The organism is Pseudomonas sp. B40(2017), from assembly GCF_002112855.1.
Lineage (GTDB): Bacteria > Pseudomonadota > Gammaproteobacteria > Pseudomonadales > Pseudomonadaceae > Aquipseudomonas > Aquipseudomonas pharyngis.
In genome coordinates this window covers 401,846-517,188 of sequence record NZ_NEIT01000006.1, presented here as the reverse complement: position 1 = coordinate 517,188, position 115,343 = coordinate 401,846, and the positions used below count along the sequence as shown (strand labels likewise).

98 protein-coding genes, 2 tRNA genes, 1 pseudogene and 1 riboswitch (2 of these 102 running past the window's edge) are annotated in these 115,343 nt (G+C 61.5%); of the genes and pseudogenes, 34 read left to right on the top strand and 67 right to left on the bottom strand.

Annotation, left to right across the window (positions count from 1 at the left end; genetic code table 11):
- The 3 genes from CAF76_RS19390 to CAF76_RS19380 form a co-directional block, all read right to left on the bottom strand.
- Window positions 1–199: the start of a triacylglycerol lipase gene (locus CAF76_RS19390; protein WP_064593152.1), read on the bottom strand. It extends 692 nt beyond the left edge of the window; only the first 199 of its 891 coding nucleotides appear in the window; its start codon is at window positions 197–199; its stop codon lies beyond the left edge, outside the window.
- 91 nt (window positions 200–290) lie between these two features.
- The gene (locus CAF76_RS19385) at window positions 291–596 is read right to left on the bottom strand and encodes a multidrug efflux SMR transporter (RefSeq protein WP_011332220.1); all 306 of its coding nucleotides are present in this window, start codon (window positions 594–596) and stop codon (window positions 291–293) included.
- Window positions 597–1,235 carry an FMN-dependent NADH-azoreductase gene (locus CAF76_RS19380; protein WP_064593151.1) on the bottom strand — a complete coding sequence of 213 codons (639 nt, stop codon included), beginning with the start codon at window positions 1,233–1,235 and terminating at the stop codon, window positions 597–599.
- A 120-nt stretch (window positions 1,236–1,355) separates the two neighbouring features.
- Between CAF76_RS19380 and CAF76_RS19375 the strand changes: the two genes are divergently transcribed.
- Window positions 1,356–2,258, top strand: coding sequence for a LysR substrate-binding domain-containing protein (locus CAF76_RS19375; protein ID WP_074689655.1), 903 nt, complete (start codon window positions 1,356–1,358; stop codon window positions 2,256–2,258).
- Window positions 2,259–2,356: 98 nt separating this feature from the next.
- On the top strand, window positions 2,357–2,887 hold the full coding sequence (locus CAF76_RS19370) for a bacterioferritin (protein WP_064593148.1): 531 nt from the start codon (window positions 2,357–2,359) through the stop codon (window positions 2,885–2,887).
- A 103-nt stretch (window positions 2,888–2,990) separates the two neighbouring features.
- Here the strand turns inward: CAF76_RS19370 and CAF76_RS19365 are convergent, their stop codons facing one another.
- The gene (locus CAF76_RS19365; protein ID WP_085648088.1) at window positions 2,991–5,066 is read right to left on the bottom strand and encodes an AsmA family protein; all 2,076 of its coding nucleotides are present in this window, start codon (window positions 5,064–5,066) and stop codon (window positions 2,991–2,993) included.
- 380 nt (window positions 5,067–5,446) lie between these two features.
- Here CAF76_RS19365 and CAF76_RS19360 point away from each other — a divergent pair, with 380 nt between their 5' ends.
- The 7 genes from CAF76_RS19360 (at window position 5,447) to CAF76_RS19330 (ending at window position 10,659) form a co-directional block, all read left to right on the top strand.
- Window positions 5,447–5,911: a hypothetical protein gene (locus CAF76_RS19360; protein ID WP_064379127.1), complete on the top strand. Its 465-nt coding sequence runs from the start codon at window positions 5,447–5,449 to the stop codon at window positions 5,909–5,911.
- Window positions 5,912–6,082: 171 nt separating this feature from the next.
- Window positions 6,083–6,715, top strand: coding sequence for a TetR family transcriptional regulator (locus CAF76_RS19355; protein WP_039766718.1), 633 nt, complete (start codon window positions 6,083–6,085; stop codon window positions 6,713–6,715).
- A gap of 194 nt (window positions 6,716–6,909) precedes the next feature.
- On the top strand, window positions 6,910–7,410 hold the full coding sequence (gene ureE, locus CAF76_RS19350) for an urease accessory protein UreE (protein ID WP_011332214.1): 501 nt from the start codon (window positions 6,910–6,912) through the stop codon (window positions 7,408–7,410).
- Window positions 7,407–8,081: an urease accessory protein UreF gene (locus tag CAF76_RS19345; protein WP_085648087.1), complete on the top strand. Its 675-nt coding sequence runs from the start codon at window positions 7,407–7,409 to the stop codon at window positions 8,079–8,081. Before ureE ends, CAF76_RS19345 begins: the two co-directional genes overlap by 4 nt.
- Window positions 8,082–8,103: 22 nt before the next feature.
- Window positions 8,104–8,718 carry an urease accessory protein UreG gene (ureG, locus tag CAF76_RS19340; protein WP_007950645.1) on the top strand — a complete coding sequence of 205 codons (615 nt, stop codon included), beginning with the start codon at window positions 8,104–8,106 and terminating at the stop codon, window positions 8,716–8,718.
- Between the two features lie 27 nt (window positions 8,719–8,745).
- On the top strand, window positions 8,746–9,318 hold the full coding sequence (locus CAF76_RS19335) for a HupE/UreJ family protein (protein WP_085648086.1): 573 nt from the start codon (window positions 8,746–8,748) through the stop codon (window positions 9,316–9,318).
- Window positions 9,319–9,531: 213 nt separating this feature from the next.
- Window positions 9,532–10,659 (top strand): AGE family epimerase/isomerase, encoded by a 1,128-nt coding sequence (locus CAF76_RS19330; protein ID WP_085648085.1) that lies wholly within the window; start codon window positions 9,532–9,534, stop codon window positions 10,657–10,659.
- 30 nt (window positions 10,660–10,689) lie between these two features.
- Here the strand turns inward: CAF76_RS19330 and CAF76_RS19325 are convergent, their stop codons facing one another.
- The 9 genes from CAF76_RS19325 to CAF76_RS19280 form a co-directional block, all read right to left on the bottom strand.
- A complete protein-coding gene (locus CAF76_RS19325; RefSeq protein WP_064593138.1) occupies window positions 10,690–11,595 on the bottom strand; it encodes a cation diffusion facilitator family transporter in 906 nt (301 codons plus the stop codon).
- Window positions 11,596–11,725: 130 nt separating this feature from the next.
- Window positions 11,726–12,490 carry an SDR family oxidoreductase gene (locus tag CAF76_RS19320; RefSeq protein ID WP_085648084.1) on the bottom strand — a complete coding sequence of 255 codons (765 nt, stop codon included), beginning with the start codon at window positions 12,488–12,490 and terminating at the stop codon, window positions 11,726–11,728.
- Window positions 12,491–13,229: 739 nt separating this feature from the next.
- Complete coding sequence (locus CAF76_RS19310) at window positions 13,230–13,946, bottom strand: ABC transporter ATP-binding protein (protein ID WP_011332208.1); 717 nt, start codon at window positions 13,944–13,946, stop codon at window positions 13,230–13,232.
- Window positions 13,943–14,815: an ATP-binding cassette domain-containing protein gene (locus CAF76_RS19305; protein WP_064593137.1), complete on the bottom strand. Its 873-nt coding sequence runs from the start codon at window positions 14,813–14,815 to the stop codon at window positions 13,943–13,945. The genes CAF76_RS19310 and CAF76_RS19305 overlap by 4 nt, the downstream gene beginning before the upstream one ends.
- On the bottom strand, window positions 14,812–16,113 hold the full coding sequence (gene livM / locus CAF76_RS19300; protein WP_085648083.1) for a high-affinity branched-chain amino acid ABC transporter permease LivM: 1,302 nt from the start codon (window positions 16,111–16,113) through the stop codon (window positions 14,812–14,814). Before livM ends, CAF76_RS19305 begins: the two co-directional genes overlap by 4 nt.
- A gap of 3 nt (window positions 16,114–16,116) precedes the next feature.
- Entirely contained in the window at window positions 16,117–17,031 is a 915-nt protein-coding gene (locus CAF76_RS19295) for a branched-chain amino acid ABC transporter permease (protein WP_039766704.1), read from the bottom strand.
- A 242-nt stretch (window positions 17,032–17,273) separates the two neighbouring features.
- Window positions 17,274–18,407, bottom strand: a complete 1,134-nt coding sequence (locus CAF76_RS19290; protein ID WP_039766703.1) for an ABC transporter substrate-binding protein — start codon at window positions 18,405–18,407, stop codon at window positions 17,274–17,276.
- Window positions 18,408–18,771: 364 nt separating this feature from the next.
- Window positions 18,772–20,055: an FAD-binding oxidoreductase gene (locus tag CAF76_RS19285; RefSeq protein WP_085648082.1), complete on the bottom strand. Its 1,284-nt coding sequence runs from the start codon at window positions 20,053–20,055 to the stop codon at window positions 18,772–18,774.
- A 175-nt stretch (window positions 20,056–20,230) separates the two neighbouring features.
- On the bottom strand, window positions 20,231–21,721 hold the full coding sequence (locus CAF76_RS19280) for an aldehyde dehydrogenase family protein (protein WP_064379117.1): 1,491 nt from the start codon (window positions 21,719–21,721) through the stop codon (window positions 20,231–20,233).
- A 161-nt stretch (window positions 21,722–21,882) separates the two neighbouring features.
- Here CAF76_RS19280 and CAF76_RS19275 point away from each other — a divergent pair, with 161 nt between their 5' ends.
- The 3 genes from CAF76_RS19275 (at window position 21,883) to nadE (ending at window position 25,057) form a co-directional block, all read left to right on the top strand.
- Window positions 21,883–22,785, top strand: coding sequence for a LysR family transcriptional regulator (locus tag CAF76_RS19275; protein WP_085648081.1), 903 nt, complete (start codon window positions 21,883–21,885; stop codon window positions 22,783–22,785).
- A gap of 216 nt (window positions 22,786–23,001) precedes the next feature.
- The gene (pncB, locus tag CAF76_RS19270; protein ID WP_085648080.1) at window positions 23,002–24,225 is read left to right on the top strand and encodes a nicotinate phosphoribosyltransferase; all 1,224 of its coding nucleotides are present in this window, start codon (window positions 23,002–23,004) and stop codon (window positions 24,223–24,225) included.
- Window positions 24,226–24,229: 4 nt separating this feature from the next.
- Complete coding sequence (gene nadE / locus CAF76_RS19265; RefSeq protein ID WP_085648079.1) at window positions 24,230–25,057, top strand: ammonia-dependent NAD(+) synthetase; 828 nt, start codon at window positions 24,230–24,232, stop codon at window positions 25,055–25,057.
- A gap of 54 nt (window positions 25,058–25,111) precedes the next feature.
- On the opposite strand, the gene azu is transcribed toward nadE, so the two are convergent.
- Window positions 25,112–25,558, bottom strand: coding sequence for an azurin (gene azu, locus CAF76_RS19260; RefSeq protein ID WP_064593127.1), 447 nt, complete (start codon window positions 25,556–25,558; stop codon window positions 25,112–25,114).
- A gap of 340 nt (window positions 25,559–25,898) precedes the next feature.
- Here azu and CAF76_RS19255 point away from each other — a divergent pair, with 340 nt between their 5' ends.
- Together CAF76_RS19255 and CAF76_RS19250 are read left to right on the top strand one after the other, a co-directional pair.
- Window positions 25,899–26,486 (top strand): TIGR00730 family Rossman fold protein, encoded by a 588-nt coding sequence (locus CAF76_RS19255; RefSeq protein ID WP_064593125.1) that lies wholly within the window; start codon window positions 25,899–25,901, stop codon window positions 26,484–26,486.
- A 68-nt stretch (window positions 26,487–26,554) separates the two neighbouring features.
- Complete coding sequence (locus tag CAF76_RS19250; RefSeq protein ID WP_085648078.1) at window positions 26,555–26,734, top strand: hypothetical protein; 180 nt, start codon at window positions 26,555–26,557, stop codon at window positions 26,732–26,734.
- A gap of 127 nt (window positions 26,735–26,861) precedes the next feature.
- On the opposite strand, the gene CAF76_RS19245 is transcribed toward CAF76_RS19250, so the two are convergent.
- The 4 genes from CAF76_RS19245 to CAF76_RS19230 all read right to left on the bottom strand — a co-directional run bounded on the left by CAF76_RS19245 (window position 26,862) and on the right by CAF76_RS19230 (window position 36,120).
- Window positions 26,862–27,755, bottom strand: a complete 894-nt coding sequence (locus CAF76_RS19245; protein WP_085648077.1) for a transglutaminase family protein — start codon at window positions 27,753–27,755, stop codon at window positions 26,862–26,864.
- Window positions 27,755–30,241 (bottom strand): circularly permuted type 2 ATP-grasp protein, encoded by a 2,487-nt coding sequence (locus tag CAF76_RS19240; RefSeq protein WP_085648076.1) that lies wholly within the window; start codon window positions 30,239–30,241, stop codon window positions 27,755–27,757. Before CAF76_RS19240 ends, CAF76_RS19245 begins: the two co-directional genes overlap by 1 nt.
- Before the next feature lie 88 nt (window positions 30,242–30,329).
- A complete protein-coding gene (locus CAF76_RS19235; protein WP_085648075.1) occupies window positions 30,330–33,605 on the bottom strand; it encodes a DUF2126 domain-containing protein in 3,276 nt (1,091 codons plus the stop codon).
- A 211-nt stretch (window positions 33,606–33,816) separates the two neighbouring features.
- On the bottom strand, window positions 33,817–36,120 hold the full coding sequence (locus CAF76_RS19230) for a YgiQ family radical SAM protein (protein ID WP_085648074.1): 2,304 nt from the start codon (window positions 36,118–36,120) through the stop codon (window positions 33,817–33,819).
- 357 nt (window positions 36,121–36,477) lie between these two features.
- On the opposite strand from CAF76_RS19230, the gene CAF76_RS19225 reads away from it, so the two are divergent.
- Window positions 36,478–38,859 carry a hypothetical protein gene (locus CAF76_RS19225; protein ID WP_143491822.1) on the top strand — a complete coding sequence of 794 codons (2,382 nt, stop codon included), beginning with the start codon at window positions 36,478–36,480 and terminating at the stop codon, window positions 38,857–38,859.
- A gap of 9 nt (window positions 38,860–38,868) precedes the next feature.
- On the opposite strand, the gene dnaB is transcribed toward CAF76_RS19225, so the two are convergent.
- The 7 genes from dnaB to rnr all read right to left on the bottom strand — a co-directional run bounded on the left by dnaB (window position 38,869) and on the right by rnr (window position 46,168).
- Window positions 38,869–40,266: a replicative DNA helicase gene (gene dnaB, locus CAF76_RS19220; RefSeq protein ID WP_011332193.1), complete on the bottom strand. Its 1,398-nt coding sequence runs from the start codon at window positions 40,264–40,266 to the stop codon at window positions 38,869–38,871.
- 120 nt (window positions 40,267–40,386) lie between these two features.
- Complete coding sequence (rplI, locus tag CAF76_RS19215) at window positions 40,387–40,833, bottom strand: 50S ribosomal protein L9 (protein WP_003186385.1); 447 nt, start codon at window positions 40,831–40,833, stop codon at window positions 40,387–40,389.
- A gap of 19 nt (window positions 40,834–40,852) precedes the next feature.
- Window positions 40,853–41,743, bottom strand: a complete 891-nt coding sequence (locus CAF76_RS19210; RefSeq protein WP_085611056.1) for a hypothetical protein — start codon at window positions 41,741–41,743, stop codon at window positions 40,853–40,855.
- 36 nt (window positions 41,744–41,779) lie between these two features.
- On the bottom strand, window positions 41,780–42,010 hold the full coding sequence (gene rpsR, locus CAF76_RS19205) for a 30S ribosomal protein S18 (RefSeq protein WP_002551829.1): 231 nt from the start codon (window positions 42,008–42,010) through the stop codon (window positions 41,780–41,782).
- 28 nt (window positions 42,011–42,038) lie between these two features.
- Window positions 42,039–42,467 carry a 30S ribosomal protein S6 gene (gene rpsF, locus CAF76_RS19200; protein WP_007950702.1) on the bottom strand — a complete coding sequence of 143 codons (429 nt, stop codon included), beginning with the start codon at window positions 42,465–42,467 and terminating at the stop codon, window positions 42,039–42,041.
- 306 nt (window positions 42,468–42,773) lie between these two features.
- Window positions 42,774–43,541, bottom strand: coding sequence for a 23S rRNA (guanosine(2251)-2'-O)-methyltransferase RlmB (gene rlmB / locus CAF76_RS19195; protein ID WP_007950704.1), 768 nt, complete (start codon window positions 43,539–43,541; stop codon window positions 42,774–42,776).
- Window positions 43,538–46,168, bottom strand: coding sequence for a ribonuclease R (gene rnr / locus CAF76_RS19190; RefSeq protein ID WP_064593109.1), 2,631 nt, complete (start codon window positions 46,166–46,168; stop codon window positions 43,538–43,540). The genes rlmB and rnr overlap by 4 nt, the downstream gene beginning before the upstream one ends.
- 224 nt (window positions 46,169–46,392) lie before the next feature.
- On the opposite strand from rnr, the gene CAF76_RS19185 reads away from it, so the two are divergent.
- The 4 genes from CAF76_RS19185 to CAF76_RS19170 all read left to right on the top strand — a co-directional run bounded on the left by CAF76_RS19185 (window position 46,393) and on the right by CAF76_RS19170 (window position 49,513).
- Window positions 46,393–46,479: transfer RNA gene (locus CAF76_RS19185), tRNA-Leu, on the top strand.
- Window positions 46,480–46,659: 180 nt separating this feature from the next.
- Window positions 46,660–46,746, top strand: a tRNA-Leu gene (locus tag CAF76_RS19180).
- A gap of 191 nt (window positions 46,747–46,937) precedes the next feature.
- Entirely contained in the window at window positions 46,938–47,948 is a 1,011-nt protein-coding gene (locus tag CAF76_RS19175; RefSeq protein WP_085648072.1) for an extracellular solute-binding protein, read from the top strand.
- On the top strand, window positions 47,948–49,513 hold the full coding sequence (locus tag CAF76_RS19170) for an iron ABC transporter permease (protein ID WP_085648071.1): 1,566 nt from the start codon (window positions 47,948–47,950) through the stop codon (window positions 49,511–49,513). Before CAF76_RS19175 ends, CAF76_RS19170 begins: the two co-directional genes overlap by 1 nt.
- A gap of 41 nt (window positions 49,514–49,554) precedes the next feature.
- On the opposite strand, the gene CAF76_RS19165 is transcribed toward CAF76_RS19170, so the two are convergent.
- The 12 genes from CAF76_RS19165 to CAF76_RS19110 all read right to left on the bottom strand — a co-directional run bounded on the left by CAF76_RS19165 (window position 49,555) and on the right by CAF76_RS19110 (window position 64,541).
- The gene (locus CAF76_RS19165) at window positions 49,555–51,489 is read right to left on the bottom strand and encodes a methyl-accepting chemotaxis protein (RefSeq protein WP_039766777.1); all 1,935 of its coding nucleotides are present in this window, start codon (window positions 51,487–51,489) and stop codon (window positions 49,555–49,557) included.
- A gap of 140 nt (window positions 51,490–51,629) precedes the next feature.
- Entirely contained in the window at window positions 51,630–52,919 is a 1,290-nt protein-coding gene (locus CAF76_RS19160) for an adenylosuccinate synthase (protein WP_064379102.1), read from the bottom strand.
- 54 nt (window positions 52,920–52,973) lie between these two features.
- A complete protein-coding gene (locus CAF76_RS19155; protein WP_085648070.1) occupies window positions 52,974–54,161 on the bottom strand; it encodes an ATP phosphoribosyltransferase regulatory subunit in 1,188 nt (395 codons plus the stop codon).
- 313 nt (window positions 54,162–54,474) lie between these two features.
- Entirely contained in the window at window positions 54,475–55,344 is an 870-nt protein-coding gene (gene hflC, locus CAF76_RS19150; protein ID WP_007950723.1) for a protease modulator HflC, read from the bottom strand.
- A complete protein-coding gene (gene hflK / locus CAF76_RS19145) occupies window positions 55,344–56,513 on the bottom strand; it encodes an FtsH protease activity modulator HflK (protein WP_039766653.1) in 1,170 nt (389 codons plus the stop codon). Before hflK ends, hflC begins: the two co-directional genes overlap by 1 nt.
- 96 nt (window positions 56,514–56,609) lie before the next feature.
- Window positions 56,610–57,911 carry a ribosome rescue GTPase HflX gene (gene hflX / locus CAF76_RS19140; RefSeq protein ID WP_064593103.1) on the bottom strand — a complete coding sequence of 434 codons (1,302 nt, stop codon included), beginning with the start codon at window positions 57,909–57,911 and terminating at the stop codon, window positions 56,610–56,612.
- Window positions 57,912–57,923: 12 nt separating this feature from the next.
- Window positions 57,924–58,184 (bottom strand): RNA chaperone Hfq, encoded by a 261-nt coding sequence (gene hfq / locus CAF76_RS19135; protein ID WP_007902656.1) that lies wholly within the window; start codon window positions 58,182–58,184, stop codon window positions 57,924–57,926.
- A 93-nt stretch (window positions 58,185–58,277) separates the two neighbouring features.
- The gene (gene miaA / locus CAF76_RS19130) at window positions 58,278–59,249 is read right to left on the bottom strand and encodes a tRNA (adenosine(37)-N6)-dimethylallyltransferase MiaA (RefSeq protein WP_085648069.1); all 972 of its coding nucleotides are present in this window, start codon (window positions 59,247–59,249) and stop codon (window positions 58,278–58,280) included.
- Window positions 59,249–61,156, bottom strand: coding sequence for a DNA mismatch repair endonuclease MutL (gene mutL, locus CAF76_RS19125; RefSeq protein ID WP_039766643.1), 1,908 nt, complete (start codon window positions 61,154–61,156; stop codon window positions 59,249–59,251). Before mutL ends, miaA begins: the two co-directional genes overlap by 1 nt.
- Window positions 61,153–62,532 (bottom strand): N-acetylmuramoyl-L-alanine amidase, encoded by a 1,380-nt coding sequence (locus CAF76_RS19120; protein WP_371857703.1) that lies wholly within the window; start codon window positions 62,530–62,532, stop codon window positions 61,153–61,155. Before CAF76_RS19120 ends, mutL begins: the two co-directional genes overlap by 4 nt.
- 51 nt (window positions 62,533–62,583) lie before the next feature.
- Complete coding sequence (gene tsaE, locus CAF76_RS19115) at window positions 62,584–63,054, bottom strand: tRNA (adenosine(37)-N6)-threonylcarbamoyltransferase complex ATPase subunit type 1 TsaE (RefSeq protein WP_007950729.1); 471 nt, start codon at window positions 63,052–63,054, stop codon at window positions 62,584–62,586.
- Window positions 63,042–64,541 carry an NAD(P)H-hydrate dehydratase gene (locus CAF76_RS19110; protein WP_085648068.1) on the bottom strand — a complete coding sequence of 500 codons (1,500 nt, stop codon included), beginning with the start codon at window positions 64,539–64,541 and terminating at the stop codon, window positions 63,042–63,044. Before CAF76_RS19110 ends, tsaE begins: the two co-directional genes overlap by 13 nt.
- A 63-nt stretch (window positions 64,542–64,604) precedes the next feature.
- On the opposite strand from CAF76_RS19110, the gene queG reads away from it, so the two are divergent.
- The gene (queG, locus tag CAF76_RS19105; protein WP_085648067.1) at window positions 64,605–65,684 is read left to right on the top strand and encodes a tRNA epoxyqueuosine(34) reductase QueG; all 1,080 of its coding nucleotides are present in this window, start codon (window positions 64,605–64,607) and stop codon (window positions 65,682–65,684) included.
- Here the strand turns inward: queG and CAF76_RS19100 are convergent.
- Both CAF76_RS19100 and orn read right to left on the bottom strand, forming a co-directional pair.
- Entirely contained in the window at window positions 65,666–66,277 is a 612-nt protein-coding gene (locus CAF76_RS19100) for a trimeric intracellular cation channel family protein (RefSeq protein ID WP_064593093.1), read from the bottom strand. The two genes, queG and CAF76_RS19100, sit on opposite strands and share 19 nt — an antisense overlap.
- Window positions 66,278–66,360: 83 nt before the next feature.
- Window positions 66,361–66,903 (bottom strand): oligoribonuclease, encoded by a 543-nt coding sequence (gene orn / locus CAF76_RS19095; RefSeq protein ID WP_064593092.1) that lies wholly within the window; start codon window positions 66,901–66,903, stop codon window positions 66,361–66,363.
- A 107-nt stretch (window positions 66,904–67,010) separates the two neighbouring features.
- On the opposite strand from orn, the gene rsgA reads away from it, so the two are divergent.
- Window positions 67,011–68,042, top strand: coding sequence for a small ribosomal subunit biogenesis GTPase RsgA (gene rsgA, locus CAF76_RS19090; RefSeq protein WP_039766628.1), 1,032 nt, complete (start codon window positions 67,011–67,013; stop codon window positions 68,040–68,042).
- Window positions 68,043–68,098: 56 nt separating this feature from the next.
- Here the strand turns inward: rsgA and motB are convergent, their stop codons facing one another.
- On the bottom strand, window positions 68,099–69,163 hold the full coding sequence (gene motB, locus CAF76_RS19085; protein WP_039766626.1) for a flagellar motor protein MotB: 1,065 nt from the start codon (window positions 69,161–69,163) through the stop codon (window positions 68,099–68,101).
- Between the two features lie 3 nt (window positions 69,164–69,166).
- On the bottom strand, window positions 69,167–70,018 hold the full coding sequence (gene motA / locus CAF76_RS19080) for a flagellar motor stator protein MotA (RefSeq protein ID WP_007952169.1): 852 nt from the start codon (window positions 70,016–70,018) through the stop codon (window positions 69,167–69,169).
- Window positions 70,019–70,185: 167 nt separating this feature from the next.
- Between motA and CAF76_RS19075 the strand changes: the two genes are divergently transcribed.
- From CAF76_RS19075 to asd, 3 genes are read left to right on the top strand one after another with little or no spacing between them, the layout of a single operon-like run.
- Window positions 70,186–71,724: an HDOD domain-containing protein gene (locus CAF76_RS19075; RefSeq protein WP_085611071.1), complete on the top strand. Its 1,539-nt coding sequence runs from the start codon at window positions 70,186–70,188 to the stop codon at window positions 71,722–71,724.
- A 39-nt stretch (window positions 71,725–71,763) separates the two neighbouring features.
- On the top strand, window positions 71,764–72,579 hold the full coding sequence (locus tag CAF76_RS19070; RefSeq protein WP_039766622.1) for a rhodanese-like domain-containing protein: 816 nt from the start codon (window positions 71,764–71,766) through the stop codon (window positions 72,577–72,579).
- An 18-nt stretch (window positions 72,580–72,597) separates the two neighbouring features.
- Window positions 72,598–73,458: an archaetidylserine decarboxylase gene (asd, locus tag CAF76_RS19065; RefSeq protein WP_007952166.1), complete on the top strand. Its 861-nt coding sequence runs from the start codon at window positions 72,598–72,600 to the stop codon at window positions 73,456–73,458.
- 60 nt (window positions 73,459–73,518) lie between these two features.
- Here the strand turns inward: asd and CAF76_RS19060 are convergent, their stop codons facing one another.
- Window positions 73,519–73,920, bottom strand: a complete 402-nt coding sequence (locus CAF76_RS19060) for a hypothetical protein (RefSeq protein ID WP_039766619.1) — start codon at window positions 73,918–73,920, stop codon at window positions 73,519–73,521.
- Window positions 73,921–74,142: 222 nt separating this feature from the next.
- On the opposite strand from CAF76_RS19060, the gene CAF76_RS19055 reads away from it, so the two are divergent.
- Window positions 74,143–75,897, top strand: a complete 1,755-nt coding sequence (locus CAF76_RS19055; RefSeq protein ID WP_085648066.1) for a molecular chaperone — start codon at window positions 74,143–74,145, stop codon at window positions 75,895–75,897.
- Window positions 75,898–76,015: 118 nt separating this feature from the next.
- Here CAF76_RS19055 and serB read toward each other — a convergent pair whose 3' ends face one another.
- Window positions 76,016–77,230 carry a phosphoserine phosphatase SerB gene (gene serB, locus CAF76_RS19050; RefSeq protein WP_039766615.1) on the bottom strand — a complete coding sequence of 405 codons (1,215 nt, stop codon included), beginning with the start codon at window positions 77,228–77,230 and terminating at the stop codon, window positions 76,016–76,018.
- Between the two features lie 134 nt (window positions 77,231–77,364).
- Between serB and CAF76_RS19045 the strand changes: the two genes are divergently transcribed.
- A complete protein-coding gene (locus CAF76_RS19045; protein ID WP_064593082.1) occupies window positions 77,365–78,873 on the top strand; it encodes an AhpA/YtjB family protein in 1,509 nt (502 codons plus the stop codon).
- A gap of 375 nt (window positions 78,874–79,248) precedes the next feature.
- On the opposite strand, the gene CAF76_RS19040 is transcribed toward CAF76_RS19045, so the two are convergent.
- The 9 genes from CAF76_RS19040 to CAF76_RS19000 all read right to left on the bottom strand — a co-directional run bounded on the left by CAF76_RS19040 (window position 79,249) and on the right by CAF76_RS19000 (window position 88,681).
- Window positions 79,249–79,959: a membrane integrity-associated transporter subunit PqiC gene (locus tag CAF76_RS19040; protein WP_039766610.1), complete on the bottom strand. Its 711-nt coding sequence runs from the start codon at window positions 79,957–79,959 to the stop codon at window positions 79,249–79,251.
- A gap of 231 nt (window positions 79,960–80,190) precedes the next feature.
- Complete coding sequence (parC, locus tag CAF76_RS19035) at window positions 80,191–82,455, bottom strand: DNA topoisomerase IV subunit A (protein ID WP_039766608.1); 2,265 nt, start codon at window positions 82,453–82,455, stop codon at window positions 80,191–80,193.
- A 7-nt stretch (window positions 82,456–82,462) separates the two neighbouring features.
- Window positions 82,463–82,987, bottom strand: a complete 525-nt coding sequence (locus CAF76_RS19030) for a TIGR02281 family clan AA aspartic protease (RefSeq protein ID WP_085648065.1) — start codon at window positions 82,985–82,987, stop codon at window positions 82,463–82,465.
- Window positions 82,984–83,973 carry an esterase-like activity of phytase family protein gene (locus CAF76_RS19025; RefSeq protein WP_085648064.1) on the bottom strand — a complete coding sequence of 330 codons (990 nt, stop codon included), beginning with the start codon at window positions 83,971–83,973 and terminating at the stop codon, window positions 82,984–82,986. Before CAF76_RS19025 ends, CAF76_RS19030 begins: the two co-directional genes overlap by 4 nt.
- Window positions 83,973–85,880 carry a DNA topoisomerase IV subunit B gene (parE, locus tag CAF76_RS19020; RefSeq protein ID WP_085648063.1) on the bottom strand — a complete coding sequence of 636 codons (1,908 nt, stop codon included), beginning with the start codon at window positions 85,878–85,880 and terminating at the stop codon, window positions 83,973–83,975. Before parE ends, CAF76_RS19025 begins: the two co-directional genes overlap by 1 nt.
- 42 nt (window positions 85,881–85,922) lie before the next feature.
- Window positions 85,923–86,531, bottom strand: a complete 609-nt coding sequence (locus tag CAF76_RS19015; protein WP_064382909.1) for a YqiA/YcfP family alpha/beta fold hydrolase — start codon at window positions 86,529–86,531, stop codon at window positions 85,923–85,925.
- Between the two features lie 168 nt (window positions 86,532–86,699).
- On the bottom strand, window positions 86,700–87,515 hold the full coding sequence (gene cpdA, locus CAF76_RS19010) for a 3',5'-cyclic-AMP phosphodiesterase (protein ID WP_085648062.1): 816 nt from the start codon (window positions 87,513–87,515) through the stop codon (window positions 86,700–86,702).
- Between the two features lie 105 nt (window positions 87,516–87,620).
- Window positions 87,621–88,073, bottom strand: coding sequence for a DUF1249 domain-containing protein (locus tag CAF76_RS19005; RefSeq protein WP_039766596.1), 453 nt, complete (start codon window positions 88,071–88,073; stop codon window positions 87,621–87,623).
- Window positions 88,064–88,681 carry an NUDIX domain-containing protein gene (locus tag CAF76_RS19000; protein WP_064593070.1) on the bottom strand — a complete coding sequence of 206 codons (618 nt, stop codon included), beginning with the start codon at window positions 88,679–88,681 and terminating at the stop codon, window positions 88,064–88,066. The genes CAF76_RS19005 and CAF76_RS19000 overlap by 10 nt, the downstream gene beginning before the upstream one ends.
- Before the next feature lie 220 nt (window positions 88,682–88,901).
- Between CAF76_RS19000 and CAF76_RS18995 the strand changes: the two genes are divergently transcribed.
- Window positions 88,902–89,648: an RsiV family protein gene (locus CAF76_RS18995; protein ID WP_011332159.1), complete on the top strand. Its 747-nt coding sequence runs from the start codon at window positions 88,902–88,904 to the stop codon at window positions 89,646–89,648.
- Here the strand turns inward: CAF76_RS18995 and cytX are convergent.
- On the bottom strand, window positions 89,617–90,909 hold the full coding sequence (gene cytX / locus CAF76_RS18990; RefSeq protein ID WP_085648061.1) for a putative hydroxymethylpyrimidine transporter CytX: 1,293 nt from the start codon (window positions 90,907–90,909) through the stop codon (window positions 89,617–89,619). The genes CAF76_RS18995 and cytX overlap by 32 nt on opposite strands.
- A 100-nt stretch (window positions 90,910–91,009) precedes the next feature.
- Window positions 91,010–92,899 (bottom strand): phosphomethylpyrimidine synthase ThiC, encoded by a 1,890-nt coding sequence (gene thiC, locus CAF76_RS18985; protein WP_085648060.1) that lies wholly within the window; start codon window positions 92,897–92,899, stop codon window positions 91,010–91,012.
- A gap of 146 nt (window positions 92,900–93,045) precedes the next feature.
- Window positions 93,046–93,151, bottom strand: a riboswitch (TPP riboswitch).
- A gap of 196 nt (window positions 93,152–93,347) precedes the next feature.
- Between thiC and CAF76_RS18980 the strand changes: the two genes are divergently transcribed.
- A complete protein-coding gene (locus CAF76_RS18980) occupies window positions 93,348–94,781 on the top strand; it encodes a TolC family outer membrane protein (protein ID WP_039766588.1) in 1,434 nt (477 codons plus the stop codon).
- A 31-nt stretch (window positions 94,782–94,812) separates the two neighbouring features.
- Here the strand turns inward: CAF76_RS18980 and waaA are convergent, their stop codons facing one another.
- Window positions 94,813–96,093 (bottom strand): lipid IV(A) 3-deoxy-D-manno-octulosonic acid transferase, encoded by a 1,281-nt coding sequence (gene waaA, locus CAF76_RS18975; protein ID WP_085648059.1) that lies wholly within the window; start codon window positions 96,091–96,093, stop codon window positions 94,813–94,815.
- A gap of 11 nt (window positions 96,094–96,104) precedes the next feature.
- Window positions 96,105–97,007 carry a LysR family transcriptional regulator gene (locus tag CAF76_RS18970; protein ID WP_064593062.1) on the bottom strand — a complete coding sequence of 301 codons (903 nt, stop codon included), beginning with the start codon at window positions 97,005–97,007 and terminating at the stop codon, window positions 96,105–96,107.
- A 102-nt stretch (window positions 97,008–97,109) separates the two neighbouring features.
- Here CAF76_RS18970 and CAF76_RS18965 point away from each other — a divergent pair, with 102 nt between their 5' ends.
- From CAF76_RS18965 to CAF76_RS18950, 4 genes are all read left to right on the top strand, one after another.
- The gene (locus tag CAF76_RS18965; RefSeq protein WP_007952237.1) at window positions 97,110–97,442 is read left to right on the top strand and encodes a multidrug efflux SMR transporter; all 333 of its coding nucleotides are present in this window, start codon (window positions 97,110–97,112) and stop codon (window positions 97,440–97,442) included.
- A 204-nt stretch (window positions 97,443–97,646) separates the two neighbouring features.
- Complete coding sequence (locus CAF76_RS18960; protein ID WP_085648058.1) at window positions 97,647–98,822, top strand: FAD-binding oxidoreductase; 1,176 nt, start codon at window positions 97,647–97,649, stop codon at window positions 98,820–98,822.
- Window positions 98,819–99,631, top strand: coding sequence for an aldo/keto reductase (locus CAF76_RS18955; RefSeq protein WP_085648057.1), 813 nt, complete (start codon window positions 98,819–98,821; stop codon window positions 99,629–99,631). The genes CAF76_RS18960 and CAF76_RS18955 overlap by 4 nt, the downstream gene beginning before the upstream one ends.
- Window positions 99,632–99,662: 31 nt before the next feature.
- Window positions 99,663–100,628 (top strand): hypothetical protein, encoded by a 966-nt coding sequence (locus CAF76_RS18950; protein ID WP_064593054.1) that lies wholly within the window; start codon window positions 99,663–99,665, stop codon window positions 100,626–100,628.
- A 4-nt stretch (window positions 100,629–100,632) separates the two neighbouring features.
- On the opposite strand, the gene CAF76_RS18945 is transcribed toward CAF76_RS18950, so the two are convergent.
- The 5 genes from CAF76_RS18945 to msbA form a co-directional block, all read right to left on the bottom strand.
- The gene (locus CAF76_RS18945) at window positions 100,633–101,433 is read right to left on the bottom strand and encodes a hypothetical protein (protein ID WP_085648056.1); all 801 of its coding nucleotides are present in this window, start codon (window positions 101,431–101,433) and stop codon (window positions 100,633–100,635) included.
- A gap of 13 nt (window positions 101,434–101,446) precedes the next feature.
- Window positions 101,447–102,118, bottom strand: coding sequence for a hypothetical protein (locus tag CAF76_RS18940; RefSeq protein WP_236188600.1), 672 nt, complete (start codon window positions 102,116–102,118; stop codon window positions 101,447–101,449).
- A gap of 15 nt (window positions 102,119–102,133) precedes the next feature.
- A complete protein-coding gene (locus CAF76_RS18935) occupies window positions 102,134–103,108 on the bottom strand; it encodes a glycosyltransferase (protein WP_064593047.1) in 975 nt (324 codons plus the stop codon).
- Window positions 103,109–103,237: 129 nt separating this feature from the next.
- Window positions 103,238–104,659, bottom strand: a complete 1,422-nt coding sequence (gene hldE, locus CAF76_RS18930) for a bifunctional D-glycero-beta-D-manno-heptose-7-phosphate kinase/D-glycero-beta-D-manno-heptose 1-phosphate adenylyltransferase HldE (protein ID WP_064593041.1) — start codon at window positions 104,657–104,659, stop codon at window positions 103,238–103,240.
- 200 nt (window positions 104,660–104,859) lie between these two features.
- Entirely contained in the window at window positions 104,860–106,662 is a 1,803-nt protein-coding gene (gene msbA, locus CAF76_RS18925; RefSeq protein ID WP_064593039.1) for a lipid A export permease/ATP-binding protein MsbA, read from the bottom strand.
- 154 nt (window positions 106,663–106,816) lie between these two features.
- Between msbA and CAF76_RS18920 the strand changes: the two genes are divergently transcribed.
- Window positions 106,817–108,679 (top strand): bifunctional O-antigen ligase/aminoglycoside phosphotransferase family protein, encoded by a 1,863-nt coding sequence (locus CAF76_RS18920; protein WP_085648055.1) that lies wholly within the window; start codon window positions 106,817–106,819, stop codon window positions 108,677–108,679.
- A gap of 58 nt (window positions 108,680–108,737) precedes the next feature.
- Window positions 108,738–108,866, top strand: a pseudogene (locus tag CAF76_RS28870) (acyltransferase); the annotation flags it as partial.
- 49 nt (window positions 108,867–108,915) lie between these two features.
- Here the strand turns inward: CAF76_RS28870 and CAF76_RS18910 are convergent.
- The 6 genes in view from CAF76_RS18910 to CAF76_RS18885 are tightly spaced (at most 32 nt apart) and all read right to left on the bottom strand, a layout consistent with a single transcriptional unit that may run on beyond the window.
- On the bottom strand, window positions 108,916–109,800 hold the full coding sequence (locus CAF76_RS18910; protein ID WP_064600654.1) for a glycosyltransferase: 885 nt from the start codon (window positions 109,798–109,800) through the stop codon (window positions 108,916–108,918).
- A gap of 32 nt (window positions 109,801–109,832) precedes the next feature.
- The gene (locus tag CAF76_RS18905; RefSeq protein ID WP_085648054.1) at window positions 109,833–110,987 is read right to left on the bottom strand and encodes a glycosyltransferase; all 1,155 of its coding nucleotides are present in this window, start codon (window positions 110,985–110,987) and stop codon (window positions 109,833–109,835) included.
- On the bottom strand, window positions 110,984–112,429 hold the full coding sequence (locus CAF76_RS18900; protein ID WP_085648053.1) for a PIG-L family deacetylase: 1,446 nt from the start codon (window positions 112,427–112,429) through the stop codon (window positions 110,984–110,986). Before CAF76_RS18900 ends, CAF76_RS18905 begins: the two co-directional genes overlap by 4 nt.
- A gap of 8 nt (window positions 112,430–112,437) precedes the next feature.
- Window positions 112,438–113,334 (bottom strand): antimicrobial resistance protein Mig-14, encoded by an 897-nt coding sequence (locus CAF76_RS18895; protein ID WP_085648052.1) that lies wholly within the window; start codon window positions 113,332–113,334, stop codon window positions 112,438–112,440.
- Window positions 113,334–114,464: a glycosyltransferase gene (locus CAF76_RS18890; protein ID WP_064593022.1), complete on the bottom strand. Its 1,131-nt coding sequence runs from the start codon at window positions 114,462–114,464 to the stop codon at window positions 113,334–113,336. Before CAF76_RS18890 ends, CAF76_RS18895 begins: the two co-directional genes overlap by 1 nt.
- Window positions 114,448–115,343 carry the 3' portion of a carbamoyltransferase gene (locus tag CAF76_RS18885; protein ID WP_007952261.1) on the bottom strand. 862 nt of this gene lie beyond the right edge of the window, so the window shows 896 of its 1,758 coding nt (coding positions 863–1,758); its start codon lies off the right edge, out of view; its stop codon occupies window positions 114,448–114,450. The genes CAF76_RS18890 and CAF76_RS18885 overlap by 17 nt, the downstream gene beginning before the upstream one ends.

The window sequence follows — 115,343 nt, the reverse complement described above, 5'->3', positions numbered from 1 at the left end:
CATCGATGCGCGCCAGCAACTGCTCGCCGCGCACTTCGGTGGAGTTGAGCGGCGACACCTGCACCGCAATCACTGTCGCACCACTCCGGCGCAACGCTTTGATGATCCCGTACCAGTACGGGTACAGCACGAGACGGATGAAACCGAGCATTCCCGGCACCAGCACCAGTGGATAACGTGTGGCCGAATCTTGCGACATGGGCAAACATCCTTGTGGTCGGTGAGTGGATGCAAGGCGTGCAAAGCGCCCGCCAAGCATCCTCCTCGATGATGACAACTCCACGACCAGCCTACTTCAGCCCCACCACCCCCGCCACAATCAGCCCCACCGACAGTAACTTCACCAGCGTCAGGCTCTCGCCCAGCAGCGCGAAACCGAGAAACACCGTGCCGAGCGAGCCGATGGCGGTCCAGATCGGGTAGGCAATGCTCACCGGCAACTCGCGCATCGCCAGGGTCAGGAAGTACACCCCGCCCACCGCCGCAACCACGGTGATCAGCGACGGCCAGAGTCGGGTGAAACCCTCGGCGTACTTCATGCCCATGGCGAAGGTGACCTCGAACCCGGCCGCGATCAGCAGAAACAGCCAGGCCACCTAGAACTCCCGGGCCAGGTCAAGCAAGCGCTGCTCGGCCTCGGCCACCGACACCGCGAAGGTACGCTCGGCGGATTCCTCGCCCTCGGCGGCGACCACCGTGACATCGTTGATGCCGATGAAGCCCAGCGCGGTGCGCAGCCATGGATCGGCGTGGTTAAGCGCCTCCAGCTCGCCACCCGGGCCGAAACCGAAACCGCCGCGACTGGTGACGATCAGCGCCTTCTTGCCGTGCAACAGCGGCGTGTACTGGGCGATGCCGTTGTCGAGGGTGTGATCAAACGTCAGGCCCAACCGGACGATCTGATCGACCCAGGCCTTGAGGCCGCTGGGCACGTTGAAGTTGTACATCGGCGTGGAAATCAGCAGCAGGTCGTGATCGAACAGCTCGCCCACCAGTTGATCGCTGAGCGCCAGATCGGCTTGCATCGTCAGCGGTCGAGCCTCGGGCTCCGGGTAAAACGCCGCCGCGACAAACGCCTCATTAACCGCCGGAATCACCGCCCGCCCGACTTCACGGCGGGTGACCTGAGCCTGTGGATGGCGGACTTGCCAGGCGCTGAGAAAGCTTTCTGCCAGACGCCGCGAATGAGAACGTTCACCGCGTGGGCTGGCATGGATTGCAAGAATCTTGCTCATCTGAATCTCCTTGAGGTCTAGACTTGAGTGACTGTGTGGCGCCAGATTGCAGGCATCACATCACCGCCTCAAATGAGCAAAAATCAGTCGGGATGAATTGATCTCATCCGTGGAGTTTTCATGTTCGCAGCCTTGCCCCTGACCGCCCTGCGCGCGTTCGAATCCGCCTCACGCCTGTTGAGTTTCAAGGCGGCCGCCGAAGAACTGGCGGTGACGCCCACGGCGATTTCCCATCAGATCCGCTCGCTGGAGGACTGGCTCGGCGTGGCGCTGTTCGAACGCCTGCCGCGTCAGGTGCGCCTGACCGAGGGCGGCGAGCGGCTGTTTCGCAGCCTGCACGGCGCATTTCTGGAAGTGGCGCAAAGCGTCGACACCCTGCGCCCGCAACGCAGCGGCAGCAGCTTGACGCTGTCGACCACCGCCGCGTTTGCTGCGCTATGGCTGGTGCCGCGCCTGGGGCGGTTTTACGCCAGGCACCCGAACATCAATGTGCGCCTGGATACGCATTGCGAAGTCATCGACCTGCATCAGGACGCCAGCGTCGATCTGGTGCTGCGCTACAGCCTCGACGATTACCCGAACCTCTACGGGTTGTGCCTGTTCGATGAATCGTTCGGCGTGTACGGCTCGCCGGAACAGGTGGCGCTGGCCGCCCGCCGCACCCCGGCGCTGATCAGCGTGCATTGGCACAATTCGAAGCTCTACGCCCACGGCTGGGAGGCCTGGTGCGCGCAGTCGGGCGAGAACTGGCTGAATCAGCACCCGGCCGTCCGCGAATACGACGAAGAGCATTACGCCCTGCAAGCGGCCATTGCCGGACAGGGGCTGGTGCTGGCGAGCAACATTCTGGTGTCGCAGAGCGTCGCCAGCGGTCTGCTGGTGCCGTACAAGGGCGAGGTCCAGGTCGATGGCGCCGGATACAGCGCACTTTGCGTACCGGGCCGCGAGCGGCACCCGCCGGTGAAGGCGTTTTTTGCCTGGCTGCGCGAGGAGGCATTGCTTTCGGGACATGCCCCGCGCTGAATCCGACAAAACTTTTTGCCGCGTTCATCACTCACAACCAGGTAACGATCACGTCAGCAGAACGTGACGCCAATCGGATTAGCCTCCAGGAGACTGAAATGAGTGATCTGCATTTGTCTGATGTTCAAACCCTGCGCGAGCGCGCACGACTGCATGTGGAAAATGGCGCGGTGACCGAAAGCTACAGCGCCAACCGTGAAGAAGTGCTGCGCCTGCTCAACGAGTCGCTGGCCACTGAACTGGTCTGCGTCTTGCGCTACAAGCGCCACTACTTCATGGCTAACGGCCTGAAAGCCAACGTCGCCGCCAACGAGTTCCTCGAGCACGCCACTCAGGAAGCCGAACACGCCGACCGTCTCGCCGAGCGCATCGTGCAACTGGGCGGCGAGCCGGAGTTCAACCCGGACTTGCTGTCGAAGATGTCCCACGCGCAATACGTGGCCGGCAACACCTTGAAGGAAATGGTCTACGAGGACCTGGTGGCCGAGCGGATCGCCATCGACAGCTACCGCGAGATCATCCAGTACATCGGTGAAAAGGATCCGACCACCCGCCGGATCTTCGAAGACATCCTGGCTCAGGAAGAAGAGCATGCCGATGACATGGCCGATATCCTGAAAGACCTGTAATTCTGCCGAAAATCGCCTTCGCGAGCAGGCTCGCTCCCACAATGGAAATGCATTCCAAATGTGGGAGCGAGCCTGCTCGCGAAGAGGCCCTGTCAATCACCGATCATTTTGTAGGTTTCACTGTGACGGGTGCCTTGCCCGCCTTCATCTGCTCCAGCAACGGCGCGCACTGATTCGGCTCGCCACCGCTCGGCGCCACCAGCGCCAACAGCCCCGCCGCCGGCGCGGCGATCACGCCCAACGCCACCATCCCCGCCCCGCGCAACATCAACGGCACCGCTTTCACCCCGGCATCCGGCTTGATGAACTTGCCGCGTACATACAACGGCGAGCGCAGGGAAATCAGGCGCCAGCCCTTGGATTCCGGCGTCACCGTCAGATCCAGTTGCTCGGTGGCCATGTTCGCCGTGCCGTCGATGTAGATGATCGCGTTCTCGGTATCGAACACAAACAGCCGCGTACTGGCCAGGCCGGTCTTGATGTCGAAGTCCGCCGCCGCGCAGTTGATCTTTACTTCCTTGTCGCCAAAGATCTTGCCGACCACGTAGTTGCCGACGTTCAGGCCTGCCAGCTCCATCAACTCGCGACTGATCGCGCCGTCGTTGATCAGCATCTTCAGGTTGCCATTGGCGCCGCCCAGCAGCTTCGCCACTGAGTTGCCGCGACCGGCGATGTCGGCATCGCCGTTAAGCTCGCCGAAACTGGTCTTCATCGGTTCGAAGGTCGGGAACAGCTGTTTGAGCTTGAACTTGCGCGCGGTCAATTTGGCCCGGCCTTCCAGTGGCTCGGTACGACCGTTGAGGCGAATCTGCGCGTCGAGATTGCCGCCGGCCACACCGAAGCGCAGTGGCTCCAGACTCAGTTCGCCGTCGTTGAGTTTCAGGTGGGTATAGAGATCGGTGAAAGGCAGTTCTTCACTGTGGACGATGCGTTTGCCGGTGAATTCGACGTCGGCGTCCATGTCGCGCCAGCGCTCGGTCTTGAATTCTTCCACCGGCAACACCTTGTCCGCCGGCTGCTTGCTTTCGCCGCCACGGGCCTTCTGCTTGGCATTGGAGTCGGCACCGATCAGCGGCGCGAGGTCGGCAAACAACAGTTGATTGGACAGCAGCGCGCCACTCAGCTTCGGCCGTGGCTGGCTGGCGACGTAAGCCAGATCGCCATGGATGTCGCTGCTGCCGATCTTGCCGTTGAACTGTTCGTAGCGGAACTGCGCGCCGCCCGGCTCATGCAGCTTGGCGATCAAATGGCCGTCGGTGGCATAAGGCGGGGTGTCCGGTAGGGTCACGCCGGTCAGCGGATACAGATTGCCGAGGCTGGCGCCCGCCAGTTTCAGGCGCAGGTCGAGGGCGCCGAGATTCAGCGGATCGGTCAGGGTGCCGGCGAGTTCGATGCTGGTATCGCCGATCTTCGCCTGGGCCTGCAACGGGAACGGTTTGCTCGCATCCTGCAGGGCCAGCAGACCACCGATCTTGCCCTGGCCGGCGAGTTTCTGGCCGTGGTACTGGCCGGTGACTTTCAGGCCGAAGGCGTAATCCTGAGGTGCGCCGCCCTTGTCCTGCGCGGTTTTCGCGGCTTTGTCGCCGACGATGTCGCTGAACGGAATCGGCTTGCCCAGCGGATCGATCAGCAAGTCGAGGTTGGTCCTGAGGGTCTGGTCATCCAGGGTGACGTGGCCCTTGTCGAAACCGATGGCGCCGATGTCGACCACCCAGTTCGAGGGCTCGGCGTTCGGGTCCTTGGGATCGAACTTGAAGGTCCAGTTGGCGCGACCGTCGGCCAGGCGCTGCAATTGTGCGTTCGGCTCAGTCAGGTCGATCCGCGGGATCGTCACCCGTTGCGCCAGCAAGGCCAGTGGCGAGATGCGCAGCTCGACCCGTTTGAGGGTGACCATCTGCGGCTGTTTCGACCAGTCCGGATTGCCCAGCGTCAGGTCTTCGGCCACCACATGCGGCCACGGCATCCAGGCGCGCCAGCCGCCCTCGTCGAGTTCACGCCGCCAGACCACCGACAGGTTGCCGTTGATGGCGAACGGTCGGTGCAATTCTTCCGAGACTTTGGCATTGAGCGGCGGCTTGATCCGGTTCCAGTCGAAAAACACGATGACCAACACCAGCACCGCCAGAAGCAGCACAAGGGTGGCGAAGGTCCAGGCGAAGATTTTACGGGTGCGCGTCATGCACAAAGCTCCTGAAGACGACTGCATCCATTGGCACGACGCAGCTGAAACGGCAGGCCATGATGGCCCTCATGAAATCTGTGACTGACAAACAGCCCGCAGGTTTAATCCAAAGCCCCGTCGAGGGGAAAAACGGTCGCCATTCTGACCGATCGGTCGATTTGGCGTTACCGGCCCCGCACATTTGCGGGGCGCAAGTGGGTGGAAAATACCCACCGCAGTGCAAAACCGCCCGCCTGAAACGCCCGAGCTAGAGCCTCCCAATGGAACAATCAATTCTGTTGATTATTACCATTGTGTTTATGAACTTTTATATCGACTTATCGAGAGTAGCATTAGCTTCGTACCCACTTTATCGCCCTCCCAAGGAGCAACCCATCATGAAACGCCAACTTCTGTTCAGTCTTACCCTCTCGATGCTGGCCAGCACCGCTTTCGCTCTGCCAGCTGCTGATCAAGCAACGCCGCAAGTCAAAACCAGCCACTCGGTGTTCAGCCAGACCGTTGCTGCTGATGGCTCCGACCGCACTCCACAAGGCCAGACCCTGGCTGAAAACGGTCGTAACCGTCTGGAAGAAAAAGGCCTGGTTCAAGATGGCTATGACAAAACCCCACAAGGTCAAACCGTAGCTGAAGGCGGCCGTGATCGTCTGGAAGAGAAAGGTCTGGTTCAAGACGGTTCGGATCGCACTCCACAAGGTCAAACCCTGGCTTCTGACGGCGGCGACCGTACCCCACAAGGCCAGACCCTGGCATCGGACGGTGGTGATCGCACCCCACAAGGTCAAACTCTGGCCGAAGGCGGTGGTGACCGTGTGATCGAACGCAACAGCGCTTTGAGCTAAGCCCATGGCGGCCTGGAAAAAAAGCCCAATCCCCGGATTGGGCTTTTGACTTTTCAGCAGCCTGTATAAAGAAGTCGCGATTTCCCGCCTCCATCTCCCCTGCCGTTCGACGCCGACAAAGCCGATTTGCTAGAGTGCGGCGCTTGTCTTGCCTAAGAACACACCCTTGCGATGCTGCCCCGCGCCGAACAGAAACAACAGACCCGCAACGCCCTGATGGACGCTGCCCGCCACCTGATGGAAAGCGGCCGAGGATTCGGCAGCCTGAGCCTGCGTGAAGTGACGAAAACCGCCGGCATCGTGCCAACCGGTTTCTACCGCCATTTCGCCGACATGGACGAACTCGGCCTGGTGCTGGTCAGTGAAGTCGGCCAGACCTTCCGCGAAACCATCCGCCTGGTGCGCCACAACGAATTTGTCATGGGCGGCATCATCGATGCGTCGGTGCGGATCTTCCTCGACGTGGTCAGCGCCAACCGTTCGCAATTCCTGTTTCTGGCCCGCGAGCAGTACGGCGGATCGTTGCCGGTGCGTCAGGCCATCGGCCGCTTGCGTGAAGACATCAGCTCCGACCTGGCGGCGGACCTGGCCCTGATGCCCAAGCTTCAGCACCTCAATCGCGATGGCCTGAGCGTGATGGCCGACCTGATCGTCAAATCGGTGTTCGCCACCCTGCCGGACATCATCGACCCGCCGGCCGAAGCTCTGCCGGAGCATCTGACGCCACAGGCGAAGATCACCCAGCAGTTGCGCTTTATCTTTATCGGGCTGAAGCACTGGCAAGGGCTCGGCAGTACCGAATAGTTCTCCTCCAGATCCCCCAACCCCCACGCAAGCTCATATTTGGTGCATGTAAAAAACTTCATGCACCAAAACACCTCACAATCCTGCAACATCTTGAAACATCCACTACGCTCCGACAGGGTTTTCCTACATCTCGTCCGATTGGCAAGCCCCTTGCTCTAGCCTGAGCATTGTCCACTGCTGGAAGCTTTCCGATGCTGGTGATTCACCGCAGAATCGACCCCCAACCCGTCTGGGCCGCCGAGTTGCACCTGACCTTCGAAGCCCGGAGCAAAAGCCGCCTGCGCTGTTTCAGTGCCGAAGGCGAGGACGTCGGACTGTTTCTGGAGCGCGGTCAGCCGCCGCTGTATGACGGTGAGTGCCTGCAAGCCGAAGATGGCCGGATCGTCCGGGTCTGCGCCCGCCCCGAACAATTGCTGCACGTCACCTGCGCCAATGCTTTCGAACTGACCCGCGCCGCCTATCACCTGGGCAATCGCCATGTGGCGCTGCAAGTCGGTGACGGCTGGCTGCGGCTGCTCGACGATTACGTGCTCAAGGCGATGCTTGAACAACTGGGCGCGCAGGTCGAATCGATCGAAGCACCCTTTCAGCCCGAGCACGGCGCCTACGGTGGCGGCCATCATCATTCGCGGCACGGTGACGAAGACTTCAACTACGCGCCGAAACTCCATCAGTTCGGCGTCCGTCTGTGAACCCGGCCTGGGCGCTGCTGCGCCTGGCCAGTCCGCAATTGCCGATTGGCGGCTACAGCTATTCCCAGGGCCTGGAAATGGCGGTGGATAACGGCCGCGTCGACAGCCCGGACAGCGCCCGCCGCTGGATCAGCGATCAATTGCTGCTCAACCTCGCGCGGTTCGAGGCGCCGATGCTGCTCGCCCATTGCCAAGCTGCGGCGGATGAAAACTGGGATGAATTGCGCAAGCTCTGCGAAAGCCACCGCGCCAGCCGCGAAACCCGCGAACTGCATCTGGAGAGCCGGCAGATGGGCTATTCGTTGCAGCAATTGCTCAACGGCTTGCCCGAGCTCGATCAGGCCGCGCGGGACTTCCTTGAACACTGCGCCGAACCGCATCTTGCTCTGTGCTGGGCACTGGCCGCGCGCGCCTGGCAGATCAGCCCGCAGGACGCCCTCGCTGCGTGGCTGTGGAGCTGGCTGGAAAACCAGCTCGCGGTGCTGATGAAAACCCTGCCGCTGGGCCAGCAAGCCGCCCAGCGCCTGACCAGCGAACTGCTGCCGCTGCTGCAACAGGCCCAGCAGGACGCCACCCGAATCAATCCCGAACACCTCGGCAGCGCCGCGTTCGGTCTGTCCCTGGCGTGCATGGCCCATGAGCGCCAGTACAGCCGCCTGTTCCGTTCCTAGGGCCTTTTATCTGGAGAAGCACATGAACACACAACCCCTGCGCGTCGGCATCGGCGGCCCGGTCGGTTCCGGCAAGACCGCGTTGACCCTGGCCCTGTGCCTGGCCCTGCGCGAGCGCTACAACCTGGCTGTAGTCACGAACGACATCTATACCCGCGAAGACGCCGACTTTCTGGTGCGCAACGAAGCCCTGGCGCCGGAACGCATCATCGGCGTGGAAACCGGCGGCTGCCCGCACACGGCGATCCGCGAGGACGCCTCGATCAACCTCGAAGCGGTGGATCAACTGAACCGACGTTTTCCGGGGCTGGACCTGATTCTGGTGGAGTCCGGCGGCGACAACCTTTCCGCAACCTTCAGCCCGGAACTGTCCGACCTGACCATCTACGTGATCGACGTTTCCGCCGGCGACAAGCTGCCGCGCAAGGGCGGGCCCGGCATTTGCAAATCCGACCTGCTGGTGATCAACAAGATCGACCTTGCGCCGCTGGTCGGCGCCTCGCTGGAGATGATGAACAGCGACACCCAACGCATGCGCAACGGCAAGCCGTTCGTGTTCAGCAACCAGAAAACCGGTCAGGGCCTGGAAGACATCATCGCCTTCATCGAACGCCAGGGCCTGCTGACTGCAGCCTGATTCACTGCTCAACAAGGAAGCTTATCCATGACACTCAAACGTATTCTCGGCGCCGTCGCGCTGCTGCTGACCCCGGCCCTGGCCTTCGCCCACCCTGGCCACGGCGACTCTGGTCTGGTGGCCGGCATCAGCCACCCGATCGGCGGTCTCGACCATTTGCTGGCAATGCTGGCCGTCGGCCTGTGGGCCGCGCAGCAGCAAGGCGCCGCACGCTGGGCGCTGCCATGCACCTTTGTCGGCACCATGCTGATCGGTGGCCTGCTCGGCTTTGAAGGGCTGGAATTGCCGGCGCTGGAAAGCGGGATTGCCGCCTCGGTGCTGGCGCTGGGTCTGGCGGTGGCGCTGGCGGTGCGTCCGCCACTGATGATGGCGGTGGCGGCGACGGCGCTGTTTGCGCTGTTCCACGGCGTGGCTCACGGCCTCGAGTTGCCGGACATGTCGAGCCCTTGGGCGTATGCCGCCGGTTTCGTGGTCGCAACGGCTGCATTGCATGCGGCAGGTTATGCCGTCGTGCGTTTTCTGCCTCAGGCGGCCGCGCCAATGGTTCGACTGGCCGGTGCCGCTTCGGCGGTGACGGGCGCGTGGTTGTTGGCCGGTTGAACTCTATCGCCTGATCAGGCCTCTTCGCGAGCAAGCCCGCTCCCACAGTTGTTCTGTGTTGTTCACAAGTATTGTGTTCGGCGTGACCATCGTGGGAGCGGGCTTGGTCCGGGCGGCGCTCCGACGAAAGCGGCCTGACAGACACCGCGTCTCTAAGGCCGGTCTCTCTGCTACCATGTCGCGCAATCGCCCCTGCCGTGACGACGTCCGCCCATGCCCCACGCTTCCCGCTCCACCTCCCTGCCTGAACTGACCGCCCTGTTCGGCGAAGTGCAACAGCACTTTCTGAACGTGATCGTGCCCCTCTGGCAAGGACCGGGCTGGAACGCCGACATGGCGTTGCCTTACGAGGCGCTGGACGCCGCGCATCAGCCGCTGCCACCGCAGCGCTATCGGGCCATGGCCTGCGCTCGGCAGCTGTACCTGTTTTCCAGCCTGATCGGGGTTGTGGATAACGCCGAAATCCGCGCGGCTGCACTGTTCCGTTCCCTGCAACGGCACTTCCACGATGCCGAGCACGGCGGCTGGTTCTACAGCATCGATCCGCAGGGCAAACCGCTGGATCAGCGCAAAGATCTCTACACCCATGCCTTTATCCTGTTTGCTTGCGCGCATTACTGGGAAAAATCCCGCGAGCCCTTGGTGGAATCGACGCTCAACGCTGCGCTGGAAGTGATCGGCCGGCGCTTCGCAACGGGCGACGGTCTCTACGAAGCCTGCCTTGATCGCGACTGGATCACGCTGGAAACCGGCCCGCTGCAAAATCCGCTGATGCACCTGGCCGAAGCCTTCCTGGCCACCTTGGCGGTGCGCGAAGATCCGCAGACCCAGCAGGCGCTGAGCGAGTTATGCACAGCCATGCACAAGCGCTTCATCGAACCGCAACAGGGCGTGTTGATGGAAAAGCCGCTGGGGGCTGTGGATAACTGGTTTGAACCGGGGCATCAGTTCGAATGGTATTTCCTGCTCGAATCCTCACCGCTGCTACGCGGCTCGAAGCTGCACGCGGCACTGGATCGTGCGTTTGCCTTCACCGAACAACAGGGCGTCGAGGCCGACACCGGTGCGGTGCTGGCCATGCTTGATCCGCAAGGAAACGGAAAGGATTCGACCCAACGCATCTGGGCCCAGGCCGAGTACCTGCGCGCCCTGACCTTGCGCCCGAACAGCGAGAGCGCGGTGCGGCACCAGTTGCAGGCGTTGCAACAGCGCTTTCTGCATGCCGGCGGCTGGCACGAGTGCCGTGACGATCAGGGCCAGGTCAGCCGCAAGGACATGCCGTCGACCACGCCGTATCATTTGGCAACCTGCTATCGCGGCATCGCCGACTATTTGAGCTGACGTCGTGGCGAGCCCGCGCGCCCGCACAAGTCAAGCAATCCACTTCCTGTCGCCAGTGAAGCTGATGGTCAGCCAGCGCGCCGCGTCCGGTTTGCCCAGCTTCGCGGAAATCTCTTCACGCAGCACATCCAACTGCCCGACGCTCTGCAGCCGGTAGTCCGCTGGCAACACCACATGAATCTCGATGAACCGCGCCCGCCCGTGCTTCTGCACGTAGGACACGTAGTCGTCGAAACCATGCTCGACCTTGGCCGCGTCCATCACTTGGCGCACCTGATCGTCCAGCGTGTCCGGCGCAATGCCGAGCACGTCCCGCAGCGCCGGGCCGAGGATCTTGAAGGCCGGCGGCAGCATGGTCAGGGCCAGCACGATCAGGATCAGCGGGTCGACAAATTTCGCCCACTCGCCATAGCCCTGGGACTGGAGCAACAGCGCCGCGAGGAAACTGATCAGCAGGCCCACCGACAGCATCGCGTCCACCAGCCAACTGATGTTGTCGAACTGGATCAGGCTCGACTTGAGCGTGCGATTGCGGTGGCGCACATAGAAGAAGTAGGCGAACTCGACAACGGTGAACACCGCCGCGTAGATGATCACCAGGCCCAGTTCGATTTCACGTCCGCCATTGATGATGCCGAACACACCGTTGAGAAACGCGTAAATGGCGATCAGCAGCAGGAAACTGCCCTCGATCAGCAGCACCATCGGCTCCAGGTGCCAGAAACCGAACTGGAAACGCTGGTTGCTTTGCTTGGCGATCAACTTCGCGGTGATCAGCATCAGGACTTTGATGAAGGTGGCGATCAGCGAAAAAAAGCCATCGAACAGGATGGACTGGGAACCCGAAACAAAACCGGTGACGATTCCGGCGACCGACACGGCCAACATTAGAAGGGTCGATTGTTTGAGCAGCGACTGCTCACCTCGGTTACTCACTTTGACTCCTCGAAAAACCTTGAAAACCGCAGGGTGCGGTGGGGTTGTTGAGGAGTGAGTCTACCTTACTGCCAGAATTTGGCCGATTTGCCCTCTTCGCCAACAGATTGGCGAAGAGGGCAACACCGTATCAGGCCTTGTTACGCTCGATGGCAAAACCCGCCCAGGTCTGACTCACCGGCATCAGTTCCAGGCTGTTGATGTTGATGTGCGCTGGCGCGTTCAGCACCCAGAAGATGGTCTCGGCGATGTCCTGCGGCTGGATCGGCTCGGCACCGGCGTAGGTGGCGTCGTAACGCGCCTGATCGCCGGCGAAACGCACCAGCGAGAACTCGCTCTCGCACAGGCCCGGCTCGATGTTACTGACGCGCACGCCAGTGCCGTGCAGGTCGCAGCGCAGGTTCAGCGAGAACTGTTTGACGAAGGCCTTGGTCGCGCCGTAAACGTGGCTACCCGGGTACGGGTAGTTACCGGCGATGGAACCGAGGTTGATGATGCCGGCCCCACGACCGTGGGCGATCAGCCGAGGCAGCAACAGGCGAGTGCTGTACATCAGACCTTTGACGTTGGTGTCGACCATGGTGTCCCAATCGTCGAGGTCGCACTTCGGTGCAGGGTCCACGCCCAGCGCCAGGCCGGCGTTGTTGATCAGGCCGCGCAGCTTGGCGAACGATGGCGGCAGGTTGGCAATCGCCTCCTCCATCGCCTTGCGATCACGCACGTCTAGCACCAGGCCATGTACTTCGGTTTGTTTCGACAGCTCGGCGCACAGCGCATTGAGGCGTTCTTCACGACGACCGGTCAGCACCAGTTTCCAGCCGGCCTCGGCAAAACGACGGGCACAGGCTTCACCAAAACCGGAGGTCGCGCCGGTGATAAACAGGGTGTTGGACATCGTGTTCTCCTTGCTTCGGCCGCCCGGGCAGCCATTGGAATAGAAAATCAGCGGGCAGCATGCCCGGCCCCGCTTTAACCGGCAACCATCGAATCCTGCTCATTAATTGATCAACGGCCGCTACGCCATATGCGCCGTGGCCTGTAGCCATGTGCACGCACGTTATCCACAAGCCCTTCCACAGTTTCCGGGGGCAAGTGGAAAAGCGCAAAGCCGCGCCACACAAGGCTTTGCGGGCGATCTGGAAAGTTTTTTGCTTGACCCTGAACAACCAGTTGTGCCGGGCAGGGCATTTTGCACGACCGGCCGGTCATGGCCATGATTGCGCGAGGCCAGCAATTACGGCCCTCAGCCGAGTCTTTCCAGAGTTTAATCACAGACTTATCCACAGGATTGACCACAACGATCTGCACCTTTTTGTACCCTATAAAAAAGGTTGACAAACAGGCCTGCCCTTCAGCAAAAACACACTGCTCAAAAAACAACCACACCCCTGAAAGCCTCGGTTTACAAGGCTTTCAGCGAGCTACACCCACGTTATTCACAGCCAGCTCCACAGCAAACGGGGACAAGTCAAAACTGTGGAAAAACAGCCATTTGCAGCGTCTATATGTCGCGCTTTGGCAGGTTGGCAATTTTGTTTTCCACAATTTCCCGAATGTGTCTGTCTTCGGTGAACAGGCAGGCGCAAAAAAGCCCCGACACTTTCGCATCGGGGCTTGTGGACAACTTCAAACGATCAGTGACCGCCGAGGTAAGCGTTACGCACCTCCTCGTTCACCAGCAGTTCCTGGCCGGTTCCCGTCAGGCGGATCTCGCCGTTGACCATCACGTATGCCCGGTCGGACAGCTTCAACGCATGGTTGGCGTTCTGTTCGACGAGGAAAATGGTCATGCCGGTTTTCGCCAGTTCCCGCAGGGTGGCGAAGATCTGTTTGACCACGATCGGCGCCAGCCCCAGGCTTGGCTCATCCAGCAGCAACAGCTTGGGCCGGCTCATCAACGCCCGGGCGATCGCGAGCATCTGCTGCTCGCCGCCGGACATGGTCATGGCCCGCTGATTACGGCGCTCCTCGAGCCGCGGGAACAGCTCGAACATGCGCTGCATGTCTTCCTTGGCGTACTTGTCGCCGATCGGAATGGTGCCCATCAGCAGGTTTTCCTCGACGGTCATGTCGGGGAACACCCGCCGCCCTTCCGGCGATTGCGCGATGCCGTTGGAAGCGATGTAGTGCGATGACTTGTGGGTAATGTCCACGCCCTGATAAAGGATCTGCCCGCCCGCCGCCCGTGGCTGGCCGAAGATCGACATCAGCAGCGTGGATTTGCCGGCACCGTTGGAGCCGATCAAGCTGACGGTTTCCCCTTCGTTGATCTGCAGCGAAACACCTTTGAGGGCCTGGATCGGGCCGTAGAACACGTCCAGATCCTTGAGTTCGAGGATGGGTTGCGTCATACGACTTCCTCTTCGTCGGCGCCCAGGTAGGCCGCGATCACTTTCGGATCGTTACGAATGGCGTCCGGCCCGCCCTCGGCGATGACGATGCCGTGGTCCAGCACCACAATGTGATCGGAAATGCTCATTACCATGCCCATGTCGTGTTCGATCAGCACCACGGTCAGATCGTGCTCGTCGCGCAGCAGCCGGATCATCGCGCTCAGCGCTTCGGTTTCCTGAGGGTTGAGGCCGGCGGCCGGTTCGTCGAGGCAGATGATCTGCGGCCGCGTGCACATGGCCCGGGCGATCTCCAGACGCCGTTGCTGGCCGTAGGAAAGCTCACCGGCCAGACGGTTGGCGCAGTCCACCAGATCCACCACTTCCAGCCAGTAGAACGCGCAGTCCAGCGCGTCGCTTTCGGCCTTGCGGTAGCCCTTGGTATTGAGGATGCCGGCCAGCATGTTGCGGTTGACCCACATGTGCTGGGCCACCAGCAGGTTCTCCAGCACCGACATTTCCTTGAACAGGCGAATGTTCTGGAACGTCCGGGCCAGGCCCGCGCGGTTCACCAGGTGGGTGCCGCCGAACATCTTGTAGTACAGGCGGCTGGCGAAGTTTTTCGGCGAGACGAAGTCGGTCGGCTTGAACGATTCGCCCAGCAGCTGAATGACGTTGGTCTGCCGGCCGCGCACGTTGAGTTCGATCTTGCCGCCGGAGGCCTTGTAGAACCCGGTCAGGCAGTTGAACACCGTGGTCTTGCCGGCGCCGTTGGGGCCGATCAGGGCGAAGATCGAGTTGCGTTTGACCTTCAGGCTGACGTCGCTCAAGGCCTTGATGCCACCGAAGTGCATCATCAGTTTTTCAACAGAGAGTACGACTTCACTCATGGCGCAGTCCTCTCATAGTGAATGGCACCTTTGCGTGGAGTGACCCCGGTACGGCTGATGCGGATCAGCCCGCGAGGTCGCCAGATCATCATCAACACCATCAGGATCCCGAACAGCAGCACGCGGTATTCGGCGAAGCCGCGCAGCAGTTCCGGGGCGACAGTCAGCACGAACGCTGCGATCACCACACCGATGGTCGAGCCCATACCGCCGAGCACCACGATGGCGAGGATCAATGCCGATTCGAAGAAGGTGAACGAGGTCGGGTTGACGAAACCTTGATAGGTGGCGAAGAACACACCCGCCAGACCGGCGGTGGATGCACCGATGGTGAACGCCGAGAGCTTGACCAGCACGTGGTTGAGGCCCATCGAGCGGCAGGCAATCTCGTCTTCACGCAGGGCTTCCCAGGCGCGGCCGACCGGCATCTTCACCAGACGATGCTTGATGTACAGCACGGCCAGTACCACCAGGAACAGCACCGCATAGATGAAGTAGTACTTCACGTCCGGGTTGTAGGCGATGCCGAAGAACTCGTGGAACGGCACCCCGCCATCCTTCGCCCGCTTGCCGAATTCCAGACCGAAGAAGGTCGGCAGTGGCGCCGGCATGCCGTTCGGGCCACCGGTCAGGGACAGCCAGTTGTTGAGCACCAGACGAATGATTTCACCGAAGCCCAGGGTCACGATCGCCAGGTAGTCGCCGTGAAGGCGCAGCACCGGGAAACCGAGGATGCAACCGGCCAGCCCGGCGGTGATCGCCGCCAGCGGCAGCACGGTCCAGAAGCCCAGGCCGAGGTACTGATAACCGAGCGCCAGACCGTAGGCGCCGATGGCGTAGAACGCCACGTAACCCAGGTCGAGCAGGCCGGCCAGACCGACCACGATGTTCAGTCCCAGCCCCAGCAGCACGTAGATCAAACCAAGGATGACCACGCCCAGCAGGTAGGAGTTGGAGAAGAACGGCAACGCCACGGCGATGGCGATCATCAGCGGGATGATCCAGCGCAGGCGCGATTTGTAGTCCGGGGCCAGCACATGTACGCCGGAACCGGTGCTCTCGAATCCGTCGAGAATGCGCAGGCCCTTCGGGGTTTGCAGGAACAGACTGAGGGCAAACCGGCCGGCCATGACGATGGCAATGATCCACGCCACGCGGGTCGGTTCGAGGTTGAAGCTGTAGCCGTCGAGTACGACGCCGACGATCGGCCCGAACACAATCAGGGCGATCAGAACGGCGAGAATCGCCTCAACCAGGCTTTTTTTGACATCAATGGATTTTGCAGTGGTTGAAGACATCGCTTACACCTTCGACACAAGAGGACGGCCCAGCAGGCCCTGAGGCCGGAAGACCAGAACAAGTACGAGCAGCGAGAAGCTGAACACGTCTTTGTAGTCGGAGTTGACCAGGCCCGAGAACAGCGACTCGGAGATCCCGAGGATGATCCCGCCGAGCATGGCGCCAGGCAGCGAACCGATCCCGCCCAGTACCGCCGCGGTAAATGCCTTGATGCCGATGATGAAGCCGGCATAGAAGTCGAAGGTGCCGTAGTTCATGGTGATCAGCACGCCGGCCAACGCCGCCATGGCCGCACCGATGATGAACACGTAGGAAATCACCCGGTCGGTGTTGATGCCGAGGATCGAAGCCATTTTGCGGTCCTGCTGGGTCGCACGGCACATGCGCCCGAGCTTGGTGTACTTGATGACGTAGGTCAGCAGGCCCATGCCGACGAATGCGGCCACCAGGATGAAGACTTTGGTGTAGGTCAGCTGCACGAAGCCGGTACCGACTTCGACTCGCCATGCTCCGGTCAGCAGGGTGGGAACGCCCTGTTGTTTGGCGCCTTGGGCGATCTGTGCGTAGTTCTGCAGGATCAGGGAGATGCCGATGGCGCTGATCAACGGTGCCAGTCGGGTGGAGTTGCGCAGCGGTTTGTAGGCGACTCGCTCGATGACCCAGCCATACACCGCCGTGATCACGATGGTGAATACCAGGGTGCCGAGCATCAGCAGCGGGAAGGATTCAATACCGAAGTAAGCCAGCAGAGCCAGACTGATTGCCGCCAGGTAAGCAGAAATCATGTAAACCTCGCCGTGGGCGAAGTTGATCATGCCGATGATGCCGTAGACCATTGTGTAGCCGATGGCGATCAGGCCATAGACCGACCCGAGGGTCAGGCCGTTGACCAGTTGCTGCAGGAAAATACCATCCATAACGCAATCTCACGCAGTGAGAACCTGCACACCCTGAGGCGCGCGGTTCTTCTAGGAAAAATACAGATTTACGTCGGAGCAATGTCAGAGCGCATTCAGCCCGACCACCGCAGGATCCTGTGGGAGCGAGCCTGCTCGCGAAAGCGGTTGATCATTCAACAGTGATGTTGCCTGTCAGTCCGTCTTCGCGAGCAGGCTCGCTCCCACATGGAACAGTGGAGGTCAGCCGATCGCGTCAGCCCTTACTTCTGTTTTTCCAGCTGGTGATATTTGCCGTCCTTGTCCCACTGGTAGACCACGTAGTCGGAGACCTTCAGGTCGCCTTTGGAATCCCAGGTCTTCTCGCCCATGACGGTCTTGACCGGGTTCTTCTTCAGCCAGGCAGCGGCCTCCTCGCCCTTGTTCGACTTGGCGCCGTTGAAGGCGGCGGCCAGGGTCTGAACCGATGCATAGGCGTACAGGGTGTAGCCTTCAGGCTCGGTGCCAGCCTTGCGGAATGCATCTACCACGGTCTTGCTGTCTGGCAGCAGGCGTGGGTCGGCACCGAAGGTCATCAACACGCCGTCGACGAACTGCGGGCCACCGGCGGTGGTCACCAGTTCGTCGGTCACGATGCCGTCGTCGGACATGAACTTGACGTCTTTCAGGCCTTGTTCACGCAGTTGGCGAACCAGCGGGCCGGCTTCCGGGTGCAGGCCGCCGAAGTAGACGACATCGGCACCGGCGCCACGGATCTTGGTGACGATGGTGCTGAAATCTTTTTCGCCACGGGTCAGGCCTTCGTACAGCACCGGCTTCACGCCGCGTTTTTCCAGCTGAGCCTTGGTGGCATCGGCCAGGCCCTGACCGTAGGTGTCCTTGTCGTGCAGCACGACGACTTTCTTGCCCTTGAGCACGTCGACGATGTAATCGCCGGCGACGATGCCTTGCTGGTCGTCACGGCCGCACATACGGAACATGGCGCTCAGGCCGCGCTCGGTCACTTGCGGGTTGGTGGAACCCGGCGTGATGGCGATGATGCCGGCTTCGTCGTAGATCTCGGACGCAGGAATGGTCGAGGACGAGCAGAAGTGGCCGACCACACCGGCGACTTTCTGGTTGGTGAGGTCCTTGGCGACCGTCACCGCCTGTTTCGGCTCGCAAGCGTCATCGCCCTTGACCAGAACGATCTTCTCCCCGTTGACGCCGCCCGCCGCGTTGACCGCGTCGGCCGCCGCTTGTGCCCCTTTCATGTATTGCTCGCCAAATGCCGCGTTGGCGCCCGTCATCGGACCCGCCACACCGATTTTCACATCAGCTTGTGCAAACGCAGAAACACCCAGCGCAGTAGCCACTGCGAGGGCCAGAAAGCCTTTCTTGTAAAACGTCTGGGACATGAGGTGGTGCTCCAAGGTTTTTTTTAGTTGGCACTGCGACTTCACTTGAATGCTCAGAGCAAGGGCCGTGCCATCGGTTTTTTATTCTTCAAAAAGTCGCTGCTTTCTTGTTATTTCGACTGTTTCGTTCCCATTTTCATTGGGCGTGCAACCGTCTAAACCGCGGAAGGTGAAACCATTTATTTTTTCAGGCGCAACCCGCACGCGCCATCATTGCAACCGCGGCGCCAAACAACGTGCAACCAGCCTGTAACAGCCCGCGTCACCGAACTGCACACTGCTGGTGCGGGACTGCTACAACCCGCACCATTACAGGCTAGTCGCTACATCGAAAAGCGCCGCTTCCGGCAACATATTTCAACACTCAGATGACGATCCGCAGGCACTGGCCCGCGTGATACAGCGAGAACCCGGCCTCGTACAGACAACTGCGCAAACCCACACCCGCCAGCGGCTGCATCGGTGCGAACGGAATCGGCAATGCCTGAGGATTTCCGTTACACAGGTAATCGGCGAAGGCCTTGCCGACCACGGTGCCGGTAGTCACGCCCCGGCCGTTGTAACCGGTGACGGCCACCAGTCCCGGCGCCGGTTCGAACAGGCGCATCAAATGATCAGGGGTGAACGCGATGCGCCCGGTCCAGGTGCATTCCCACTCCACGGGTTTCAGATTGGGGAAGTAATGCTGCTGCACCCGGTCGGCCCAGGCCTTGAGGAACCATGTCGGTTTCTGATTGCCGTTGCCGAGGCTGCCCAGCAACAAACGCCCGTCCTTGTCGCGGCGGATGCTGCTCAGCACCTGGCGGGTATCCCATGAGCCCTGGCCGCCCGGGAGGATTTCCTGGGCAGCGTCTTCGGTGAGCGGCACCGAAGCGACCTGATAGTAGTAACCGGGGAAGAAGTTGCGCTTGAGTTCGGTCCAGTCGCCTTCGGTGTAGGCGTTGGAGGCGATCACCACCTGCTCGGCGAGCACCGAACCCTGCTCGGTCTGCACCGACCATTTCTGCCCTTGCCGTTCAAGACGCGCGACCGGGGAGTGATCGAACATCTGTCCGCCAAGACTGATGACCGCATTGGCCAGCCCGGTGACATAAGCCATCGGGTTGAGCGTACCGGCGCGCCGGTCGAGCAATGCGGCGGCAATCTTCTGCGTTCCGGTCGCCTGTTCACAGGCCTTGCCGGTCAGCAGGTCGACCGGCGCACCGCGGCGCTTCCATTGTTCTTCGCGACTGCGCAGATCCGCCTCACCCTTGGCGTTATGTGCCATGTGCAGGGTGCCTTCGCGGCGCAACTGGCAATCGATGTTGTATTTATCCACAAGGCTGAACACCAGCGCCGGCGCCGCCCCGAGCATGCGGTTGAGCTGACTGCCGACCGCCTCGCCGAATCCCGCCTCGATCTCGTCCGGTGGAATCCACATCCCGGCGTTGACCAGCCCGACGTTGCGCCCGGAGCCGCCATGCCCGGCGCGATGGGCTTCGAGCACGCAGACGCTCTTGCCCTTTTCCAACAGATGCAGCGCCGCCGACAGTCCGGTGAACCCGGCGCCGATCACGCAGACATCAACCTTGACCTCGCCCCTGAGCGCCGTGTTATCCGGGCGTTGCGGCGTGAGTTTTTCCCACAGACATTCTTCGCGTAACGGCATTGCCAGACTCCAACAGAAACCTGCCAAACACACCTAAGAGATCGTTCCCACGCTCTGCGTGGGAACGCAGTCAGGGACGCTCTGCGTCCCGAAAGCGAACGCGGAGCGTTCGGTGCAGCATTCCCACGCAGAGCGTGGGAACGATCACAAGGGGATCTCCACTTGACCGAAGGGATCAGTCGAACGTAATGCCCTGCGCCAGCGGCAACTCCAGCGAGTAGTTCACGGTATTGGTCTGCCGGCGCATGTACGCGCGCCATGCATCCGAGCCCGACTCACGACCACCGCCCGTCTCTTTCTCGCCACCAAACGCGCCGCCGATTTCCGCGCCGCTCGGACCGATGTTGACGTTGGCGATGCCGCAATCGCTGCCGACCGCCGACATGAATTTCTCGGCCTCGCGCACATCGGTGGTGAAGATGCACGACGACAGGCCCTGCGGCACGGCGTTGTTCAGACGCAGCGCCTCTTCGAAATCGCTGTAGCCGACCACGTACAGGATCGGTGCGAAGGTCTCGCTGCAAACCACGTCGCTCTGCTCCGGCATTTCAACGATGGCCGGCGACACGTAGTAGGCGTTAGGGAATTGGTCTTCCAGTTGGCGCTTGCCGCCGAACACCCGACCGCCCTCGCTCAACGCCTGCTCCAGCGCGTCCTGCATGTTTTCGAAGCTGTGCTTGTCGATCAGCGGGCCGATCAGGTTGCCTTCCAGCGGGTGGCCGATGCGGACTTTGGAGTACGCGGCTTTCAGTCGGGTGACGATCTCTTCCTTCACCGACTCATGGGCGATCAGGCGACGCAACGTGGTGCAACGTTGACCGGCGGTGCCGACGGCGCTGAACAGAATGGCGCGCACGGCCATGTCCAGATCGGCGCTCGGGCCGAGGATCATCGCGTTGTTGCCGCCCAGTTCGAGAATGCTGCGAGCGAAGCGTGCGGCAACTTTCGGCGCCACTTCGCGGCCCATGCGGGTGCTGCCGGTGGCGCTGATCAGCGCGACACGCGGGTCATCCACCAGCGCTTCGCCGGCATCGCGACCGCCGATGATCACCTGGCTCAGGTGCGCCGGGGCATCGCTGAAGTTCTTCAGTACGCGCTCGAACAGCGCCTGACAGGCCAGCGCGGTCAGCGGAGTTTTCTCCGATGGTTTCCACACCACCGGGTTGCCGCAGACCAGCGCCAGCGTGGTGTTCCACGCCCATACCGCGACCGGGAAGTTGAACGCACTGATCACGCCGACCACTCCAAGCGGGTGCCAGGTTTCACGCATGTGGTGGCCCGGACGCTCGGAGGCGATGGTCAAGCCGTACAACTGGCGGGACAGGCCGACGGCGAAATCGCAGATGTCGATCATCTCCTGCACTTCACCCAAGCCTTCCTGAGTAATCTTGCCGGCCTCCCAGGAAACCAGTTCGCCGAGCTCGGTCTTGTATTCACGCAGCACTTCGCCGAACTGACGCACCAGTTCGCCACGACGCGGGGCCGGCACCTTGCGCCAATGTTCGAACGCATGATCTGCGCGACTGATGTGCTGCTCGACTTCGGCCGGGCCTTCCCAGTTCACGGCGCCGATGCGGCTGCCGTCGATGGGCGAATGCACCGGCACTTTGCCGTTCTGGTACAGGGCAGGGTTCACACCTAGACGATCAAGCAATGCGGCAACCATGGGTCACTCCTCAAGCAAAAAACTGAATGTGTGCGGGCGCGTTTTCACGACCGGGCAGACCTTTAGTTGTAGCGTCAGGAAGGCTGTGCAACAAACGACCTTTACGCGAGATATCATTCCGTTTATTCATGCTGCGCAGAAAGACAAGAAAAGGAACGCCCATGCTGAACAAACGCCACTTGCCGTCGATCACCGCGTTGCAGTGCTTCGAGGCCGTGACCCGGCACCTGAGTTTCACTCGGGCCGCCGAGGAACTGAACCTGACCCAGAGCGCCGTCAGCAAGCAGGTGGCGCAGCTCGAAGAATTGTTACAGCACTTGTTGTTCCGTCGGGTTCGCCGCCGTTTGCAGATGACCCCGGCCGGCGATCTGTACCTGGTGGAAGTCAGAAAAATCCTGACCCAGGTCGAAATGTCGACCCATTACCTGCGCTCCTACGGCGGCGAAACCGAAGTCCTGCGCGTCTCTACGCCCTCGACCTTCGGCGCTCGCTGGCTGGTGCCACGCCTCAAGGGCTGGCGTCTGCGTCATCCGTCGATTCATCTGGACCTTTGCAACGAGCAAGAAGCGGATGATCTGCTGCAAGGGCGCAGCGACCTGGCGTTCTATTTCGGCCAGGGTTCGCGCCCCGGCACCGAGTGCCTGAAGCTGTTCGGCGAAGAACTGGTGCCGGTCTGCGCACCGAGTAGCCTGCCGGACACTCCGTTGACTGATGCAACGCAACTCACCGATCTGGTCCTGCTGCAGAATGCTTCGCGCCCGCAAGCGTGGCACGACTGGTTCGACAGCCAGGGCTACCAGACCGAACACAGCTACCACGGCCCGCGCTTCGAAACCTTTTATATGTGCATCCGCGCCGCCCAGGTCGGCTGCGGCGTCGCCCTGCTGCCGAGGTTTCTGGTGGAAGAGGAATTGGCCGACGGCAAACTGGTCATTCCCTGGCAGCATGCGATGCCCAGCACCGACGCCTATTACCTGGCCTACCCGGAACACGCGGCGGAAGTGCCCAAGGTGCGGGATTTCGTGAAGTGGATGCTGGAGCAGATCGACAGTCCCGATGCTTGAAAATGTGGGAGCGAGCCTGCTCGCGAAGGGGGCGCTACATTCACATTCGATGTTGACTGGAGAAACGCTATCGTCGGATCGCCGCCCGGAGCAGGCTCGCTCCCACAGGGATCTGTGGCGGTCAAAAAATCGCTGGCAATCCCCACCCCGGATATGCGCCACTAGCGCCATTGATTGATACCGCGCCCACCGCGCGGCCCGCCTGGAGACCCCTTTATGAGCGAGAGTGTGTTTGCCGATCGCATCGTGCAGAACCTGCTCGACACCGACTTCTACAAACTGACGATGATGCAGGCGGTGCTGCACAACTACCCCAACGTCGAAGTCGAATGGGAGTTCCGTTGCCGTAACAGTGAGGATCTGCGCCCTTATTTGGCGGAGATCCGCTTCCAGGTCGAGCGTCTGGCCGAGTTGAGCCTGAGCGCCGATCAGTTGAGTTTTCTCGAGCGCATCTCGTTCCTCAAGCCGGATTTCCTGCGGTTCCTCGGTCTGTTCCGTTTCAACCTGCGCTACCTGCACACCGGCATCGAGAACGGCGAGTTGTTCATCCGCCTGCGCGGGCCGTGGCTGCACGTGATTCTGTTTGAAGTGCCGCTGCTGGCGATCGTCAGCGAAGTGCGCAACCGCTATCGCTACCGTGAAACGCTGCTGGAGCAGGCCCGCGAACAGCTGTATCGCAAGTTCGACTGGCTGACCGCCAATGCCTCGGCCGAAGAGCTTTCGCAATTGCAGGTCGCCGATTTCGGCACACGTCGCAGATTTTCCTACCGCGTGCAGGAAGAAGTGGTGAACGTGCTCAAGCACGATTTCCCAGGGCGTTTCGTCGGCACCAGCAACGTGCACTTGTCCCGCGAACTGGACATGAAACCGCTGGGCACCATGGCCCACGAGTGGATCATGGCCCACCAGCAACTCGGCCCGAGACTGATCGACAGCCAGATCGCCGCCCTCGATTGCTGGGTCCGGGAATATCGCGGTTTGCTGGGAATCGCCCTCACGGACTGCATCACTACCGATGCCTTCCTCGGCGATTTCGATCTGTTCTTCGCCAAGCTGTTCGACGGTCTGCGCCACGACTCCGGGGACCCGGTGCTGTGGGGCGAAAAATGCATCGCCCACTACCACAAGCTCGGCATCGACCCGATGAGCAAGACGTTGGTGTTCTCCGACAGCCTGACCCTGCCCAAGTCGCTGGAGATCTTCCGGGCGCTGCGTGGTCGGATCAATGTCAGCTTCGGCATCGGCACCAACCTGACCTGTGACATTCCGGGTGTCGAACCGATGAGCATCGTGCTTAAAATGACCGCCTGCAACGGCCAACCGGTGGCGAAGATCTCCGACGAGCCGGGCAAGACCCACTGCAAAGACCCGAATTTCGTCGCCTACTTGCGACACGTTTTCCAGGTTCCTGCCGTTTCCAGCCTTTCCAGCAAGGAGTGAATTCATGCAAGCCGTACAGCGTGAGATTGCTGAACAGCTCAACGTTCAGCCGCCGTTCGCCGATCACCAGGCCCTCGAAGCGGAAGTCGCCCGCCGCATCACCTTCATCCAGGATTGCCTGACCAGTTCCGGACTCAAGACCCTGGTGCTGGGCATCAGCGGCGGGGTCGATTCGCTGACCGCCGGCCTGCTGGCCCAGCGCGCCATGCGTGAACTGCGCGAACGCACCGGTGACGAGGCCTACAAGTTTATCGCCGTGCGCCTGCCGTACGACGTGCAGTTCGACGAACACGACGCCCAGGCTTCGGTGGACTTCATCGCCCCGGACGAGCGCCACACCGTCAACATCGGCCCGGCAGTGAAGTCCCTGGCCAGCGAAGTCGCTGCCTTCGAAGGCAAGCACGCGGTGTCGGTGGATTTCGTGCTCGGCAACACCAAGGCGCGGATGCGCATGGTCGCCCAGTACACCATCGCCGGCGCGGCCCATGGTCTGGTGATCGGCACCGACCACGCGGCGGAAGCGGTGATGGGTTTCTTCACCAAGTTCGGTGACGGCGCCTGCGACCTGGCCCCGCTCAGCGGTCTGGTGAAAAACCAGGTCCGGGCCATCGCCCGCAGCTTTGGCGCACCGGAATCGCTGGTGGAAAAAGTGCCGACGGCGGATCTGGAAGACCTGTCGCCGGGCAAGCCGGATGAAGCCTCCCACGGCGTGACCTACGCCGAGATCGACGCGTTCCTGCACGGCGAGCCGGTGCGTCAGGAAGCGTTCGACATCATCGTCAACACCTACAAAAAGACTCATCACAAACGCGTGATGCCGTTTGCGCCTTGAATCCAGGGCATAAAAAAAGCGTCCTTCGGGACGCTTTTTTTGACCGTGTGTTGCTTACTTCAGGGTCACGGTGCCTTTCATCATCGAGATGTGGCCCGGGAACGAGCAGAAGAAGCCGTACTTCTCGTCAGCCTTGAGCTTGGACACGTCGAAGGTCACCGAGTCGGTTTCCTTGGCGCCGATGATCTTGGTGTGAGCGATGACGCGCTCGTCACCGTCCTTCAGGTAGTTCTTGTCGATGCCGGCGGCCAGGCCGTCGGTGGCGATCGGCTGCATGTCGGCTTCTTTGCTGATCACCAGGTTATGGCCCATGACGTTCTTCGGCAGGCTGCCGGAGTGGGTCAGCTCGACGGTGAAGGTCTTGCAGCTCTTGTCGATTTCGATGGCCTTGGTGTTGAAGGACATCTGGTCGGTGGAGTCAACGGTGGTTTTGCACTCGGCAGCCATCAATTGGCTGCTGGCCAGCGCCAGCAGGGATACCGCAACAACTTTGGAAAACATGGTGAATCTCCAAGGCAGGGTTAACAAAACACGAATGGTTGGAAGACTGCCTGAAATCTTCGCAAGTTCCTATGACTTGAGTCAAAAATTGTATACAACTTCCAGGCTATGACACTCATCGAAACAATCTAACAGCCAGACGTTTGGCCGGGCCGTATCTTCAGGGCTCGACACTCATCTGGAGCATCCGTCATGTCCTTCAACAGCCTGTTGTGCAGTCTGCTCGCTGCTTACGCCTGTGGCGCCAGCGGTACCTGTGAAACCCCGAAACGCGAAGTCTAGCCCTTGGATCAAGACGTGCCAGCCATTACCCTGTGACCGATTGACCCAGGAGGAAGGCATGTCTCTCACATCCGTTTGTGTATTTTGCGGTGCCAACGCCGGCACCACTCCGGCGTACACCGAAGCCGCCATCGCCCTCGGCACAGCTATCGCCGAGCGTAAGCTGACGCTGGTCTACGGCGGTGGCGCTGTCGGCCTGATGGGGATTGTCGCCGACGCTGCACTGGCGGCCGGCGGCGAAGTGATCGGCATCATCCCGCAGAGCCTGATGGACAAGGAAATCGGTCACAAGAGCCTGACGCGCCTGGAAGTGGTCGACGGCATGCACGCCCGCAAGGCGCGGATGGCCGAACTCAGCGATGCATTCATCGCCCTGCCCGGTGGCCTCGGCACCCTGGAAGAGTTGTTCGAAGTCTGGACCTGGGGCCAGCTCGGCTATCACGGCAAGCCGCTGGGCCTGCTGGAAGTGAATGGTTTCTACAGCAAACTCACTGCATTTCTCGATCACATCGTCGGCGAAGGCTTCGTTCGTGCGCCGCACCGTGACATGCTGCAAGTGAGTGAATCGCCGCAAACGCTGCTCGAGGCTCTCGACCACTGGAAGCCCACCGTCACGCCCAAGTGGGTCGACCAGAAACCCGATTAACCGCCGGGCACCGATACAGGGCAGAATACGCGCCGCTCAACCTCACCTTCGACCCCAGAGGATCGCCCATGGCCAAACCCAATTACTCCTTCGCCAAACGTCAACGTGACTTGGCCAAGGAACAGAAGAAAGAGGAAAAGCTTCAGCGCAAGAAACAGATGGCTGAAGAAGCGGCACTGAACCCTGACGGTGAAGTGGCGACCGATGATGATGTTGAGGCACCGAAAGACCCGGCGCCCGACGCCTGAGCAAATTGCTGAAACCTTGAACACAATCCCTGTGGGAGCGGGCATGCTCGCGAAAGCGTCGTGACATTCACTATGGATGTGACTGAAAAATTGCTTTCGCGAGCAAGCTCGCTCCCACATTTGATCTTCACTCCTCCAGTGGCAACACGGTGACGCGGACTTCCGGGTCGTGATTGCCACCGCCCAGAATCACCCCGCGCAACGGCGACACATCGGAGAAATCCCGGCCCCAGGCCAGGGTGATGTGCTCCAGTGCCGGCTGCACATTGTTTGTCGGATCGAAATCCACCCAGCCCAGCACCGGGCAAAACACCGAAACCCAGGCATGGGACGCATCGGCGCCGATCAGCCGTGGCTGCCCCGGTGGCGGTTGGGTCAGCAGGTAGCCGCTGACGTAACGCGCCGCCAGCCCGCGTGAGCGCACACAGGCGAGCATCAGGTGCGCGAAGTCCTGACAGACCCCGCGCCGCCGCTCCAGTACCTCCACCAGCGGCGTCGCGACCTGGGTCGCTTCGGCATCGAAGGTGAATTCGCTGAAGATCTTCTGCATCAGGGCCTGCACACCCAGCATCAACGGTCTGCCGGCCGGGAAACAGCTCTCCGAAAACTCGACGAAGCTGCGTTTGAGATGCACGTAGGGCGACTGAAATCGATAGCGACAGACTTCCAGCAACGAAGCGGACAGCGGCTGGCTGCTGTAGGTCAGCGCGTTGCGGGTCAGTTCCCAGGCCGGCGACTGCTGGAAATCCACCACGGGCCGCGCCAGCACTTCGACCGTCAGCCGTGCGTTGACCTGCAATTCATCGTGAGGCCGTTCGAAGGCCAGGCGGGTCAGCGGATTGCCGAACACATCCTGCTCGTCACGGCGGGTGGTCGGCTGCGGGCTGATCAGCAATTGCTGCTCGGTGCAGCGCTGCCAGTCGCACTCGCGCGGCCACAGATGCGCCAGTTGCTGGGCCAGGGATACCGGGCTGTCGTAGCGATAGCAGGTGTCGTGAAAGATCTGGTAATGGGCGCTCATCAGACGGACACCGTACGCTGGCTGACATCATCGACATGGGCGAAATGGCGCAGGGCCAGACGGTCCGACACCTGACTGCTGGCGTCGGCGATCTCCTGCAGCAGATCCGCCAGACCATCGAGGGCCGCGCGCACGCTGGATTCGCCGAACAGCGGATTCTCCAGACAGCTCAGGTCGAAGCGCGCCAGACGCTCGACCAGCGGCGGCAATCCTGCCTCCCTCGGCACACCGAAGTCATCATTCAGCCGCTTGAGGGTGCGGGTCACCAGCTTCAACTGGAACAGCACCGCATGGGGGTTCTGCTCGTCCAGCAGCAACAGGTCGAGCACCGGAATCAACTGCGCCACCGCCAGATAACGCGAGCGATAGGTGATGCTGCTGTTGCCCAGCTCCAGCAACCACTCAAGCCCGGCCTGATCGAACGCCCCGGCGCCCCGCAGGAAACCCGCGAGACTGCTGCTGAGAAATTGCAGGCGCTCGATCCGCCGGCCGATCATCAGGAAGCGCCAGCCTTCGTCACGGGTCATGTCGTCGAGGGCAAACCCGGACAGCGCCGCCAGCGACATCACTAGCCGGTTGAGAAAATCCAGCAACTCGCCGAAATCCGGTTCGTCGGTGTCCAGCTCCGAAGCCTCGCGTTGCAGCTCCACCAGCGCCTGCCAGTTTTCCCGGGACAACTTGCCGCGCACTTGCGATGCCGCCCACTGCAAGCGCTGCAGGTTGGAGCGCAGGCTGAACGACCAGTCCTCGCCGAGCAGCGCCGCAAGCAAGCGTTCCGGCAGTTCACCTTCGTCCGGCAGCAGCATCAGTCGCTCGCCCAGATCCACAGCGGCCTGCAAGGCTTGCGGGTCATCGCCGTCGACGTAGCGCGCGAGCATGATCCGCAGCAGCCGCGCGCTGTCGTCGCAGCGCTCGCAGTAACGGCCGAACCAGAACAGGTTTTCCACCACCCGCGACGGCAGGTACGGATCGCGGCGCACCAGATCGGGCACGCCGATATTGCGCTGGGCTTTCCACTGTTCCCCGCTCGGTGGCCGATCCCCCAGCACCCAGGTGTCCTTGCTCGCACCACCGCGCTGCATCGACACCACTTCGGCATCGGCTTCGGCCGCGACCCGGGTCAGGCCACCGGGCAACACCCGATAACCGTCGTGACTGGCCACCGCGTACATGCGCATGCCGATTGCCCGGGGTTGCAGTTGCCCGTCCTCGGGCTGCCAGATCGGCGCCTGGGACAGCTGCGCGAGTTCTTGCGCGACATAGGCATAAGGGCGGGCCTGCATGCGCGCGGCGAGACTTTCACGCTGTTTTTCGCTCAGATCCCGGCCAAAAACCGGAGGGAAGCTTTGCGAGGGGAACGCCGGCTTGATCAGCAGCTCCGGCAGTTTCTCCAGGGCCTGGGCCAACACCGGCGCTTCGCCGCACCACCACGTGGCAATGGATGGCAGAATCAGATCTTCGCCGAACAGGTACTGATTGATCTTCGGCAGAAAACCGAGCAGCCCCGGCGACTCCAGTACGCCACTGCCCAGTGCATTGGCCACCAGCACCCGGCCCTGACGCACCGCGTCCAGCAATCCGGGAACGCCGAGCGCGGAATCGGTGCGCAATTCCAGCGGATCGCAGAAGTCATCGTCGAGCCGGCGCAGGATCGCGTGCACCCGGCGCAGGCCACTGAGGGTTTTCAGGTAGACCGTGGCATCACGCACCGTCAGGTCACCGCCCTCCACCAGCGGATAACCGAGCTGGCGGGCAAGATAAAGATGTTCGAAATAGCTCTCGTTGAAGCGCCCCGGGGTCAGCAACACCACCAGCGGCGCGTCATCGTCGCAGGGAGCCTGACGGGCGAGGGTTTCCTGCAGGGTGCGGAAGAATCCGGCCAGATGCTGCACTTTCAGATCCCGATACAACTCGGGGAAGGCGCGGGACACGATGGTGCGGTTTTCCAGCGCATAACCGGCGCCGGATGGCGCCTGGGTACGATCCGCCGTCACCCACCAGCGTCCGTCCGGCGTGCGCGCCAGATCCACGGCATACAGGTGCAGAAAGGCCCCGTCCGGCGGCGCAATGCCCTGACAGGGCCAGAGGAAGTTGTTGTGGCCGAACACCAGCTCCGCCGGCAGCAGCCCTTCGCTGATCAGCCGCTGCGGGCCGTACAGATCCGCCAGCACCGCATTGAGCAGCCGCGCGCGCTGGGCGATTCCGGCGGACAGTTGCTGCCACTCGTCAGCAGCGATCACGTGGGGCAGCAGATCCAGCTCCCACGGACGATCCGCGCCTTTCGGATCCGCATAGACGTTGTAGGTCACGCCGTTTTCCTGAATCTGCCGAGTCAGCAATGCCTGACGCTGCACCAGGTGCGCCGGGGTGCTGCGCTGCAAATGGTCGACCAGTCGCCGCCAGTGCGGGCGCACCGCCCCGCTGTCGTCGAGCAGTTCGTGATAGGTGCCCGCAGTCAGCGGGTAGCGGTCAAGCAGGTCAGGCATGGAAAGCTCGGCAGCCGGCAGGGAACGGTCAGACTAACGCAGGCACATGACACCCGGATATACGAAAAATCCGGGCGTCGTGTACGAATCAAAAACGTCGTAAATCGAGAGTCATCGGCAGTTCGTCGGAGATAGTCAGGTTCGGTACAGGAAGTTTCCCCGGCGTGTGTCCGATGCGGAAGAACCGCGCCATGCGCCGGCTCTCCGCTTCGTTGGCGTTGACCGGCAGCGTCTCGTAATTGCGCCCGCCCGGATGGGCGACGTGGTACTGACAGCCGCCCAGCGAACGCTGCATCCAGGTATCGAGCAAGTCGAACACCAGCGGCGCATGCACCGGGATCGTCGGTTGCAGGCAGTTGGCCGGTTGCCACGCGCGAAAACGTACGCCGGCGACAAACTCGCCAACCCGTCCGGTCGGTTGCAGCGGCACCGGGATGCCATTGCAGGTCAGCAGATAGCGCTGCGGCGGCAGCCCCGTAAGCTTGACCTGCAAACGCTCCAGCGATGAATCGACGTAGCGCACCGTGCCGCCCGCCGCGCCCTCCTCTCCCAGCACGTGCCAGGGTTCGAGAGCCTGGCGCAATTCCAGCTCGATACCGTTGACGGCGTAATCGCCGACCTTGGGGAAACGGAACTCAAGATGCGCCGCAAACCATTCCGCACGCAGGGGGTAACCGGCATTGTTGAGTTCGACGATGACGTCGGCGAAGTCCTGTTCGATGAAGTGCGGCAACATGAAGCGGTCGTGCAGCTCCGTACCCCAGCGCGCCAGTTTCGGCGGCGCATAGGGCTCGCGCCAGAACCGCGCCACCAGCGCTCGCAACAACAGCTGCTGCGCCAGGCTCATGCGCGCATGGGGTGGCATCTCGAAACCACGCAACTCCAGCAAGCCGAGGCGCCCGGTGGCGCCGTCCGGTGAATACAGCTTGTCGATGCAGAACTCGGCGCGGTGGGTGTTGCCGGTGACGTCGATCAGCAAATTGCGCAACAGGCGATCGACCAGCCACGGCGGGCATTCCTCTCCCGGCGCCGGCATTTGTGCGAAAGCGATTTCCAGTTCATACAGCGCGTCGTTGCGCGCTTCGTCGACCCGCGGCGCCTGAGAGGTCGGGCCGATGAACAGACCGGAAAACAGGTACGACAGAGAAGGATGGTTATGCCAGTAACTGATCAGGCTACGCAGCAGGTCCGGACGGCGCAGAAACGGTGAGTCGCCCGGTGTCGCGCCGCCGAGCACGAAATGGTTACCACCGCCGGTGCCGGTGTGCCGCCCGTCGACCATGAATTTCTCGGTGGACAGTCGGGTCTGGCGCGCTTCTTCGTACAGAAACTCGGTGCGTTCGACCAACTCGTCCCACGTCGCGGACGGCTGCACGTTGACCTCGATCACGCCGGGATCCGGGGTGATGCGGAAATTGCTCAGGCGCGGATCGCTCGGCGGCTCGTAGCCTTCCAGCAACACCGGACAATGCAGCTCTTCGGCGGTGGCTTCGATGGCCGCGACCAGTTCCAGATAATCCTCGACCCGCTCCAGCGGCGGCATGAACAGGTACAACCGGCCTTCCCGGGCCTCGGCGCACAAGGCGGTGCGGGTCAGCCAGTCGGCGGACTCATCGATCTTCGGTACACGCTCGTCTGCCGGAGCCGGCTCACGGTGATCGTTGAGCTGCGCTGTTTCGGGCAGCTCGGGGAAATCCTGGTTCGGGTCGTTCGGATGAATGAACGGATACTCCGCTGCCTTCACCCAGGGCTGCGAGCCCAGCGGCAGGCGATAGCCCAGCGGTGAATCCCCCGGCACCAGCCGGCAATGCTCATCGCGCAGATACCAGCGCCCGCTCTGCCACTGATCGCCCTTGGCGGTGCGCGCCAGCGGCAACACCTGGCCGATGATCTTGTCCAGCCCCTGACTGAACACCTTGCGCAGTCGCGCACGTTCCAGCGGCTCCTCCAGACGCGAGTCTTCGGCGCTGACGTTGCTCGGTAAGGCGCCCTCGCGCCAGAGGTAATAGAAGTTGTCTTCGTAGGCCGGGAACACGAAGCGTGTCGGCAGTTTCAGGCGCTCGGCGACACTCGCCAGAAAGCGCCCGGCCAGCTCACCCGTAGCGCCGTAATCCTGCTGCTCATCGGCGATCAGTGCGTTGTTGTGCCAGATCGGCACACCGTCGCGGCGCCAGTAGCAATTCAGTGACCAGCGCGGCAGTTGCTCGCCTGGATACCATTTGCCCTGGCCAAAATGCACCAGCCCCTTGGGCGCGTAATGCTTGCGCATGCGCTGGAACAGTTCGGCGGAGAGCCGGCGCTTGTCCGGACCCAGCGCGGCGGTGTTCCACTCGGCGCCGTCGGGGTCGTCGATGGACACGAAGGTGGGTTCGCCGCCCATGGTCAGGCGCACATCGCCTTCCAGCAGATCGGCATCGATTTGCCGGCCCAGCGCCTGGATCGCCAGCCATTGCTCATCGGTGTAGGGCTTGGTGACCCGGGGTGCTTCCCAGATCCGCTCTACGGACATTTCGTGGCTGAACTCGCACTCGCAAGGCTCCACCAGACCACTGATCGGCGCCGCCGAGGACGGATCGGGACTGCAGGCCAACGGGATGTGCCCTTCCCCGGCGAACAGTCCGGACGTCGCATCAAGACCAATCCAGCCGGCGCCGGGGAGATACACCTCGCACCACGCGTGCAGGTCAGTAAAGTCCACTTCGGTGCCGGACGGGCCGTCGAGGCTTTTCACGTCGGCGGTCAGTTGAATCAGGTAACCGGAGACAAAACGCGCCGCCAGCCCGAGGTTGCGCAGCAGTTGCACCAGCAGCCACGCCGAATCCCGACAGGAGCCGGAGGCATGCTCGAGGGTGTGCTCCGGAGTCTGCACACCCGGTTCCATGCGAATCAGGTAATTGATGTCTTCGCTCAGACGCTGGTTGAGCGCCACCAGGAAATCCACGGCCGGCAACGGCGTGCGGTCGATGGCGTCCAGATAGGCCTTGAATGTCGGCGTCAGCGGCAGGGTTTCGAGGTACGGCGCCAGTTCCTTGCGCTCATCGGCGGCGTAGGCGAAGGGGATTTTCTCGGCGTAGGGCTCGAGAAAAAAGTCGAACGGGTTGAACACCGCCATCTCGGCCAGCAGATCGACCTCGATCCGCAGTTCGGCGGTTTTCTCGGGGAACACCAGCCGTGCGAGGTAGTTGCCCTGAGGGTCCTGCTGCCAGTTGATGAAGTGCTGCTCGGGCGAGACTTTCAGTGAATAAGACAAGATCCGCGTACGGCTGTGGGCAGCCGGGCGCAGCCGCACGATCTGCGGGCCGAGTTCGACAGCGCGGTCGTAGCGGTAATGCGTGACGTGATGCAATGCGACATGAATCGACACGGCGTGCCTCCTGCGAGCCCAAGCGTATTCGAAAGCGCGCAAGACTTATGCCATGCAGAGGCTTGGGCGCTTTCCCGGAATGCTTAGGGCAGTACAGCACCAAAATCGGGCGATGCGGTGAAATGGTTTGGCACAGTTGCACGCAAATGTTGCGAGGCACAACGCAAAACGCCAACCCGAAGGTTGGCGTTCTGTTCAGCTCAAGTGCATTTCAGCGCGGTACGACCGGCTTGCGTGCCGGTTTCGGGCCTTTGCCCTTCGCCGCTTCCTTGCGCTCCTTGGCGGCCTGCTGGTTGCGGGCGAATGCCGCGGCCTTGGCCTGTTCACGCTTGTCCCAAGGATTGCCGCCGTCACTGGCGCGCGGAGGCAGACCGGTGTGCTGCGTGAGGATCTTGGTGGTCTTCTCTTTCGCGACCTTGTGGCTGCCGGCCGGCGTCGAGTTCTTGCGACGGGCACTCTGATAGCTGTCGGTGGCCGGCTGGTGCAGCGGGATCAACTGGTTCTTGCCCGGCCCGATCAGGTCGGCACGGCCCATGCGGGTCAGCGCTTCACGCAGCATCGGCCAGCCTTTCGGGTCGTGATAACGCAGGAACGCCTTGTGCAGACGACGCTGCTCTTCGCTCTTGACGATGGTCACGCCGTCGCTCTTGTAGGTGACCTTGCGCAGCGGGTTCTTGCCCGAGTGGTACATCGCGGTGGCGGTGGCCATCGGCGACGGATAGAACGCCTGCACCTGATCGGCGCGGAAGCCGTTGCCCTTGAGCCACAGGGCCAGGTTCATCATGTCTTCGTCGGTGGTGCCCGGGTGCGCGGCGATGAAGTACGGAATCAGGTACTGCTCTTTCCCGGCTTCCTTGGTGTACTTCTCGAACATGCGCTTGAAGCGATCGTAGGTGCCGATCCCCGGTTTCATCATCTGGTTGAGCGGACCTTCCTCGGTGTGTTCCGGGGCGATCTTCAGGTAACCGCCGACGTGGTGGGTCACCAGCTCCTTGACGTACTCCGGCGACTCGACCGCGAGGTCGTAACGCAGGCCGGAGGCGATCAGGATCTTCTTCACACCCGGCAACGCACGGGCGCTGCGGTACAGCTGAATCAGCGACGAGTGGTCGGTGTTCAGGTTCGGGCAGATGCCCGGGAACACGCAGGACGGCTTGCGGCACGCGGATTCGATTTCCGGGCTCTTGCAGGCGATGCGGTACATGTTCGCGGTCGGGCCGCCGAGGTCGGAGATGACGCCGGTGAAGCCCGGCACCTTGTCGCGGATCTCTTCGATTTCGCGAATGATCGACTCTTCGGAACGGTTCTGGATGATCCGGCCTTCGTGCTCGGTGATCGAGCAGAAGGTGCAGCCACCGAAGCAGCCACGCATGATGTTCACCGAGAAACGGATCATGTCGTAGGCAGGGATTTTTTCCTTGCCGTACGCAGGGTGCGGAACACGTGCGTAAGGCATGCCGAACACGTAGTCCATTTCTTCAGTGGTCATCGGAATCGGCGGCGGGTTGAACCAGACGTCTACCTCGCCATGCTTCTGCACCAGCGCACGAGCGTTGCCCGGGTTGGTTTCCAGGTGCAGCACGCGGTTGGCGTGGGCGTACAGAACCGGGTCGTTACGCACCTTTTCCATCGACGGCAGGCGGATCACGGTCTTGTCGCGGGTCATTTTCGGGCTGGCCAGGATCTGCACGACCTTGGCTTCTTCCGGGTCTTCAACCGGGCCCTTCTCCTGCTCGATCGCGCAAGCCTGAGTGTCCTGGGTGTTCACATACGGGTTGATGATCTTGTCGATCTTGCCCGGACGGTCGATGCGCGTAGAGTCGACTTCGTACCAGCCCGCGGGTGTGTCGCGACGGATGAACGCGGTGCCGCGCACATCGGTGATGTCTTCGATCTTGTGACCGTAGGACAGACGCTGGGCGACTTCGACAATCGCCCGCTCGGCGTTGCCGTACAGCAGGATGTCGGCGCTGGCGTCAATCAGGATCGAGTTGCGCACGCGGTCCTGCCAGTAATCGTAGTGGGCGATGCGACGCAGGGAGGCTTCGATACCGCCGAGCACGATCGGCACGTGCTTGTAGGCTTCCTTGCAGCGCTGGCTGTAGACCAGGCTCGCGCGATCCGGACGTTTGCCGGCCATGCCGCCCGGGGTGTAGGCGTCGTCGGAACGGATTTTCTTGTCCGCGGTGTAACGGTTGATCATCGAGTCCATGTTGCCGGCCGCGACACCGAAGAACAGGTTCGGCTCGCCGAGCTTCATGAAGTCGTCTTTGGACTGCCAGTTAGGCTGCGCGATGATCCCGACGCGGAAGCCTTGCGACTCCAGCAGCCGGCCGATGATCGCCATGCCGAACGACGGGTGATCGACGTAGGCATCTCCCGTAACAATGATGATGTCGCAGGAATCCCAGCCAAGCTGATCCATCTCCTCCCTGCTCATCGGCAGGAACGGCGCTGGCCCGAAACATTCGGCCCAATATTTTGGATAGTCAAATAACGGCTTGGCTGCTTGCATGTCGATAACCGGTGTTGGCTTTCATTGAATTCGCGGGCGCGGAATATAGCACAAATTTTGACCAATTCCGACGACTGTGGTCGGTTTCTCTCAGCCTCGTCCACGGCCAAGCACTTTGTTCAACAAATGGGTTCACGACTTATTCAAGGATGAATACACATGCCTGTAAAACCACCCTCCAGAGGCGTCACCACCGTCGAAGTTCACAATCCACCTTCGACTTCAGCGACCAACCGTTCACCACAGCCCCCCGCTTCGCCTCTAACTCCCCCGGTCGTACGCCGCCCCCCTTCTCAACCTGCACCGGACAGGACTCCGGCATTTGCAGACCCGGACACAATCTCTCCCGCACCAGCCGTGACCTTCGACGAAATCCATTCCTCCCCGAGGGCAACACCGGTACGTCCTTCGTTTGATACCTATCGCATCCGTTTCGGGTCGCAACTGCCAGAGGCCGATGCGCAAGGCTTCAGAAACTTCAAGGGGCGGCTGTTCGTCGATGCGTACGATGGCAGCGTCCTGCAGGTTGGCCTGGACCCTGACAGCCGACTTTACCGGGCAAGGCTGAGCAGTGAATTGAATCCCTCGGGCCCTGTTCTCGTTCAGGATCCCCAAAACAAGCGATGGCATCCGGTGGATGATTTCGAGGCTGAACCCATTGCGTTGACTTCCAGTCGACTGGAAGCGTTCAGGACGCCTCTGAATTTCGTCGGTGTCGCGCCGGACAGTGACGGTCTGCACAGCTTCGAAGGTAAGCGCTACGTGATCATCGACAGCCAGGCCTATCAAGTAATGCAGGACGTCGATGCATCCTCTCCCGCACACAAGGTCTGGCGGGTGGTCAGGCCGAAAGATCCTGTCGCCACTGACAGCGAAAACATCTACCGCGCCAGTCGGGGCGGTGAAACGCTTGCCATTGCTCGCACGTCCGACGGTTTTTGGGGTTTCAGTCTCGACGGACTAAAGGGTGGCATGCGTCGCAACGCGCAAGCTCAGGACAGCAAAGCCTATCTGCTTCAACGGCATGAATTCATCAGGAACGCCTTCGATGCCCTGGCCGCATCCAACAGGCGCTATGGCGAACTCTGGGCCAGCGCCGAACACCTGCCTGAGGGAAGTGACGCCGAGAAAGCCGCGCTGATCGAACTCGAAGTGCATTTGATCAAACACACAAGAATGCAGGCCGATCACGTCAAATCACTGATCGATAACAAGGACTGGTTGCTACTGCTCAAGGCTGGCGGGCTCTACAAAACCGAGCTTCATGCTCAGCAGATCAACAGAATCGACTACCTCAACAAATTGATTGCTGTCATGGATCGCAGGGTTCTGCCAACCCTGGATGTGATTACCGTCGAGTCGCTGAAGCGCAACCTTGTCCATCTCAACAAAAAGCTGAAGATCATGGACGATCGCCAGGCTGTGATGGATCAGATTCTAAAAGCTGATCGTAGCGCCCAAGGGGAGCTGGATGACATGAATCGCGGAATCCCCACTGTTGACCAGATCAACACCAGTAAATACAACATTTTCCTGCGCCTGATTTCCGACGATCCACAAAACCCGTCAAATCATGGCATGCGCACTGCCATGTCGATGCACTTGCTCAAACATGACCTGAACGAAGTTTCCGGATATCCCGAACCTCTCGCGCTGCAACTGGCGATCGAGAGCATCAAAAGCGACAGGGCCGGATTGTTGGCATTGATCACTTCGACACCCCCTACAAAGGCAGAGTACGTCAATCAGGCACTGTCACTGATGGATACCTTCGAATCGAAAATCGAAACCCGGCTGAATGAAATCTATGATCGGGTTGGCAGCAACAACGAACTGCCTGGCGACGATCATGATATCGACTTCGACTTCCTCCCGGCGCAACCTTCAGGAGCCGCCGAAATCGCAGCGCCGCGAAAGTTGTTCCGAACCCGTCAACATGGCACCTACCGGGTACTGGTGGGCGTTCAGGACACCGCTGCGGACGGCAGAGTCACGCTCAATGTTCCCGACATCTTCAAACCGAACGATCCACCTCAACGGTACGAGAAGAGAGAGGGTGAATGGCGGCCAGTGCGCCCCGCCCCGGCACCGGTTCCCAAACCTCAGCTGATGAACGAAGCCACAGCACGCCTTGGCAACGTGGAGGCGCATCTTGCCCAGGCAAGGATGATGGAAAACCGAAGGGACAACCCGACCACCATTGTCGAATACCTGGGGGCCGAGGTGGATCGACTCACAGATCTGGCGAAACGCCTCGAGACCCTCGATCAAATGGCAGTAGACGCTGAAACCACAGGTTTGATCGGGCGTCTGAAAGCTGCCGGCGACTCAATGGACGCCGAAGGCCAGGACATTCTGATACGGATGTATAAAAACAAGGATGTGCTGGACGTCCCGCGCCTGAGCTTCCTGCTCGATCACGCCCAGCTCAAGGTGGTCAAAACGGTGGCGCGCAGGCAACTGGGCAAGGGCAAAGACAGGTCATTTCTCGACGTCTATTCGATCATGGACCGCTCGGACAACACACCATTGTGGGAGGCCCACTTTCATTACGACAGGCAAGACCGCGCTGCGCTGGATTACACCGTCAAGGGTGCACATCTGAAAACGCTGGAGCAGCGCCTGCTCGGCAGCTCGTTTCAACAGCGCGAAGAACAGGCTGGGCGGCCCCACCAACGGATCTGGCGAGAACTCATCAGCCCAAGGGTTGCCCAGAAACTGTTTGATCATCTGGCGTGATCAATTGCATTACTCGTCGTCGTCGAAGTTGTAACTGCCCGGCGCGAGGTTTTCGAAACGCGTGTACTTGCCGATGAAGGCCAGGCGGATGAAGCCGATCGGGCCGTTCCGCTGCTTGCCGATGATGATTTCGGCAATGCCCTTGTGTTCGGTTTCCGGGTGATACACCTCGTCCCGGTACACGAACATGATCACGTCGGCGTCTTGCTCGATCGCTCCGGATTCCCGCAAGTCGGAGTTCACCGGGCGCTTGTTGGGACGTTGTTCCAGGGAGCGGTTAAGCTGCGACAGAGCAACTACCGGGCAGTTGAATTCCTTGGCCAGGGCTTTCAAGGATCGGGAGATCTCGGAAATCTCGTTGGTCCGGTTGTCGCCGCTGGAACCCGGGATCTGCATCAGCTGCAGGTAGTCGATCATGATCAGGCCGATGTCGCCGTGCTCGCGCACCAGACGCCGGGTCCGGGCACGCATCTCCGACGGGCTGATGCCGGCGGTGTCATCGATGAACAGCTTGCGGTCGTTGAGCAGGTTGACCGCCGAGGTCAGGCGCGGCCAGTCGTCGTCTTCCAGCTGGCCGGAACGCACCTTGGTCTGGTCGATACGACCGAGGGACGACAGCATACGCATGATCAGCGATTCGCCTGGCATCTCGAGGGAGTACACCAGCACGACCTTGTCGCTGCGCAACACGGCGTTTTCCACCAGGTTCATCGCGAAAGTCGTCTTACCCATCGAAGGACGGCCGGCGACGATGATCAAGTCGGCCGGTTGCAGTCCGCTGGTTTTCTCGTCGAGGTCGGTGTAGCCGGTGGACAGGCCGGTGATCGAGTCGGCGGTGTTGAACAGGGTATCGATGCGGTCGATGGCCTTGGTCAACAGGTCATTCACCCCCACCGGGCCGCCGGTTTTCGGCCGGGCTTCGGCAATCGCGAAGATCTGCCGCTCGGCTTCGTCGAGGATTTCCTCGGCGGTGCGACCTTCAGGGTTGAAGGCGCTGTCGGCAATTTCCGTGCTGATACCGATCAACTGACGCAACGTCGCACGCTGGCGGACGATCTGCGCATAGGCCTTGATGTTGGCGACGGACGGCGTGTTTTTCGCCAGTTCGCCCAGGTAACCGAGGCCGCCGACTTGCGAGGTCTGTCCTTCCTTGTCCAGTTGCTCGGCAAGGGTCACGACGTCGATCGGCAAGTTCTGATCGGCCAGTTTGGCGATCGCACGGAAAATCAGACGGTGGTCATGTCGGTAGAAATCGCCGTCGGAGACTTGATCGAGCACGCGTTCCCAGGCGTTGTTGTCCAGCATCAGACCACCGAGTACGGCCTGTTCGGCCTCGATGGAATGCGGCGGCACCTTCAGCGCAGCGGTTTGCAGATCGTATTGCTCGGGAGCGGAGATTTCGTTCATGGCCACTTTTTAATCAGGAAAAGCAGGGAGTGCAGAAAGACAAAGGGCACGACCTGTAAACAGGATCGTGCCCGATGTTAACCGTCTGACGGACAGGCCGCCAGTCGATCAGGGTGTTGCTTAAGCTGCTACCACGACAACGCGCACGGTGGCTTCAACTTCGGCGTGCAGGTGCACAGCCACGTCGAATTCACCCACGTTGCGGATGGTGCCGTTCGGCAGACGAACTTCGCTTTTCGCCACTTCAACGCCGGAGGCGGTCAGTGCGTCAGCGATGTCGTGAGTACCGATCGAACCGAACAGCTTGCCTTCGTCGCCAGCGGTGGCAGTGATGGTCACTTCCAGCTCGGCCAGTTGGGCAGCACGGCTTTCAGCCGATGCTTTACGGTCTGCGGCGGCTTTTTCCAGCTCAGCGCGACGCTCTTCGAACGCAGCCAGGTTGGCAGCGGTCGCAGCGGTGGCTTTGCCGAAAGGCAGCAGGTAGTTACGGCCGTAACCGGCCTTAACGTTTACTTTGTCGCCCAGGTTGCCCAGGTTGGCGATTTTTTCCAGAAGGATCAGTTGCATGTGGAAATCCTCTTAACTTTTAACCTTCACCGTTCGCGTTATCGGTGTCTTTCGACACCCGACCGCGAAAATCAATCAGGCTGTCGACAATGGCCAGAACCACGAGCAACGGATAGATCAGCTGCATGAACAGCAACAGCGTCACGTACAACCCCACCAGCCAGAAACCGGCCAGTCGCCTTTGCGCCACCAGCCCGTGAATCAGGGCCAGCCCGGCGAACACCAACGGCACACTGCACAACGGCGTCAACATGGCCATCTGTGCACCGAGATTCGGGCCCAGAAGCATCAACGCCAGCAGCAACATCGCCGGTCCCAGCGGGATCCGGATGGCGCGAAACTCGCGACCAAAACCACCCGGGTTGTACAACAACGCCTGCCAATAACGCCCGACAATCAGGCTCAGCACGCTGACGATCTGCAACAAGGCCGCAATCAGGCCGGTCAGGACCGGTGCGATCAGCGACGCGAAACGCGCCTGCTCGTCTACCGACAATTGTTGGTAGGCATCACCGAGAAGCGCGGGCATGACCTTTACCAAGGCCTGCGCCAGCATCTCGATCTGGGGCGCGAACGCCGCCCCGAGCACCACTGAAAACACCAGCCCCATGGCTACGCTGACCAGCAGCGTACGGACCCAGGACTCGCTTGCGCGCAACACCAGCGCAAGCCCCGAAGACCCCAGCAGCACCAGAAGTGCCCGTGGGTCATCGGCATACAACCACCAGATCAATGCTGGCAGCAGTCCCAGCGACACGACGCCCAGGGCGTCGGCCAATCCGCGCCGCAGAAGCACCAGGCTCCCGGCGGCAGCACCCAACCAATACAACAACGGCAATGTTGCACACCCGGCCACTACGAGAGTGGCCTGCATACGGCCGCGCATGATGAACTCAGCTAAGGCACGCATGCATTCAATCCTTTGCTACTTGTCGACTGCCCGGTCTCAGCGGCCGTGGCTGTCGGTGTAGGCCAGCAGGGCCAGGAAGCGGGCGCGCTTGATAGCGGTGGCCAGCTGACGCTGATAACGAGCTTTGGTACCGGTGATGCGGCTTGGAACGATTTTGCCGGTCTCGGATACGTAGGCTTTCAGAGTGTTGAGATCTTTGTAGTCGATCTCCTTCACGTCTTCAGCGGTGAAGCGGCAGAATTTACGACGACGGAAGAAACGTGCCATTTGATAGGCTCCTTAAAAGGTCCGTGGATTACTCGTCAGCGTTATCGCTGTTGTCGCTGTCGCTATCGCTGTCATCGCCATCGGCGCTGCCATCGTGCTCAGGACGTTCGCGACGCTCACGGCGCTCACTGCGGTTTTCTTCAGCCTTGAGCATCTCGGACTGGCCGGTAACGGCTTCGTCGCGACGGATGACCAGGTTACGGATCACAGCATCGTTGTAGCGGAAGTTGTCTTCCAGCTCGGCCAGGGCCTTGCCGGTGCACTCAACGTTCAGCATCACGTAGTGAGCCTTGTGAACATTGTTGATTGCGTAGGCCAGTTGACGACGGCCCCAGTCTTCCAGACGGTGGATTTTGCCGCCGTCTTCTTCGATCAGCTTGGTGTAACGCTCAACCATGCCGCCGACTTGCTCGCTCTGGTCAGGGTGGACCAGAAAGATGATTTCGTAATGACGCATGAATGCTCCTTACGGGTTGTAGCCTGCCGCTCAAAAACGGTCAGACAAGGAGTGAATGACACTTATGGACTTGCTGGCGCGGGGCACATGCATGCCTGCCGCCACAGCAAGGGGCGCAATTGTAGAGAAGGGACTGAAGAGGTGCAAGGCAATTGGTGATTATTTGAACAGTCACACTTTCTGCCACACCAGAAAACACTGTGGGAGCGAGCCTGCTCGCGATGGCGGCTTAACATCCAACAATGATGCTGAATGTAACTCCGCTTCGCGAGCAGGCTCGCTCCCACATTTATGACGCCGTGAGGCTTAAGCCTTTTTGGCAGCCGCCTTGGCCTTGGCACCGCGCTGACGCTGGGCTTCGAACAGGCACACGCCGGTCGCAACCGAGACATTGAGACTGCTGACGCTACCGGCCATCGGCAAGTGCACCAGGTAATCGCAATGCTCGCGGGTCAGGCGGCGCATGCCTTTGCCTTCGGCACCCATGATCAGGATGGTTGGGCCGGTCAGGTCCTGGTCATAGATGCTGACTTCGGCCTCACCCGCCGTACCAACAATCCATAACCCACGCTGCTGGAGTTTTTCCAGGGTGCGCGCAAGGTTGGTGACAGCTACCAGCGGGATCACTTCCGCCGCGCCGCAAGCCACTTTACGTACGACAGGCGTCAGGGTGGCCGACTTGTCTTTCGGCACGATGACCGCCAGCGCACCGGCAGCGTCCGCCGAACGCAGGCAGGCGCCGAGGTTGTGCGGGTCGGTCACGCCGTCGAGCACCAGCAACAGCGGCGCGCCTTCGGTGCGATCGAGCAGCTCGTCGAGCATCGCCTCGCCCCAGACCTGGCTCGGACTGACGTCCGCCACCACGCCCTGGTGCACGCCTTCAACCCAGGCGTCCATTTCGCGGCGCTCGGCCTGACCGATCTGGACCCGGTTTTCGTTGGCCAACTCGATCAGCGTTTGCACGCGCGGATCGTTGCGACTCTCGGCCAGCCAGATCTGCTTGACGCGTTTAGGGTGGTGACGCAGCAACGCTTCTACCGCGTGAACGCCGTAGATTTTTTCCAACTGACTCATGACTTCGCCTTCGGTTTACGCGCCCCGCCACTTTTGGCTGGAGCGGAACCCGCTTTCGGCGGGCCTTTACGGTGTTTGCTCGGTTTGGCTGGCTTGCCGCCGGAAGCCTTGTCAGGCGCCGACCGTCCGGCCTTTCCCCCGGACGCCGCTTTACCACCGTTTTTGGCATCGGCCAGCAAGGCCTTCTTCAATTCACGGCTTTTGCGCAGCTCGGCGTTTTTCGCCACGGCATCGCTCGGACGATAGGCCTCGACAGCCTTCTCCTTGGCCGGACGACGGCTGGCGGTTTTTGCCGGAGCCTTTTCTTCCACAACCTTGGCTGCAGGAGTGGTCGTCTCGGCGCCACGCTTCTTGCGGCCGATCGGCGCGCTGATGGTTTTTTCAGCCATCTCGAAGTCGATCTTGCGCTCGTCGAGATCGACGCGCATGACGCGCACTTCAACGGTATCGCCAAGACGGAAGCTGCGACCGGTACGCTCGCCCGCCAGGCGGTGGTGCACAGGGTCGAAGTGGTAGTAGTCACCCGGCAACGCCGTAACGTGCACCAGACCTTCGACGTAAATATCGGTCAGTTCGACGAACAGCCCGAAACCGGTCACGGCAGTGATCACGCCCGGGAACGATTCGCCCACGCGGTCTTTCATGAACTCGCACTTGAGCCAGTTCACCACGTCGCGGGTCGCTTCGTCGGCACGGCGCTCGCTCATCGAGCACTGCTCGCCGAGTTGCTCCAGCGCTGCTTCGTCGTACGGATAGATGCGCGCCTTCGGAATGGTCATCGCACCGGCACGGCGAACGTGCGGAGTGTCCTGTTTCGAATGGATCACGCTACGGATCGCCCGATGCGTGAGCAGGTCCGGGTAACGACGGATCGGCGAGGTGAAGTGGGTATAGGCTTCGTAATTCAGACCGAAGTGGCCTTCGTTCTGGGCGCTGTACACCGCCTGGCTCAGGGAGCGCAGCATCACGGTCTGGATCAGGTGGAAATCCGGACGGTCCTTGATGCTGGCCAACAGTGCCTGATAGTCCTTCGGCGACGGGCCATCCTTGCCTTTGTGCAGGGACAGACCGAGCTCACCCAAGAACGCGCGCAGTTTTTCCAGACGCTCCGGTGGCGGGCCGTCGTGGACGCGGTACAACGCAGGGATTTCGTGCTTTTTCAGGAATTCGGCAGTGGCCACGTTGGCCGCCAGCATGCATTCCTCGATCAGCTTGTGCGCGTCGTTACGGGTGGTCGGACGGATTTCGGCAATCTTGCGCTCGGAACCGAAGATGATCCGGGTTTCCTGCGTTTCGAAATCGATCGCGCCACGTACATGACGGGCAGCCAGCAATACCTTGTACAGCGCGTAGAGTTGCTTGAGGTGCGGCAAGACGTCGGTGTATTCACCGCGCAGCTTGCGCCCTTCTGTCGCTTTCGGCGTTTCCAGCATCGCGCTGACCTTGTTATAGGTCAGACGGGCGTGGGAATGGATCACTGCTTCATAGAAGCAGTAGTCGGTCATTTCGCCGGACTTGGAGATGGTCATCTCGCAAACCATGGCCAGACGATCGACATGCGGATTCAGCGAGCACAGACCGTTGGAGAGCTGCTCCGGAAGCATTGGCACCACGCGCTCGGGGAAGTACACCGAGTTGCCGCGCACCTGGGCTTCGTTGTCCAGAGCCGAACCAATCTTCACATAGCTGGAAACGTCGGCAATCGCCACGTACAACTTCCAGCCGCCGGAGAACAGGCGCAGTTTGCCCGGCTTGGCTTCGCAGTAGACCGCGTCGTCGAAGTCGCGGGCATCTTCGCCGTCGATGGTGACGAACGGCAGATGGCGCAGGTCGACGCGCTTCTCTTTGTCTTTTTCTTCGACTTCCGGCTTGAGCTTGCCGGCTTCCTTCAGAACGGCTTCAGGCCAGACGTGCGGAATATCGTAGGTGCGCAGGGCGACATCGATTTCCATGCCCGGCGCCATGTAGTTGCCGACCACTTCGATCACATCACCTTGCGGCTGGAAGCGCGGAGTCGGCCAGTGAGTGATTTTCACCTCGACGAACTGACCGATCTGGGCGTTGGCGTTACGGCCCGGCGTCACCAGCACTTCCTGCTGGATCTTCGGGTTGTCCGCGACGACGAAGCCGATACCGCCTTCTTCGAAGTAGCGGCCGACGATGCTTTCGTGGGCACGGGACACCACTTCGACGATCACGCCTTCGCGACGACCGCGACGGTCCAGGCCGGAGACACGGGCCAGGGCACGGTCGCCGTCGAACACCAGACGCATTTGCGCCGGGCTCATGAACAGGTCGTCGGAGCCATCATCCGGCACCAGGAAGCCGAAGCCGTCGCGGTGACCGCTGATGCGACCGAGGATCAGGTCGAGCTTGTCGACCGGTGCATACGTGCCGCGGCGGGTATAGATCAGTTGAGCATCGCGCTCCATGGCGCGCAGGCGGCGGCGCAGGGCTTCGATCTGGTCTTCTGTGGTCAGACCAAACTCTTCGACCAGTTGCTCGCGGGCAGCAGGCGAACCTCGATCAGCAAGGTGCTGAAGGATCAGTTCGCGGCTGGGAATAGGGTTTTCATATTTTTCCGCTTCACGAGCGGCCTCGGGATCGAGGGACTGCCAATCGGCCATTAGAGAGTTTTCACCTTGTCTATATGCGGGTTAGTTTGGCATAGGCGCCATCAAACGGGAAATTTCAGACTATAAAGGCCTTTCTAAAGCCCTCTATCGACGTTCGAAAGCCGTTTTGAACACCGCTGGTAAAAAAAATCATTTTTTTTGCCGGCAGGGGTTTACAGTTAAAAACTCGCTCCGTATAGTGCGCGCCATCGACGACGTACACACGTTGACGAGATGCCCAGGTGGTGAAATTGGTAGACACGCCAGCTTCAGGTGCTGGTGACCTTACGGTCGTGGAAGTTCGAGTCTTCTCCTGGGCACCAATTTCGAGTTTGAGACTAGATCAGTTTCAAGACTCACACAAAAACCCGCGAAAGCGGGTTTTTTGCATTCTGCGCTCCGCTTTTTCTGAAATTGATTTATTAAAATCAAATCAGGGGTTTACAGATCAAAAGGCGCTCCGTATAGTGCGCCACATCAACAGCGGCGACGCTGAAGATGAAGCCCAGATGGTGAAATTGGTAGACACGCCAGCTTCAGGTGCTGGTGACCTTACGGTCGTGGAAGTTCGAGTCTTCTTCTGGGCACCAATTCAAATTCAAGGTCACGATCTTGAATCTCACAAAAACCCGCGAAAGCGGGTTTTTGCGTTTCCGGGGTTTGGAAAACCTGAATCCCAACGCCTATCAGACCCACCCCTCCCCTGCAAGGCGCACTTGAGAAACAATATCGTTTATCATTGTTGCAAGTTTTTGCAATGCGACAGCGAGGAACCCTGCGAATGATGTTTCGAAATACCCTGCGCCGCGGCTTGACCTTCACCCTGCTCGGCCTGGCACTCGCCACTCCCCTCACCCAGGCTGCCGACACGGTTTCCCTGACTCTCTACAACGGTCAACACAAGGAAGTCGGCGACGCCATCGCCAAAGCCTTCGAAGCCAAGACCGGCATTCACGTCAATGTGCGCAAGGGCAGCAGCAATCAGCTGGCCAGTCAGATCATCGAAGAAGGCGACCGCTCGCCCGCCGACGTCATTTACACCGAGGAATCCCCACCGCTGAACAATCTCGGCGAACAAGGCCTGCTGGCCAAGGCTGATGATGCGACCCTGGCCGTTCTGCCGAAAAAATACGTCGCCGGCAACGGCACCTGGATCGGCGTCACCGCCCGGGTTCGCGTGGTGGCCTTCAACCCGAAACTAATCGACGAAAAAGATCTGCCCAAATCGGTGCTGGATTTCGCCGATCCGCAGTGGCAAGGCAAGGTCGGCTTCGTCCCGACCAGCGGCGCGTTCCAGGAACAGGCCGTGGCCATCATCAAAAAGCACGGTCGCGAAGCCGCCGAAGAATGGCTGACCGGCCTGCGCGCCTTCGGCAAGACCTACAGCAACAACATGGTCGCCCTCAAGGCGGTGGAAAACGGCGAAGTCGCCACCGTGCTGGTGAACAACTACTACTGGTTCGCCCTGCAGCGGGAGAAAGGCCAGCTTGATTCCAAACTGCATTACTTCACCGGCGGCGATGTGGGTGGCCTGATCACCGTGTCCAGCGCAGCCGTGCTCAAGTCCAGCAAACATCCAAAAGAAGCCCAACAATTCCTCGCCTACATGGCCAGCGAAGAAGGCCAGCGCGTGATCACCCAGACCACCGCCGAATACCCGCTGCACAAAGGCATGGAATCGGATCGCGGCCTCAAGCCGTTCAGCGAACTGGAAGCACCGGACGTCACGCCGGCCGATCTGGGCAACGCCGAAGAAGCGCTGGAGCTGGAACGTGAAGTTGGCCTGAATTGATGACCGCATCGTTATCCGTCCCCGCTGCACGAGGGGGTTACGTGCCTCGGCGCAAGCGGCCGTCGATCTGGCTGGTGCTGCCGGTGTTGCTGCTGGTGGTCATGAGCCTGTTGCCGCTGGCCTACGTCGGGCTCAAAGCCTGGCAGGCGGGCTGGACCGAAGCGCTGCATTTACTGTGGCGCCCCTATGTGTTCGGCCTGCTGCGCAACACGCTGGCGCTGATGGTTGGCGTGACCGTGACTTGCGGCGTGATCGGCCTGTCGCTGGCGTGGCTGCTTGAGCGCAGCAATCTGCCGGGCCGACGGCTGTGGGGCGTGATTCTTTGCCTGCCGTTCGCGGTGCCGGCGTTTGTCAGCAGCTTCACCTGGGTGTCGCTGAGCGCACAGTTTGAAGGCCTTGGCGGGGCGATCCTGGTGATGAGCCTGTCGAAATATCCGCTGATCTTTCTGCCGGTGGCCGCCACGCTGCGCAATCTTGATCCATCCCTTGAAGAGTCGGCTCGCACCTTGGGACAGAATCGCTGGGGCGTGTTTTTCCGCGTCACCCTGCCGCTGCTCTGGCCTTCGTTGCTGGCCGGTTCGCTGCTGATTGCGCTGCACATGCTGGTGGAATTCGGCGCACTGTCGATCATCGGCCTGCAAACCTTCACCACCGCGATCTATCAGCAATTCGAACTGGAATTCAGCAATGCCAACGCGGCGATGCTGTCGGCGGTATTGCTGGCGCTGTGCCTGATGCTGTTGTGGCTGGAGTTGCGGGTGCGCGGCAAGGGACGACATGTACGTACCGGCCAAGGTGCGGCGCGTCGGGCTGAACAAGTGCGACTGGGCCCTTGGGCGATCGCCGGTCAGCTGTATTGCCTGATGCTGGCGATTGTCGGCAGCGGGATTCCGCTGGGCATGCTGGCCTACTGGCTCGCCGTGGGATCGTCAGCGGCATTCCCGGTTGCGGCGATCACTGAAGCCTTGCTCTCCTCATTGGCACTATCGCTGGGTGGCGCTGGATTGTGTCTGGTGTTGGCAGTGCCGGTCGGATTGCTGGTGGTGCGCTACAAGGGCCAACTGGCGATCTGGGCCGAACGCCTGCCCTATCTGCTGCACGCCCTGCCGGGATTGGTAATCGCGTTGACGCTGGTGTATTTCGCCCTGCATTACGTGCCGGCGCTGTACCAGACTTCCGCGCTATTGCTGATTGCGTATGCACTGCTGTTTCTGCCGCTGGCTCAGGCGCCGATCCGCACGGCGTTGAACAAGGCCGCGCCGCAACTCGAAGAAGCCGCCCGCACCCTCGGCGCCTCTTCGTTCACGGCGTTCTGCCGGGTGACTTTACCGATCATCTTCCCGGCACTGGGCGCAGCGTTTGCGCTGGTGTTTCTGGATGCCATGAAAGAACTGACGGCTACATTGCTGCTGAGTCCGACCGGGCTCAACACATTGGCGACTGAAGTCTGGGCGCATACCGCAAATGTCGAGTTCGCAGCCGCAGCGCCTTATGCGGCGTTGTTGATTGTGGTGTCGGGATTGCCCGTCTACCTGCTGACAACCCGGATGTATTTGAGCCGATAAAAAAATCGCAGCCGAAGCTGCGATTTTTTTTGCCCGCTACATCAAGCCCGGAACTGCCCCAGACTGGCCTTGAGTTGCGCCGCCAGACCATCTAGCACCTTGCCGCTGGCGGTGGTCTCGACCACCGCCTGAGCGGCCTTCTCGGCCTGGGCATGAATCGTTTCGACCCGCCCACGCACAGCCTGCGCGCCCTGCGCCTGATGCGCCGCTGCCTGAGTCGCCAGGCCAATCGCCGCATGCACCTGCTCGACCGACGCCTGCACCGACTGCTGCAGTCGCGCGCTGTCACGCAGCACCAGCAAACCTTCGCTGGCCTGACGCCCGGCCTGACCGATCGCCTCCACCGCCTCACGGGCGCCCTGCTGCAGGGCCACGATGTGCGCCTGAATGTCGCCGGTCGAGCTTTGGGTCTTGCTCGCGAGCGCCCGGACTTCATCCGCCACCACTGCAAACCCGCGACCGGTCTCGCCGGCCCGGGCCGCCTCAATGGCCGCGTTGAGCGCCAGCAGGTTGGTCTGCTCGGCGATGCCGTGAATCACGGTCAGCACCACTTCGATCTGTTCGCTCTGCTGCGCCAGCCGTTCGATGACTTTCGCCCCGGTGTCGACCTGCCCCGCCAGCGCCTCGATCAGACTGCCGACTTTGGCCGAGGTGCGAGTGTTCTCGTCGGTAGCCTGACGAATATCGACCACCTGCTTCAACGCCGCCTGCATCGCATGGCTTTCCGACTGAGCCTCATCGGCCATTTGCGACAGCGCTCGCAGGCTTTCGGCCACTTCATCACGCTGCATCCCGGCCGCTGCGTCGGCCCCGGCGTTGCGCAGGGTCATGGCGCCGATTTCCACACCGGTGCGCTGAGCCACATCCCCGGCCTCGCGCACGATCGGCTGCAACTTGTCCACAAAGCGGTTGACCGCCGAGGCCATGTCGCCGATTTCGTCCTTGCTGTTGATCTGCACGCGTTTGGTCAGATCACCCTCGCCTGCGGCCAGGTCATCCATGGCGGCGTTGAGCATTTTCAGGCGATTGACCACCCGATGACCGAGCACCACCGCCAGCAGCAACAGCACCCCGGCCCCCACCAGCGCCAGGCCCATGCCGATACGCCAGCGCAGCGTTGCAGCAGCATCCTGCACGGTACTAGTGGTGTTGGCTTTCATCTCGGCAGCTGTGGACTGCGCCGATTGCAGGCGAGCCTGCATGGCGGTGGCGCTGTCGGCAGCGGCCCCCTTGAGACTGTCACCGACCAGTTGATCGCTGCTGGCAATCAACGCCGTGAAGCGCTGATCGAGCGCCGCCAGATCGGTTTCAACCGAGGCGGTCGAGACACCCATCAGCACCTTGCCGATTTCCACGCCATTGGGGTTGATCGAGGCTTCGAGGTAGTAGACCGACGGATCGTTCTTCGCCGCATCCAACACCTTGTCCAGCGCCCGCTCGCCCTGGCCTTTTTCCAAAAGGGCCTTGTTGATCGGGTTTTCGCGGTTGAGGTAGCGGGTCAGATGCTGGCCGGTGGCGTCGTCATACACCACGAACAGCACGTTGGGATTGCGCTGGGCCCGACGGGCGAACTCGGAGAGGGTCGGCACGTCGCTGTCCCACATGGCACGGGGCGCCACCGAGGCCAGCAACTGGGCCATGTCATTGGCCGAATCCTTCAGGTCTTTTTCCAGAGTCGCACGCAGTTGCGCCTGCTCTTCCTTCAGACGCGAGGAAAGACCGGCGGTAAGACGCTGACGAGTACTTGAGGAGAGATTGTCGAGGCTCGACGTGACTTCGCGCCCGGCCTGCTCCAGCTCACCGGACAACTTCTGGCTGTCGGCGCCCAGGCGAGTGCCGAGATCGGCCTCCAGCGCGGTGACGGTGCTCCGCGTCAGGGCGACGGCCACCAGCACTTGCACCAAAAGAGCGATACCAAGGGTAACGAACACGGGCCGCAACAGACGGCTTTGTAACAGTGAGAGAACGGCTGACACTTTGAATCCCTCTACGTCTGACGCCATTAATTTGATGGCACTCTTGTAGACAGAATCACAGCAAAGGTCATGCCGTCCAACAGGCATAAACGACAAAGGCCCCGATGAAGGGGCCTTTGTGTTTTTACATCAACGACTTATCAAGCGAACGGATGACGCAGAACGATGGTTTCGTTGCGGTCCGGACCCGTCGAAATAATGTCGATCGGCGCGCCGATCAACTCTTCAACGCGTTTGATGTAGGCACGAGCGTTAGCCGGCAGCTCTTCCAGGGTCTTGGCGCCCACGGTCGATTCGCTCCAGCCTGGCACTTCTTCGTACACAGGCTGCAGGCCCACGTAGCTGTCAGCGTCAGTCGGAGCAACGGCATTGCCTTGCGCGTCTTTGTAGCCGGTGCAGATGTTGATGGTTTCCAGGCCGTCGAGTACGTCCAGCTTGGTCAGGCAGATGCCCGAGATGCTGTTCACATCAATAGCACGACGCAGGATAACGGCGTCGAACCAGCCGCAACGACGGGCACGGCCGGTGGTAGCGCCGAATTCGTGACCTTGCTTGGCCAGGTGCGCACCGACTTCGTCGAACAGCTCAGTCGGGAATGGGCCCGAACCTACGCGAGTGGTGTAAGCCTTGGTGATGCCCAGGATGTAGTCCAGGAACATCGGACCAACGCCCGAACCGGTCGCCACGCCACCCGCGGTGGTGTTGGAGCTGGTCACGTACGGATAGGTGCCGTGGTCGATGTCGAGCAACGAACCCTGGGCGCCTTCGAACATGATGTCTTTGCCGGCGCGACGCAGGTCGTGCAGCTCGGCAGTCACGTCCAGCATCAGCGGCTTGAGCAGCTCGGCGTATTCCTTGCACTCGGCCAGAGTCTTTTCGTACTCGATGGCAGGCTCTTTGTAGTAACCGACCAGCATGAAGTTGTGGTAGTCCACCAGCTCACGCAGCTTGTCTTCAAAGCGCGGCATGTTGAGCAGGTCGCCAACACGCAGACCGCGACGAGCAACCTTGTCTTCGTAAGCCGGGCCGATGCCGCGACCGGTCGTACCGATCTTCAGCTCGCCGCGGGCCTTTTCACGGGCCTGGTCCAGCGCCACGTGGAAGGACAGGATCAGCGGACAGGAAGGGCTTATGCGCAAGCGCTCGCGCACCGGTACGCCCTTCTCTTCCAGCTTGGTGATCTCGCGCAGCAGGGCGTCAGGTGCAACCACCACGCCGTTGCCGATCAGGCACTGCACGCCTTCGCGCAGCACGCCCGAAGGGATCAGGTGCAAGACGGTTTTTTCACCGTCGATCACCAGAGTGTGACCGGCGTTGTGGCCACCCTGGTAGCGCACTACGGCGGCAGCATGTTCGGTCAGCAGATCAACGATCTTGCCTTTGCCCTCATCACCCCATTGGGTGCCCAGGACTACGACATTCTTACCCATAACACTTGTCCTCATTCGCGCAAACTTGGTGCCGGCGTCAGCCGGCAGGAAAACTCAAGAAGTCAGTGGCGATACTTGCCAAAGCCCGTTCTGCTGGATCAATTGCCGGTCGCAGTCCGCATCACGGGCGGCGGCCAAAGGTTGTCCAGGCAACGCCTGAACGACACGCTGACCCTCACTGCGCAACTGGCAAACCTGCTGCCAGAGTGCCGCATCCGTACTGTCAGGCATCCAGATACCGCCAGACGGTAGCTCGATCTCAGCACGCCCCAGGGTCACCAGGGTTTTTAAATCGGTGGAGAAGCCCGTGGCCGGACGGGCGCGACCGAAGTCGGCGCCGATGTCGTCGTAGCGACCGCCCTGGGCGATGGACTGGCCAACACCCGGCACGAATACCGCAAACACCACACCGGTGTGGTAGTGATAACCGCGCAGTTCGCCCAGATCGAAGTACAGCGGCAGCTCCGGGAAGCGCACCGACAGACGCTCGGCGATCGCCAGCAAATCTTCCAGCGCCGCCAGTACCGGCGCCGGCGCATTGGCCAGACGCTCGCGGGCAGCGCTCAGCACTTCACGGCCGCCGCACAGGTCGACCAGCGCGCGCAACATGCCGGACAGATCGGCCGGCAGGCCTTCGGTCAAGGTAATGACCTCGTCGATGGCCTTGCGTTGCAATGCATCGAACAACTGCTGCTCGACTTCACCCGACAGACCGGCCGCCTGGGCCAGACCGCGGTAGATGCCGACATGCCCGAGGTCCATGTGCACGTCCGGCACGTCGGCCAGTTGCAGCATGGCCAGCATCAGGCTGATGACTTCAACGTCGCTGCTCGGGCTGGCATCGCCGTACAACTCGGCGCCCAGTTGGATCGGGCTGCGCGAGGACGACAAGGCACGCGGCTGGGCATGCAGCACGCTGCCGGCGTAGCACAGACGGCTCGGGCCTTCGCGCCGCAGGGTGTGCGCATCGATGCGCGCCACTTGCGGCGTGATGTCGGCACGGAAACCCATCTGCCGGCCCGATTGCGGGTCGATGACCTTGAAGGTACGCAGATCCAGGTCCTGGCCCGCGCCGGTCAGCAGGGATTCCAGGTACTCGATATGGGGAGTCACGACAAACTCGTAACCCCAGCTCTGGAACAGATCCAACACCTGACGACGCGCGACTTCAATGCGCGCCGCTTCCGGTGGCAGTACTTCTTCGATGCCATCTGGCAGCAGCCAGCGGTCTACCGTTGCCATTACGCCATTCCCCTTAGATCCGGGCGGCCAGCCCGAGGGCGAGCCTTGAGTGAAGCAGAAAATGACCGGCCCGTTCAAAACGCACGCGCATGAACGACGCGGCGAAAGGCCTGTTACCGGCTTCGCCCATCACTTTCCTCGAAAAACTGTCGGGCCATTCAACCCGATCTTCTGCAGCAAAAACAGCAATCAAACGTGCAGACGCAAAAAAGCCGGGAATTTCCCGGCTGCCGCATCATACACACGTTTTCCCAAAGGATCACCCCGCCCGAGGTATTAGCCGCCGGGCGGAATGATTCAGGTCAACGTCGTATCAAGGCTTGGACTTTTCCAGATAACGGAAGAAGTCACTGCTTGGGTCGAGGACCAGGACGTCGGATTTGTTCGCGAAGCTTTCACGGTAGGCACGCAGGCTACGGTAGAAACCGTAGAATTCCTGATCCTGGCCGTAGGCCTTGGAGTAGATCGCAGCGGCCTGGGCATCACCGTCACCGCGAATCTCTTCGGATTCACGATAGGCTTCAGCCAGCAGCACACGGCGTTGACGATCGGCGTCGGCACGGATGCCTTCGGCCAGCTCGTTACCCTTGGCGCGGTGCTCGCGAGCTTCACGCTCACGCTCGGTGCTCATACGTTCGAACACGCTGCGGTTCACTTCTTTCGGCAGATCGATGGCCTTGACCCGGACATCGACCACTTCGATACCCAGCTCTTTTTCAGCCATCTTGTTCAGCGACGCGGTGATGTCAGCCATCAGCGCATCGCGCTCACCGGACACGACTTCGTGCAGGGTGCGCTTGCCGAACTGGTCACGCAGGCCCGATTCCAGACGACGGGACAGACGCTCGTCAGCGATCTGCTTGAGGCCGGACGTTGCGGTGTAGAAGCGCTCGGCATCTTTCACGCGCCACTTGGCATAGGCATCGACCATCACGGCTTTCTTTTCCAGCGTCAGGAAGCGCTGTGTCGGTGCATCCAGCGTCATCAGACGTGCGTCGAATTTACGCACCTGGTTAACGTAAGGCACTTTCACATGCAGACCTGGCTGAACATCAGCCTGAACCACGCGACCGAACTGCAGCAACACCGCACGCTCGGTCTGAGCGACGATGTAGAAGCAGTTCCAGCCAACCAGTACCACGACAACGCCAACGATCAGGGCGATCAGCGATTTATTGCTCATCAGCGGGTCTCCCTTGTACGCGACTGCGGCACGTCAGTGACATGCGGCGTGACGTCCGTGTTGTTGCTGGCGGCAGCCGAACCGGTGACCGGTGCATTGCTGCCCGAACTGTTCTGAATCATCTTGTCCAGCGGCAGGTAAAGCAGATTGCTCTGGCCGTTCTTGTTGCCGGTCACGAGCACCTTGCTGGTGCTGCTGAAGACTTCCTGCATGGTGTCCAGGTACAGACGCTGGCGAGTGACCTCGGGCGCCTTGCGATACTCGGCAACCAGTTTGGTGAAACGATCTGCCTCACCCTTGGCGCGCGAGACCGTTTCGTCACGGTAACCGTTGGCATCTTCAAGGATACGCTGGGCCTGACCACGGGCTTCCGGCACCACGCCGTTGGCGTAGGTTTCAGCCTGGTTGCGCGAACGCTGCTCGTCTTCACGGGCGCGGATCACGTCATCGAAGGCTTCCTGCACTTCACGCGGTGCCGCTGCGCTTTGTACGTTGACCTGGGTAACGGTGATACCGGTGCGATAGGTATCGAGGAAACGTTGCAGACGCTCCTTGATCTCGCTGGCCATCAGCTCACGACCTTCGGTCAGCACCTGGTCCATCGCGGTGGAACCCACCACATGGCGCAGCGCACTGTCGGTCGCATGTTGCAGGCTGATTTCCGGCTGGTCGACGTTCAGCACGAAGTCCTGCAGGTTGCTGATCTTGTACTGCACGGTCAGCGGCACTTCGACGATGTTCTCGTCTTCGGTCAGCATCTGGCCCTGCTTGGTGTAGGCACGCTCACGCGTGACGTTCTCCATGTACTTCTTGTCGATCGGCGGGAAGTAGATGTTCAGGCCGGGACCGACAGTCTCGTAGTACTTGCCGAAGCGCAGCACCACGGCCTGCTCCTGCTCGTCCACAACGTACACCGCGCTGTACAGCCAGACGGCCGCCAGCACGACAAGGCCGATGCCGAGCAGGCCGCCGAAGCCGCCGCTCTTGCCCGAGCCACCACCGTCATCACCGCGTTTCTTTCCACCACCGAACAACCCGTTCAGGCTTTCCTGCAGCTTTCGGAAGGCCTCGTCGAGATCCGGCGGTCCCTTGCGGTCGCCGTTGTTGCGACGCTTGCCACCCCAAGGATCCTGATTGTTCGAGTTGCCACCCGGCTCATTCCAAGCCATAGCGCTCTCCATCTGATAAAGCAAAGACGCACCCACGGCGCGCCGACCAATGCTACAGAATGCCTGCCGTTGCGGCACAACCGCTTTGCCAGGCTTTTATTGCAAAGTGTGTTGCTCGATGAACTCCGTCGGCACAACGCCTTCACGACTGACCAGTCGATTGAGCTCCGAGCGTGGCAATCGAACGGCCAGCAAGCTGACCCCTTCTTCGTCGTGTTCTTCTTTCTGTACCGCGCCCAGTTCGAAGAACTGTGCACGCAGACGCGCGAACCGCTGAGGCAGGCGCAAGGTTCCCACGAACAGGTCACTGCCCAACAACTCGGCAATCGCCTGCTCGAGCAATTCCAGACCGGTGCCATCACGCGCCGACAGCCAGACCCGCTGGGGCTTGCCGTTTTCATCGCGCTGGATTTGTGGCTCAACGCCTTCAAGCAAATCGAGTTTGTTATAGACCTCGAGGATCGGCAAGTCCTGGGCACCGATCTCGCCCAGCACCACCATCACCTGCTCGATCTGCAACATGCGATCCGGTTCGGCCGCATCGATCACGTGCAACAGCAGGTCGGAGTTGCTCGACTCTTCGAGCGTAGACCGAAATGCCTCGACCAGTTTGTGCGGCAAGTGGCGGATGAAGCCCACGGTGTCGGCCAGGACAATCGGCCCCAGGTCGTCCAGATCCAGACGGCGCAGGGTCGGATCGAGCGTGGCGAACAGCTGGTCAGCAGCGTACACGTCGGACTTGGTCACGTTATTGAACAGCGTGGATTTACCGGCGTTGGTATATCCCACCAAAGATACGGTAGGGATATCCGCACGCGAGCGGCCGCGACGCGACTGTTCGCGCTGGCTGCGCACTTTCTCCAGCCGGCCCTTGATCTGGCGCAGGCGAACCCGCAGCAGTCGCCGGTCGGTTTCGAGCTGGGTTTCACCCGGGCCGCGCATGCCGATACCGCCACCCTGACGCTCAAGGTGAGTCCAGCCGCGAACCAGCCGGGTGCTCATGTGGTCAAGCTGGGCCAGTTCGACCTGGAGCTTGCCCTCATGGGTACGGGCGCGCTGGGCGAAAATATCGAGAATCAGACCGGTACGGTCGATCACGCGACACTCGAAAACACGTTCGAGGTTACGTTCCTGACTGGGCGTAAGGGTGTGATTGAAGATAACCAGATCGGCTTCTTCGGCGTGGACCAGGTCGCGCAGTTCCTCGACCTTGCCGCTGCCAATCAGGTATTTGGCGGTTGGCCGATGACGCGGCACGTTAAAAAACGCAACGGTCTCGGCGCCAGCCGAATTTGCCAGTTCCTGAAACTCCTGCGGATCTTCGCGCGCCTCAGGGTCCTGTCCATCCAAGTGAACGAGGATGACCCGTTCACCACCACCGTGGCGCTCAAAGAACAAAGGAGACTCCTATCAGGCGTTACCTGGCTCAGCGTCACCTGCTTCGGATTCGGTTGCGCTTGGCAGACGAATTGGACGAACCGGCACGACTGTAGAGATAGCGTGTTTGTAAACCATCTGGCTGACGGTGTTCTTCAGCAGGATAACGAACTGGTCGAACGACTCGATCGTGCCTTGCAGTTTGATCCCGTTCACCAGGTAGATGGAAACCCCCACTTTCTCTTTACGTAAAGTATTCAAGTAAGGGTCTTGTAGCGAATGCCCTTTTGACATGTGCCGCACTCCTTTAAGGATTCAATATAAAAAATAGGTAAACAGATGGCTTTTGCCGCCACACCCCCAAGGATAGACGGCAATTGCAAGGACTCAGCTCAATATGGAGATCGTCCCAAGGTATTTCAAGGCGCGTGGCAGATTGTCGCAATCCAGACTGTCGAGCCAGTGTAAATCTTTCCAGCTGCGCAGCCAGGTGAACTGGCGTTTGGCCAATTGGCGCGTGGCGATGATGCCCCGTTCCTGCATCTCGGCCGACGTCAGCTTGCCATCCAGGTAGTCCCAGACCTGGCGGTAGCCTACCGCACGTATAGACGGCAACCCGGCATGCAGGTCACTTCTATTACGCAGGGCTACGACCTCGTCGATGAATCCCTGTTCCAGCATATTTGTGAATCTTTGTTTAATGCGCTCGTGCAATACCTGCCGATTAGTTGGAGCAATCGCCAGGTTCGCGACAGTATAGGGCAATTGTTGCAGTCCCGATGCGGACGCTTCAGCACTTTGCGCAGATTGTTGCAGGCGCAGCGCAGTCATGCTCTGACCGCTGACCCGGTAAACTTCCAGTGCACGACTCAGTCGTTGTGGATCGTTCGGATGGATGCGTGCTGCAGACTCCGGATCGATGACCGCCAGTTGATCGTGCAGGGCCTGCCAGCCAAGGCGTGCAGCCTCTTCTTCGATCTGCGCGCGAACCTCGGGATCGGCCGCCGGCATGTCCGCCAGACCTTCGATCAAAGCCTTGTAATAGAGCATCGTGCCGCCCACCAGCAGCGGAATTTTTCCGCGTGCGGTGATCTCGGCCATGGCCTCCAGCGCATCGCGACGGAAATCCGCTGCCGAATAAGCTTCGGCCGGATCGAGAATGTCGATCAGTCGATGAGGGAATTCGGCCAGCAGTTCTTTGGAAGGCTTGGCGGTGCCGATGTCCATGCCGCGATAGACCAGCGCCGAATCGACACTGATCAGCTCGCACGGCAGTACCTTGGTCAGCTCGATGGCCAGATCGGTCTTACCCGCAGCGGTCGGGCCCATCAGGAAAATCGCTGGAGGAAGCTGGCTCATCAACGACCGCGCAGGAACAGTTTGTCCAGATCGTCCAGGCCCAGTTGGGTCCAGGTCGGTCGGCCATGGTTGCACTGACCGCTGCGCTCGGTATTTTCCATGTCGCGCAGCAGGCCGTTCATTTCCGGCAAGGCCAGGCGGCGGTTGGCGCGGATCGCGCCGTGGCAGGCCATGGTGCCGAGCAGTTCGTTCAAATGTGCCTGGATCCGGTCGCTGGTACCGTATTCCATCAAGTCCGACAGGACATCACCGACCAGTCGGTTGGCTTCGGCCTGTTTGAGCAGGGCCGGAATCTGCCGGATCGCAAGGGTTTCCGGGCCAAGGCGCTGCAATTCAAAACCAAGGCGCTGGAACCACGCCGCATGCTCTTCAGCGCAGTCGGCCTCGCGCTGACTGACCGCCAGCGATTCCGGCACCAGCAGCGGCTGACCGCTCAGGCCTTCGCTGGCCATGGCGATCTTCAGGCGCTCATACATGATCCGCTCGTGAGCGGCGTGCATGTCCACCAAAACCAGGCCTTGGGCGTTCTCGGACAGAATATAAATGCCCTTGAGCTGAGCCAGCGCGTAGCCAAGCGGCGGAATGTCTTCCTGACCGGCTGGCAATGCATTGGCATTGGCCTCGGGCAGCGGCGCAAAAAACTCGCGGTACGCGGCCTGGGCCTCGGCTACCGGCACGGTCGATTGCGGACGTGGCGTGTATTGATACTGATAAGCGCCGCCAGCGCTGGCACCCGACGAGGTATTGAACGCCGGTTGCGCCTGCGGTTGCTCCAGCAACGCATTGGCCGCCAGACGCATTTCGCCCTGCGGCCCGAATTCACCAGCTTCAAGGCCGGTCGGCCGGACGATCGCGGTGGTGACCGAACCGGCAAGCTGATCTTCCGGCCGCACATCGCCGAGGGCACGGTGCAAGGTGCCATACAGGAAGTCATGCACCATGCGCCCGTCGCGGAAGCGCACTTCGTGCTTGGTCGGGTGCACGTTGACGTCGACCGCTGCCGGGTCGACCTCGAAAAACAGCGCGAACGTCGGGTGCCGGCCGTTGAACAGCACATCGCGATAAGCCTGGCGCACCGCGTGGGCCACCAGTTTGTCGCGCACCGCACGGCCGTTGACGAAGAAATACTGCAAGTCCGCCTGACTGCGGTTGAAGGTCGGCAGACCGACCCAGCCCCACAAATGCAGGCCATTGCGTTCGATCTCGATCGGCAACGCCTGCTCGAGGAAACCCGAACCGCAGATCGCCGCCACACGCCGGGCGCGGGCCGCATCATCGTGGGCTTCGTGCAGGCTGAGGATGGTCTTGCCGTTGTGGCGCAAATGGAAAGCCACGTCGAAACGCGCCAGCGCCAGACGCTTGATCACTTCCTGCAGGTGATCGAATTCGGTTTTTTCGGTCTTGAGGAATTTGCGCCGTGCCGGTGTATTGAAGAACAGGTCACGGACTTCCACCGAAGTGCCGACCGGGTGCGCCGCCGGCTGCACGCGGGGCGCCATGTCGCGGCCTTCGGTCTCGACCTGCCAGGCCTGATCGGCGTCGCGGGTGCGCGAGGTCAGGGTCAGACGCGCCACGGAGCTGATCGAAGCCAAAGCCTCGCCCCGGAAACCCAGGCTCATCACCTGTTCGAGGTCTTCCAGGTTACGGATCTTGCTGGTGGCGTGACGGGCCAGGGCCAGCGGCAGGTCATCGGCGGAAATACCGCTGCCGTCGTCGCGCACTCGCAGCAGTTTGACACCGCCCTGCTCGACATCGACGTCGATACGCTTGGCGCCGGAGTCGAGGCTGTTTTCCAGCAGCTCCTTGATCACCGAGGCCGGGCGTTCGACCACCTCACCGGCGGCGATCTGGTTCGCCAGCCGCGGGCTGAGCAGTTCAATGCGGGCAGCGTTCAGGACCTGATTCATTCTTTGGACGCCAGTTCGGTGCCGGGAATGGTCAGGTGCTGGCCGACTTTCAGATCATCGCTTTTCAGATTGTTGGCGCTACGCAGTGTGGCCGGCGAAATCTGATAACGCACGGCAATCATCGCCACAGTCTCACCCGGACCTACCCGGTGATCACGCGGCCCTTGAGCGATCTTGCCCGAATCACGCAGCCAGGCGATGTAAGTGCCCGGTGGCGGATTCTGCTGGAAGAACTGACGCACGCCGCTGCTGATCGAACGCGCCAGCGCCTGCTGGTGGCTCGCTGCCGAGAGTTTGTTCGCTTCGTTGGCGTTGGAGATGAAGCCGGTTTCCACCAGGATCGACGGGATGTCCGGCGATTTCAGCACCATGAACCCGGCCTGTTCCACGCGCTGCTTGTGCAGCGGGGTGACCCGGCCAATATTGGTCAGAACCTTCTGGCCGACGTTGAGGCTGGATGTCAGCGAGGCGGTCATCGACAGGTCGAGCAGAACGCCGGCCAGCATGCGGTCCTTGTCGTCGAGGCTGACGTTGCCGGCACCGCCGATCAGGTCGGAACGGTTTTCACTGTCGGCCAGCCAACGGGCAGTTTCCGAGGTGGCGCCACGATCGGACAGGGCGAACACAGACGCACCAAACGCGGCCGCAGAAGGCGCGGCGTCGGCGTGGATCGAGACGAACAGGTCGGCGCCCTTCTTGCGGGCAATCTCGGTACGGCCGCGCAGCGGGATGAAGTAGTCGCCGGTACGGGTCAGTTCGGCGCGGAAGCCTTTCATGCCGTTGACCTGACGCTGCAACTCGCGGGCGATCTGCAGTACCACGTCTTTTTCGCGCTGGCCGCGAGAACCCGATGCGCCCGGGTCTTCACCGCCGTGACCGGCGTCGATGACCACGATGATGTCGCGCTTTCCGGCCGGGGCCGGTGGCAGTTTGATCGCAGGTTCAGCCGGCGTGACAGGCACCGCCGGTACGGTAGCGACCGACGGCGTCGGCGCAGGCGGTGGCGCCGCGTCTGCCGGGTTGTCGAACAGATCGACCACCAGACGGTTGCCATACTGGGCGTTCGGCGCCAGCGAGAAGCTTTTCGGGGTGACCGCCTTTTTCAGGTCAATAACCACCCGCAGATCGGTCGGCGTGCGCTGGGCCGAACGCATCGCAGTGATCGGCGTGTTGGCGGTCTGCACATTCAGCGGCGCGCCGAGGGTGGCGCCGTTGATGTCGATCACCAGACGATCCGGCGCGGTCAGCGTGAAGACGCTGTGCTGCACCGGGCCTGTCAGGTCGAACACCAGTCGCGTGTTGTCCGGCGCCCGCCACAGGCGCACGCTGTTGACCTTCGTCTCGGCCACAGCGTTGACGGTTACTGCCATCAACATCAGTCCAACGGCAGCCACCAACGCGCGAAAGCGCATACCTAACCCCATCATTCAATTGGTTTCCAATGCCAAAGCGGCACACCAGGCCTCGCCGCGCGAGCCCTGGGATAAAATGGTCAGCGAACGTCCGCTGTCTTGCGGGCTAATGGTAATGGTCAGGTCAGGCTTTGGCAAAAAGCCTGCACCTTTATCGGGCCATTCGATCAGGCACAGGGCGTCGTCTTCGAAATAGTCGCGGATGCCGAGAAACTCCAGTTCCTCCGGATCGACCAGACGATACAGGTCGAAGTGAAACGCGCGAACGTCACCGATCTCGTAGGGCTCGACCAGCGTGAAGGTCGGACTTTTCACCGCTCCCACATGCCCCAGACCGCGAATGATGCCCCGCGACAGCGTGGTTTTGCCCATCCCGAGGTTGCCTTCGAGAAAGATCAGGCCATGGCCCTGGGTGATACGGGCGATACGTGCGCCAAAGTCGCTCATGGCCTGTTCATCGGCCAGGTACAGGGTTACTTCAGACACGGTGCATGCTCCTCCAACAACTGACGAATGGCTGGAATCAGATCACTGGCCGCCAGCCCACGGCCGAATTTACCTTGGTGCAGACCGGCGTTGGCGTGCAGCCAGACTGCCAGACTCGCGGCGTCAAAACCGTCCATGCCCTGGGCCAGCAGCGCGCCGATCAGGCCCGCCAGCACATCGCCGAGCCCGGCAGTGGCCATCGCCGGATGGCCTTGATGACACAGCGCCAGACGACCATCGGGATGAGCAATCAAAGTGCCCGCCCCCTTGAGCACCACCACCGCTGTGTATTTTTTGCTCAATGCCAGCGCCGCCGCCGGACGATCAGCCTGCACTTCGGCGGTACTGATCCCCAATAAACGTGCTGCTTCCCCCGGATGCGGCGTGATCACGCAATCCTTGGGCAAACTGACAAAACCTGAGGCCAGCAGGTTCAGCGCATCGGCATCCCACACCTGCGGCAGCGCCGCATTGGCGGCGGCCGACAACAGTGCCCGCCCCCAAGCGGCCTGGCCCAGCCCCGGCCCGACGACCAGCACCGACACCTTTTCCAGCAGCCCCATCAATTGATTGGCCGAAGAGGCGCCCAACGCCATGGCTTCCGGCACCCGGCTCAATGCCGCTGGTACATGTTCCGGGCGAGTCGCCAGCGATACCATCCCGGCGCCACTGCGCAGCGCGCTTTCGGTGCTCAACAGGATCGCCCCGCCAAAACCATGATCGCCGCCGATCAGCAGCACATGACCGAAACGCCCCTTGTGCGCAGTCGGCGCACGGGCCGCCAGACGCGGCAGGTTAACCGCATTGAGCCGTTGAGCGGCGGCAGGAATGTCACTGAAGTTTTCGGCCGTGGCCTGCAGATCGTTAAACATCAGTTCCCCGACATGATCCGCCGCCGAGCCCGTAAACAGCCCGAGCTTCAGGCCGATGAAGGTCACGGTGAGGTCAGCGCGCACCGCATGACCTAACGCATGACCGGTGTCGGCGCACAACCCGGAAGGGATATCGACCGCCACCACCGGCAATCCACTGGCATTGATTGCCGCAATCGCAGCGGCGTAAGGCTCACGCACTTCACCGCTCAGACCGGTACCGAGCAACCCGTCAACGACGATTCCGCGCAACTCGCAGGAAGGATGCCAGGGGGCTATCACCACGCCTTCGGCCACGGCGTCGGCATGCGCTACGGCCGCATCACCCTGCAATCGCTGCGGATCGCCCACGGCCACTACCCGAACCTGCCAACCGGCCCGATGGGCCAGCGCTGCCACCAGGTATCCGTCACCCGCGTTGTTGCCGTGCCCTGCCAGCACCGTCAATTCGTTAGCAGATGGCCAATGTCGAACCAGCGCGCGCCATGTGGCATGGGCCGCGCGCTGCATCAATTCGAAGCCCGGAGTGCCGGCAGCGATCAGCCGCGCATCGAGTGCCCGCACCTGCGTGGCGCGGTACAGCGCGTCGGGTAATTGATCTTTAGTGTGCGGCATGCGTCTTCGGGCTCCGATGTCTGGCAGAATTATACGCACCTCAGCTCCGGTTTCTCTCGCCTCATGTCCGCCATCACCACAGATCTGCCCGCCCTCGCCCAATCCATCAAGGACTGGGGCCGCGAGCTGGGCTTCCAGCAAGTCGGCATCAGCGGTCTGGACCTGGCCGAGCACGAACAGCACCTGCAACGCTGGCTCGAGGCCGGCTACCACGGCGAAATGGATTACATGGGCGCCCACGGCAGCAAACGCTCGCACCCCGAAGAGCTGGTGCCGGGCACCTTGCGCGTGGTGTCGCTGCGCATGGACTACCTGCCGGGCGACACACAAATGGCGCAATTGCTGGGCAAACCGGAAAAAGCCTACATCTCGCGTTATGCCTTGGGCCGCGATTATCACAAATTGATCCGTAAACGCGTTCAACAACTGGCGGACAGGATTCAATCCGAAATCGGCCCGTTCGGCTTCCGCGCCTTCGTCGACAGCGCCCCGGTGCTGGAAAAAGCCATCGCCGAGCGGGCGGGGCTGGGCTGGATCGGCAAGAACACTCTGGTGCTCAATCGCAAGGCCGGCAGTTATTTCTTTCTCGCCGAACTGTTCGTCGATCTGCCATTGCCGGTGGATGAACCGCATAGCACCGAACATTGCGGCCGCTGCACCGCATGCCTCGACATCTGCCCGACCAACGCTTTCGTAGGCCCCTACGTGCTGGACGCGCGACGTTGCATTTCCTACCTGACCATTGAGCTGAAAAATGCCATTCCCGAAGACCTGCGCCCGCTGATCGGCAACCGCGTGTTCGGCTGCGACGACTGCCAGATCTGCTGCCCGTGGAACCGCTTCGCCAAACCCTCTGGCGAAAGCGATTTCAAGCCACGGCACAATCTGGACAATGCCGAACTGGCAGAACTGTTTCTGTGGGATGAGGACAAATTCCTCAGCAGCACCGAAGGTTCGCCGCTGCGTCGGGCCGGTTACGAGCGCTGGCTGCGAAATCTGGCGGTGGGACTGGGAAATGCACCGTCAAGCATTCCAGTGCTGGAAGCACTCAAGGCGCGGCGCGAATACCCGTCAGAGCTGGTGCGAGAACATGTGGAGTGGGCGCTGAAACAGCACGCCGACCGTCAATGCTCGTCGTTATAAACGAACTTCGGCATTTCCCAATGGAAGCGAATCGCCAACAGCCTTAATAGAAAGCCACCGAACAACGTGATCAGAATCGCCTGCTCGCTCGGCACATTCAGGAACAGACAGAGCATGTAGCACCACGCGGCAGCGAACGAGACGCTGGCATACAGCTCACGGCGGAAGATCAACGGAATATCGTTGCAGAAAATATCGCGCAGGATGCCCCCAAACACGCCGGTGATCACTCCGCTGACCGAGGCCACCAGCATGCCGTGGCCCATTTCCAAGGCGGTCATGCAGCCGATCAGGGTGAATGCCACCAGACCGACCGCGTCGAGCACCAGAAACAGCGAGCGCAGGTGACGCATCCACCGTGCGGTAAACACGGTGATCATCGCCGCGACCGTGGTCAGCACCAGGTACTCCGGGTGTTTGACCCAGGTCAGCGGGTAGTGCCCGAGCAGCACATCGCGCACCGAACCGCCGCCCAACGCCGTGACGCAGGCAATCAGCACCACGCCGAACCAGTCCATGCCGCGACGGCCCGCAGACAGGGCGCCGGTCATGGCTTCGGCAGTAATGGCGACGAGGTAGAGCATCAGCAACATGGTGGCGATCCTGGCAGGAAGGCGCGCAGTCTACTCACTTCACCGAGGCACCAAAAGAGGGCGCCTCGGCGTGGGTGCCGATCTCAGAACTTGATGAAATGCTTGCGGTAGTGCTGCAGCTCGGCGATGGATTCGCGGATGTCGTCCAGCGCCAGGTGAGTGCTGCCCTTCTTGAAACTGTCACGCACGTCCGGCGCCCAGCGCGCGGCCAGTTCCTTGAGCGTGGAGACGTCGAGGTTGCGGTAGTGGAAGTAGCTTTCCAGCGACTTCATGTGGGTATAAAGGAAGCGGCGATCCTGGCAGATGCTGTTGCCACAGATCGGCGACTTGCCCTTCGGCACCCACTTTTCGAGGAAGGCGATGGTTTCAGCCTCGGCCTCGGCCATGCTGATGCGGCTGTCGCGTACGCGCTGGGTCAGGCCGGAGTTGCCGTGGGTGCGGGTATTCCACTCATCCATGCGGGCGAGGACTTCGTCGCTGTGGTGGATGGCGATCACCGGGCCCTCGGCCAGGGTGTTCAGGTCACTGTCGGTGACGATGGTGGCCATTTCGATGATGACGTCGTTTTCCGGATCCAGACCGGTCATTTCGAGGTCGATCCAGATCAGATTCTGCGGGTTTTGCATTTTTCGGCTCCTGAGCAATGCTGCGCAGTTTAGCCTAGGCAGCCTGCCGGGCGTGCTAAACTCGCGGCCGTTTTACCTAATCGCTGTATTCTTCAGACGGAACACCCATGGCCAAACGCCAACTCAATCGTCGTCAAAACTGGCGCATCGAAAAGATTCAGGGCGAGCGCGCCGCCCGCGCCGCCAAACGCGAGTCCTCGGCCGTCGAGGCGCTCGAAGGCGGCGACCTCGGCCCGGAACAGCACGGCCTGGTGATCGCCCACTTCGGTGTGCAGGTCGAGGTCGAGGCCGTTGACGGTGAGCTGGCCGGCCAGGTCTTCCGCTGCCACCTGCGGGCCAACCTGCCGGCGCTGGTGACGGGCGACCGGGTCGTATGGCGCGCCGGCAACCAGGGCATCGGCGTGATCGTCGCGCAACTGCCGCGCACCACCGAGCTGTGCCGTCCGGACAGCCGTGGCCAGCTCAAGCCGGTGGCCGCCAACGTCGACATGATCGTCATCGTCTTCGCCCCGCTGCCCGAGCCCCATGCCAACCTGATCGACCGTTATCTGGTCGCCGCCGAACACGCCGGCATTCGCCCGTTGCTGCTGCTGAACAAATTCGACCTGATCGACGAGCAGAACGCCCCGGCGCTGAATGCGCTGCTGGCGGTCTACCGCACACTGGGTTATCCGGTACTGGAAGTCTCGGCGCACCACGGCAACGGCATGGAGCAATTGCAAAAGCAGCTCGACGGGCGCATCAGCGTGTTCGTCGGCCAGTCCGGTGTCGGCAAGTCGTCGCTGGTCAACAGCCTGCTGCCGGAAGTCGAAACCCGCGTCGGCCCGCTGTCCGAGCTGTCCGGTCAAGGTACGCATACCACGACGACCGCACGTCTGTTCCACTTCCCCGGCGGCGGCGAACTGATCGACTCCCCGGGCATCCGCGAATTCGGCCTCGGCCACGTCAGCCGCGCCGACGTCGAAGCCGGCTTCATCGAGTTCAACGACCTGCTCGGCACCTGCCGCTTCCGCGACTGCAAGCACGACCGCGAACCCGGTTGTGCACTCCTCAAGGCCCTGGAAGACGGCCGCGTGCAGCAGCAGCGAATGAACAGCTACCGCTCGATCATCGCCAGCCTGCCGGAAAACGGTTACTAGACTTTCAAGTAACCAGACACAAAAAAGCCGCGATCATCTCGCGGCTTTTTTGTGGGTCACTGTTTCGGCGCGGGGGCCGGTGCAGGCGCCGGTGCTGGTGCCGCTGCGCCCGGCTCGGTCGGTTTCGGCAGCGGGTCGTCGAACAGGTTCAGCCGTTCGCGCAACTCGTGGGCCGGTACCGGTTGCTGATCCGCCGGCAAGGCGTTCGGGTCGACCGGGGTAGCCGGCGCGGCGCCGTTCTGGCCTTGATCTGCCGGTTTCGACGGGTCGGCGCCTTGCGCACCTTCGATGGCCGCCTGGGCTTTCTTCGTCAGCACCACGATGTCGATGCGGCGGTTGACCGGGTTGAACGGGTTCTCCTTGTCGAACAGTGCCGACGAGGCGTAGCCCACCACACGCGCCACTTGCGAGTCCGGATAACTGCCCGCCACCAGCGCACGCCGGGCGGCGTTGGCGCGGTTGGCCGAAAGCTCCCAGTTGCCGAAGTCGCCATTGCCTACATAAGGCTTGGCGTCGGTGTGACCGCTGATGCTGATCTTGTTCGGCACCGCCTTGATGGTGTCGGCCATGGCCAGCAGGATGTCTTCGAAGTACGGCTTCAGCCGTGCAGAACCGGAGTCGAACATCGGCCGGTTCTCGGCGTCCATGATCTGGATGCGCAAGCCGTTCGGCGTGATTTCGAAGAGGATCTGGTCCTTGAACTTCTGCAGTTGCGGGTTCTCGTCGACCTTGTTCTGCAGTTCTTGCAGCAACAGCTCCAGACGTTCCTTCTCGACCTGCTCGGCCATGCCTTCAACCTGTTCGGTGTCGACCGTGACCTTGTCCGGTTGCGGCTGCGACTTCACTTCAGGGTTGAGGGTGTTTTCCGGTGCCAGGGTCGGCGTGCCGCCCAGATCGATGATGTACGGCGTGCCGCTTTCGGAGAAACCGACCGGGTCCTTGAAGTAACCGGCGATGGCGATCTTCTGTTCCGGGGTCGCGGTGGACAGCAGCCACAACACCAGGAAGAACGCCATCATCGCCGTCGCGAAGTCGGCGAAGGCGATCTTCCACGCCCCGCCGTGATGCCCGCCGGCGATGCGCTTGACGCGCTTGATGATTATCGGCTGGTTATTTTCCATGACTTAGCGACCGCGAACGGCTTGTTCCAGCTCGGCAAAGCTTGGACGGTGAGCCGGGTACAGCACCTTGCGACCGAACTCGACAGCCAGTGACGGCGGCATGCCGGAAGCCGAAGCCACCAGCGAGGCCTTGATGGCTTCGTAGACGTTCAGCTCTTCCTTGGCATCGTGGGCCAGGGAGTGCGCCAGCGGGCCGAAGAAACCGTATGCCGCGAGAATACCGAAGAAGGTACCTACCAGTGCCGCACCTACGTGCAGACCGATGGATTTCTGATCGCCTTCACCCAGGGAGGCCATGGTCACCACGATACCCAGTACCGCCGCGACGATACCGAAACCCGGCATGGCGTCGGCGATGCCGTTCACCGCGTGGGACGGATGCTCGAGGTCTTCCTTCAGGCTGTACAGTTCCATGTCGAACAGGCCTTCCAGCTCGTGGGGAGCCATGTTGCCGGACGACATGATGCGCAGGTAGTCACAGATGAACGCGGTCATGCGTTCGTCTTTCAGTACCGCCGGGTACTTGGCGAAGATCGGGCTCGCGGCGGCGTCTTCGATGTCGCCTTCGATGGCCATCATGCCTTCGCGGCGGCTCTTGTTGAGGATCTCGTAGATCAGGCCCAGCACTTCCAGATAGAACGTGTGGCTGAAACGCGAACTGAACATGCTCAGGGATTTCTTGAGCACGTGCATCGTCATGTAGCCGGGGTTGGCCTGGAGGAATGCTCCGAGTGCCGCACCGCCGATGATCATTACCTCGAAGGGCTGGATCAGGGCGGCAATCTTGCCGTGGGAGAGCACGTATCCGCCGAGCACGCTCGCGAATACGACGATGATGCCGATAATTTTAGCCATAGGTAGAAAGGTACTTGTTTAAGTCGGGTTCAAGGTCATATTCGGAAGTTAAAAAATCTCTTCTTCTACTTATCGGCAAAACTGCGCCAGACTATAGCCAGTTCAGGCGAAAAGCCAATTTAGCCCATGCCGGGCGCGTCTACAGTCAGTGAAGATCTCGTCCAGACATGGCTAATGAAACGAACGTCCCACACGTAAAACCGACCACACTCGATGGCTGGGTGAAGCTGCTCGACAGCGTTCGCCTGCCAGTGCCGCAAGACGCCCATGACCGGGTCTGCCGGGCGATTCGCGATGACCGCAGCTCGCTGCGCGACATCGCCGACCTGATGCAGGACAGCCCGGCGCTGGCCCTGAGCATCATCCGCGAAGCCAACCGCCACACCCACGGCAACATGAGCGCGCCGGCGGAAAACCTCGAAGTGGCGATCAATCGTCTCGGCCTTGCCCGCACCGAAGAACTGCTGGCTCGCCTGCCCGCCGAACCTGCCGCGCAGATCCCCCAGGCCCTGCGCCAGTTGCAGATGATCAGCCAGCACGCCACGCAACAGGCCAACGGTTTTTTCGCCGGTCGCCTGGCGCGACTGTGGCAGGACATTCATTGGGGCAGCCTGTTGTTTCTGTCGCCGCTGTGGCCATTGGCGCTGACCTTTCCCAAACTGCTTGAAGAGTGGGAAGTACGGGTTATCCACAAGGGCGAATCGGCCTGCGATGTCGAGAAACAATTGTTCGGCGTGCGCTTGCTGAAAATCGGCGAAGCGCTGGTGGAAGCCTGGCGTTTGCCGATCTGGGTCCAGCAAGGCTATCGGCTGCTGCTGACCGAACAGCGCGAACTGGTCAAAGTCCTGCGCATTGCCCGCGATGTGGATCATCCGTTGCGCCAGCAAAACCGCCTCGACGACGACCCGACCCTGCGCCGCTGGCTCAATCAGCCGGCCAACACCGTGTTGCTGGCCAACGGCCTGGCACTCTCGGCGCAACAGGCCTGGGACAGTCCGCACAGTGAGCGCTGGCAGTACCTGACCAGCCTCTACCTGCAAATCTCGATGGACGAGGTACAACAACAGTTGCACCAGCAGGCCGCCGTCAGCGCTCGTCATCATTTCATGCCCGACCTCTGGCACCCGGCGGTTTCGCTGCTGTGGCCGTGGGGCACCCGTCGCCTGCCCGCCGGAATGCTGCCGGCTGCGGCGCCGTCCGCTGACGACCTGAGCCAGTGGCGCCGGCAATGCGCCGAGCTGCTGGCCGTGCCAAGCCGCTTCACCAACGCCATGAGCCTGACCGTCGCCGCCCGCGATGCGCTGGTCGCCAGCGGCATGCGTCGGGTAATGATCCTGATGGCTGACCGCAGCCACGCCAATCTGCGCGTCCATCAAACCTCGGGGTTGCCGAAGGAAGCCGCTGCGCTGAATTTCGTCGTCAGCCAGAGTTCGGTGCTGCAGCGCTTGCTCGCGCAGCAGGCGCAAGTGCGGATCACCCCGGACAACAACGCCCAGTTTTCCGCCCTGCTGCCTCCTTCGCTGCGCACGCTGTTTCGTGGCGAACACCTGTTCCTGCGTTCACTGGTGAACAACGGCCGGGTGATCATGATCGTGGTCGCCGACCAGGGTGGAGGGCCGTTCGCCGACATCACTGTGCAAGCCTTCGGCAAAACCGCGCAGTGCATCGAGAAAGCCCTGCACAGTTTTAGCCAGCGCGGCCAATGACAGCTACAATCCTTCCCCTTTGTGCTCTGGAGACCTCACATGTCTGATTTCTCTGGCCTGGCCCTGGTGATCGAGCCGAGCGACCTGCTGCCGCGCCTCGAATCCCGCGATCTGATTCTGGTGGATCTGACCAGTGCCGCCCGCTACGCCGAGGGACACATTCCCGGCGCACGCTTCGTCGATCCGAAACGCACCCAGCTGGGTCAGGCGCCGGCTCCGGGGCTGTTGCCGAGCAAGGAAAAACTCGAAGAACTGTTCGGTGAGCTGGGTCATCGCAAGGATGCGGTCTACGTGGTCTATGACGACGAAGGCGGCGGCTGGGCCGGGCGCTTCATCTGGCTGCTCGACGTGATCGGTCACGACAAGTACCACTACCTCGACGGCGGTCTGCCGGCGTGGCTGGCGGAAGGTTCGCCGATGTCGATCCAGATTCCTCCGGCGGCGGGCGGCCCGGTTGCCCTGACCCTGCACGAGGAACCGACCGCCACCCGCGAATACCTGCAAAGCCGTCTCGGCGCCGCTGACCTGGCCATCTGGGACGCTCGCGGGCCGCTGGAGTATTCCGGAGAGAAGGTGCTGGCGGCCAAGGGTGGACACATCCCCGGCGCGGTCAATTTCGAATGGACGGCGGGCATGGATCAGGCGCGCCAGCTGCGCATCCGTACCGACATGCCGCAGATCCTGGAAAGCCTCGGGATCACCAAAGACAAAGAAATCATTACCCACTGCCAGACCCATCACCGGTCCGGTTTCACTTATCTGGTGGCCAAGGCCCTCGGTTATCCGCGGGTCAAGGGCTACGCCGGTTCCTGGGGCGAATGGGGCAACCACCCCGACACCCCCGTCGAGCTTTAAGGATTTTTAAGGACAGTCATGAAAGAGCGTTTGTTTATCATCAGCCAGTACCTGCTGCCCCATCACTTGCTGTCGCGCCTGGCCGGCTGCGTCGCCGAGTGCCGCGTGCGCTGGTTCAAGAATGCCTTCACCACCTGGTTCGCCAAGCGTTATCAAGTGGACATGTCGCAGGCACTGGTTGAAGACGTGACCGCTTACGAGCATTTCAACGCCTTCTTCACCCGCGCGCTGAAAGACGGCGCACGTCCACTGGACCAGACCCCGGGCGCGATCCTCAGCCCGGCCGACGGTGCGATCAGCCAGCTCGGCCCGATCGAACACGGCCGCATCTTCCAGGCCAAGGGCCACAGCTTCAGCGTGCTGGAACTGCTGGGCGGCGACGCGGCCAATGCGGCGCCGTTCATGGGCGGTGAATTCGCGACTGTTTACCTGTCGCCGAAGGACTACCACCGCGTGCACATGCCGCTGGCCGGCACCCTGCGCGAAATGGTCTACATTCCGGGCCGGATCTTCTCGGTCAACCAGACCACCGCTGAAAACGTTCCGGAACTGTTCGCCCGCAACGAGCGCGTAGCGTGCATCTTCGACACCGAGCGCGGGCCGATGGCCGTGGTGCTGGTGGGCGCGATGATCGTGGCGTCGATTGAAACCGTGTGGGCCGGTCTGGTCACGCCACCGAAGCGCGAACTGAAAACCTTCCGTTACGACGAAGCCGCCCGCGCGCCGATTCATCTGGAAAAAGGTGCGGAACTGGGGCGCTTCAAACTGGGTTCGACCGCGATCGTGCTGTTCGGGCCGGATCAGGTGAAGTGGGTTGAAGAACTGAAGGCCGGCTCGCCGGTACAGATGGGCCAGGCCTTGGCACTGTCGAACGCCTGAACCGGTTGATCCGCCCTTTCGCACGTCTGCGAAGGGGCGGACACGACCTGGGTGGCGCCGTTACTCTATCTGCCCACGGAAGCCGATCGGCCCTTCGTTGGCGTAGGTATTGGTGCCGCTGAGGTTTTTCCCGCCGTCACTCGACGTGACGCTCAACGCGATAACGTTCTGGTTATCCCGCCCGCCGATCACCCACTTGCCACCTGGATGCCAGGGGGCATCGTTGCCACCCCACTGATTCTCGACGTTGTACTGGTTCTGGCCAGTGCGCTGAGCCTTGAAGCCAATAGGGCCTTCGCCGGCGTACGTCATGGTGCCGGTAAAGGTTTTGCCACCGTCGCCGGACTTGATCTCGATCGCGACGACGTTCTGGTTGTCCCGCGCGCCCAGCACCCAGGTTCCACCCGGATGCCAAGGTGCCGAACTACCGCCCCATTGATTTGCCACTGCGTATTTAGACATGAACCTCATCTCCTTGAAGTTTCGGGAGACCTGCCCCGACGTTGACGGCAGGCCGTGCAACCGTGCGTTTCCGATCGCACGCCTGAGAGACTAGTAGCGCCTGCGGGAATGGCACCAGGCCAGCAGACCAACGGTAAAAAACCCTGACAAACACCTGCGAAACAGACCACAACTGCTAGAGTTTTTGGCATTGCCCTATTCGCCGCCGGAGCTTGTCACGGCATGAGTGAGCCACAATCCCGACCACCACTGAGCGCCCCGACGCCCACGCAGTTGCGCCTGTCCTTCTGTGAAGCCACCCCGCGCGACCTCAAGCGCTGGATCGCCGACCTGCCCAAGGCCAACATCGGCGAAACCGCGCGCCTGCTGTACCAAGGCCTCGGCGAACTCAATCAACTGCTGACCCCCAGCGACAACCGCCTGCATCTGTTGGAGCTTCTGCGGCCCGAGGTGTATTTCGTCTGCCAGCATCTGGAGCGGCATTTTCTGCATCAGGCGATCATGCTCGATGAGCGCTCACGCAAGATCAGCAATCTGTGCCAGGCCCTGCAAAGTCAGCTGGCCATCGGTTACAAACACATCATTCTGCGGATCGCGCCCAAGTACTCCCGGGATCGCGCAGCCCTGGTGAGCGAAGCGCTGCAGCGGGCGGCCCACGCGATGAAAGGGCAACTGGTTCGCGCCACGCAGCTGTACAGCCCGGCGCCGGAACAGCTGTGGTTCGAACTGCATCAATTGTTTCGCTGCGCCTGCGAGCTGCAACTGCAGCATCGCCGGGTACGCGACGACCTCGCCAGTCTGACCGGCGAGTTGAGTGTCGAACAGACCTACCTCGCGGCCCTGTTGCTGGGCAGTGCCCGCTGCAATCAGTTGCGCCAGAACCAGATCGCGCGCCTGGCCCAAGTGGTCGAGCCCTGGAGCGCGTGGCTGAAGCTGCAGCCCGCCAATCCGGGCGCGGGCTTGTTCGCAGTCTCGGCAGACATCGACGCCGGCCCGCGTTACCGCTCGCAGTTTCGCAGCGAGCAACAGGCAGGGTTGCTCGGTTTCGATCCGCAACCGTTGGTGAATGCCATCGAGGCCCACCTTCAGCATCAGGAAACAACGACGCCGCTGCCCGTGCCGGCCGGCCTGACCCTCGACACCCTGCAACACCTGCACGCGACCTGGGGCGAAGCCGCCGAGCGCAGCTTTCAGCGCACCGTCGGCCAGGGCAACCTGACCGTGTGCGTCGGCATGAGCGCCCTGCACTTTTACCTCGGCGGCGAACGCACTTTCAGCGAATTGCTCAAGCACCCCGGCACCCGGGCGGCAAATTTCAGCCGCGCAGTGGTTCAGGGCGAAAAGGACAGCTGGAGCCAGGCGTTCGATGCCGCGCCACAGGGTACGTCCGACGAATTGTTGCCCTACGAAGAAATCCGCTACGAACCGCTGGCCGACGACGAAAGCAGCACCGACAGCCCGCCGCATTACCCGACCTACGCCTTGCCGGTGATTAACCACAGCCCCGGCGGTTACTGCCTGGCCTGGCCAAAAGAAGTACCTGCCGAATTGCAGGCCGGGGAAATGGTCGGGATTCAGGACAGCCTCAATCAGGGCTGGAGTATTGCCGTCGTACGCTGGATCCGCCAGGTGCGCGGCGCCGGTACGCAAATGGGCATCGAACTGGTGGCGCCCCACGCTCAGCCCTGCGGCTTGCAGCTGGTGCGCACCCGGGATGATCACAGTCATTACCTGCGAGGGTTGTTATTGCCGGAAATCAGTGCGATCGACTTGCCGGCGACGTTACTGGCGCCACGGCTGCCGTTTCAGGAGGGCAATAAAGTGCTGATCAACACCCAGGGTGAAGAGCACCGCGCCGGGCTGGATCGGCGGGTGGCCAGCACCCACAGCTTCAATCAGTTTGCCTATCGCTCGCTGGAGGCCGCGCAGAATGGCGGGAGCGAAGAGGATTTCGACTCGTTGTGGAAATCCCTTTGAGTGGAATCGGATAATCCTGGGCGCCCCTTTCGCGAGCAAGCCCGCTCCCACAGTGGAATGCATTTCAATTGTGGGAGCGGGCTTGCTCGTGAAGGGGCCAGCTCAGGCGACAGAGCTTTCAGAGCTGTCCGTCGCGATCGCGGAAGCCCAGCAGGTACAGAACGCCATCCAGCCCGAGGGTCGAGATCGCCTGCTTCGCCGACTGTTTGACCAGCGGTTTGGCGCGGAACGCCACGCCCAGACCGGCAATCGCCAGCATCGGCAGGTCGTTGGCGCCGTCGCCCACGGCGATGGTCTGTTCCAGGCGCAAACCTTCTTTTTCAGCCAGCTGTTTCAGCAGATCGGCCTTGCGCTGGGCATCGACGATCGGCTCGATCGCCACGCCGGTGCACTTGCCGTCGACCACTTCCAGTTCGTTGGCGAACACGTAGTCGATGCCGAGTTTGGCCTGCAATTGCTTGGCGAAGTAGGTGAAGCCGCCCGACAGAATCGCGGTCTTGTAGCCCAGGCGCTTGAGTTCGGCGAACAGGGTTTCGGCGCCTTCGGTCAGGCGCAGCGAGGCGCCGATCGAATCGAGCACGCTGACATCCAGGCCCTTGAGCAGCGCCAGACGTTCCTTGAAGCTGGCGCGGAAGTCCAGCTCGCCGGCCATCGCCCGCTCGGTGATTTGCGAAACCTGGTCGCCAACGCCGGCGGCCTTCGCCAGTTCGTCGATGACCTCGGCTTCGATCAGGGTCGAGTCCATGTCGAACACCGCCAGACGACGGTTGCGACGGAACAGCGAATCTTCCTGGAAGGCGATGTCGACGTTCAGCTCCTGGGCCACGCTGAGAAATTCGGCGCGCAGGGCCTGCGGATCGGCGGCTTCGCCACGCACGGAGAACTCGATGCAGCCCTTGCCCTTGTCCGCCGGAGTGTCCAGCGGCATGCGACCCGACAGACGGTCGATATGGTCGATGTTCAGGCCGTATTTGGCGGTGATCGAGCTCACGGCCTGCAACTGGCCGGCGGTGACCTTGCGGGTCAGCAGGGTAACGATGTGGCGTTTCTTGCCCTGATTGCCCACCCATTGCTGGTAATCCTCTTCGGACACCGGGGTGAAGCGCACCTGCTGGTCGAGCTCATAGCCCTTGAACAGGATGTCCTTGAGCACCGACTTGCCTTGCTCGGAGTCGGGGATTTCCACGAGGATGCCGAACGACAGCATGTCGTGGATCACCGCCTGACCGATGTCGAGGATATTCACACCACCCTGGGCCAGAACACCGGTAATGGCCGCTGTCAGACCCGGACGGTCGACTCCCGTGATGTTAATCAGGACGATTTCGCGCAACGCGCACCCCCGCAACTGGAAAAAAACCGCATTCTACCCACTTTCAGTGACCATCGGGCACCGCCAGCGCTTTGCCGGTCTAGGGCCTGTCGCTATACTGCGCGTCAACTTCACGGACAAAAGAGCCGAGCTCAGTGAACCGGCCCACGCCAGTTAAAACCGATAACTTCTTTCTGCTGATCTTCCGTGCACTGCGCCACCGCCGTGTACCGATTGCATTGCGCATCGCCAGCCATAACGTGATCCTGGTCGCCCTGGCCCTGGTGATCTATGCCTGCGTGATGGGCCTGCAGTTCAAGCAGGCCATGCACGAGCAGGCCGATGCGCTGGGCGAAAGCCTGACCACGCAGACCGCCACCTCCGCCACCGAACTGCTGGTGTCCAACGACATCCTCAGCCTCAACGTGCTGCTCAACAACCTGACCAAGAACAAGCTGGTGGCCCACGCCGCCATCTACAGTGTGGACAACCGCATCCTCGCCGAGTCCGGTCAGCGGCCCAAGCACGGCCTGCTGGGCGAAGCCGAGGGCATGTACGAGAGCAAGATCACCTTCCAGGACGTGACCGCCGGACAACTGCGCATCAGCCTGGACATGGATCAGTTCCAGCAGCCGATGACCATCAGCCTGCAAAGCATGGGCATCCTGAGTGCGATCCTGCTGGCACTGTCCCTGGCCCTGAGCCTGCGTCTGGGCCGGCACATCTCTACACCGCTGCTGCAATTGCGCGTGTGGCTGCGCCGTATCGACGAATACACGCCGGGTATCGAGCGTCAGGACGAGATCGGCGATCTTGCCCGCCAGTTGCACGCCAACTACGCCCCGGAGCCGGCCGAACCGGAGCCCGAGCCGGAGCCCGAGTTCGAGGACGACGAGCCGGAATTCGAAGTGCGCAACCTGCGTGATCCGAGTTTCGACGAAAGCCGCCCGATGGCTGCGCAGAAGCCTGCGCCACGCCATGTGGTCAGCACCGTTGAAGACGACGATGACGAAGACCCGTTCGCCGACCTGCGTGACGAATCGCTGAGCGATACCGCGCAACCGGCCGTGCGCCGACCGACCCCGAGCGTGCCGCAACACACGGCGGTGCTGGCGGTGCAATTGGGCTCGCAGGAACAACTGCGCCGTTTGCCGCGTGCACGTCTGGAAGAGTTGCAGGATCGCTATCGCGACTGCCTGGAGCAGGCCGCTTCGCTGTATCAGGGCGAAATCGAAACCCTGAACGACGGCAGCACCCTGATGCTGTTCCATACCGAAGACAGCGGCGACGATTACCTGACCAACGCCATCTGCTGCGGCGAGCTGCTGCGGGCGCTGGGCCACCAGTTGCAGATCGAAGTCGCCGACAGCGGCATCACCTTGCAATTGCAGCTGGGCCTGACACTCGGCGACGAACTGTTCGGCCTGAGCCAGATCGACCTGTTGCTGACCGATTCCGCCCAGGACGCCCTGGCCCTGTCGCAACACAGCCGCAACCTGCTGCTGGTGGAGCGCAAGGTCGGTGACGACGCGCTGATTCGCCAGCGCGCACGAATCCGGCCGATTGCCAGCCCTGAGGGGGCTTGCTGTGTGGAGCGGTTGATGGAGCCTTATCCGTCGATGCTTGAGCGGCAACTGGCGCGGATGCATGAGCGCCGGGCCTGAGGCCCTGCCCTTGATGTGAAGAAGCCCGCAGACGAGTGATTGTCTGTGGGCTTTTTTGTGCGTGGTGTTTTCGTGATTGCGCCAGGCTTTGGAGCCCCCTCACCCTAGCCCTCTCCCAGAGGGAGAGGGGACTGATAGGGGAATATTGGGTATCTACACCGACCTGAACGTGCCGTGCCGAATCCACAATCGTAAGACCGCACTGCGCCAAATCCATAATCGCCAAGATCTTTCAGGTCGATGGATAACGCCAGACACCTCGGTCGGCTCCCTCTCCCTCCGGGAGAGGGCGGGGGTGAGGGGCTTTTGACTTTTCACAGCTCTAGACACAACAAAGCCCGCACAAGGCGGGCTCTGTTCTGACTCGATCCAGTCCTAGAAGCGGAACACTTCCATATCCGTACGAATCGGCGAAGCCATCGGTATCTTCGGCTGTTTCTCGGCTTCCGCCGCCGGCGCTGCCGGTTTCGGTGCCGACTTGCGTGGCGCCTCGGCGACCGGTGGCTGATTGGCCAACGGTTTGAGCGCTACCGACAGTTGCTCGGCCAGACGCTGCAACAACACGCCCTGCGCCTGCACCTGTGCGGCGGTGGTACCGGCATGTTGCTCCTGCAGATGGACGATGCGGTTGTCACGCACCTGGCCACGGCGGTCGATCAGGCGCCATTGCGCGTCCAGAATCGCCGGTTGCTTGGCACCGGAATCCAGACGAGTGATGGTCAACAGCACCTGCACATCCGGGGTGAAGCCCAGGGTCGCTGGCGCCAGCACCACACGCTGACTGTCCAGATGCCCGGCAACCTGACGCAACAGCAACTGATCGATGTCAGATGAAAGGCTACCGGCCCAGCGACCATCGGTCGAGGCCTGCAGGCTGCCGTCCGGCTGACGCTGCAACAGGGTTTCCCGTTGCAGGTAATCGGCAACGATCACAGGGCCCAGCAAAACTGCCATGCCCGCGCTTTGCGCAGGCTGGGCCGGACTTCCGCTGTCCAGCTGATACAGCGACACCGGCTGGTGAACGCTGCAACCCGCCAGGCCAAGAACGCCGGCGAGCAGGAAAATAAGGGGGCGCAGAGAAGTCATCATCCCGTCCAGGTGGCCGCCACAAGGCTGACCACAGTGAAAATACTCAATAAATATGAATAACGCTCGGCCACGCCGGCGCTTGGAAAGGCCATATCATCCGTGAATATGCGTTCCGACTCCAGCGCCAAAGCGCCGATCTACGGGTTAAATCGTAGATCGGACGCTCTAGAGAGGCGTTCTCGGTCATTTTCTCCGAAGGAGAAATGAGTGCGACCGCTTCCTGGCCGCTTAATTGAGGTTTTCGACGAGCAGCGCATCCACCCGCTGGAAGCCACGTGGCAGTTTGTTACCACGGCGACCACGCTCACCTTTGTAGTGTTCGAGGTCATCGGCCTTCAGCGACAAGGTGCGTTTTCCGGCCTGCAGCACCAAGGTGGCGCCCTCCGGAAGAACGGCGATGTCCGTGACATATTCTTCGCGACTGGCCACACGCTCACCGGAAATACCGATGATCTTGTTGCCTTTGCCCTTCCCTAATTGTGGCAGATCGCTGATCTTGAAGATCAACAGGCGACCTTCGGTCGTTACCGAAGCCAGCCAGTTGTGCTCGCGGTCGGCGACCGGACGCGGCGCGATCACCTTGGCGTTGTTCGGCAGGCTCAACAGCGCCTTGCCGGCTTTGTTCTTGGCCTGCAGGTCTTCGCCTTTCACCACGAAACCGTAGCCGGCGTCCGAAGCGATCACGTACAGCGAGTCCTCTTCAGGCATCAGCACACATTCGAACGTCGCGCCCGGCGGCGGCGTCAGACGGCCGGTCAACGGCTCGCCCTGACCCCGTGCCGATGGCAGGGTGTGGGTGGCCAGCGAGTAACTGCGGCCCGTGGAGTCGATGACCACGGCCGACTGGTTCGAACGCCCCGCCGCCGAAGTCTTGAAGCCGTCGCCGGCCTTGTACGACAGGCCGGTGGCGTCGATATCGTGGCCCTTGGCCGAACGGATCCAGCCTTTTTCCGACAGCACGACGGTGACTTTCTCGTTCGGCAGCAGATCGTGCTCGGTCAGCGCCTTGGCTTCGGCACGTTCAACGATTGGCGACCGACGGTCATCGCCGTAAGTTTCGGCATCTTTCAACAGTTCGCTGCGCACAAGTTTCTTCAACTTGGCTTCGCTGCCCAGCAGGGCTTGCAGCTTGGCCTGTTCCTTGAGCAGTTCGTCCTGCTCGTCGCGCAGCTTCATCTCTTCCAGTCGCGCCAACTGACGCAGACGGGTGTCGAGGATGTAGTCGGCCTGGATTTCGCTGAGGGCAAAACGCTCGATCAGTTTGGCTTTCGGATGTTCCTCGGTGCGGATGATATGAATCACTTCATCCAGGTTGAGGTAGGCAATCAGCAAACCGTCCAACAGGTGCAAGCGACGCTCGACCTTGTCGAGACGGAATTGCAGCCGGCGACGCACGGTCAGCACGCGGAATTCCAGCCACTCCACCAGCAACGCACGGAGGTTTTTCAGCTGCGGCTTGCCGTCCAGACCGATGATGTTGACGTTGACCCGGTAGGTCGACTCCAGCTCGGTGCTGGCAAACAGGTGCTGCATCAGCGCTTCGTGATCGACACGGCTGTTGACCGGGATGATCACGATGCGGCACGGGTTTTCGTGGTCGGATTCATCACGCAGGTCGGCGATCTGCGGCGCTTTCGACGGTTTGGCCTGCATCAGTGCGGCGATCTGCTCCAGCACCTTGGCCCCGGAGACCTGGTGCGGCAGCGCGGTGACGATGATGTCGCCGTCCTCGACGTGGTACACGGCGCGCATGCGCACCGAGCCCTTGCCGGTTTCGTACATTTTCAGCAGGTCGGCGCGCGGGGTGATGATTTCCGCTTCGGTCGGGTAATCGGGGCCCTGAATGTGTTCGCAGAGCTGTTCGACCGTGGCTTTCGGCTCATCGAGCAGGCGCACGCACGCAGTGGCGACTTCGCGCAGGTTGTGCGGCGGCACGTCGGTGGCCATGCCCACGGCGATCCCGGTGGTGCCGTTGAGCAGGATGTTCGGCAAACGTGCCGGCAACACCAGAGGTTCCTGCAGGGTGCCGTCGAAGTTCGGGCCCCAGTCTGCGGTGCCCTGACCCAGTTCGCTGAGCAGCACTTCGGAGTAACGCGACAGCCGCGCTTCGGTGTAACGCATGGCGGCGAAGGACTTCGGATCGTCCGGCGCACCCCAGTTGCCTTGGCCGTCCACCAGCGTGTAGCGATAGCTGAACGGCTGGGCCATCAGCACCATCGCTTCGTAGCACGCCGAGTCGCCGTGCGGGTGGAACTTGCCGAGCACGTCGCCGACGGTACGCGCCGACTTCTTGTGCTTGGAATCGGCATCCAGCCCCAGCTCGCTCATGGCGTAGACGATACGCCGCTGTACCGGTTTCAGGCCGTCGCCGATATGCGGCAGGGCGCGGTCCATGATCACGTACATGGAGTAGTTGAGGTAGGCATTTTCGGTGAAGTCAGCCAGCGAGCGGCGTTCTACACCGTCCAGGCTGAGATCAAGGGAGTCGCTCATGCGGGCCTCATCGGTTCGTTGTCTGGCGCAGCAGCATGGTGCCACCGCGCTGGGTAAATTCAAGTTTGTTCAGGGCGCTCATGCCGAGCAGCACCTGATCGCCATGCAGGCCGGGCGCCACCAGTGCGCGGACATCCCGCAACACGATGTCGCCCAGTTGCAGGCGGTCGATACGGGTGCGATAGCCCTGGCTCAGGCCATTGGCCGTGCTCAAGGTCACACCGAAACCTTCTTCCAGCCTGAGGTCTTTCGCCACCTCGGCAGGGATTGCCACATCGGTCGCGCCGGTGTCGAGCATGAACTCCACCGGCCGACCGTTGATCAGGCCGCTGGCGACAAAATGTCCCTGGGCGTTGCCGATCAGTTTCACTTCGATAAAGCCGTTGCCCTGCTGCGAAGCCACTTCCACATTGGGATTACGCTGGCGCTCTTCCCACTGGCCGAAAAACCGCGTGGCCAGAAACAGCGCCGCGCACCACGCCAGAATCATCAGCACCCGACCGGCACGCTTGCCCGGCGGTTGCTGGCTCACGGCTTGGCGCTCCAGCCACCCTCAGGCGCGGCGAAACGCCAGATGATCGGGCGAACCTCGCCATCGGCGCGCGGGCCGAAATTGTTGTCGACACCGACCCAGGCGCCTTGAGCATCGACGACCAGTGCCTCTTCCAGCCCGAAGTTCTGCTCGTAACGACGATTGGCCTGCAACAACTCGGTCGCATACGACCAGCAGAGCTCAACCTTGGCCGTCTGCGCATCGCGTCGACAGATCTGGTACGCGTTGCGCTCAAGGGTAAACAGCTTGCCGTTGAACAGGGAAATATCGGAAAAATCCCGATTGACCGGACGGGCTTTCGGGAACTGCGGCGGTTGCATTTCCATGCCGCCTTCGCTGAGCAATACGCAGCGACCGTCACAATCCCACACTGTCTGCTGACGCTTGATCATCAACAAGCCGCGACTCTGCCGTTCGGCAGCCAGCCACATCTGATCGCCCGCCGGATTGATCGCCAGCCCTTCGAATAGCGCGTTGAATTGCAGCAGCATCCCACTGGCCCGCGCTTCGCGTACCATCATCGGCGAGATTTTCAGCCACGACGACGGCCCCTGCGGCGGCACTTGCAGCACGGCCGCGTGAGCTTCGCTGACGATATAGCGGTTGCCGGCGCTGTCACAGCTGATGCCTTCGAAATCCAGATCGCCGCCCCGAATGAACGACGCCGCCCAGGTGCGCGAACTGATGCCCCACGGCAAGCCGCTGTCCGGCACTTTCGGCGGATCGATGCGCACGGCCGTGGCCTGCCAGACCCGGTCGCGGATATCGAGACGGTAGATCTGATCATCGTCGCGGTCCGAAACCGTCCACAGGTCATTGCCGCACAAGGCCAGCCCCGACAGGTTGCCGCCGCGCATGCCTTCGACCGGGTGTTCGGCGAGCACGCGCAGCTCTTGCACAGGCTCTGCCGACACCGTCATCGAACCCAGCAGCAATGCACCCGCCAAGGCCCAGCCAAACCGCATCAGGCCAGAACCTCGGCGAGGTTACCCTTGGATTCGAGCCAGGTCTTGCGGTCGCCGGCGCGCTTTTTCGCCAGCAACATGTCCATCATTTCCGAGGTCTGTGCGAAGTCGTCCCCGAGGGTCAACTGCACCAGGCGCCGGGTGTTCGGGTCCATGGTGGTTTCGCGCAGTTGCGGCGGGTTCATTTCACCCAGACCTTTGAATCGGGTGACCTGCGGCTTGCCGCGCTTCTTCTCGGCCACCAGACGGTCGAGGATCCCGTCGCGCTCGGCTTCGTCGAGGGCGTAGTAGATTTCTTTGCCCAGATCGATGCGGTACAGCGGCGGCATTGCCACATAGACATGACCGGCATCCACCAGCGGGCGGAAATGCTGGACGAACAAGGCGCAGAGCAAGGTTGCGATGTGCAGACCGTCGGAGTCGGCGTCGGCGAGGATGCAGATCTTGCCGTAGCGCAGCTGGCTCATGTCCTCGGCGCCCGGATCGACACCGATGGCCACGGCGATGTTGTGCACTTCCTGGCTGGCCAGCACTTCGCTGCCGTCGACTTCCCAGGTGTTGAGGATCTTGCCGCGCAACGGCAGGATCGCCTGGAATTCCTTGTCTCGCGCCTGCTTGGCCGAACCGCCGGCGGAATCACCTTCCACCAGGAACAGCTCGGAACGCATCGGGTCCTGCCCGGCGCAATCGGCCAGTTTGCCGGGCAGTGCCGGGCCCTGAGTGATGCGCTTGCGCTCGACTTTCTTGCTGGCTTTCAAGCGCCGGCCAGCGTTGCTGATCGCCAGTTCCGCCAGGGCCAGACCGGTTTCCGGGTTGGCGTTGAGCCACAGGCTGAACGCGTCCTTGACCACACCGGAGACAAACGCGGCCGCCTCACGGGACGACAGGCGTTCCTTGGTCTGACCGGAGAATTGCGGTTCCTGCATCTTCATCGACAGGACGAAAGCGATGCGTTCCCAGACGTCTTCCGGTGCCAGCTTCACGCCGCGCGGCAGCAGGCTGCGGAATTCGCAGAACTCGCGCATTGCGTCGAGCAAGCCCTGACGCAGGCCGTTGACGTGGGTGCCGCCCTGCTCCGTCGGGATCAGGTTGACGTAGCTTTCGGTGACCGAAGTGCCGCCTTCCGGCAGCCAAAGCAGGGCCCACTCGACCGCTTCCTTGGTGCCGGCCAGATTGCCGCAGAACGGCGCATCCGGCAGGCGCTCGAATTCGCTGACCGCATCCACCAGGTAGGAGCGCAGGCCATCTTCGTAGTGCCACTCGACCTTCTCGCCAGTGCCTTTGTCTTCGAAGCTGATCAGCAGCCCCGGGCACAGAACGGCCTTGGCCTTGAGCACGTGCTTGAGGCGGCTGATGGAAAATTTTGGCGAATCGAAGTATTTCGGGTCCGCCGCGAAGTACACGCTGGTCCCGGTATTGCGCTTGCCGACGGTGCCGATCACTTGCAGATCGGTGGCCTTGAAGCCGTCGGCGAAGGTCATTTCGTATTCGTTGCCGTCACGCTTGACCCGCACCCGCACCTGGGTCGACAAGGCGTTGACCACCGAAATACCCACCCCGTGCAGACCGCCGGAGAACTGGTAGTTCTTGTTGGAAAACTTGCCGCCCGCATGGAGCTTGGTGAGGATCAGTTCAACGCCCGACACACCCTCTTCCGGGTGGATGTCGACCGGCATACCACGGCCGTCGTCGCAGACTTCCAGCGAGTGATCGGCATGGAGGATGACCTGGATCGATTTGGCGTGGCCGGCCAGGGCTTCGTCGACACTGTTGTCGATGACTTCCTGGGCGAGGTGGTTCGGCCGACTGGTGTCGGTGTACATGCCGGGGCGTTTGCGCACCGGGTCGAGGCCCGAGAGGACTTCGATGGCGTCGGCGTTATAGGAGCTAGCGCTGGGAGTGGCCATAGGGTCTCGTCGTCAGTGATTCAATGAAAATGGGGCAAGACTTCACAGTGCGGTGAAATCGATTGCCTGATAGGTATCGGCGCCAATCCCGGCAAAGCTGAGCAATGCCGGCAATTGTGTAACAAATCCCTGGAAACTGTGGTCGCCGCCGGCCTGAATGCGCAAGGCACAGGCCCGGTAATACTGCTGGGCAAGGCGATAATCCAGCGTTTCATCCCCGGTCTGCAACCATACCTGATATCGCTGCGGATCCTGCGGCGCCGGCACTTCCAGCTCGGCCAGGGCCGTCACGTGGTCGTGGGTCAGCTCCCAGGTTTCGTCGGTGTACAGGTTTTTCTGGGTGCCCAGGTATCCGTCGAACATCCGGTGCGGGCTGACGGCCGGGTTGACCAGCAGGGCTTTCAGGCCATGGCGCTCGGCCAGGTGAGTCGCATAGTAGCCGCCGAGCGAGCTTCCCACCAGCAATGGCCGGCCGAGTTCGGCGATTGCCTGTTCCAGCTGACCGATGGCTTCACGCGGGTGGTGATGCAGCGCCGGCACACGCAGTTGATCGCTCAGACCCAGCCGTTCCATCACCTCGACCAGCTGACAGGCCTTCTTCGAGGCCGGCGCGCTGTTGAAACCATGGATATAGAGAATCGAACCGGACATTTGAGCTCCCTGGGCGTCGGCTTAAGAAAGCGGAGTTTACAGGGAGTCAGGGGGTCGTGGGTGTCTGTAAGGACGCCTTCGCGAGCAGGCTCGCTGCCACAAGGGATCTGTGCCGTTGGCAAATCCATGGTGGGAGCGAGCTTGCTCGCGAAGGACGCGGCTCGGTTTTCAGTAGCCTTCAGAGCCGTAATCGACGGTGAACTCGAAGTCGGTGACGCGCTCGACGCCAGTCTCCAGACGTCCATCCGGCAACAAGCGCAACCAGCGATACCCCGGCGCCTGCTCGCCGACCTTGAAGTCTTCGCTTCCCGGCTCGAACTGGATGCAGGTCGACGGCGAGGCAATCAGCCGTACGCCGTTGCGCTCACGGTCGATTTCCTGATGCACATGCCCCCACAGCACGGCGCGGGCCTGCGGGAACCGATCGAGCACCTCAAAAAAGGCTTCCGGATTGCGCAAGCCGATCGGCTCCATCCAAGGGCAACCGATCGACACCGGATGATGGTGAAAGCACACCAGATGATGGCGATCCGGCGCTTCACTCAGAGAGCGGGCGAGCAATTGCAGTTGATCATCCTGCAAATACCCCGGCACCGATCCGGGCACCGCTGAATCGAGCAGGGTCACTCGCCAGTTGCCGACATCCACCACGGACTCCAGCAACGCGCTCTTCACAGTCGCTTGAGCCATGATCTGCGGTTCGTCGTGATTGCCGGGGATCCAGCGGGCCGGTGCGTCGATCTGCGCCGTCATCTGCCGGAATTGCTGGTAGGACTCCAGCGTACCGTCCTGGGACAGGTCGCCGCTGGCAACGATCAGGTCGATCCGCGGTTGCTGTTCGAGCACCAGCTCGATGACTTTTTGCAGACTCTCGCGGGTGTTCATGCCCAGCAGCGTTCCGTCCGCCTCGGCGAACAGATGGCTGTCAGAGAGTTGTACCAGCAACGCCGTGTCGGCGGTGGTCAAAGTCGATACGCTCGGCAAGGCGTTCTCCCTGGGGATCACGGGACTGGATAGGAGCGGCAATTATGCGGGGGGACACCACAAAGAGAAACCGGCGAACCGGACGCAGTTCACAACTTGCGCTGGTTATCGGACCGCCGCGTATTCGTGTCCGCACGCCAGGCAATGACTCAGCCATTCGCCCAGGAACAGATTGAGTTGGGCTTTTTCGTCCGGCTGGTGCATGGCCGCATTCGGGTAAGGATAGACGCCGCGAAAACGTCGCGCATGCTCGGCGCTGATCACCTCGGCCATGCGTGCGTCGTGATAGACCTGCACTTCCAGTTGCGGCACCGGCAGCCACGGCAGGCTGTGTTCCTGGCGCACCTGCAAGGTCGTGGTGTACGGACAGGCCTGCAACACTTCCAGCGTCAGCACGCCGAGCATCTGGTCACCCTGGGTCACCGCGATGCGCCGCGCTTCGGGGTCGCTGCGCATGTCTGGCAACAGTCGCATCAGGCGCGCGTAGTTCGCCTCGCAGGCGGCTTGCAGCCCTGCGAGGTCGACGCGGTAGCGATCGCGCAACTTGTTTACGACCATAGCCCCCTCACTTCGGCGCGATTGAGCGCCAGCCACTGCAAGGCGATGATGCTCGCCGCATTGGCAATCCGTCCGTCACGTACGGCCTGCAGGGCATCTTCAAAGGCCCAGACCGTGACGCGAATATCTTCGGCTTCTTCCTCCAGCCCATGCAGGCCGCCCGCGCCTTCGGTGCTGCAACGCCCCAGATACAGATGCACGAATTCGTTGCTGCCGCCCGGCGACGGAAAGTATTTGGTCATCGGCCACAGGGCCTTGATGTCCAGCCCAGCTTCCTCCTGTGCCTCGCGGTGAGCAACTTCTTCCGGCTGTTCGTCCTTGTCGATCAGACCGGCGACCAGTTCCACCAGCCACGGGTTGTCCGCCTTGCCCAGAGCCCCGACGCGAAACTGCTCGATCAGCACCACTTCATCGCGCTGCGGATCGTAGGGCAGCATGCACACGGCATCGTGGCGCACAAACACTTCACGATTGATTTCGCGGCTCATGCCTCCGGCGAACAGTTCGTGGCGCAAGTGCAGACGGTCGAGCTTGTAGAAGCCCTTGTAGCACTGCTCGCGTCGCACGATATCGACGGCGGACGGAATGGCTTTGGCAAAATCGGTCATGAGCATCCTCTTTACTGCAAATCCAACACGAGGCGCCTTCTTGCGACCTCGACTTCGCGCCATCCTAACGCGCCCGTGACGTTTGATGCAGCCCCTTTACTGTCAGCGGGATGGACGGTGGAGGCGAAACCCACTCTAATTAGCTTAGTGGCGAACTGACCGCTTCGTTGAGAGTCGAAGCGGTAACTTTTTGCCTTCCCCTGCTTCAGAAAGGACGCCCATGTCGCTTTTCAAAATTGCCTCCGTGGCCGCCATCGCCCTGACCCTGGGCGCCTGCGCCAGCCTGTTCCAGCCCAACTATCGCACGCCGCTGGAAACCACCCGCGACGCCTCGGAAACGCTGAAACCCGGCTGTTCCAACCAGGACTGTCCGCTGGTGAACATCGATACGTTGCGCTTCCCGGCAGAACCGGCGCTGGACGGCATCATCGAAAAACGCTTGCTGCAAATGACCCGCACCGCGCCGAACGCCCCGGTAGCACCAACGCTGGCAGCGTATCGCGAGCAGTTCCTGGCCAACGCCGGCCCGCGCAACAGCAGCTATCTGCAGGCGAAAGTACGCGAGCAGCATGACGGTCTGGTGATCATCGAAACCTCGAGCTACCTGGACACTGGCGGTGCCCACGGTACGCCGGGACGCGGTTTCATCAACTATTCACGTCAGCAGCACAAGGTGCTGACCCTGGCGGACATGTTGCTTCCGGGTCAGGAAGAGGCGTTCTGGAAAGCGGCGCAAGTGGCGCACAACAGCTGGCTGATCAGCACCAAGCTCGATCAGGAACCGGAATTCGTGAAGAGCTGGCCGTTCGTCAAAACCCCGAACGTGGCGCTGACCTACGGCGGCGTGATCCTCAAATACGACGTGACCACCATCGCGCCTTATGCGCTGGGCCACGTCGAACTGAAGATCCCTTACCCGCGCCTGAACGGCATTCTCAAGCCCGAGCTGTTTCCCGGCCGTAACTGAAAGCCTGGCCGAGCACCAGTTGCAGCAGCCCTGCCAGCACCAGCGCCGGCAGGGTCGCGCCGACATCCGGATACAGATTGGCCAGCAAGTGATAGGTGCTGATGCCACCCAGCCAGGCCAATAGTGCCGGCCAGCGCAAGGCGGCCGACGCCACTTGGGCACTGCGCTTGCGCAGGATGAAGTGATCCACCAGCACCACGCCGAACAGCGGCGCGAACACCGAGCCGATCAGCAGCAGGAAGTTCTGGTACTGCGCCAACGGCGCGAGCAAGGCAATCAGGGTGCAGATCACACCAATGGCCAACGCCAGATGCTCGACTTTCAGACGCAACAGAATCCCGCTGGACACCGCTGCCGAGTGAATGTCGGCGAAAGCGTTCTCCGACTCATCCAGCAGAATCAGCAACAGCGGAATCCCCAGACCGGCGCCGGCCAGTGCCAGCAGCAGCGCGTTGACTTCACCGCTTGGCGCAAAGGCCAGGGTGTAGGCGACGCCAAGACTCATCAGCCAGAAATTGCCGATGAAGAAACCGATGGCGGTGCCACCGAACACATTCTTCGCCCGTTTGCCGAAACGCGAGTAGTCGGCAATCAGCGGCAGCCACGACAGCGGCATCGCGATGGCGATGTCGAAGCCCACGGCGAGCGGCATCGAGCCATCCCCGGCCTGTGCCCACAAGGCGGCGAGGTCAGCCTTGGCGAACAGGTTCCAGGTCAGCCAGATGCACGCGGCCAGAATCAGCCAGATGCCCCACTTGCGCAGAATCTTGCGCACGAACGTCAACGGCCCGCTGACCGCGAGCAATGTCGCCAATGCGCCAAAGCACAGCGTCCACAGCATCGGACTGGCCCACAGCGAACCTTCGCTGAACGCACGGGTGCCGAGCAGGCTGGCGGCGTCGCGCATGACGATGATTTCGAACGAACCCCAACCGATCAGTTGCAGCAGGTTGAGCAGCGCCGGCAGGCTCGCGCCTTTGCTGCCGAGGCTGAGTTTCAGCGCGGCCATCGACGACAGGCCGGTGTCACTGCCTATCACGCCAACGGCGGCCAGCAACAGGACGCCGACCAGGGTGCCGAGGAAAATCGCCAGCAGCGATCCCGACAGGCCCAGCCCCGGCGCCAGCAACGCGCCGGTCTGCAACACCATCAGGCCGATGCCGAGGGAAAACCACAGGGAAAACAGATCGCGACCGCCGAACACACGCTGGTTGGCGGGCACGGCGAGGTCGGGGGAATAAGTACCGGGTTGAATGCTCAAGGGTGTTATCTCAGAGGGACATTTGTTGTTGTGCTGACCCGTTGTGATCGTTCCCACGTCGAGGCGTCGAACCGTCCGCGTGGGAACGATCAGTGCGGGATCAAACTTTTTTGTACAGCTGACTGCCTTCCTTCCTGAACCGCTCGGCCTGTTCCGCCAGGCCCTGGGCGACGTCCACGTCGACCGCGTCGATCCGCTGGTTGGCCGCGTATTCGCGGACTTCCTGAGTGATCTTCATAGAGCAGAATTTCGGCCCGCACATCGAGCAGAAATGCGCGACCTTCGCCGAGTCCTTCGGCAGAGTTTCATCGTGATACGAACGCGCGGTGTCCGGGTCCAGACCGAGGTTGAACTGGTCTTCCCAGCGGAATTCGAAACGCGCCTTGCTCAAGGCGTTGTCGCGGATCTGCGCGCCCGGGTGCCCTTTGGCCAAATCCGCCGCATGGGCCGCGATCTTGTAGGTGATGATCCCGGTCTTCACGTCATCCTTGTTCGGCAGACCCAGGTGTTCCTTCGGCGTCACGTAGCAGAGCATGGCGCAACCGAACCAGCCGATCATCGCCGCACCGATACCCGAGGTGATGTGGTCGTAACCCGGTGCGATGTCGGTGGTCAGCGGGCCGAGGGTGTAGAACGGCGCCTCGTCGCAGCACTCCAGCTGCTTGTCCATGTTCTCTTTGATCAACTGCATCGGCACGTGGCCGGGGCCTTCGATCATGCATTGCACGTCGTGCTTCCAGGCGATCTTGGTCAGCTCGCCGAGGGTCTCCAGTTCGCCGAATTGCGCTTCGTCGTTGGCGTCGGCAATCGAGCCCGGACGCAGGCCGTCGCCCAGCGAGAAGCTGACGTCGTAGGCCTTCATGATTTCGCAGATTTCGTCGAAGTGGGTGTAGAGGAAGTTCTCTTTGTGGTGCGCCAGGCACCACTTGGCCATGATCGAACCGCCACGGGACACGATGCCGGTCACACGCTTGGCGGTCAGCGGCACGTAGCGCAGCAACACGCCGGCGTGGATGGTGAAGTAGTCGACGCCCTGCTCGGCCTGCTCGATCAGCGTGTCGCGGAACAGCTCCCAGGTCAGGTCTTCGGCGACGCCATTCACTTTTTCCAGTGCCTGATAAATCGGCACGGTGCCGATCGGAACCGGCGAGTTGCGGATGATCCACTCGCGGGTTTCGTGAATGTGTTTGCCGGTGGACAAGTCCATCACGGTGTCCGAGCCCCAGCGAATGCCCCAGGTCAGTTTTGCCACTTCTTCTTCGATGGACGAACCCAGCGCGCTGTTGCCGATGTTGCCGTTGATCTTCACCAGGAAGTTGCGGCCAATGATCATCGGCTCGAGTTCGACGTGGTTGATGTTGGCCGGAATGATTGCGCGACCACGGGCGATTTCTTCGCGCACGAACTCAGGGGTGATTTCTTTCGGAATGCTCGCGCCGAAGCTGTGGCCGGCGTGCTGCTGCTTCAACAGACCGGCGGCGCGGGCCTCTTGCAGCTTCATGTTTTCGCGGATGGCGACGTATTCCATCTCGGCGGTGATGATGCCTTTGCGCGCGTAGTGCATCTGGCTGACGTTGGCCCCGGCCTTGGCGCGGCGCGGGTTATTGACGTGGGCGAAACGCAGCTTGGTCAGCTCTGGATCGGCCAGGCGTTCCTGACCGAAATTCGAGCTCAGGCCTGGCAGACGCTCGGTGTCGCCACGGTCGTCGATCCATGCCGAGCGCACGTCGCCCAAACCTTTGCGCACGTCGATCACCACGTTCGGATCGGTGTACGGGCCCGAGGTGTCGTAGACGGTGACCGGCGCGTTGATTTCGCCGCCGAAGTCGGTCGGGGTCACATCAAGGGTAATTTCGCGCATCGGCACGCGGATGTCCGGGCGGGAGCCCTGAACGTAGACTTTTTGCGAACGGGTGAACGGTTGAACCGACTGCTCGTCGACCTTGGCCGAGTCACTCAGGTTGATCGCGCTTTTAGATTTTGTAGTCATCACGGGCTCTCCAGACAGCATCCAGGCAGTGGATTGTCGGAGCAGAACCTGAAAGGCACGGACGCACCAGGACTGGTGCTGTGCATCGTCGTCGAGCGTTCGATTGTCGAACAATATCCCGGACGAAGCACAAGAGGACTCGCCGGGTGACGAGAAATCTTGTTCCCTACGCAGGCGCTAACCTGATCAGGTTCAACGGGATCCGAAATTATTCGATCTCAGCCTCATAGCAAGGCACCCCGACAAGAACCCGGCCAGTCTAGACACAACCGGCAAAGAACGCCAACACCGTGGCAAACACCATGATGAATGGCGCAATTGGCAGATTGTTGCCTGCCGTCGGCGCTACTACACTCGCTACGCCATGCCGCGCCTTGACGCTGCATGGGCCGCGCCTTACCTTTGGCGCCCGGATTATTTCCATAATATTCATGCTAGGGATCGCCTCATGCTGCGCAAACTCTCACTGGCTGTCGCCGTGTCTTGTGCGTCCACCGCAACGGCCTGGGCAGCAGAAGCGCCTTTATCGACCAGAACCGATCTGGTCAGCGTCTACCAGGAAGCGGTCGACAACAACGCCGACCTGGCCGCTGCCCGCGCCCAGTACGGTGCGCAGAAAGAAGTGGTGCCCCAGGCCCGCGCCGGGCTGCTGCCGAACCTGTCCGGCGGCGCTGAAGTCGCCAACGTGCGCACTTCGATCGACCAGCCCTCGGCCATCGCCAATCGCAGCGCGCACTCCTATCAGGCGACGCTGGCGCAACCGCTGTTCCGCGCCGATCGCTGGTTCCAGTACCAGGCCGCCAAGGACGTCAACGAGCAGGCCGCGCTGCAACTCTCGGCCACCGAGCAGAACCTGATCCTGCAAACCGCCGAAAGCTACTTCAACGTGCTGCGCAGCCAGGACAACCTGGCCTCGACCAAGGCCGAGGAAGCCGCGTTCAAGCGCCAGCTCGACCAGTCCAACGAGCGCTTCGACGTGGGCTTGTCGGACAAGACCGACGTGCTGCAATCGCAAGCCAGCTACGACACCGCGCGGGCCAACCGCATCGTCGCCCAGCGTCAGGTCGATGATGCGTTCCAAGCGCTGATCACCCTGACCAACCGCCAGTACAACTCGATCCAGGGCATCGTCCACACGTTGCCGATCCTGCCGCCGGCGCCGAACGACGCCAAGGCCTGGGTCGATACCGCCGCGAAACAGAACCTCAATCTGCTGGCCAGCAACTACGCGGTCAGCTCCGCCGAACAGACCCTGAAACAGCGCAAGGCCGGCCACCTGCCGACCCTCGACGCGGTGGCCAAATACGAGAAAGGCGACAACGACGCCCTCGGCTTCTCCAACCCGAACGCGTTCGGTACGCCGTACAGTGGCAACGTCGAGCAGAGCACCGTGGGCCTGCAACTGAACATCCCGATCTACAGCGGCGGATTGACCAGCTCGCAAGTGCGCGAGTCGTACTCACGGCTGGACCAGACCGAGCAGCAGCGTGAAGGCCTGCGCCGGCAAGTGGTGGAGAACACCCGCAACCTGCACCGCGCGGTGAACACCGACGTCGAGCAGGTGCAGGCGCGCCGCCAGTCGATCATCTCCAACCAGAGCGCGGTGGAAGCCACGGAAATCGGTTATCAGGTGGGGACGCGCAACATCGTCGACGTGCTCGACGCCCAGCGTCAGCTCTACACCTCGGTGCGCAACTACAACAACACCCGCTACGACTACATCCTCGACAACCTGCGCTTGAAGCAGGCAGCGGGGACGTTGAACCCGGGTGACTTGCAGGATCTGACGCGTTATCTGAAAGCCGACTACAACCCGGACAAGGATTTCCTGCCGCCGGATCTGGCCAAGGCTGCCGAAGCCCAGCTAAAGGCCCGGCCTTGAACAAAAAAACGCAGCCCTGAGGCTGCGTTTTTTATGGGCGGTCGATCAACCTTCCCAGGCCATCGAGCAAACGCTGCAACGCGCCCTGATTGCGGCGCATCACGCTCAGCCCGGCGTCGGCCATGCGCTGTGCGTCGCGCGGCAGTTCGAACAGACGCTGCACCTCTGTCGCCAGACCTTCGGCGTCATCCACCTCGGCCAAGGCCCCGGCGCTGCGCAGTTGCGCGGCGATGTCGAGGAAATTGAACAGATGCGGGCCGCTGATCACCGGTTTCGCCAGCGCTGCCGGCTCCAGCAGGTTGTGCCCGCCGTTGGCTACCAGACTGCCGCCGACGAACGCGCTGTCGGCTAATGCGTATAGAAACAGCAGCTCACCCATGGTGTCGCCGAGCAGCACCGAAGTCTGCGCATCGACGCTCGCGCCAGTGGAACGACGCACCGTGGCAAAACCTTCACGCTGGCACAACTCGAACACCGAGTTGAAACGCTCCGGATGGCGCGGCACCAGAATCAGCAGCGCATCGGGATGGTTGGCCAGCAAACGACGGTGAGCATTCAGCACCACCTCGTCTTCGCCTTCATGGGTGCTGGCAGCGATCCACACCGGGCGCTCCAGCGCCTGCCACTGACCGCGCAATTCATGGGCACGCTTCAACAGTTGCGGGTCGATGGTCAGGTCGAACTTGATCGAGCCGGTGACTTCGACTGTTTCCGGGCGCGCACCGAGATCGCGGAAGCGCTGGGCTTCGGCTTCGGTCTGCACGGCGAACAGACTCATTTCGGCGAGCATCGGCGCGGTCAGTTTGCTGAAGCGGCCATAGCCTTTGGCCGAACGCTCGGACAGGCGTCCGTTGGCCAATGCCACCGGAATCCCGCGTTTGGCGCATTGGTGAATGTGGTTGGGCCACAGTTCGGTTTCCATGATCACTGCCAGTTTCGGCTGTACGCGATCCAGGAAACGCGCCGCCGCGCAGGGCAAGTCGTAGGGCAAGTAGCAGTGCTGGATGCGTGGCTCGTTGGCGAACATTGCGTGAATGCGTTCCGACCCGGTCGGCGTCATGCAGGTCACGGTGATCGGCAGCTGTGGATAACGTTGCAGCAGCGCGCGAATCATCGGCGCGGCGGCGATGCTTTCGCCCACCGACACGGCGTGAACCCAGATACCTCCGGGCTGCAAGGTCGGCAGGCCATAGGAGAAACGTTCGCCAATCCGCTTGGCATACGCCGGCGCCTTGCGCGAACGCAGCCACAGCCGAATCGCCACCAATGGCAGCCCCAGGTAAAACAGCGCGGTGTAGAGAGTTCTATTCATGGCGGCGGAGTTTATCGGCTTTTGCCGCCGATCGCCCGCAGGTGTATGGCAAATCGCTCCGCCAGCCAACGCGCCGCCGGCCCGAGCGGTTCATCACGGCGCCAGACCAGTTCCACCACCAGCGCCGGCGGCGTCCATTCGCTGTCCAGTTCCACCATCAGGCCCTGATACGCCGAGTACTGCACCACGTGGCGCGGCAGCCAGGCCCAGCCGAGGTCGCGCACCAGCCATTCAGCCATCACGTAGAAACTGTCGGCGCGCCAGACCTGCGGACTGGCCGGTTCATTGCCGGGATAAATACTGGTCTGGGTCGACATCAACAACTGCCGATGCTGCGCCAATTGCTGGCAGGTGACGTAAGCCTGCGCTGCCAAGGGATGGTTGACGCCGCAGACGGTGACCATTTCCACACTGCCCAGCACCCGGCGCTCCAGCGCTTCAGGAATTTCATCGTGATAGAACAACAGCCCGAGATCGGCCCGGCGCTCCACCAGTTTGCGCGAAACCTCACCTTGGGCGGCGCTGGTCAGTTGGACTTCCAGGCTCGGGAATTGCTCGGCCAGCGCGGCGAAGCTTTCCACCAGCGCCTGATAGGGCATCGCTTCGTCCTGTGCCACCCGCAACTGCGCCTCCTGCCCGCGCATCATGGCCACGGCCCGGCCGTTCAGGCGCTCGCACTGGCGCAACACTTCACGCGCCTCCTCCAGCAACGCCTCCCCTGCTTCGGTAAGACTCGGCTGGCGACCACTGCTACGCTCGAACAGACTGACACCGAGGTCGTCCTCGAGCATGGCAATCGCGCTGCTGATCGCCGACTGCGCCTTGCGCTGCTGACGCGCCACGGCGGAAAACGAGCGCTGTTCGGCCACCGCGACGAACACCCGCAACTGCTCCAGATTCCACTGCATGCTCATCGGCCAACCCATCTTGTAAACAGATAGGTAATGACTTTACCCCATCTGGGGAGTCACTAGAATGCCGCCTCAGAAAGCAATGCTACACACGAGGATTTGAACATGAACGCTTACGTCTACCTGGCCATCGCCATCTGTGCCGAAGTGATCGCGACCGTTTCGATGAAAGCCGTCAAAGGCTTCAGCACGCCATTGCCACTGGTGCTGGTCATCGTCGGCTACGCCATTGCGTTCTGGATGCTGACTCTGGTGGTGCGCAGCGTGCCGGTGGGCGTGGCCTACGCGGTATGGGCCGGCATGGGCATCGTGATGGTCAGTGTTGCGGCGCTGTTCATCTACGGGCAGAAGCTGGATATCCCGGCGATGCTCGGAATGGCGCTGATCGTGCTCGGTGTAGTGGTGATTCAACTCTTTTCCAAAACCGCCGGCCATTAACTGATTAATGCATAACCCCCTGTGGGAGCGGGCTTGCTCGCGAAGACGGTGTGTCAGGCAACATTGTTGTTAACTGATAGACCGATTTCGCGAGCAAGCCCGCTCCCACATTGTCCGACACCTCCCCCTCTGTTGATCATCGACAAATCCCCTTTTCCCCGAGTCTGTATACTGCGCCCTCGTCTTGAACACTGAGGTCGTTGCATGCCATCTCCAATTTCCACCGACGTGCTGATTGTCGGCGCGGGTGTCGCCGGTCTCTGGCTGAACGCGCGCCTGCGTCGCCAGGGTTTCTCGACCGTGCTGGTGGAAAGCGCCAGCCTCGGCGGCGGGCAGAGTGTGAAATCCCAGGGCATCATCCACGGCGGCGCCAAGTACGCGCTGCACGGTGCGCTGACCGGCGCCTCGGAAGCCATCGCCGACATGCCGCGCCGCTGGCGTGAAGCCCTGGCCGGCAACGGCGAACTGGACCTGACCGGCGTGCGCCTGCTGTCCGAGGCCCACTACCTGTGGTCGCCGGGCACCCTGGCCGGCAATCTGACCAGTTTCTTCGCCAGCAAAGCGGTGCGTGGCCGGGTCGATCAGGTCAAGGGCGATCAACTGCCACCGGCCCTGCAAGACAAGCGCTTCAAGGGCAAGGTCTACCGCCTCGCCGAACTGGTGATCGACGTGCCGAGCCTGATTCAGCGTCTGGCGGATTTGTCGGGCGACGGTCTGCTCGCCGGCCACGGCATCGAGCCGTTACTGGAAAGCGGTGTGCTGGTCGGTCTGAAAGTCGATGGCCGCGAGATCCGCGCCCAGCGCATTGTCCTCAGCGCCGGCGCCGGTACTGCCGACCTGCTGAGTGCCTTGGGCCTGACTCATCCGGCGATGCAACGCCGGCCGCTGCACATGATCATCGCCAAGGGCCCTGGCCTGAAGCCGCTGTACGCGCACTGCCTCGGTGGCGGCACCAAACCGCGCATCACCGTGACCACCCACCCGGCCGCTGACGGTCAGTGGGTCTGGTATCTGGGCGGCGACATTGCCGAATCCGAAGGCGTGGCCCGTGAGCCGGCCGAGCAGATCGCCACTGCACAAAAGGAAATCGCACAGCTGCTGCCCTGGATCGACCTGAGCACCGTGCAATGGGCCACCCTGCGCGTCGATCGTGCCGAACCGTTGCAAACCGGCCTGACCCGTCCGGACAACGCGTTCCTCGCCGAAGAAGGTCGCCTGCTGGTCGGCTGGCCAACCAAGCTCGCATTGGCCCCGGACTTCGCTGACCGGGTGATTGCCTCCCTGGAACGCGACGGCATCCAGCCAAGCCACGCAGCTCCGTTGCCCGAGCTGCCAAAACCACCGATGGGCGTTCCCGCCTGGGAGCAACTGCTGCCATGAGCCTGCCGACCCTGCACGATTTGCATCGCCCGCTGGGCAGCACCGGGCTGCTGGTCTCGCCGCTGGGCCTGGGCACCGTCAAACTTGGCCGCGACCAGGGCGTGAAATATCCCAACGGCTTCCAGATCCCCGACGACGACGCCGCGCGTATGTTGCTCAAGCAGGCGCGCCAGCTGGGTATCAACCTGATCGATACTGCGCCAGCCTATGGCCGCAGCGAAGAACGCCTCGGCCCGCTGCTGCGCGGCGAGCGTCAGGACTGGGTGATCGTCAGCAAGGTCGGCGAAGAATTTGTCGACGGCCAATCGACCCACGATTTCAGCGCCGCTCACACCCGGATGTCGGTGGAGCGCAGCCTGCAACGTCTTGAAACCGATTTTATCGACCTGGTGCTGGTGCACTCCGACGGCAACGATCTGGCGATTCTCAACGACAGCGAAGTCTACGCAACCCTCGCCGCACTGAAGGCCGAGGGCAAGATCCGCGGCTTCGGTTTCTCCGGCAAGACGGTCGATGGTGGTTTGAAAGCACTGGAGCAAGGCGACTGCGCGATGGTCACCTACAATCTGAACGAACAAAATGAGAAGGCGGTCATTGACTATGCTGCTGCCCACGGTAAAGCCATTCTGGTGAAGAAGGCCCTGGCCAGCGGTCATGTGTGCCTGAGTTCCGGCGTGGACCCGGTGCGTGCCAGCTTCGAGTTGCTGTTCGCCCAGCCCGGTGTGGCCAGTGCCATCGTCGGGACCATCAATCCGCTGCACCTCGCCCACAACGTTGCGACCGTTGCCCAGGTCCTACGTGGACAATGACGCCGCCTCGCGGCCTTAAGCAGGAGCCGACATGCCGCGTACGCTCATCAGAAAGAACCCGAGCAACTTCAAGACGCTGCCGCTGTTCGTCGAAGCCACCCCGGAAGGCCTGACCTACCAGAGCGTGGGCATGCCGCTGAATTTCGCCCAGACCCTGCAGCGGCGCAAACCGGTGAGCGTGGCCGATGCCGAGCGTTTTGCGCTGGAACTGGCCAACCTCGGCGTCTCGGTGCGCCTGACCCTGCACTGGCAGAATCGCGATTATTGGGTGCTGGTACGCCAGCGCCGGCAGGATCGCGGCGACGTGGTGCTCAAACTGATTTCCGGCTACGTGCCAGCCCATGAGCTGAATATCCCACTGCACACGGCGATTCAGGAAATCGCCGAGGAGTGCCTGCTGGAAACCCCGGAAGGCTGGCTCGGCGGGCGTTTCAACGACACCTGGCTGCCGGCGCCGTACGCATCGGCGCTGCATTATCGCGAGGCCCTGCCCTTTCGCCTGACGCCGTTGTCCGGCTCGGCGCGGCCGGTGCGCTGCGCCAATCTGCAATTGCTCGAACGGCCACGGGCCTACGTGCACTTGCCGACCGCGTCCCTGCAATTGATCTACGACTTGCGGCTGGACGTGCCCAAGGAGGCAAAATCCCTGAGCCTGTTCCACGTCGACGAGCGTCTGGAGGGAGATCAACTGGTGGCTCGGCTCGACCGCAAGCGCCCCGATCTCTACCTGATGCCGCTCAAGGACGGCGCGCCCTTGGCCGAGCTGTATACCCTCAAGCGCGACAAGCTCCTGCCGGCCAGCACCCGCGGGCTATATCTGGCCGAAAGCTTTGCGACCCAGACGGGCTGGGTCGTGCGTGAAGAGCGGATTCGCTGGAAAGATTGGGTCGTGCAACAGGGCCTGCAACCGGCGAAGCCCCCTCGCGCGGGACTCAAGCAATTGAGTCTGAAGGCGCTGCGTCTGGTTGGTATTGGCAAGAAACGCGCGAGCAAATAGCCGATTAGCGCCGACGATCGATCCAGGTGCGCAAGGTCGCGAAGAAATGGAAATAACGGTTTTCACGCTTGCCCATGCCGCGCTTGGGCGAAAACGACTCTTCGGCAAAAGCGCCGGTGATTCGCACCCGAGAGGCTTGGGTCGGTAGCGTGCAGACTTTGGCACCGGTCTGCTGTAGCGCGTACTTGAGCAAGCGCTCGGAGTGCAGCTTTCTTCCCGTCGCTTTGCAGAATTGGAAAATGCGCTCGATCCGCTTGCCATAGGCGACATAGGTATCGCGCCCGCAAATGGCAAAGCGGTCGTTCAACCCGCCCCACCACTGCCAGTCCGGAATGTAGGCAGAGTGCCTCCGAGCCTCTGGATGATTGAAGACATAGGCGGGCAGCGGGTTGTGGAAGAAAATGTCCGGGCGCACGAACACGACGAAATCGGGATTGAAGGTTTCGATCATGCTGGTCACGGTGTGCAGTGAATTGAGCTGATAGATCAGGTTGCGCAGCGACGCATAGTCATCGGCCCAGGTATCGCCCTGCGCTTTGACCTGCTCGAAATCCCAACGCTCCAGCACCCCGTCAGTCGAAGTCAGGGCCCCGATCATCGATTCGAACGGCTGATAGTTGTCAGCCGCCAACTCGCCTTTTTCGCCTGAGCGCAAGTTCTGTACTTCATCGATTTTGTACAAATGATAGAAGCACTGTACGTCGCTGCCCGCCGGAAACTGCGCCAGAACGTTCTGTTCAATGGAAGGGAAGCAAATCTGCGAATTTCTCGGGATCCCGAAAAAAGCGACGGCAATTTTCAACACTCAACAGCACCTTTTATTTTTGGCGAAAGAGCTTTTGCCACCAGCGACGGGGTTGCAAAGGCACCACAATGACGTCCGACTGCTGCAGCCAGTCGCGCTCGTAATCCCAGGCATGCCCACCCCACAGTTTCCCCGATTCGTTGGAAAACCCCAGGGTCATGAGCTGATAGGAATAACCGGCGTGACCGCGCAACCAGTCTAATACCACCAGCGTATTGAAACCGGTCGAAGGCCCAACGTAGCGCTTGCCGCCCGGACGGTCGACCGGATAGTTCCACAGGGGCGGCAGCGGGATGCGATCCCAATACATGGCCACCCGTGGCAACGGACACATCGGTGCGGCGCAGCCGACCAGCATGGTGAAACAACGCTCGCCCGCATGCTCGAACAACCGTTGCACGTCCGGGCCGTAAGGCAGACCAAAAAAATAGGCGTCCGGCGCGTTATAGCCATGCACGAAGACGTTCAAGCTTTGCTCGTTGAGCAGCGGCGCCTTGATGCAGGTGTTGAAACTGACGACGACGTCATTGGCGCTGATATTCAGTGCCTGAAAATCCGCCGCCGTGATGGCCGGGTTATTCGCGATCAGGACGACCCGGTGCGCGCGGCTCAGGCATTCGCGCAATGGCTCGGGCAACGCGCCCAGCACCGACTGGTTACCGCCGGGGAGCGCATCCAGCGCCATGTGTTCATCCTTCATTCAGACCGGCACCTTCATGCCGAAACGCAGTTTCACCCAGAACCGCGTGAATGCTGACGGCGGCTGCCATGGGCGCATCTCGCGCTGTATTTCAGTGGCGAGGGCCTGGCCGACACGGGCGAAAGAATAGCGACTTTCTGCAAAGGCCTGACCATTGCTGGCGATACGCTGCGACAGCTCCGGATCGCCCTGCAACAGTTTGATCTTTTCCACCGCCTCGTCTTCGCTGCGATAGAACACGGTGTTGTGCATGTCTTCGAAACCGAGCAACTTGTCTTCTTCGCCCTGACTCCAGGCCAGCAGCACACAACCGCAGGCCATGGCTTCGTAATTCTTGATCATGAACTCGTTCATGCCGATGTCGGCGCTGACGAAAATCTTGATGCGATTGAGCGTTTCCAGGTATTCGGAGCCGGAGCGGGTGCGGGTCACCAGCATACCGGTACGCTGCGCCAGCGATTCGAGCAGAGCCTTGCGCTGGGCGTACTCGGTGCTCTTCAGGCTGCCGAGAAAACCGATGGGAATGTCGCGCTCGGACCCGGTGTTGCGCAGCATCTGCTCGTCATAACCCTTGGAGACGAACACCGTGTCGATGCCTTCAGCAAGCATCTTGCGTGCGACCACCGCCCCGGATACCAGCGCCCGGCAACTCGGCAGGCGCCTGTAGAGACGCGAATAAACGCCACGATATTTACTGGCGGGCATGTAGTTCTGGTAGGCGTCGTGTTCGAGAAAGACCAGCCCGGGAATGCACTTGAGCACCCGCAACTGCGGGACCAGGCGCTTGACCCTGGAGAAGATCACGACACGATCAAAGGTCTGGTAATCAACCGAGGCCAAAAAAGGCCCCAGGTTCATCTGTTGCTGTTTGCTGAGTCGATAGATGACGCATTCATCACAGTTCTGCTGCACGATGTCGTAGAGCCGGTCGAGAATGACCCGCTGTTCGTTCATCACCAGGAGCATGACTTTCATAGGTTAAATGACCACACGACGTAAGCAGGCAAGCGCAGCGGATTCAAACCTGCCAACATCAACGGAAACGGTTAGATCCCCAAGGCAAAATCCGTTCACACGCAGTACAAAACGATAAGGATCCATCTATCAACGACTGCGGATTTTTTCGACAATCGCGGTCGTCGAACTGTTTTCCACCAGTCCCAGCACTTTCACGGTGCCGCCATAAGCCGTCACGATGTCGGCGCCGACCACCTGGTCAATCCCATAATCCCCGCCCTTGACCAGCACGTCCGGCTTGACCTCACGCAGCAGGTTTTCTGGCGTGCCTTCAGGGAAACTGATGACCCAGTCCACCGCCCCAAGCCCCGCCAGCACAGCCATGCGCCGGTCGACGCTGTTGATCGGACGGCCAGGCCCCTTGAGGCGGCTGACCGAAGCATCGTCGTTGACCGCGACAATCAAACGATCGCCTTGAGCCCGCGCCTGCTCCAGGTAGGTCACATGACCGGCATGCAGGATGTCGAAGCAGCCATTGGTGAAAACGATTTTTTCGTTGTGTGCACGGGCATCGGCCACCGCGAGCAGCAACTGCTCCAGGCCCAACACACCGCGCTCGGAACCTTCTTCACGCTGAATGGCGCGACGCAGTTCCGGGGCGCTGATCGCCGCCGTACCCAACTTGCCGACCACGATGCCCGCCGCCAGGTTGGCCAGCGCTACCGCGTGCGGCAGTTCTTCGCCAGCGGCAATCGCGGCCGCCAGGGTGGAAATCACCGTGTCGCCGGCACCGGTCACGTCGAACACTTCACGGGCCCGCGCAGGCAAATGCAGCGCCGGATGATCCGGACGCAACAGGGTCATGCCGTGTTCGCCACGGGTGACCAGTAGCGCGCCGAGATCCAGGTCATGCATCAGCGTCGCGCCCTTGGCCACCAGCTCGTGCTCATCGGCGCAACCGCCGACGATGGCTTCGAATTCGCTGAGGTTCGGGGTGATCAGGCTCGCGCCACGGTAGATCGAGAAATCCTTGCCCTTCGGGTCGGCCAGCACCGGAATGCCTTTGGCACGCGCAGCCTGGATCAGCGCCTGATGGTTTTTCAGGGCACCTTTGCCGTAGTCGGACAGCACCAGCACCTTGATGCCTTCCAGCAGGTCGTCGACCTGCGCGCCAAGGGCCAGTGCGTCGGTGGCGAACGGTTCTTCGAAGTCGATACGCAGCAATTGCTGGTGCCGGCTCATGACCCGCAGCTTGACGATGGTCGGCTGGTGCGCGATGCGCTGGAACAAGGCTCGCACGCCCGCACCCTTGAGGCTGTTGCTCAGGCTGTCGGCGGCTTCGTCGTCACCGGTCACACCGACCAGCGACGCCGGCGCACCCAGCGCGGCAATGTTCAAGGCAACGTTGGCGGCACCGCCCGGGCGGTCTTCGATTTGCTCGACTTTAACGACAGGAACCGGCGCCTCAGGGGAAATCCGTGAGGTACCACCATGCCAGTAACGGTCGAGCATGACATCGCCGACCACCAAGACAGGGGCTTGATCGAATCGCGGCATGGACAACTTCATGGAGCAACCCACATACAAAATGAACAGGGGCGCGATATTAACACAGGGTTGGCGAAGGCTTGTGCGGCGGCTGCAACAGGATTAAACCACTGGCCTTTTTGTGCATTTTTTAAGCAAGGAGGCTCTCAACCGACGACAGACCGGTGCAGCGAGAAAAAACGCCGGGCGCATATTGCGCGCCCGGCGTTATCGAGGCCGGATCAGGCGATGTCTTCGGCCGGAGCGTCGAGACCCATGGCGTTGAGACGCGCGTAGTAGCCGTTCTGTGCCAGCAGGTTGTCGTGGGTGCCGCGCTCGACGATCCGGCCCTGGTCCATGACCAGAATCAGGTCGGCCTTCTCGATGGTCGACAGGCGATGAGCGATCACCAGCGTGGTGCGGCCCTTCATCACTTGATCCAGCGCCGCCTGAATGTGTCGCTCGGACTCGGTGTCGAGGGCCGAGGTGGCCTCGTCGAGAATCAGCAACGGCGCGTTCTTGAGCAAGGCACGGGCAATCGCCAGACGCTGGCGCTGGCCGCCGGAAAGCAGCACGCCGTTTTCGCCGACCTGAGTATCCAGGCCTTCAGGCAGCTGAGAAATGAAGTCCATCGCGTAGGCATCACGCGCGGCTTTCTCGATGTCTTCGCGCGGCGCCCCGGCCAGATCGCCATAGGCGATGTTGTTGGCTACGGTGTCGCTGAACAGCGTGACGTGCTGGGTGACCTGGGCAATATGGCGGCGCAGGTTCAGCAGCTTGTACTGTTCGACTTCCACGCCGTCGATCAGGATTTCGCCCTTGTCGTGGTGATAGAAGCGCGGAATCAGGTTGGCCAGGGTCGACTTGCCGCTGCCCGAACGCCCCACCAGCGCCACCATTTGCCCCGGCTCGACCGAGAAACTGATGTCATCGAGCACCTGCCGCTCGGTGCCCGGGTAGGTGAAGCTCAGGTTGCGTACATCGAGGCGACCGCTGACCGAGTCGCGCTCGACCGTGCCGGTATCGACTTCCGGCTCGACGTCCAGTTGCTCGAAAATGCTTTCGGCCCCGGCCACACCTTTCTGGATGGTCGAACTGACTTCGGACAACTGACGGATCGGTTTGGGCAGCAGGCCCGCGAGCGTGATGTAGGCGACCATGTCACCGGCCGATGCGTCGCCGCGAAGGTACAGCACGAGGAACATCAGGATCGCCATGGCGCTGTAGATCACCAGTTGCAGCAGCGGCGTATAGATGGCCCCGGTGCGGGTCATGCGCAACTGCTTGTCGGTATTGCCCTGGCTGGCATCAAGGAAGCGCTTTTCCTCGTAGGCTTCGCCGCCAAAGCTGCGTACCACGCGATAGCCCTGGATGGTTTCCGACGCCACGTGCGTCACGTCGCCCATGGCCAGCTGGATTTTCTTGCTCTGCTTGCGGAATTTCTTGCTCGCGGTACGCACCATGACGGCAATCAGCGGCAGAATCGCAACCATCACCAGCGTCAGCTTCCAGTTCATGAACAGCAGGGAGGCGAACAGGAAGATCACCGTCATGCCTTCACGGATTACGACCTTGATCGCATCTGTTGCCGCCCCCGTGACCATCGTCACGTTGAAGGTGATACGCGAAATCAGATGACCGGAGTTATGCTTGTCGAAATACCGGTTCGGCAGCACCAGCAAGTTGTTGAACAACTGCACCCGCAGATCGTGCACCAGGCCCAGCGAAACCTTGGCCAGGAAATAGTTGCCCAGATAGGATCCCAGCCCCTGCCACGCGGCGATCAGGATGATCAGCAGCGGTACGGCCTGCAACAGTTGCAGATCCCGCAGGTAAGGCACGGTGGGAAACAGCACCGCCTCGGGATTGGACAGACCGTCGACAAAGTACTTGAGGATGTAGCCGAGCATCGGCTGGGTCGAGGCGAAAATCAGAAAACCGACGATGCTGATCAGGAACAGACTGATGTACGGCCGGACGTAGCCGAGCAGGCGGAAGTAGATTTTCAAGCTCGAAGGGCTTGCGGCGGGACTGGAGTCGGTCATATCACGCGAAAGTCGATAAAAAGGACGCTGACTTTAGCACAGCTTCTTCAGGGTTCTGGCAATCGGCCAAAGGCTGTTATTGTTAGCCGTCTTTTTCTGCGTCAAATAGCCATCATCGAAATGGCCGATCAACTTCAGGATTGAATCTCTCAGCATGCAACTTCGCGGCTTCAGCAGTACGTCCAATCGAATTTTCGACTTCATCAGCCTGTGGATACTTCCCGTCGGCTACTTCCTGCTCTTGTGCGCGCTGTTTTTCCTGCCGGGTCGCAGTGTTCATCACAAGCTGTTTTACGGCTTGTTCAGCATTCCGACGCTGATTGCACTGTGCCTGCGCCCGCGGGAACTCAAGGAAATGCTGCGTGAGCCGGTGTTCATTGCGTTGCTGCTGTTTGCCGCCTGGGCACTGCTGAGCCTTTGCTGGGGGCCGCAGGGCGAGCCGATAGGCGGCATGTTCAAACCTCCGCTGCATACCCTGATGCTGTTCGCCGGGTGTTTCCTGCTGGTTCGTTACCGCAGCGACATTCTTTCGCCATTGCTGTTCGGCGCCGCGCTGGTGGCCCTGGTCGCAACGATCAGTTTCCTGATTCCATTCGTGCTCCACTCTGAACCCGGCGAGCGCCTGATCGGTGGTGGCGCGTTCGACAACCCTTTGCTCAGCTCCCATCTGTTCGGATTTTTCTGCGCCTATTGGCTCAGTCTGAGCATGACCTGCAAGAATCGCCGGCTGTACTGGCTCAGCATTCCCGCGATGCTGATCATGTTCATGGCCGTGATCGGAACCGGCTCGCGTACCCCGCTGGTGGCGCTGACCATGGCGGCATTGTGGCTGAGCCTGATTTGCTGGAACCGTCGCTCGCTGGTGCTGCTGGGGACATTGGCGGTCGGCGGCGCAACCATGTCGGTGCTGTTCTCGAAGATGATCATCGAACGCGGTGACTCCTACCGTTTCGAAATCTGGCAGCAAGCCCTGGAAAAAATCGCCGAACACCCATGGATCGGCCACGGCTACAACGCCACACTGGCGATTGACCCGGGTGTCGGTTACAACTTCCAGGAACCCCACAGCTTTGCGCTGGGCGTGCTTTATTACGTCGGCATCCTCGGCATGCTGCCGTGGCTGTTCTTTCAGGCCTGGGGCTTGCTGAGCAGTTGGCGCCAGCGCGTGCAGCCGCTGCTGATCATCGCCTCGACCTGGCTGGTGTTCGGCATCGGTGCCGGGCTGACCGAGGGTGGCGGGATCATTTCGCGCCCCAAGGAGCACTGGTTCCTGCTGTGGATTCCTTTGGCGCTGATTGCAGCCCTGAGCATCAATCAACGGGCCCGACGTCTTTTGACAATGCCGGTACAGAAGCTTTCGGCATCCGCTCTGCAACAGCTCGGCCACGGCGCCCAGGTCATCGAGGAAGACGGACTCGGGCCGAAGGTCCTGCGCCTGGCCGATGGCAGCTTTCTCAAGCTGTTTCGCCGCCGCCGCTGGTACACCTCGGGCAGTTTCAATCCGTATTCCGAGCGGTTTGCCGTCAACAGCGAGCAATTGCGCCGAATGGGCATTCCCACGCCCCAGGTGCTGAACCTGTATCGCCTCGACGACGGCAGCAGCGCCGTGCATTACACGCCGCTGCCGGGCCACACCCTGCGCCAGGTCTTGCAGGGAATCACCGCGCCAGCCGTGCGACAGGCGCTGGTGGAACGTTTCGGCAAATTCATGGCCGGCCTGCATGAGCAAGGCGTGTATTTCCGCTCGCTGCACCTGGGCAATGTGCTGGTGCTGGAGGATGGCGAGTTCGGGCTGATCGATCTGGCCGACCTGCGGATCTACCCTTCGCCCCTCAGCCTGTCACTGCGTCAGCGTAATCTGCGCCACATGCAACGCTACACCGTCGACAAGCGCTGGCTGTTCGAGGATCACCTCGAGGCGCTGCTCCAGGGGTACGCCGTAACAGCGTCGAAATCCGCCGTAGAGAATCTGCACAGGCAAGTGCTGGCCGGCAACGCGCCGGCTCGGGTTCATTGATGATTCAGACCAGTCCGTTCATTACGCTGGCCGCCTCTGCCGGCCATCGTCACCGCCGCTGTTTCTGCTGTCGCTGTTTTTCGTGATCGTGGCTTCTGACAACACTTTGTTCGGTGCCTTGAAACCACGCAGCATCCGCTGGCTGAGGGAAATCAGCTACAGCACCTATCTGCTCCATGGCTTCGTGCAAGCAACTGGCGGAAAAAGTCGCTCGCCGAGTGCGAGCGACAACGACCTCAGTCTTTTTCCAGCGGCAAAAACAGTAACCGGCCCAGCCCGCGCCAGGTCTTCTTGTTCCAGGCCTTGAAAGGAATCTGCGCCAGCAGCTCCCGCGCCAGTTTGCGGTCGCGGTTGGCGGTCTTCAGAAACATCGAATTGAGCGACTTGTAGCGCACTTCGTCGTACAGCGGATGATCGCTGAACCGCGCGTAGGTGCGCAGGATGTTTTCGATCATGAAACGGTGGTTCTTGTAGGAGTTGGTGGCGTGCTTGCGATAGCGCGCCATCACCACGTTCAACCCATCGATGAAGTACCCGGCGCGGGTCACTTTCAGTTCGATGTACAGATCCTCCAGACGAATCGTCGGATCGAACCCGCCCACCTTGTCCAGTGCTTCGCGGCGGATCATCAGGGTCGGCGCCGGCGGGTACGGCTTGCGCTCCAGAAACATGTCATCGAAATCCAGGCGCCGGAACGGCACGTCCCGGCGCTGACGCTTCTCCGGATAGAGATTGCCGTCGGCATCCATCAACTCGATGTTGCCGGCGCAGATGCCCACTTCCGGCTTGCCGTCCATGTAGGCGACCTGTGTCGCGATCCGGTCCGGGTACATGATGTCGTCGGAACCGAACGGCACGATCAGGCTGCCCTTGGCCCGCGCGATCGCGCCATTGAGCGTATTGGTCAGGCCCTGGTTCTGCTGCACCCGGAAATCGAAGCCGTGCTTTTCCTGCAAGGCCTTGATGCGCTCGACGCTGTCGTCCTTCGAACCGTCGTCGATCACCAGCAGCTCGATGTTCCGGTAGCTCTGGTTGATGACGCTGAGGATGCTTTCCTCGATGTACGGCCCATGGTTATAGGACGCGATGATAACGGTGACGAGGGGTTGCGCATCGCTCATCGCTGCTGACTCGCTCATGGCTCTTTCTTCGCTCATGGCTGTTCCTTGCGGGCCTGCTCCAGGCCGGAGTCGATCAGGTTCAGGTATTCCTGGCGGAAGACCTCGATGTCGTGCTGTTCCTGCAAGTAGCGGTAAGCCTGCTCGCCCTTGGCCTTGAGCTCGACATCCGACAGCGCGAGGTAGGTGTCCAGTGCCGCCACCAGGCTCGGCACGTCCTTGGGCGTGATCGACAGGCCACCGGCACCTTCGATCAGCGGCAGCATGGCCGGCACGTTCGAGGCGATCACCGGCAGGTGCCCGCTCATGCCTTCCAGCAAGGCCAGACCGAGACCTTCGGCCAGCGACGGCATGGTCCAGATATCGAACGCGCGCACGTATTGCAGTGCGTTTTCCTTGAAGCCCAGCAAATGCGCCCGGCCAGTCAGGCCCAACTGTTCGATCTCGGCCGCCAGCGGCGCCTGCAGGCGTCCGGCACCGATGATTGCCAGTTGGGTGTTCGGGTATTTGTCTTTGAGTTGGGCGAAAGCCTGCAACAGGTAAGTGTGGCCCTTGACCGACACCAGCCGCCCCAGTGCCCCGATCAGGCGCACCGCCGGGTCGATCCCCAGCATTTCGCGCGCGCGTTCGCGGCTGTGCTGCAACCACTCGGCCTGCTCGATGTCGATGGCGTTGGTGATCGCGTACGTGTTCTGGTCAGTGAAACCGCAATCGCAGTCCAGCAGGTACTGTTTGACCGCCGGCGACACGCCGACGAAACGCCAGTGCCGATCAATCAGGCGCTGAGTCTGGCGACGACGGTAGAAGCGGTCGTACTCGCCGAAGCCGTGGGAAATACCGATGCACAACGGTACCTTCAACCAGCGGTTGAGCGTCAGCATCATGTTCACCGGTTTGAAGCGGTTGCAGATCACCACGTCGAATTTTTCCCGGCGGCAGAACTTGTACAGCTGCCACATCGCCCGCAGGCGCATGCCCTTGAGGGACTTGTCGGAAAACTCGAAATACACCGAACGGTCGGCACGGCTGACCGCCTCGCCCGGTCCGGGTTTGCCGCGCAGGAAGGCGGCGGTCACTTCGTAACGGTCGGTCGGCAGCGCCTTGACGATCTGTTCGGCGAGATCGGCGAAATCATGGGATTTGACGTTGTAATCGGGCTGCAGCTGCAGCACCTTTGCGCGTTGACTCATACCTCTCCCCGGTGCGATGCCGTCGCCCCTGTTTCGCTCTGCTTCAGTACCCAGAACAACTCCTGGCGTCTGATTGCTTTGCGGAAAAATTCGTTCTCGCCATAAACCGACGGACGCCGACCGGCCAGCAGTCGCTGAAACAACCGGCGCAGGCGACGCTTGAACGGGGCCGGTGGCTGCAGGTCATGCATCATGCCCAGCGCCATGGCCTTGTCCCGCTGCAGTTCGAGCGACAGCGGCAGGCACAGCGGCTGCATCGCGAGGGTCGCATCGAACGTCGGCGGCAGGGCAATGCCCTGCCCGCTGTCGCCCATCGGCCATCGGTCGTTGTCGTGCAAGTGGTTGGCGTAACCGAGCAGCGTCGGTTGGTAATCGAGACCGCGCAAGGCTTCCAGCACCGCCTCTTGGGCGCAGATGTGATCGGGATGCGGATCCAGTGTCGGGTGCGGCAGCACAATCACATCCGGGCGCGCGCGCGACAGCACGTCACGCAGGTCGGCCAGCAGATTGTTCCAGGTCGGTGCGCCGTCGGCATCGCCGGGCAAGGCAAACGGATTCAACTGACGGAACATTCGCGTGTCGCTCAGATCCGCTTCCCGCGAACCAATGGGCTGATTCGGCGCAGCCTGCATCGCCGCCAGTTGCAGGCAGAAATACCCGAGCTGCACGCAATGTTCCTGCGGCACACCGGCCCAGCGCGGTACGGCCAGGCTGTCCCAGGCACGCAAGCGGCCCTTGAGCCGCGCCGCCTCGACCTTGTTCAGGCCCATCTGTTGATAGTGTTCGGCTTCGATCTCGCCAGCGGTCAGGGTCACGATCCAGGCTTCTTTGGCCTGGCTGTAGAGACCGTAGGCGGCCAGCTCGGCATCGTCGGCGTGCGGGGCGATCACCATCACCCGCTGCTGGCGGTAGTCCGGTTGCTCCAGCGCCCACAGCAGCGGCTCGCCGGACACCCGGCAAAAGCGCCCGCGCAGACGCAAGTGGCCTTGCGACAGCGCCTGCGCCTGTCCACTGAGGTTCAGATAACGCAGACCGTTGACGCCGCGCTCGAACGTCTGCACGTCGGGATGGGGGCCACCGGCCAACTCGACCCGAGGATCAAAGAAGCGTCCCAGGAAGCTGCTTTTAACCTTCACGGCGAGGATCAGCGTAGCGTCGTCCACCAGCATCACGCCCTCGTCAAGGCGCAATTGCTCACCGCTCAAATGCACTTTTGGCTGCGGGGTGAACGGCGGAAAACTGTATTGGTAATCGTCTTTCGGCGAATAGAACAGGTGATCGGCGAACCACGCCTCATGGGCAATCCAGCCAATGACCGCCAGCACCAGCGGCAGCCACCAGGCCACCAGCAAGCCAAGGGCGATCAACACGACCAGTGCGATCAGCAGGCCGATTCGTTTATTGCGCCGGTGACGCTTGAGCAGTTGCTGTTTGCGGCTCATGGGTTGACTCATACAGTGAAGACCGGCACAGGATTGCACCAGCGATCCTTGTATTCACGGTCGGCGCGACCGAAGGAAAAGCGCAGCGGCTTGTTCAGGGCCCGGGCATGTTCCCAGGCAGATTGCGTATTGAGGAAACTCAGAACGCTGCCAGGGCTGAACTCGCGGGTTTCAGGGTCGACGCCGCCGTTGATGTACTCGACGCTGATCCACTCCGGGGCTTCGACGCGGTACACCAGTTGGATGGCGATCGGCGCGTCGTTGAGGAAGATCACCGAGCCGATCAACAACTCGCGCAGCAGTCCGATGACTTCGGCCATGCACGCCGCACCTGTGGCCGGGAAACCCCAGCGGCGCTGGAACAGGTCGCAGTAGATCGCCGCCAGTTCGGCACTGGAGAAGTCGCTGACCGGCCGCACCACGCCGCCCGCCTCTTCCAGCAGGCGCAGTTCACGGCGCTGGTTGTAGCGAAACTTCTTCGACAGTTCTTCGGGCGTACGGGCCATGGCCAGTTGCTCGGTCTGCAACTTGAGGCCGCTGAAGCGGTTTTCGTTGAGCGCCGACAGGTAGCGCCCACGATGGCGCAGCGGGGCCTGGGCATCGGCGGCGGCCGGCAGGATCAGCTCGGCGTTGCCCAGGTCGAAGAGGCCTTTCTTGCCGTTGCGCTTGAGCACGTCCTTGGACAAGGCCAGGTCGCGGCCCCAGGTCGGGATCGCGGCTTTGACTTCGCCCTGTTGCTCCCAGGCCAGATAACGCACGGGGATGCCCGCCAGATTCGCCAGACGCTCGACCACCATGGGATGAGTCGCGACGCTGCCGCCAAAACGCTGCCAGGCCTGTGCATAAGTTGAGGCGTCAACGGGCGACCAGCCACGTTCGCGCCAGCCTTGAAATCGGTTGAGCATCAGCCCCTCGGTGCCAGATCGATAACTTGCGGCAAATGCCAGAAGGTGTCGCGTACGGCGCGGTCGGAGAAGCGCTCGCGCAGGCGGTCGAACATCATCTCGGCGCACTGACGACGCTGCTGCTCGTCCATGCCGGCCAGATGTTTCAGGCCTTGGGCCAGATGCTCGGCGTCGCCCAGCGGAAACAGGATCCCGACGCCTTCGACCACTTCCTTCGCCCCGCCGCACGCCGTGGCCAGCAACGGCACGCCGGCGGCCATGGCCTCCAGCAGCACCATGCCAAACGGCTCATTGTCGGAACTCAGGGCAAACACATCGAACGCCCTGAAGTAATTGCGCGCGTCCGGCACCTGGCCCAGAAACAGCACCCGATCCCCGACGCCCAGCTCACGGGCAAGTGTCTTGAGTTCATCCTCAAGCCGCCCCTCGCCGAGAATCACCAGTTGGCTGTTGGCCGGCAGACCGGGCAGCGCCGCGGCAAAACCGTGCAGCAACGTGGCCTGATCCTTGTCCGGGTGCAGACGACCGACATTGCCGACAATGAAGGCATCCGCCGACAGACCAAGGGTTTCGCGGGCTTCACGGGCGGAAACCTGACTCATCTGCAACGCGGAGATATCGATGCGGTTGTAGAGGGTCTGGATGCGCGCTGCCGGCCATTTCGGCAGGCAACGGCGCATGTCGTCGCGCACCGCATCGGACACGCCGAGCAGGCTCAGACGCTTGCGGAAAATGTGCGCAAAGAGCTTGCGCGTGCCGCGTTGGTAATCGCCAAACGCGTGATGCACGCCAATCACCGGCAGGGAAGTACCGAGCAAGGCGATGTAGATCGGCTTGAAGCGATGGGCGATGCAGAAACTGAAATTGCGGGAAGCGGCGATCTTGCGCAGATCGCCGATGGCGCCCAGCTTCAGGCCACGAATGGCCTTGGAGCTGTATTCCATGAACAACACTTCATCGGAGGCGCAGGCTGCGGCCACCTCGCTATCGGCGGCCCCGGTCAGAAAGACCGTGGTCACCCGATAACCGGTACCCGCGAACAGGCTGGCGTACTGCCGCGCGCAGTCCAGAAACGGCCCGTCATAGCCGTGGGAGAACTGCAGCACATGGCGTTCAGCCGAGCGTGTCATAAGCGTTTGCGCCTTCTTTGACCACCAGGATGTCTTCCATGATCAGGTACTGCAGATCCGAGCCGAAAAACATGTTCAGTGCGTCGGTCGGCGAGCAGATCATCGGTTCGCCACGGCGGTTGAGCGAGGTGTTCAGGGACACGCCGTTGCCGGTCAGCACTTCCAGCGCCTTCATCATGTCATAGTAGCGCGGGTTGTATTCGCGCTTGAGCACCTGGGCCCGGGACGTGCCGTCTTCGTGGACGACTTCCGGCACGCGGGTTTTCCACTCTTCCGCCACTTCGAAGGTGAAGGTCATGAACGGCGCCGGGTGATCGATCTTGATCATCTGTGGCGCAACGGTGTCGAGCATCGACGGGCAGAAAGGCCTCCAGCGCTCGCGGAACTTGATCTGGTGGTTGATGCGGTCAGCCACGCCAGCCACGCTCGGGCAACCGATGATCGAACGACCGCCCAGCGCGCGCGGACCGAACTCCATGCGGCCCTGGAACCAGGCCACCGGGTTGCCATCGACCATGATTTTGGCGATCTGCTCCGGCATGTTGTCGAGCTTGCGCCAGGTCGGCTTGTTCTCGTGACGGGCACATGCGGCGATCACGTCTTCGTTGCTGTACGACGGGCCGAGGTAGACGTGTTCCATCTTCTCGACCGGCACGCCACGGGCGTTGGACACATAGGCCGCTGCGCCGACTGCGGTGCCGGCATCGCCGGAGGCAGGCTGCACGAACAGTTCCTTGACGTCGTCGCGGGCGATGATTTTCTGGTTGAGCTTGACGTTCAACGCACAGCCACCGGCATAGGCCAGCTTGCCGGTTTCCTTAAGCACGTCGCCCAGATAGTAGTCGATCATCTGCAGCGCGATTTTTTCGAACAGCGCCT

Coding starts and splice junctions, on each gene's coding strand:
- CAF76_RS19380 (WP_064593151.1), bottom strand. CDS start 1,235: ATGAGCAAGATTCTTGCAATCCATGCCAGCCCACGCGGTGAACGTTCT.
- CAF76_RS19375 (WP_074689655.1), top strand. CDS start 1,356: ATGTTCGCAGCCTTGCCCCTGACCGCCCTGCGCGCGTTCGAATCCGCC.
- CAF76_RS19370 (WP_064593148.1), top strand. CDS start 2,357: ATGAGTGATCTGCATTTGTCTGATGTTCAAACCCTGCGCGAGCGCGCA.
- CAF76_RS19365 (WP_085648088.1), bottom strand. CDS start 5,066: ATGACGCGCACCCGTAAAATCTTCGCCTGGACCTTCGCCACCCTTGTG.
- CAF76_RS19360 (WP_064379127.1), top strand. CDS start 5,447: ATGAAACGCCAACTTCTGTTCAGTCTTACCCTCTCGATGCTGGCCAGC.
- CAF76_RS19355 (WP_039766718.1), top strand. CDS start 6,083: ATGCTGCCCCGCGCCGAACAGAAACAACAGACCCGCAACGCCCTGATG.
- ureE (WP_011332214.1), top strand. CDS start 6,910: ATGCTGGTGATTCACCGCAGAATCGACCCCCAACCCGTCTGGGCCGCC.
- ureG (WP_007950645.1), top strand. CDS start 8,104: ATGAACACACAACCCCTGCGCGTCGGCATCGGCGGCCCGGTCGGTTCC.
- CAF76_RS19335 (WP_085648086.1), top strand. CDS start 8,746: ATGACACTCAAACGTATTCTCGGCGCCGTCGCGCTGCTGCTGACCCCG.
- CAF76_RS19330 (WP_085648085.1), top strand. CDS start 9,532: ATGCCCCACGCTTCCCGCTCCACCTCCCTGCCTGAACTGACCGCCCTG.
- CAF76_RS19320 (WP_085648084.1), bottom strand. CDS start 12,490: ATGTCCAACACCCTGTTTATCACCGGCGCGACCTCCGGTTTTGGTGAA.
- CAF76_RS19310 (WP_011332208.1), bottom strand. CDS start 13,946: ATGACGCAACCCATCCTCGAACTCAAGGATCTGGACGTGTTCTACGGC.
- CAF76_RS19305 (WP_064593137.1), bottom strand. CDS start 14,815: ATGAGTGAAGTCGTACTCTCTGTTGAAAAACTGATGATGCACTTCGGT.
- livM (WP_085648083.1), bottom strand. CDS start 16,113: ATGTCTTCAACCACTGCAAAATCCATTGATGTCAAAAAAAGCCTGGTT.
- CAF76_RS19295 (WP_039766704.1), bottom strand. CDS start 17,031: ATGGATGGTATTTTCCTGCAGCAACTGGTCAACGGCCTGACCCTCGGG.
- CAF76_RS19290 (WP_039766703.1), bottom strand. CDS start 18,407: ATGTCCCAGACGTTTTACAAGAAAGGCTTTCTGGCCCTCGCAGTGGCT.
- CAF76_RS19285 (WP_085648082.1), bottom strand. CDS start 20,055: ATGCCGTTACGCGAAGAATGTCTGTGGGAAAAACTCACGCCGCAACGC.
- CAF76_RS19280 (WP_064379117.1), bottom strand. CDS start 21,721: ATGGTTGCCGCATTGCTTGATCGTCTAGGTGTGAACCCTGCCCTGTAC.
- CAF76_RS19275 (WP_085648081.1), top strand. CDS start 21,883: ATGCTGAACAAACGCCACTTGCCGTCGATCACCGCGTTGCAGTGCTTC.
- pncB (WP_085648080.1), top strand. CDS start 23,002: ATGAGCGAGAGTGTGTTTGCCGATCGCATCGTGCAGAACCTGCTCGAC.
- nadE (WP_085648079.1), top strand. CDS start 24,230: ATGCAAGCCGTACAGCGTGAGATTGCTGAACAGCTCAACGTTCAGCCG.
- azu (WP_064593127.1), bottom strand. CDS start 25,558: ATGTTTTCCAAAGTTGTTGCGGTATCCCTGCTGGCGCTGGCCAGCAGC.
- CAF76_RS19255 (WP_064593125.1), top strand. CDS start 25,899: ATGTCTCTCACATCCGTTTGTGTATTTTGCGGTGCCAACGCCGGCACC.
- CAF76_RS19250 (WP_085648078.1), top strand. CDS start 26,555: ATGGCCAAACCCAATTACTCCTTCGCCAAACGTCAACGTGACTTGGCC.
- CAF76_RS19245 (WP_085648077.1), bottom strand. CDS start 27,755: ATGAGCGCCCATTACCAGATCTTTCACGACACCTGCTATCGCTACGAC.
- CAF76_RS19240 (WP_085648076.1), bottom strand. CDS start 30,241: ATGCCTGACCTGCTTGACCGCTACCCGCTGACTGCGGGCACCTATCAC.
- CAF76_RS19230 (WP_085648074.1), bottom strand. CDS start 36,120: ATGCAAGCAGCCAAGCCGTTATTTGACTATCCAAAATATTGGGCCGAA.
- dnaB (WP_011332193.1), bottom strand. CDS start 40,266: ATGAACGAAATCTCCGCTCCCGAGCAATACGATCTGCAAACCGCTGCG.
- rplI (WP_003186385.1), bottom strand. CDS start 40,833: ATGCAACTGATCCTTCTGGAAAAAATCGCCAACCTGGGCAACCTGGGC.
- CAF76_RS19210 (WP_085611056.1), bottom strand. CDS start 41,743: ATGCGTGCCTTAGCTGAGTTCATCATGCGCGGCCGTATGCAGGCCACT.
- rpsR (WP_002551829.1), bottom strand. CDS start 42,010: ATGGCACGTTTCTTCCGTCGTCGTAAATTCTGCCGCTTCACCGCTGAA.
- rpsF (WP_007950702.1), bottom strand. CDS start 42,467: ATGCGTCATTACGAAATCATCTTTCTGGTCCACCCTGACCAGAGCGAG.
- rlmB (WP_007950704.1), bottom strand. CDS start 43,541: ATGAGTCAGTTGGAAAAAATCTACGGCGTTCACGCGGTAGAAGCGTTG.
- rnr (WP_064593109.1), bottom strand. CDS start 46,168: ATGGCCGATTGGCAGTCCCTCGATCCCGAGGCCGCTCGTGAAGCGGAA.
- CAF76_RS19175 (WP_085648072.1), top strand. CDS start 46,938: ATGATGTTTCGAAATACCCTGCGCCGCGGCTTGACCTTCACCCTGCTC.
- CAF76_RS19170 (WP_085648071.1), top strand. CDS start 47,948: ATGACCGCATCGTTATCCGTCCCCGCTGCACGAGGGGGTTACGTGCCT.
- CAF76_RS19160 (WP_064379102.1), bottom strand. CDS start 52,919: ATGGGTAAGAATGTCGTAGTCCTGGGCACCCAATGGGGTGATGAGGGC.
- CAF76_RS19155 (WP_085648070.1), bottom strand. CDS start 54,161: ATGGCAACGGTAGACCGCTGGCTGCTGCCAGATGGCATCGAAGAAGTA.
- hflC (WP_007950723.1), bottom strand. CDS start 55,344: ATGAGCAATAAATCGCTGATCGCCCTGATCGTTGGCGTTGTCGTGGTA.
- hflK (WP_039766653.1), bottom strand. CDS start 56,513: ATGGCTTGGAATGAGCCGGGTGGCAACTCGAACAATCAGGATCCTTGG.
- hfq (WP_007902656.1), bottom strand. CDS start 58,184: ATGTCAAAAGGGCATTCGCTACAAGACCCTTACTTGAATACTTTACGT.
- miaA (WP_085648069.1), bottom strand. CDS start 59,249: ATGAGCCAGCTTCCTCCAGCGATTTTCCTGATGGGCCCGACCGCTGCG.
- mutL (WP_039766643.1), bottom strand. CDS start 61,156: ATGAATCAGGTCCTGAACGCTGCCCGCATTGAACTGCTCAGCCCGCGG.
- CAF76_RS19120 (WP_371857703.1), bottom strand. CDS start 62,532: ATGTTGATGGCAGTAACCGTCAACGCTGTGGCCGAGACGAAGGTCAAC.
- CAF76_RS19110 (WP_085648068.1), bottom strand. CDS start 64,541: ATGCCGCACACTAAAGATCAATTACCCGACGCGCTGTACCGCGCCACG.
- queG (WP_085648067.1), top strand. CDS start 64,605: ATGTCCGCCATCACCACAGATCTGCCCGCCCTCGCCCAATCCATCAAG.
- CAF76_RS19100 (WP_064593093.1), bottom strand. CDS start 66,277: ATGTTGCTGATGCTCTACCTCGTCGCCATTACTGCCGAAGCCATGACC.
- orn (WP_064593092.1), bottom strand. CDS start 66,903: ATGCAAAACCCGCAGAATCTGATCTGGATCGACCTCGAAATGACCGGT.
- rsgA (WP_039766628.1), top strand. CDS start 67,011: ATGGCCAAACGCCAACTCAATCGTCGTCAAAACTGGCGCATCGAAAAG.
- motB (WP_039766626.1), bottom strand. CDS start 69,163: ATGGAAAATAACCAGCCGATAATCATCAAGCGCGTCAAGCGCATCGCC.
- motA (WP_007952169.1), bottom strand. CDS start 70,018: ATGGCTAAAATTATCGGCATCATCGTCGTATTCGCGAGCGTGCTCGGC.
- CAF76_RS19075 (WP_085611071.1), top strand. CDS start 70,186: ATGGCTAATGAAACGAACGTCCCACACGTAAAACCGACCACACTCGAT.
- CAF76_RS19070 (WP_039766622.1), top strand. CDS start 71,764: ATGTCTGATTTCTCTGGCCTGGCCCTGGTGATCGAGCCGAGCGACCTG.
- asd (WP_007952166.1), top strand. CDS start 72,598: ATGAAAGAGCGTTTGTTTATCATCAGCCAGTACCTGCTGCCCCATCAC.
- CAF76_RS19060 (WP_039766619.1), bottom strand. CDS start 73,920: ATGTCTAAATACGCAGTGGCAAATCAATGGGGCGGTAGTTCGGCACCT.
- CAF76_RS19055 (WP_085648066.1), top strand. CDS start 74,143: ATGAGTGAGCCACAATCCCGACCACCACTGAGCGCCCCGACGCCCACG.
- CAF76_RS19040 (WP_039766610.1), bottom strand. CDS start 79,959: ATGACTTCTCTGCGCCCCCTTATTTTCCTGCTCGCCGGCGTTCTTGGC.
- parC (WP_039766608.1), bottom strand. CDS start 82,455: ATGAGCGACTCCCTTGATCTCAGCCTGGACGGTGTAGAACGCCGCTCG.
- CAF76_RS19025 (WP_085648064.1), bottom strand. CDS start 83,973: ATGCGGTTTGGCTGGGCCTTGGCGGGTGCATTGCTGCTGGGTTCGATG.
- parE (WP_085648063.1), bottom strand. CDS start 85,880: ATGGCCACTCCCAGCGCTAGCTCCTATAACGCCGACGCCATCGAAGTC.
- CAF76_RS19015 (WP_064382909.1), bottom strand. CDS start 86,531: ATGTCCGGTTCGATTCTCTATATCCATGGTTTCAACAGCGCGCCGGCC.
- CAF76_RS19005 (WP_039766596.1), bottom strand. CDS start 88,073: ATGGTCGTAAACAAGTTGCGCGATCGCTACCGCGTCGACCTCGCAGGG.
- CAF76_RS19000 (WP_064593070.1), bottom strand. CDS start 88,681: ATGACCGATTTTGCCAAAGCCATTCCGTCCGCCGTCGATATCGTGCGA.
- CAF76_RS18995 (WP_011332159.1), top strand. CDS start 88,902: ATGTCGCTTTTCAAAATTGCCTCCGTGGCCGCCATCGCCCTGACCCTG.
- thiC (WP_085648060.1), bottom strand. CDS start 92,899: ATGACTACAAAATCTAAAAGCGCGATCAACCTGAGTGACTCGGCCAAG.
- CAF76_RS18980 (WP_039766588.1), top strand. CDS start 93,348: ATGCTGCGCAAACTCTCACTGGCTGTCGCCGTGTCTTGTGCGTCCACC.
- waaA (WP_085648059.1), bottom strand. CDS start 96,093: ATGAATAGAACTCTCTACACCGCGCTGTTTTACCTGGGGCTGCCATTG.
- CAF76_RS18970 (WP_064593062.1), bottom strand. CDS start 97,007: ATGAGCATGCAGTGGAATCTGGAGCAGTTGCGGGTGTTCGTCGCGGTG.
- CAF76_RS18965 (WP_007952237.1), top strand. CDS start 97,110: ATGAACGCTTACGTCTACCTGGCCATCGCCATCTGTGCCGAAGTGATC.
- CAF76_RS18960 (WP_085648058.1), top strand. CDS start 97,647: ATGCCATCTCCAATTTCCACCGACGTGCTGATTGTCGGCGCGGGTGTC.
- CAF76_RS18955 (WP_085648057.1), top strand. CDS start 98,819: ATGAGCCTGCCGACCCTGCACGATTTGCATCGCCCGCTGGGCAGCACC.
- CAF76_RS18950 (WP_064593054.1), top strand. CDS start 99,663: ATGCCGCGTACGCTCATCAGAAAGAACCCGAGCAACTTCAAGACGCTG.
- CAF76_RS18940 (WP_236188600.1), bottom strand. CDS start 102,118: ATGGCGCTGGATGCGCTCCCCGGCGGTAACCAGTCGGTGCTGGGCGCG.
- CAF76_RS18935 (WP_064593047.1), bottom strand. CDS start 103,108: ATGAAAGTCATGCTCCTGGTGATGAACGAACAGCGGGTCATTCTCGAC.
- hldE (WP_064593041.1), bottom strand. CDS start 104,659: ATGAAGTTGTCCATGCCGCGATTCGATCAAGCCCCTGTCTTGGTGGTC.
- msbA (WP_064593039.1), bottom strand. CDS start 106,662: ATGACCGACTCCAGTCCCGCCGCAAGCCCTTCGAGCTTGAAAATCTAC.
- CAF76_RS18920 (WP_085648055.1), top strand. CDS start 106,817: ATGCAACTTCGCGGCTTCAGCAGTACGTCCAATCGAATTTTCGACTTC.
- CAF76_RS18910 (WP_064600654.1), bottom strand. CDS start 109,800: ATGAGCGATGCGCAACCCCTCGTCACCGTTATCATCGCGTCCTATAAC.
- CAF76_RS18905 (WP_085648054.1), bottom strand. CDS start 110,987: ATGAGTCAACGCGCAAAGGTGCTGCAGCTGCAGCCCGATTACAACGTC.
- CAF76_RS18900 (WP_085648053.1), bottom strand. CDS start 112,429: ATGAGCCGCAAACAGCAACTGCTCAAGCGTCACCGGCGCAATAAACGA.
- CAF76_RS18895 (WP_085648052.1), bottom strand. CDS start 113,334: ATGCTCAACCGATTTCAAGGCTGGCGCGAACGTGGCTGGTCGCCCGTT.
- CAF76_RS18890 (WP_064593022.1), bottom strand. CDS start 114,464: ATGACACGCTCGGCTGAACGCCATGTGCTGCAGTTCTCCCACGGCTAT.